This is a genomic window from Geminocystis herdmanii PCC 6308 (assembly GCF_000332235.1).
GTDB lineage: Bacteria > Cyanobacteriota > Cyanobacteriia > Cyanobacteriales > Cyanobacteriaceae > Geminocystis > Geminocystis herdmanii.
This window is the reverse complement of sequence record NZ_CM001775.1, coordinates 2,911,851-3,025,518: the sequence shown is the minus strand read 5'-3', so window position 1 is coordinate 3,025,518 and position 113,668 is coordinate 2,911,851. Positions and strand designations below refer to the sequence as shown.

Here is a 113,668-nt window from a genome sequence, read left to right as displayed (position 1 = left end):
GTGGGAGTTCGTCCTGTAGTAGTTCATGGAGGGGGTCCTGAAATTAATACTTGGTTAACAAAATTAGGTATCGAACCTCAATTTAAAGACGGTTTAAGGGTGACAGATGCCGCTACTATGGATGTGGTAGAAATGGTATTAGTGGGCAGGGTGAATAAAGAATTGGTGACGATGGTGAATAATGCTGGAGGTAAAGCCGTTGGTATTTGTGGAAAAGATGGTAATTTGGTACAAGCTCGATCGGTCGATCGAGAAAAAGTTGGTTTTGTGGGAGAGGTGATGAGTGTTGATATTAGCCTTGTGGACTCTTTAGTCAAAAGTGGTTATGTGCCTATTATTTCTAGTGTAGCGGCTGATGTGGATGGTCAAGCACATAATATCAATGCCGATACCATCGCCGGGGAAATAGCCGCCGCTTTGGGGGCAGAAAAACTCATTTTATTAACGGACACCCCCGGTATTTTACAGGATTTTAAAGATAATTCTACTTTGCTTTATAAATTATCTATCCAAGACGCAAGGGATTTAATTGATCAAGGAGTTGTGGGCGGTGGTATGATTCCTAAAGTTACTTGTTGTGTTCGATCGTTAGCTCAAGGAGTGAAAGCGGCCCATATCATCGATGGAAGAATACCCCATGCGTTATTACTAGAAATCTTTACCGATGATGGTATTGGCTCGATGATCGTACCATAGGTTATTAGACTTATTACAGAAGTCGAGTAATGAGTAATGAGTAATAAGGCGATTTACGAGAAAGAATTTACCAATCTTCTTTATAATTCCCCCTTTGTGTTTTGGGGGGTTAGGGGGGATCATGCAGGTATATTTATTATTAGAAATCACCTAAGTTAAAAAAATTTATGTTTTTCACCCTAAAAAAGATTTTACTTTTTATTTTGCAAGAGGTCTATTGATGGAGATGAGGAAAAGTTGATAAGTTTTTAATTCTCAATTTTCAATTCTCCATTCTCCATTCTTACCAAGGGCTACTAATGACGGTAAATCCTGCCCAATAAAAAGGGTGGGATAAGTCAACCTTCCCCGTCGCTTCAAAATTTTTGGGTAAGTCAATATTGCCGTGGGGAGTAATTAAAACATTGTCTTGAAAATAGACTTTTCCTTGTAATAATAAATTTTGGGCTTGACGTAACGCTCCTGCTTTCGTTGGGTTTTGATCAGATCGATTGATTAATTGCTCATAAAATTCTGTAATCAGAGCAAAAGTACCTAAGTCACTGACACTCCATAAAGTGCCGATGGCAGAGTTAACTCCTGTTTGCAAGGCTATACCTGTAAAACCTAGTTGCGCACTTCGATCGCCCAAAGCCGTATTACAGGCACTTAACACCAATAAATCGGGAGGAGTTTCCCAAGGCATATTAGACATTTGATCTAAGGTTAATTTATCATCCCAAAATTGAATATAGGAATCGGTTATATCTCCACCGTTAAAATTAGCGTGGGTTGCTAAATGTACTATTTGATAAGAATTTCCCTTTAGTTGCTCTTTCATGTTGGGTAAAGTGAAATCTTCATTGAGCAATATTTCTGTATCTGAGTTCGATCGTTGTAGCCGTTTGTTAATATTTTGCAGTTCTAAAACTACCGCCGGGAGAGGATCATTATTAGGAAAATCTGAAGCACCCATAGCTAAAATGCTCGGGTTTTTTACGGGTTTATATTCTGCATTAATTAAATTAAAGGCGGGAATACGACTAATATTATATTTTTCTACTAAGAAATTTTCGCCGTCATATAATGCACTTAACGGAACTAATCTAACTCCATTACCAATGCAAAATAAAATATTATTGATATTTTCTGCGTCTAAAAAGTCTTTTTGATAAGGCTCAACAATCCATTTATATAGTTGCTTTGATTGGGTTAAATCCATCGGGTTATTAACATTTTCAATTTCCCGATAAAAATCATTAACAACTTGTGTAAGTTTATTAAAAGGAGCATCATAAATATCTCTAACAATAATTTTACCTTGTTTGCTTAAATAGACTAAGTGCAAATATTCTGCTTCGGGCATTACCCAGAGAATGGCGGAATTAGTGCCTGTTTTTTGATCCATATCTGCTAAAATAGCAGACATTTCGATCGAACTTTCTTCCTTATCTAGCATTTCTTTATTTAAAAAACTGCTATATTCTTTATCTAATTTTTGCTCCATTTTTAGCATATTAGCGCTTAAAATTGCCTCTTGAGGATTATCGGGAATTTGTCGTGCATTGACACCATAGCTAGAGTAATTTATAACAATAAATAAGGATAATATCGTTATTCCTAAAAATACCAATATTTTTTTTATTGACTTGTTGAATCGGATTAAATTTAGAGATTTCATCATATTTTTATTCAAGTTCGATCGCTAAAAGTGGCACTTCGTCATCGAGTTTAAAATCAGTTATTGAAATAAGTAAAGTTTTTGTTGGGTTTCGTTCCCTCAACCAACCTACAAATTTGTAAGTAATTATGTGAATGTTGATATAATAACCCATTAATTCTAAGATCATTTTCCTTAATCGGAATGAAAAATGAGATAAAGTTTACATAAATTAATCATTCCTTAGATGTTGTCTCATCGTCTTTTGATGGGGAAAGGAGAGAAGAAAAGTATGAAAATTCAAGCACAGTACAAAATTTATTTAATTGGTTAATCATTAATTAAAGGTTCGATCGAAATTGTTACAATTATTTATATAATTGATTTTAAGGCGATAATTAAGTGTTAATTTCTAACCAATGAATCACATCATCCAAAGATTGAAAATCAAAAATAGCATCGGCTAAACTCTCAATTTGAGGTAGAGATAAGCTATTAATTTTAGTATCTAATTCTTGAGAAAGATAATTAAATCTTCGTTTAATTTGACGCTTAATTAAATTCTGTTCACCTCTTTTTTCGGCTCTTTTTTCTCCGATTTCAATGCCTTCCTCCATCCAACTGGTGACGATTTCCATAATTTTTTTCTCCTTTGTTATTTCTGTTTGTTTTAATTCGGTATCAAATTCTTGTTTTTCCGTTGGGTTTAATTTTAAATAGGTATCAATGAATCCTGAAATTAACTTTATTCTAGCAGGGTCTAAACTTAAAGTTGCTAACATTCTCAGGCATTCTAATTTTACCTTAACTCTTTCTTCTGGTTTAAAATCCATTTTTGCCATTAAAGCCGAAGCAATGGGGTTGGGTTGAGACAAAAATTGTCGCCACGGCAGTCGATTTAATTGGATAGTGGTAAAGTTAAATTCGAGGATTTTTTTGTCAGGGAAAACTACTTGATATTGATTTTTTTCTTCCCTTTTTGGCTTATCATAGGAAAAAAGAACGATCGGATAAATCGGTAAACGATATTTTTGATCTAAACGGGCAAAATAATGAAACATTCGCCGTTCAAATTCTTTTTGATTATAGGCTTGATTCTCAATATGAATGAGGAAAAAACCATCTTCTTCTTGCCATTTTACTTGGGCTAAAAGATCAATTTTTCGTTTTTCTCCTGCGGTAACATCGGTAAAAACTTCTTCGGGGAAAAAGGTTAAAGTTTCTTTTGATACATATTGCAAAACTTCGGGAATAAATAATTCGATAAATTCCCAGAAAAATGTTTGTATTAGTTCTTTAAAGAGTCGATCGTGATCTATCATAATTTATAACAAAATAAAGTCTTAAAAACAAATGAATTGTTTGCTTATTTTTCATAAAGTTTATTTTAAAGTAAACACTCTTACATTATCAAGAGTGGGACCATAAGCTGATGTATTACCCTGTGATACAGAGAAGATTAAAGTAGTCATAGAATCTTCTGCAATAAATTCCCATTTAAAAGTCTGCCATTGCATATTTTCTCTAGTTTTTCCTCCTCTCATATCAAAAACAAAATGACCTTGTTGTTCTCCAACTGATATAATAATTTTTCTTATTGGAATTGCTAAGTTATCTGGATTTCCACCCATATCAAATTTAACTAAATATCTTTCTCCTATTTTAGTGGGAAAAGTTTGACTAATTGCTCCTGCTTGACCGCCATTTAGGTCTAAACTTCTATTACCATCGCTATTTTGCCAAAAATTTTCTTTATAATCAATATCATCTCTGATTATTTCCCAATTACTAATACCTTGTGATTTAGTATTTAATCCGTTAAATTTATTATCTTTATTAATATCAACTCCTTCCTCAAAACTACCATTTTTAATTAAGTTTTTTGGGGTGTTATCAAGATTATTAATATTATAAAAATAAAGAGATAATCCTATCAAAATTAAAAAACTAAAAATAGAAATATTTAGGTTAATTAAAGGAATATAGTTATTAGATTTATCCTTATTGTTAATATTTGTTACCTTGTCTTGATCTTGGTTTTTTACTAATATGTCGATTATTTTCTTTGCACTAATGCGATTTTCAGAATCTTTAATTAAACATTCTCGAATGATTTTATTGAAGGGATATGTTAATGGAGGAATAGGAATTGTAGCATTAATAACTAATTTTCTAATATGCTCTGAATCATTTGTATCAAAGGGGAGTTTTCCTGTTAAAATTTCTATTATTAAAATACCTAATGACCAAATATCCCAAGCAGGGGAGATTTTACCCTCGTAGGCTTCTGGCGGTGCGTATCCCATTGATCCCATCATGGTAGTAGTTTGGGATGCTGTGCCTTGTAAACTTCTCACTAAACCAAAATCCGATATTTTCCACTTATCCCCAACTCTTAAAATATTTCCGGGTTTTAAATCTCGATGGACAATGATAGGTTTTTGACGGTGTAAATAATCTAATCCGTTGGTTATATCTAATACTAATTCTTTAACATTTTCTTCGGATAATTTACCCTTTTTTAACTCGTCTTCCAGACTATAATCTGCTTGTTCCATGAGCAAATATAAAAAATCTGCACCGTTTAAATTGCATTCTCCGCAGGTGAAACAACTGATTAAATTAGGATGATTTAAGGTAGTGGAAAAAATTAATTCATCTAACTGTTTATCGGGGTTATCAGTAATAATTAATTTTAGGGCAACGGTTCTAATTAATCGATCTCTAACCACTTCATCGGCTAAATAAACTCCTCCAAATCCTCCCGAACCTAATAGCTTATTCAGGTAATATTTGTTGTCGATATTTTGCCCTTCGAGCATTTTAAATAAGAATTGATTATTCATTTTTATCTCATTTATGGGAATAAATAGGGGATGATGAAAAATTCGATCGAGTTTAATTTTAAATTGGTAAAATCAGTTATGGAAATAGGTAAAGTTTTTGTTGGGTTTCGTTTCCTCAACCCAACCTACAAATTAATTGATAAATTAATCTAACCAATGACCAAATTCTGCGATAAAAGTATCATTAATAATTGCCCTACGAATCTTATTAGTAAACTCAATTAACTCGTGTAAATTATGTATAGATAATAAAATATAACCTAACATTTCCCCCGATCGAATTAAATGATTAAGGTAAGCACGACTAAAATTTTTACAGGTATAACAACTACATTGAGGATCAAGGGGGGTAAAATCTTCCTTATACTGCGCATTTCTTAAATTTATCCTCTCACCCTGCACCAATGCCGCCCCATGTCGCCCTAAACGAGTAGGTATGACACAATCAAACAAATCAATTCCAGATGCGATCGCAATTACCATTTCCTTATAAGTGCCTACCCCCATCAAATAACGTGGTTTATTCACTGGCAATAAAGGAGTAGTTTGTCTTACCGTTTCATGTATCAACTCAGGTTTTTCCCCCACACTTACCCCCCCAATGGCATAACCGGGCAAGTCTAAACTAACTAAATCTAAAGCGGATTTAGTGCGTAAATCGGGATAAATTCCCCCTTGCACAATACCAAATAGAGCCTGTTTATCAGGGTTTGCGTGGGCATTTATGCACCTTTGTAACCATTTATAGGTTCTTTCGATCGCAATCACCACTTCATCCCTTGTAGCGGTAGCAGGAGGGCATTCATCAAACGCCATAATCACATCTGCACCTAAAGCATTTTGAATGCGGATAGAGTTTTCTGGTGTCATATTAATCATTCTGCCATCTCTGGGCGATCGAAACATCACACCATCATCAGTAATTTGTCTTAATTTAGCCAAACTAAAAACCTGAAAACCCCCCGAATCCGTCAACATCGGTTTATCCCAACCCACAAAACGATGTAAACCACCGGCTTTAGCGATAATCTCCTCCCCCGGTTGGATGTGCAAATGATAAGTATTACCCAAAATCATTTGAGCATTGACATCATGAAGTTGAGAGGGAGTAACACCCTTAACCGTGCCGACAGTACCGACAGGCATAAATTTCGGAGTTTCCACTATACCATGAGGAGTAGAAAAAACCCCTGCCCTTGCTTTACTATGAGAGCAGTTTGCGATTAATGAATATGTAAAAGTCACCAAGAGAATTAAAAATTAGGAATTAAGAATTAGGAATTAAGAATTAAGAATTAAGAATTAAGAATTAAGAATTAAGAATTAAGAATTTAGCTGACTTGTGCCATAAGCCATGAAATTTATGAGTCTGTTGGCGAAACATTTTGTTACAGAAAATTTGAAAAATCAACGAATTATGTATCCGTTTGATGTGAAAAAAATGTGCAAATATTGATAATTTTGGCATCTTTCCACTTGTCCACCTGTCCACTTGTCCACTTGTCCACCTGTCTCATCTTCATAATTTGCTTTATTTCTAATTAATACAGGTTAAGATTTATTTCGCCAACAGCATCATTTATTTCTTGGCGGACTATGAGATATTACCTAAATCTTTGTTTTTGCACAAATAGTTTATTTTGTCAAATTTTATATAAGAAAATGTTTACCACAACTTCATTTTTTAATTCTACATTCTGCATTCTAAATTCTACATTCTAAAAGTCTTCGTCTAATTGTACATCCCATTTAGCCGATAAAACTTCTTCCAACATATCTTCTAAACAATCAAAACCAATATTTTTCGGAGTTTGCACATCCTGATTAGCCGTAGTAAGTGGAATTAACCTTAATTGACGATTATCTTGGATTAAATCAAAATAGGTTTCTTGAGGAGATACTTGAGTTAATTTGAGATAATCAAAACTTTGAATATTGATATAGAGACTGTTATTAACAACTACTGTAGCTTGATTTGGGTCATTAAATACCTCTAAAATCCAACCTGTACCATTATTTTGCACTACGCCATCGATAATATGTATGTATTTTACTTGTGTTAAATCATTAATTAAACGTTTGATGTCTTCTTTATTAACTAAAATTCCCGATTCGATAATGCAAGGTGCTGGTATTTGACAATAATTTTGGTGATTCATAGTATTAACCCTTTTTTTCGCTCTTACTTACTAATATGTGTTACTGAAAATGAAATGCTTAAAGCATATCTAGCTCTTTTTAATTAAAAATTTACAATACGAGATAATTAAATTCTCTTATGGGAGAAAATAATTATTCTTAATCTATTGTTTCATTGACAGATTAAATGTAGTTAAATCCAAAGAAAGTCAATAGCTACATGAAAATCTCATATTTCGATCGTTAAGTCAATCTTTACAACAAATTTTTGATGTCAAGATTAATATTATTTGAGATTATTTGACAAAAAAGTCTTAATCTACTTCTATATTAATAGCAAATTTGAAATTGAATAAATAATTTTTATTGTTCGCTACGACACAATTTTAACCTAAAATTTCCTTTTTGTTCAGGTTAATCTTAAATATGGGAGATAAAAAAATTTTTTTGGAAACCAGAGGTGTTAGGTTTTGGGTTTTAGGTGTTAGGTATCGAGTAAAATTTCTTAAAATTAGATTTTTGATGCCTAAAGTTATTGTATAGATGTAAAATTTTATGTCTCTATGGAAATTTTTGGAGAAGTCTTTTTCATCAACTCCTAAATATTTTATAGCAATGAAAAATTTGATCCAGTCTTTTTTTGGGGCAATACTTTTTTATACTATTATTCCTTTACCTTCTTTTTTGCCGATAAATTTCAGTAAAATTGCGGTGTGGTTGCCTTGGGTGGGTTGTTTGTTAGGAAGTATATTAGGCTTAATAGCTTATGTTTTAAATATCTTGGGTTTTTCTCCTTTGTTGCAAGGAGTTTTAATCGTGGCATTATGGATATATATAACGGGGGGATTGCATTTAGACGGGGTGATGGATACTGCTGACGGCTTGGCGGTAACAAATCCTGAGAAACGCTTAACGGTAATGACTGATAGTCACACGGGCGCTTATGGGGTAATGGCTGGAATTATTGTGATTTTGTTAAAAGTGGCAAGTGTGATGGCAATAACTGAAAATCTTGGGTTTTATCTGGTTTTTTGTGCTAGTTGGGCTAGATGGGGACAATTTATGTCGATCGTGCTTTATCCTTATCTTAAAGTAGAGGGAAAGGGTGCATTTTTAAAAAAGAGTTTAAATTTACCTTTTGATATAATCTTTACTTCCTTATTTATTATTCCTTTACTGTTAATTGAATATTTTTGGTTAAAAAGTTCCCTTCAACTGATCATAATAGAAACGTTAACGGGGATAATTTCATCATTATTAGTGGGATGGTGGTTTTATCGCCAACTAAAAGGACATACGGGAGACACCTACGGAGCTACAGTCGAATGGAGTGAAGCCTTAATTTTAACTTGTATTTCGATCGTTATCTAGGGTTTGCTGAATAAATCAGAAAACTATTAAAATCAATGGTTTAGACACACTACATTAACCAAAAAGTGCACAACTTTGAGTATTTTTAGTCAACAAATGAGCATTTTTTATATTATTTATAATAAAATACTTTTATAATAATATGTCTGTGCAAAACCTTAAAACCTTGATTTTTGTTAGTTATTCCCTTTTTCCTTTTCCCTCTTCCCTTTTCCCTACCCTCAGCAAAATACTATGAGGCAAACCCTACTTAAATATTAAGTTTTTCTTACAATAACTTTACTTTAATATAAAAAAATGTAAAAATAGATACAGAAGATAAAAAATTATGTCCTTTTAAATTCAAATACTAATTAATTCATTATATAATATAAAAATTTTAAAATATCGGGAGTAAATAATATGAAAATGAAATATCGTGGCAATCAATATAAATCAGAAACTTCTTTATTGGAAATGAAAGAGGGTGATATTATTGGGAAGTATAGAGGCTGTAATGTTTATGGAAAACTACCTCGACATATTCCCCAATTACGTCCAAAATTAGGCTTGAGTTATCGTGGTGTAAGTTATAGTACTTGTCCTAATGCTACTCCTCTATTTTATCCTCAAGAAACAAGTTCGATCGTGAAACAGCACTGTGCGATCGCACCTCACTCCACTATTCCTTCGGCGATAAGTCATCAAAAATTAGAAGAAGTACATTTAGAAAACCTTAGACGCAATTTAGAGAGAAGAATGCTAATTGCGGAGGCGACTCAGAATGATTATTTATTGGAGATGTTAAGAAAAGAATCTCAACAATTATTGGCAATGAGGTAAGCCATGAAGGTAGAAGACAGAAGATAATAGTAAATTAATTTGAAGGGGCGAGTTTTTCTCGCCCTTTTTTATGTCTCAAAATTTACAATACAGAGTTAACCACATTTTGAGCAGAAATGTTATTAATACCTGCTTCTAAAGATGCTTTCAATACCAAGCTACTACTAACAGATTTGTTGGCGATCGTAACCACAGGATTAGATAGAATACCTAGTAAAGAAGTCGCAATGATTAAAAACACCAAAGCCACCTGAATCGGGCGCATTCCCCGTAAATTCCAACGGCTGGGAGGATATTTTTTCACTACTTCTGACATTTCGTGAGGTTCTTTGACAACCATCATTTTGACTACTCGAATGTAATAGTAAATGGAGATAACGCTAGTTACTAAAGCCACTAAAACAAGGCTATAAAGCCCAGCTTGCCAACCTGCCCAGAAAATGTAAATTTTGCCAAAAAATCCAGCTAAAGGGGGAATACCGCCCAAAGAGAGCAAACAGAGACTTAATCCGAGGGTTAATAGGGGGTCTTTTTGATAAAGTCCAGCATAATCGCTAATTTTATCCGTGCCAGTTTTCAAGGAGAAAAGAATAATACAAGCAAATGCACCTAAGTTCATGAATAGGTAAATGAACAAGTAGAATATCATACTAGCGTAACCTGCTTGAGTACCTGCCACTAAACCAATCATCACAAAACCTGCTTGACCAATGGAAGAATAAGCTAACATTCTTTTCATGCTAGTTTGGGCTAAGGCTACCACGTTACCTAATACCATACTCAGAATAGCTAAGGCGGTAAAGATAAAGTGCCATTGTTCGGTGACAGGGGCAAAGGCGGTGACTAATAATCTAATGGCGATGGCAAAACCTGCGGCTTTTGAACCCACAGACAAGAAAGCGACAACGGGAGTGGGTGAGCCTTCATAAACGTCGGGAGTCCATTGGTGAAAGGGTACAGCAGAAATTTTAAAGGCGATACCTGCCACCATAAACACTAAGGCGATGGCTAAACCAAGGGATTCTAAACCAACTCCTGCTTGTAAAGTAGCGGTGATGGTATTAATATTAGTCATGCCTCCTGATAATCCGTATAGTAAGGATGAACCATAGAGGAAAATAGCGGAACTGGCTGCACCAATTAACAAATATTTCAAAGCCGCTTCGTTCGATCGAGGGTCCCGTTTCATGTATCCTGTCATCAGGTAGGATGAAATACTAAGCATCTCTAAAGAGACGAAAATCATCACTAATTCTGATGCACCACAGAGAAACATTCCTCCCAAAGTAGCGGTTAACATGATGCCGATAAATTCCGCTAGGGAAGTGCCTGTATTTTCAATATAGGCGATCGACAGTAGAATAGTGATAGTGGTGGATAGTGCCACGATGCCACGAAAAACGATACTTAAATTATCGGCGGTAAAAGAGCCGAGAAAAGAAGTAGGATCAGGATTATCCCAACCATAGACTAAAGCCACCACCGAAGCGAGGAGTCCGACAATAGCCAAATAAGGCACAAATACAACAGACTTACGCCCAAAAATTAAATCGACTATTAATACTAATAATAATGTAACGATCACGATTCCTTCAGGAAGGATAGCCGTAGCGTTCAATTGACTAGCAATTTGACTAGAAAAATCCATAATTTAATCAATTTGATAACTCTCAATAGTCATCTTACCTGAAAATTGATGAATCAATTAATAATTAGGGTTTGCTGAAAAAGTATTTATCGATTAGGGTGTTACCTGAGTTCGATATAAAAATAGGTGAGGGCTGACTTGGAAGACAGGCAGACAGGCAGACAGGAGGATTGTGTTTTTTTTGAGTCAATAAAATTATTTTTAAAACCCACAAATATTGGGAATTTTTCTACCTGTCCACTTGTCCACTTGTCCACCTGTCTAGTTTTCATCATTTTCTTTATGTCGAACTGAGGTGGGAAGAGGGGATGAAAATACTTTCTAACCTTTATTAAATTTAGTAAATGGATGGTAGGATCAAAGAGAGAAAATTTTCTTAATTAATCAATGTAAAATGTAGCACAAAAATGATAATTACCAAGTCAATTTTATGGTTAATAATTTTATAGAAATATGTGGTATAGCCAAGGAAAGTAAAATAGGAAAGCATCTTCCTAATAATCTTTATGTGCATATTTCCGCCCTAATTTTTTTAGATAATATTCTTCAAGAATATGAAAAAAGTGCTAGAGAATTAATAAATAACTCTGATTTTGATTTAGTAAAATTTAACCTAGAAGAGCCGAAAATATCTTATCTGTTTTATCCTGATTTTGACTCTAATCCTCATCCACCCCTCAAAAAAAGTATTATTGCAAATCTGATTGAAAAAAGCGCTAAAATTATCGACTATAGTAACTCAAATAATCCCCCTATTCTTCATCGCAAAGAAACTTTTATTAATACTAATTATCTTCTTTATGATAAGTTTAAACATTTAACTTTTATTGAGGAAAAGTTAGGTTTATTAGATAATGCTCGTTATATCGGTACTCAAAAAGAATGGCAACAGTTATTAAATGATCATTCTCTGACTTTTATTGATCATAATTTAGTTTGTGATTTACACAATAACCCTCAAGAATTTATTAAAATCGATCGACACAAAGCCGCAATTCATCGTAATAGACTTTCTCGCCCTGTTAATTTAGCCTTAGAAGCAGAGTTATTTTCTGAGCAAACTACATTTTTTGATTATGGATGTGGGCGTGGTTTAGATGTACAAATAATGGCAGAAAAAGGTTATCAAAGTGATGGTTGGGATTTATTTTATCAACCGAATAACCCTTTAAAAAAAGCAGATATTGTTAACTTAGGTTATATCATTAATGTTATTGAAAATGTGACGGAAAGACGAGAAGCATTATTAAAAGCATGGGCATTAACTCAAGAAGTTTTAATCGTGGCGGCACAGGTTTTAATTGACGATCGACAAAAAGGATTTATGGTATATGGTGATGGTATCGTTACCGAAAGAAATACTTTTCAAAAATATTATGATCAAGAGGAGTTAAAAATATATATTGAAAATGTCTTAAATGAGGAAGCTATCCCCGCTGGTTTAGGAATTTATTTTGTGTTTCGAGACAAGGAAAAAGCGAACAATTTTCGAGCATCCCGTTTTCATTCTAGGGTGAGGACTCCTAGAGTTTTACAACCCCTTAAAAAGTTTGCTGATTACCAAGAATTATTAACTCCTTTGATGAATTTTTATACAGAAAGAGGAAGACTACCTCAAAAAAATGAGTTAATTCAAGAAAGCCAAATTAAAGCAGAATTTAGAACATTTAGACAGGCTTTTAAAGTGATTTTACAGGTAACAAATGAGTCAGAATGGGATGCTATTGCCGATCGACGCAGACAAGATATATTATTATATTTAGCCCTAAGTCACTTTACGACACGACCAACAATTCGTCAATTATCTCCTGTGTTAAAAGCAGATATAAAAGAGTTATTTGGTAACTATCAAGCTGCTTGTTTTTTAGCGGATGAAATGTTAATTACCCTGAGAAACCTTAACATAATGAAGCAAATTTGTCAAGAGTTAAAAGTAGGAAAAGTGTTTGAAAAAAGTTATTTAGTACATCTTGATATGTTAGATTCTTTGCCCACTTTACTAAGATTATATGAAGGTTGTGCCAGTCGTACGATCGGACGTATGGAAGAAGGGAATTTAATCAGATTTTACTTTAATATTCCCCGTATTAGTTATTTATATGTTCCTGATTTTGAGACGAAAAAAGAACCAAAATTAAAAACAACAATGTCGATCGATCTCCAAGATTTAAGGGTACAATATCGTAATTATTCCCATGAACAAAATGCTCCAATTATTAAAGATAAACACCTTTTAAAAATAGTAGAAATTGATTAACAATAAAATTTGAATCATCAAATTCTAAAATTACTTATAATCAATTTGTAGGTTGGGTTAGCGAGAGCGTAACCCAACAAAAACTCTAGTATAGCAATCAGGAATCATTTGTGAGAAATAAATTATTAGAAAAAATATCGAAGATACGACTAATCTTGCCTTTTGCCTTTTGCCTCTTGCCTTTGATGATAAGATAATTTTCACAACTCATAACTGACTGCTATAATATAGCAATCAGTCATAAGAATATGATCCCCCCTAACCCCCCTTAAATAAAGGGGGGAATTTAATTTAAACTTCTTACAAATGATTTAAGACTGCTATATTAATATTTTCTTAAAATTTGAACCATTAAAAAAAGTATAGGTACAATGAGAGCAAAAGCTAAATTTATTAGCTAACTTGTCCTCAAAATTTAACAGTTTTTTATGTCTAAAATCAAAATTGGGATTAACGGTTTCGGTAGAATCGGCAGACTGGTTTTTCGTGCTGGTTTAGAGAATCCCGACATCGAATTTGTGGGAATCAATGATTTAGTGCCACCAGAAAATATTGCCTATCTCCTCAAATACGACTCTACCCACGGGAAATTCAAAGGTACAGTAGAAAGCACCGAAGAAGGTATCATTGTTAACGGTAAACTCATTCCCTGTGTTTCTGTGCGCAATCCTGAAGAATTGCCTTGGGGAGATTTAGGTGCTGACTATGTAGTAGAAGCAACGGGATTATTTACCGACTTAGAAGGTGCTGGAAAACATTTAAAAGCTGGGGCGAAAAAAGTTGTGATCTCAGCCCCTACAAAAGAACCTGCTAAAGTTCCCACTTTACTTATGGGAGTAAATCATACCACTTACAACCCAGAAACAGATCATGTGGTTTCTAATGCTAGTTGTACTACTAATTGTTTAGCTCCGATCGCAAAAGTAATCGATGATAATTTTGGTTTAGTGGAAGGGTTAATGACGACAATCCATGCTATGACTGCGACACAGCCTACGGTTGATGGACCTAGTAAAAAAGACCTTAGGGGAGGACGTAGTGCAACACAAAATATTATTCCTGCTTCCACAGGGGCGGCAAAAGCCGTAGCATTAGTGTTACCTCAACTCAAAGGAAAGTTAACGGGGATGGCGTTTAGAGTGCCAACTCCCGATGTTTCGGCAGTGGATTTAACCTTTAAAACGGAAAAGGCTACTACTTATAAAGCTATTTGTGAAGCGATGAAAGAAGCATCGGAAGGGGAGTTGAAGGGAATTTTAGGCTATACAGAAGAAGCGGTGGTGTCTTCGGATTTTATTACTGACCCTCGATCGAGTATATTTGATGCTGATGCTGGTATGGAGTTAAACTCTAACTTTTTTAAGGTAATTTCTTGGTACGATAACGAATGGGGTTATTCTAATCGTATGATTGATTTAATCTTATTTATGGCGAACAACAAATAGATTTTAGAAGTTAGGAATTAGGGGATTGGGATGTTAAGATGTAGAGATAAGTAAGAACTTAGATTGCTCATATTTCAGAAGAATACTATAAATTATTAACTTAATTCAATATTATGTCAGAAGAAAGACTTAAACGAATTGAAATATTACTAGAAACTTGTGCCAAAACAACCGTAGCTAATCAGACAGAAATTAAAGAAGTTAGACAGCAAGTTAGTCAACTTACAACACAGATAGCTTCTTTAAGTGATATGTTTGTGGAAAGCGTAGGAATTATGAGGGCAATGCAATAAAACATTAAAGCTATGCAATCGGAAATCAAAGGATTGCAAACAGAAAATAATAGAATATTAGATCATTTGTTTGGAGAAAATCAAAATTAAATAAGGAATTAAGAAAATTTCTGCCTAATTCCCTAATTCCCTAATCCCCTATTCTTTTCTTCTTTGCAGAATCACGGCGGTTTCTACATGGGGAGTTTGGGGGAAAAAGTCCGCAGGTTGTACAAAAGTTAGTAGATAATCACCGTTTTCACACAGCATTTTTAAATCCCTTGCGAGGGTGGCGGGATGACAACTGATATAAACTATTTTCTCTGGTTTTAAGGTTAGTAATGTTTCGATGACTTGGGGTTGACAACCTTTACGGGGAGGATCGAGAATAACTATATCGGGGTTGTCGTCCATTTCTGGTAAAATTACCTCCGTTTGTCCTAAAATAAATTTAGCATTCTTAATCTCGTTGACTTCTGCGTTACGGTTTGCTTGTTCGATCGAAATGTTATGAGATTCAATACCGATGACTTGTTTCACCTTTCGGGCGATCGGTAGTGTAAATGTACCAATTCCACAATAAAGATCGATTACTGTTTCATGCCCTTGTGGGTTTAATTGTTCTAAAACCTGATTAAATAAGGCTTCTGCCACGGTGGTATTAACTTGAAAGAAGGTTTCGGGGCGCAAATGAAAGGTTAAACCTGCAAAAATTTCGTTAAGATAAAGTCTTCCTGCTAACAAATCCGTATCTTTACCAAAAATAACGTTAGTGGATTTGGGGTTATGGTTTAAGCAGACTCCCACTAAATTAGGATAACGTTGTAACCATTTTTGAGCTTGTTTTTCGATAACTTCGTTACTAACTTGCGCACTTACGAGGGTTAATAAAATTTCCCCCGTGTTTTTACCGATGCGAAAACAAAGATGTCGCAATGCACCTTTTTTGGTTTTTTCATCATAAACGGGGATTTGTAACTTTTGTAAATCTTCTTTAATTTCTTTGAGCAGGGGATTAAGTCGATCGTCTTGTATGGGACACTGGTTAATATTAACAATCTGATGACTATTTTGCTGATAGTATCCTGCTTTAATTGTGCCTGTTTCTGATACTCCTAAAGGATAATTAACTTTGTTACGATAACCTAAATCATCATCAGAAAATATTTTTTCTAGGGTAAAGTCTGTAAAGCCTCCGATACGGGTTAAGGTTTCTTTGACTTGATTTTGTTTGACTTTGAGTTGATATTCATAATCGATGTGTTGCCATTGACAACCTCCGCACTTATCAGCAACAATACAGCGAGGACGAATACGATACTGAGAATTTTCTAGTATTGTCTCTATTTTTCCTTCTGCGTGTTTTTTCTTTACCCTAATAATACGACTCGAAATTCGATCGCCCGTGACGGTATTCGGCACAAATACCACTTGTTGATTAACTTTCCCGATACCATTGCCTTCACTGCTAACGTCTTCGATGTCGAGAGTAAATAATTCGCCCTGTTGTATCATTGATAAATCCATATTTTAAAACCAATTTCTATTCTATAATGGTTTACCACTCGATCGAACTTTATTTATCTTAATCTGCAAAGAAAGAAGACTCTCGTTATCACCTAAGACATCATCTAAAGAGTAAGTTTCCTGATTCGATATTTGTTCAAGACTCTATTATTAATACTATTTTAGTTTAGCAATTCGATCGAACTCTACCCCCAAAAGTCGATCGTCATATTACTTAGATTCTGATCAAATATCTCTTTGAATATACTTATTAAGTTTTTGATCAAAGGTAAAAACTTTTTCCTAATCAATCTTACAATAAGCCCATAGAAGACAATCCACAAAATCTAATCTTGTTTCGCTATAACAATCCAAAGCCTTGATTAATAATTCAGGTTTCTCCAGAAAAACTAATTCCTCCTCAACGAATTTCTGCAAGACTTCTTGAATTTTATCTCTCTACTTCATAAACTTTTTGCAAAACAAATACCACTTCACAGGCAACAGGAAGAAGTAATATTATTCGATTATTTTCTAGTATTTTTTCTGCTTTAGTTGACAATTCTTCATGATCATTGAGAAGATAACGAAGAATTATATTAGCATCAGCAATCGCCATATTTTTCCTCCGTAAAATTTTCCCAAGCCTTTGATTCTAATGTCATTAATTCAGGGTTAGCATAGTTTTTTTATGCTCCTTTTAAACTGTTTTTTTTAATAGAAGAATACTCTTTTGTTAAAATAATAATTTCTACTTGTTGTCCAGAAAATTCTGATGGTAAGTTGAGTAAAACTTGACCATTTTCTACTGTTTTAATTGTACGGATTATTTTCATATTTATTTAATTTACAAATTTTATTTAGTTTATAGAGTGCGATCGAACTCCCCTACAACATCGCACCACCTCATAAATATTATTCTTCAGGAATTTTGACTTAAATCTGCAAATCCTTTGATGACAATAGTTTTATTCTCTGGAAACTCCGCTACTAATTTAAGATTTCCTCCTAATCCTTGAATATAGTTAGCTAAAGTAGAAATCAGTAAATCAGTTCTTTTTTCTAGATGAAGAATTAACTCTCTTCCTCGTTGACGAATCAACTCAGCTACTAAAGTATTCGCATCGATTACTAAACGCATTCTAGTCCTCTTTTTTTGATAAATCAAAGGCTTTGCTTAATTCATCTTCTGATAATCCACTTTCCGCTAAAGCAGTGTTAACCGTTACAGATAATTTATTTAATGCTTCTTGAATTTCAACTTCTGTGGATTCTTGAATGGGAATATAAAACCCGACTACTTTTTGATGCTTTTTAATGGCTAGAATCTCATTACTACCAATATAATGGGATGCTTTATCTCGAAATTGTCTGACACCGATACTTTTCATAATTGATAATTGTGACCACTTTATGACCATTTTATCATAACTTTTTTTATCGCCTAGAGGTTCGATCGCCAAGGGCGGCGCTGCGCGATCGAACTCCCATAAATTATTAATTACTTAATGATTGTATTGTCTCCATAATATCTTTATTAGTCCCTCCTAAAGAAAAAATAGTTTTGAGAATTAAATCAATAGAAACGGAATTATCACAAGCCTCCATTTTAGCTATTCTTGATTGAGAAGATTTGATTTTTTTTGCTAAGGATTCCTGAGAAATATTTTGAGATAATCTTAATTCCTTTAATCGTTTACTTAAAGCTATTTTTAAATCAATAAATGCCATTTCTTCTCGACTTAAACTTAGAAAATCGGAGGTATTTCCTATTTCCCATCCTTGGGCTTTTAGTCTTTCAATTTTAGTTTTATTCATCTATATAGCTCCTGATTAAATATATTGATACTGTCTTAATCTTTTTTGACAAATTTCTATAACTTTTTTAGGGGTTTTATTGGTTGTTTTATCAAAAATATCTAAAATAACAATAGCTTCATCATCAATAAAATAAATAATTCGCCAAGTTTTTTTCTCGTCATTAATGCGTAATTCATGACAATTTGAACCAATGGTGGGCATTGGGCGAGAAATGGGCATTGAGAGGGGTTCACCTCCCTGTAATTTTCTTAATAAAAATCCTACCTCTAGTCTTGCTTTGCTCGAAAAAGGTGGGGTTTTGACTTCTCCTTTGAACCATATAAGGGGTTTACTTTCATTTTCATTCATTGAAACAGTATGTCATTTTTGACATATTATAGCATTTTTTATAAACGTACGTCACGAAGTGCTTCAGGGCGATCGAACTCCACCCCAAAAAGTCGATCGAACTCCACCCCAAAAAGTCGATCGAACTTTCACGAACCTCCCACTATAAAAATCGAACTCCCCTACAAAAAAGTCGATTGCACATCCCCACAAAATGCAATTAGTAAATATTAAATTACAAGTTTTCTGTCGCAAAATTAAGCATTTCTTCAGCTTGAGCGATAATGTTATTAACATCCTCATAACTAATATTAATCTCTAAATTATAGTCTCCTCCTTTTCTCATTTTTTCCGCTTCAATTAACCAACGATGATATATTTTTGGAACTTTATTTTGCAAAATACTTTCCAAATGCTCCGATAATTGCTGAATGTTTGCCATAGGTGAGATTGTCGCCTTCTAAAAAAGCTGAAGCTATATAAAACATAGTATAATAAGCCCTAGAAACGGCAAATTCAGGATAGCCATTCTCATTAATTTGTTTGGCTACTTCTAAACTTTTTCTTGCTTTCTCTAAAAATTTGTGTTGAGTATTATTCATAGTTTAATACCCTCTTTTTTTATATTTCGATAAAAAGCATTATTTTCATTTTTTAATTGTTCTTCAGTCGTAAAACAACAGCTAATTAAACGATCGTACTCTAAACAGAGATTACTAATAAATTCACCTATTTTCTGTACTTCTTGATAATAATTAAATGGTGTCTCTAAGACTATTAAAATATCAATATCCGATTCTAAGATGGCATCTCCTCTGGCTTCTGAACCAAATAGTATTACCTGTTTTAAATTATTGTGATAAGTTGATTTTAAATAATCATATAATTGAGATAAAATTGGTTTAATTATCATATATTTTTAACAATTTATTTGAATCGTTAATAATTGTTTTTATGTTTTTATCGAACTTCCCCCCCAAAAAACTCGATCGAACTTCCCCCCACAGAAATCGAACTTCTCACCACAAAATCGAACTTTTAAATTGTTATTGACTAGAATTAATCTCCATAATGAGTTTTTGCACGATGAATATATATTAGTTTTTGAGGCTCATCAATAGTATAAAGAATTCTGTCTTTATAACTTAAACGGATAGAGTAGAATCCACTCAAATCTCCGAGCAGTTTTTTACCACCATAAGGACTAATACTTATTATTTCTTGAATAATTTTTTTGAGTTTTTCTTTCTGTTTTTGGGTAAGTTGAGCTACATCTTTTTTGGCTTCTTTGGTAAATCTTATTTGATAAACCATCAATCAATATCTCCCAATACATCATCTAAAGAGTAAGTTTCATTATTTGATATTTGTTCAAGGGAACGTTGTAAACTTTCTCTTAGTCCTGAAATTGATAATAGCTCGATCGTTTCTTGTAAACTTTCATAATCTTTTTGAGAGATTAACACCGCAGAAGCATTAACCCCTTCTAATTCATAGATTTTATTTTCTTCGTTGACTGATTTGATTAATTCGATTAAATCTTCTTGATTATTATTGATGAGCAATTTTTCCATAAGTGACACACAACTATTAATACAATTTTAGTTTAGCAATTCGATCCCGAAGAGATCTGCTACGCAGTGCGAACTTCCCCCCCCAAAAAACTCGATCGAACTTCCCCCCCAAAAAACTCGATCGAATATTATTTTTTCTTAAATTTTTAAGGTTTTTTGAATGTGGAAAAGACGATCAAGTAATTCTTCTGTTGCCTGTTCGGGATAACGTTCTGTAATAAAATCAATGAAATTTTGAACTGTACACTCTACATCATAACCTCCCATCCAAGTTAAATGAAATTCTTGATGTATTTTTTCATCAATGGTAATCAAGTTATCAATAGAAGTTGCTAAATGGGGATGTTTATTTACACTATACAAATGATGAGCTGCGATCGCATTTATTTTTTTACTATTTTTATGAACTAAAGTAATTTGACAAGTATTTTTATCCCTTGTTTTAGCCTTATGTTTCGCACTTTCAATATCTTTATTAAATCTTAATTTTTTCCGCTCTTTTTCCTGTAAAACAGGTTCAATTTGTTGGCTAACTGCCATGCACATTTTTTGACGAGATTTATCCTTTAAATTTTCTCCTAATTCTCTTGCAATTCTTACCGAACCTTTTCCAGAAAACCATAATTCAAAAACAGGATTTTCATTGATATTATCTTGCTTATTTTTTCTTTTTTGGATGTTTTTTTTCGGTAATTCTCTTTCTGCAAAATCTACATTTGCTTCTAAAGGTTTCTCTGATTTTCTTAAATCTTCTATGGCTTGATTTAATCTTGCCCCACTGGTTGTTAATATTCTCCTTAAACTTTGTTTTGGAATCATTGAACGACCATTTACTTGTATAATTTTTTCATCCTCAGTTAATTCTTCTAAAATAACTTTTTTTGCTAAAGCATTGCGTATTTTTTTCCGATGTCCTGTAATAAATTCCTTTATTTGTGCAATAATTCCTCGTTTTTCATGGGTGTCTAAATAGGTAGCAATTTTTAACGCACCGTTAGTTGAATATTTCCTAATTTTTTTATTTTTGTTGAGGAAAATATAATCTTGATTTTCTTGTAAATCCCATTCATCATCTGGATCAGAATCAAAAAAATCGATTATTTTGTCTAAACGCTCTAATGATATTTCTAAAGCGGTAGTTAATTCTTCTTCAGAAATAGTAAATAAATTTTTTTCTTTTGCCATGATTAAATCTGAAATGTTTTAGGTAAAATTGACTGATACATAATATTGATGCGATCAAAAATTTCGCCATTTCCTGTTTCTAAGTTATCCGGATGATATTTTTTCGATAATTCTCTATAAGCGGATTTAATATCTTTTTCCGTTGCAGTTTTAGGATTAAGCCCAAATACTAGCCAAGGGCGAAAATACTTGAAAATATTAATACCATTAATACAGTTAACTCCTTCTTCTCCTTTTTCTTCAGGCAAAATATCGACAAATTCCCGATAGAGAGTTTCCCATGATTCCTTTTGACGAAAGTTTAAATTCATGCTTTCTGTGGATAATTTAAACTCAGAGGATTTGCGTAAATCTTTGGTATCTTTTACTCGAAAATAATCTAAAACAGCTTGTTTTATCACTGCCATAGATAAGGGTTTTTTCCTTTTTGTTTTAGTTATATTTTTACTTTTTGTTTTTTGATTGAGAATAACAAAGTTAGCAAACTCTTTTAAAAGAGAACTTTCGATTCCTTTTTCTTGAGAGATGCGATCAATTTCTTGATAAATAGTTTCGTTTAACATAATTTTTTCCCTATAATGCTCATTTTATTCATATTTTAATTTAATTTTTCTTATAACAACTTCAAAAAATATTCTCATGGAATAAATAGAAGAATAATTTTTCCTCTTATTTATCTATCAGTGTCAAAAGTTCAAATTATGCAGTAATATGGAATAAATTTTAAAAATTTACTTATTCCTTAAAAGTGAAGTTAAAAGCATGATCGCACATCAACCTTCAGAAAAGCGGTAATATGTCATAATCGTTGCACTTTTGTCATGTCCCATGTTTTAAAATAGCAAGGGGTTAATATTATTAAGCCCCTACGATGCGAAAGGCACACTGCTCGATCGAACTTTATGAACCTTTTATTGACGACTACGGCGTTTGCTATAATTCTGAAATTGAGCTTTTTTCCGCATAGATTTACCCTCTCCCTTTTCCAAATCCTCCAATAAATTGTCCATTTCCGCTATTTCTGGCTCAATCATATTAAAACACACCCCAGAAGCCATCATTTCTTCTTTTGCCTCCTGTAAACGCTCTCTTGTACCCTGTATATCTCCTCTATCAAGGTTTCTTACAGCCTCCTCTTTTGCCCGTGAAGCCATTAACTGAGCTACTTTTGCCTTTACCTCCTCATTAAAAGGATAACTATTCAACTGGGCGGAGTTAACCACAGGTAACTGTAATTGATGATGAGATACCTTTCTCGACTGGGTTTCATTGTCATCATAAGCTAATCGGAATTTAACCAGAGGTGCTGATTCCGTCATAGGAGGAATTTTTAATCGCAATACCATATCAAATTGATTTCCTGCAATAAGATTCGGTAATTTATAACGCCCGTATTCCGTTTTTTCCAAATCGTTAAACACATCCACCAATTCCACAGGAGAAAAAGGATTAATCCCTAAACTGACTTTTTGCCCAATGGTTGCCATAATCCCCTGTAACTCAGCATTGAAGATATTTGGTAACTGATCTGGATTTTGGATAAAGTAATAGTTACCATCGCCAGAAAGGGCGATTCCCTGCATCAAATCCTCATTAAAATCATCCCCGATGCCCATTGTCGTAGTGCTAACTCCCCGTTTACTCAAGCCATTAACATCATTCCCAATCACATCAGGATTCGTCTCTCCCTCATTCGCCAAGCCATCGGATAACAAGATAACACGGTTTAAATGTTCAAGTTGCAGATATTTACTCACCTGAGTCGCCCCTTCTAACCAACCATCATACAACGCCGTGCAACCTCCACAATAAATGTTTTGAATTCGATCGATCATATCCTGTTTCTGAGTTGCCCGTTGAGAGGGAATAATCACTTCTACCTCATCATCATAGATAGTTACACTAATCCTGTCAGATTCTTTTAATTGTTGTACTGCATAGATAGCTGCTTGACGAGCATACTTAATTTTATCACCTTGCATCGAACCCGATCGATCAATTACTAACCCTAAATTAAGAGGAGGGCGTTGTCGATTAGTCTGGATTTCAGGCACAGTAATTCTCACAATCACATCAAGATTAGTTATGCTATCAGAAGCAATAGCATCTCTTAAACAGATAAATTGCACTTGGGGCTTAATATTGGTCATAATTACCTCTTTTTGAAGAATTTAGTTAAAATATTGCTGAAAAGTTTTATTAAAGACTCTTTCTCTTTGATACTATTGGGATAAACGAAATCATCCCGAATATGTAACTCTAAACCGTCTAAAATCCTGATACGAGTCCAACTTTCTTGCCTGTCTAATAAGTTTTGATGATTATAAATCTCACCTAATGCAGACATGGTATCTTTGTTCTCGATCGACGGGATTTGATTCTCTTGTTTGACGTTACCTCCCATAGTTGATTGACTTCTTTTCCCCTTTAAATTGGCGAGAAAATCCAAAGCTGAATTACTAGAATTGTGGGTTTCTGTTAAAATCGGATGGGCTGTTGTAATATTAATCTGAATACCTCCCACTAATAAATTTTTTAACTCCTGATTAGTTTTCGAGGTTAATAAATCATTAATCGCCGTTGTGCCGATACCATCGCTTAACAAACGCTTGACTAACAATAACTGTAAAAGATGACGATAGGTATAAAAAGCATAACGATTTTGACGAATAGGCTCATCCATCAACCTTTGACTGGTGTACGATCGTACTAAACGAGGGTTAATTTCTTCTGTCACTTTGCTATTACCCTTTATCTGGGGAAGATATAAAGGTAATAACTGATTAGCTACCTCCACAAAATCATCGAGTAACCATTCTTGATGATTGTTTTCTAAAGTTTCTAAGTCCATAACTTTAAGATAACACTTACTTTATAAAATGTCAATATCATTTTTAAATGAAAATAAAACTTATCATAAAATTCTCTGTAGGGGTTGAATACTATTCAACCCAAAATCATTCATTACCTTATTCAACCCGAAAATATCTCTAATTTTTACCTCTTTAGAGGTAACTACAAACCTTTAAAAGTTTTTTAATCTATAATTTATTTAAGGTAAAAAAAAGGAGCGATGAATATGAATCAAGTGATAAATTGTCAAGTTAATGAACAAAAAATAACAGAAATTGTGGAAAAATTAATTGATAGTCAAGTACTTTATCAAGAAAACTTAAATCGACAGGAAATGATCAAAGTAATGAAAGAAAATTTTACCCCCATTAATGTACCCGATCTCAATGAAATTTCTGAAGATGAATTAGCAAAAAGAATCAAAAGCCTGTTGTCATTATATTTAGTCTCTGGAATGCTAAGTGATTTTACTCCAGAAGAAATGAGAATATTTGATGAGGCAGTTAAAAGAGGCAATTAAATGGGTTATTTATTAGATACAAATATTGTTTCATATTTTTTAAAACAAAACCAAAAATTATACTTAAAAATTGAAACTATGCGTCGTAGTGGTCAATTTATTGCTATTAGTGGGATAACTTATTATGAAATTCAAAGAGGTCTTTTAAAAACCAATGCTACTAAAAAATTGGCATTATTTCAAATATTTTGTCAAGATTATCCCATTTTATTTTTAGATAGCTTGGCGATTTTTGAAAAAGCCTCTGAAATTCACGCAGATTTGACAAAAAGAGGGCAGATAATTCAGGATGCAGATATTTTAATCGCCTCCACTGCTATTATTAATAATTTAACCCTAGTTTCCCATGATTCTGATTTAACTAGGGTTCAAGATTTATCTTTAGAAAATTGGTTAATGTCTTAAGTAATTAAATATAGTTACTATCTTCTTCTAAGTCCGAACTTTGGGCAGCATTGAAAGCCAGTCGATCGCACCTTTCATTTTCCCTGTTGCCAGAATGTCCCCTAACCCAGATAAAATTAACTTGATGTTGCTCACATAATTCTAGTAATATTTGCCATAAATCAGGGTTTTTCGCTTTTTCTTTAGCATTGCGTTGCCAATTATTTTTTTGCCATTTTTTCGCCCAACCTTTACTAATGGCGTTGACGACGTATTGAGAATCGGTATAAAGATTAACTCGACAAGGTTTTTTGAGGGCTTGTAATCCTTTAATCACCGCTAAAATTTCCATACGGTTATTGGTAGTTCTCACATAACCCCCTGATAATTCTTTACGATTATCCCCTGCTAACAATACTACTCCATAACCTCCCGGACCGGGATTATTTAAACAAGAACCATCGGTATAAATTTCTACTTGTGGTAATTTATCACTCATTTATTTTTTTCCTGATAGAAGGTTATTAGGTAGTTTTTGTAATAAATCTCTCATCCCCTGTTCATAATTCGATGCGATCGCCAATAAAGCACCACCGAAAATATAGAGGGGAAGAGGGATAAAGAAATGTTTTAGCCACAAGACAAATTGAGCTAACACAAAAATAAGTAAAAAACTGACAAACAGAACTTTCATGGTTATTCCTCACACACAATCTTTAGTTCCTAGGGTACTAGAAAATGAGAAAAAAATTTAATTTCTCATCATCTATTCTTAATTAAAAAGACGACATACCCCCTGTAAAACTCCTTGAATTTCCACTTCCTCCAAAGGTGCAGTAATGGGTTCATAATTAGGGTTAGACGCTTTTAACACCACTTCATCCCCTGAAAAATAAATTCTTTTGAGGGTTGTGCCTTCACCTTCTACTCTTACGGCTACGATGTCTCCTTCCTTGGCTTCTCCTTGTTCTTCGATCGATCGCAGGATCACATAATCCCCCTCAGTGATATGATCATTAATCATACTGTCTCCTGTGACTTGGAGGGCAAAACAGTTAGATTGATTAAACATCGAACCCATATCTAACTTTTCTTGTTCATCGGTGAAAGGTTCAACTAATCCTCCAGCAGTGATTTTCCCTTCTAAAGTCAATCCTTGAGCATAATTTTTTAAGATTTTGAGAGTGCGCGCTTGTCCACCAGACCAATCAATATAGCCTTTATTACGCATTTTTTCTAAACGACTTTGAATGGGCGCAGGCGATCGTAAATTCATGGCTTTCATCATCTCCCGAATGGAAGGAGAGTGTTTATTTGTCTGAATATATTGAATCAACCATTCATATAACTGTTTTTGTGCAGGAGTTAAATTTTCCATAATTCACCTATAAAAGAATTAATTATCATTACTTATAATTTAACCTAGAACACTCGTACTAAGCAACTATTAAAAGAAAATTATTTGGAAATTGAGAATTGAGAATGGTCAAATGATTAAAATTTGAGCTAGATTAGCAGATATAACGAGTTAACAGGAGAAGAAAATTATGTGTATTTGTGTTAACTGTAACTACGTCGATCGATGTAATACTTATCATGCAGTAGAAGCTCAACACGAACAACCACACCTTACAGATCAACCAGACTTCGAGCCAATAGAACCATCTATAAATGTAAACATCCGATCCCATCAAGAATATATCGAAATGGAATGGGATGTTGTGGGTTGTGAAAGTTTTATGATGGACATGGGAAAATGGGCTAAATTAAGACCAGGAGAAGCGATTCCCACTTAGGATTTATACCATCACTTAGGATTTATACCATATAGGGTTTATACCATAAACCCCTACGTTAATAAAAAGCATCTAAATCTAAGGCTTGTGAGCCACCTTCTAACAATTGGGCAATCAATTTTTTTAATTGAGTCCAAATTAAACCTGCGGTTAACAGGGTTAAAGTACCTGCAAATACATAGGAGATTGATCTACTATAAATAAAAATTTCTAAGCCCCCGGCTAGAAAAATGCAAATACCGACACAGATACCCCAAAAAGGGATGATTAAAACAGACATTTCTGATAGATCAGCTTTAATGCCCTGTTGTCCTTGTTTGCTCCATTTCATCACCTGTTGCTTTAAGGTAGCCTGAAAAGCTAATCCGCAGGTAACACCAATAAAAAAACCAAAAAATAACAAACCAATGGGCGGTTCAGGTATATAATACATAATTGTTAATACAAGAGAAAAATATCATAACTGTTTGTTACAAAATATTAACATCTTTTTGTTTATACTAAGCACCGCAATAATTTTGACTCAAAAACTAAGGATTTTTGATGTTATTTTTTTTACCTGATAATCTATTTTTATGTGGCACAGATTATCACAACCTTAATGTTTGATTCTTTAACCTAATACCTAATACCTAATACCTAATACCTCTTGATTAGCCGATATTCGATCGTTTGATCGGACGGCGAGTAAAATGATCTCCTGCTGGGCGAGGAGGGGGAGATTGACGCAGAGGAGGTCTCGATCGTCTTTCTCTTGTCTTTTCCTGATCTTCATAAATTTCCAAGAAAAGGTTATCCCCTGCTAGTTGAGCAGCAGTTTGTAAAACATTCCTCAAGGCTTGAATATTTCTTCCGCCTCTACCGTAAATCTTGCCTTTTTCGTTTTCTTCAAATGCCAGACGAATCCAGACTCTTTTAGTACTGGATATATGCTCACAATCAAAACTCAACAATTCAGGAGATTCTAGTAAAGGCTCAATCAAAAAACGGACTAAACCATCATAATCAGGGGAACATCCGTTATTATTTGTATTTAATTCACTATTAAGCATTTACTTGTTCAAATACTTTTGCTTTTACCAAAATACGGCGCACGGTTTCCGTGGGTTGAGCTCCTTGTTGTAAACGAGTAACAATAGCAGGTACATTTAATCTTGTTTCGTCACTTCTGGGGTTATAAAAACCTAATTCTTCTAAGGCTTTTCCATCTCGACGATCTCGACTATTCATTGCTACAATACGATAACTAACTTCTCTTTTTTTTCCTAAGCGTTTTAAACGTAATTTAACCATATTAATTTAATTTATTTGCAATTCGACTTCATAAGTTAATATTAAACTAACCTATACTATCATACAGAAATTTGGCTCTGTTTGCTAAGTCAATTCTACAATGGTAAGCTAGGACGCATTTAAGTTGACTGATGAAGGTAGGCAATAGACAATAGCCAATGGGCAAAAGTTAAAAGTTTCAAGGTTTTTTATTACTGAAAAAAATGTAAGTTAAATGTGCCTTAGCTTATAAGTAAGCGGTGCGGAAAAAGTATTTTGATGAGGATAGGATTAGACAAATGTGTAAATTTAAGCTAAAAAAGACAAATCGATCGATCATTATTGATAATTAAGTTAATCTTTGTTGTCGAGAATAACATTATGAATTCTTCCATGAGTTTACATTCTGCCATCACCCATAAAGATATTTTTAAAATACAAGAATTATTATCATCTCAACCGTGCAGTGATAAAGAAAGAAATCTAGGATTAATTTATGCTATACAAAGAGGGTATATGAACATTGCTCAATTATTAATTGATGCTGACGCTGATGTTAACTTTCAAAATTCTCCCCATCAAATGACACCTCTAATGTTTGCTTGTGCTGGAAATCATGAATCTTTGTGTCAATTATTAATTAATAATGGTGCTGATGTTAATTTGACGAATGATGATGAAACTTCCCCTCTGATGATTGCTAGTTATCGTGGATATACTCCCATTGTCAAAATGTTGTTAAATAATCATGCTAGGGTTAATCATCAAGATTTGGATGGTGATAATTCTCTCTATTTGGCGATTAAATCTAATCATTTTGAGGTAGTTAATTTATTAATTGATTATGGTGCGGATGTTTTTCTTGATGATGGTGCTTTGAGTATAGCGATCGATCAAGATAATATGGAGATGGTGGATTTTTTATTAGCACGATCGATCGATGTTAATCATAGTAATGATGAAGGTATGACACCATTAATGATGGCTTCCGCCCATGGTAATATAACTATCATTGAAAGATTATTAGAAGCCAAGGCAAATGTTAACCATCGGGATAAAAATGGCGATAGTGCTTTACATTTAGCGGTGTTAGAAGGACATTTACTTATAGTACGAAAAATACTACAAAGAGGAGCAAATCCGAATATCCGTAATCAAGATGGAGATTCTCCCTTACTGATTGCTTGTGTGCAGGGTTATACGGAAATTGTCGTAGAATTGTTAAAGTATAATGCTGATGTAAATTTTCATAATGAAACCGAGACTCCCCTTGGTTTAGCTATTGTCAATGGTTGGCAAAAAATAGCGATTCATCTACTTCACGCTGGGGCAAATCCCAATACTATTTTAGGTGATGGTAAAACTGTTTTAATGAAAATGTGCGATCGAAATAACTTACCATTAATTGCTGAGTTGTTAAAAGCAGGAGCAGATGTTAACCTTGAAGATAATGGAGGAGGCACAGCTTTAATGTGGGCTTCCCATAAAGGAAATATAGATGCGGTTAAATTGTTGGTTAAAGTAGAAGGAATTAACATTCACCATCAAAATCATGGGGGATATACGGCAATTAGTTTAGCAGAATATAATAAATATCCTGAAGTGGCAAAATTCTTAAAAGAATGTTGAAAAAAGTCCCACAAAATCTAAATAGGGTTTGCCTCATAGTCTTTTGGTGAAGGGGAGGTGTTAGGTGTCAGGTATTAGGTATTAGGTTAAAGAATTGACAAAAAATATATCCTAATTGATTTTTTTATCTTCAATTCTTTGATCGAATTATATAATCTTCTGAAAATTACACCTGAAACCTGCAACCTGCAACCTGAAACCTATTAACCTCAAGAATTCTTTTATCGAACTGAGGTAAAACTGCTCACTTTTTTCTTAATATATTATGCCTAAATCCTTGATTTTAATAGCTTTCTGAGTTATTCAGCAAACCCTAAATAGAGCTAAAAAATAAATTTATGATAATTTTTAGTCAAATATTAATATCATTTTCTCGATTTAGCCTAAATTTTTACCTCAGTTCGAGATAAAATTTAGGTTTCATCAAAAAAGTATGATTCACTCAGGTATTTGTTGAGTAGTTCACTTTCCATTCCTAATGCAAGAAATGACGTACTCCAGTAAATACCATCACTAAACCTAATTCATTGGCGGCTTTGATGGAATCTTCGTCACGAATTGAGCCTCCGGGTTGAATAATTGCTGTAATACCTGCTTCGGCGGATGTTCTAACGGAGTCATCAAAGGGGAAGAAAGCGTCACTAGCTAAAAATGCACCCCTAGCCTCCTCTCCTGCTTGTTCAAGGGCAATTTTAACCGAGCCTACACGGTTCATTTGTCCTGCTCCCACCCCCAATGTAGTACGATTTTTCGTAAGCACGATGGCATTAGATTTAACGTGTTTAACGATTTTCCACGCAAATAATAATTCTTGTAATTCGGTTTCGGTGGGTTGTTTTTCGGTGACAATTTGCCATGTATCAGGAAGCTCGATCGAGGTATCATTATCTTGAATTAAAAATCCCCCTGCAATGGCTTTAATGTTATCCTGACTACCAGAGTTTAAATCAGATAAAAGTAAGACTCTCAAGTTAGATTTTTTAGCTAAAATTGCCTTAGCTTCTTCGGTAATATCAGGAGCAACAATACACTCTAAAAATATTTTACTCATGGCTTGGGCTGTGGGCGCATCAAGGGGTTGATTTAATGCTACAATCCCTCCAAAAGCTGATACAGAATCAGCATTATAAGCCTTTTGATACGCCTCGAAAAGAGTTTCTCCCACTGCTACACCGCAGGGATTAGTATGTTTAATAATTACTACAGCAGGTTCATTACTAGGAAATTCACAGACAATTCTCCGCGCGGCTTCTAAATCAACTAAGTTGTTATAGCTTAATTCTTTGCCTTGTAATTGATTCGCTGATGTCCAACCTTTAGCCTCGCTTCCGTTTTGATACCAACTAGCTTTCTGATGAGGGTTTTCACCATAACGAAGGGTGGCAATTTTCTGCCCCCCGATACCGTAATAATCGGCAGATTCGGGGTTAATTTGAGCAAAGTAACGACAAATTGCTTGATCATAACTGGCTGTCATGGCGAAGGCTTCCGCCGATCGAGCTTGACGAAATGCTAATGTAGTTTTACCTTGATTCGCTCTTAATTCCTGCAAATAATCGTCATAACGGGCGGGATTCGTCAAAATAGTGACGTGAGCATAGTTTTTCGCACTCGCTCTCACCATAGCAGGACCACCGATGTCTATTTGCTCAATGGCTTCCTCTACTGTACAATTATCTTGGGCGATGGTTTTCTCAAAGGGGTATAAATTGACAGCTACTAAGTCAAAGGGGCGAATTTCGTTAGTTTGTAAGTCTTGTTGATGAGAGTCTAATTCTAATCTTGCTAAGATACCGCCGTGAATGCGAGGATGTAGGGTTTTGACTCTCCCCCCTAAAATTTCGGGTGATCCTGTATAATCACTTACTTTAGTAACGGGAATACCAGCAGATTGTAAGGTTTTTGCTGTACCACCACTACTGATGATTTGAAAGTTAAATTCTTCTACTAATGTTTTGGCTAATTCTACAATGCCTGTTTTATCGGATACACTTAATAAGGCTAAACCTGTCATTATGGCTTCTCTAGTTCGATCGTTTTTCTGTTTCATTATACTCCCAACGGGTAAGCATTAAACACATTTCGATCGTAAATTAGCCTCAGAGGGCGGGGCTGTTTCAAAGTACAACGAATACGCCCTTCGACACCTGAGTTCGATATAAAAAGTTGTCTCAAACTCTTAACTATCATTTTACCTCTAAAGAGGTAACTACGAACCTTTAAAAGTTTTTTAATCTATAATTTATTTAAGGTCAAAAAAAGGAGTTATCAATATGAATCAAGTGATAAATTGTCAAGTTAATGAACAAAAAATAACGGATTAAAATAGACATTTTTATTAGTGGGATAACTTATTACGAAATTAAAAGAGGTCTTTTGAAAACTAATGCTACTAAAAAATTGGCATTATTTCAAATATTTTGTCAAGACTATCCTATTTTATTTTTAGATAACTTAGCGATTTTTGAAAAAGCCTCTGAAATTCACGCAGATTTGACAAAAAAAGGGCAAATAATTCAAGATGCGGATATTTTAATCGCCTCCACTTATTAATTTTAATTTAATTAGAAAGATTAATAATTAATTTTTTGCTTGAAAATTGTGGTAAATTTTGCTTTGTGATAATACAATAAAGTACATCTGGAGCTAAATCCGCCCCGTTATCCCAATAAATTGTTCCCCATTCGGGATTTAATTTAACTGTTTTAAAATAATCTATTTGTTTTAAAGGGGTAAAAATACCAGTAAATTTGATAATTTCACTAATATCAATTACTCCCTCTTTATTATCTTCAAATTTCAGGTAAAGTTGATAATTTTCTAATGGTTTAACTTCAATAATATCTTTTAACATTTTTCTCCTTAATATTGTAAGTTCTTGTTACAGTTCGATCGCCAAAAGGCGGCACTGTGCGATCGAACTCTATAAATTAAGGAAAATAACGATAAAATTCTTTACGATGAAGAACTCTCACAATTTCAATGGTGTCTTGATTTTCTTCTATGCCTAAGCGATAACTACCAATACGAATACGATAACGATTTGGATAACCTTTCATCGCTTTAACTTGAGATAAATCTTGTAAAGAATTAGCCGAAGGAATTTGTTTAAATACCAAATCAATAATTTGCTCATAAATAGATTGATTTTTCAGTTTTTTTAAATCTTTTAAAAATAATTTTCGATATTCAACTCTCATTATTCCTCCAAGAATTTCAAAGCATTTTCTGCATCTAATAAAGGAGTTAATTTCGCTTCTTCCATTGCTTGATTTAAACAGTAATTTTCTAAATATTCAGATAAGTCATCATCATTATTTTTCTCATTCGGGATGATTTTTTCCCATATTTCGATGGGAATAACTACCGCTTTTTTATTTCCATTTATATCTGTTAAATATTCTACACTTTTCATAATTAATAATTGTTACTAATTTATAACTATTTTATTCTAACTTTTTTAATCCCTTAGAGGTTCGATCGAACTTCCCCCATAAAAATCGAACTCCACCCCAAAAAGTCGATCGAACTTTCACTCCACAAAATCGCACCTCTCTTCTTGATGTTCAAATTTCTATTGATTCCATTCATCGACTTTCTCTTCTTCTAAAAGATGAATTGGTATTTTTTCCGAAGTTTATGAGTTCAATTTATTGAACGAAAACTGTTAGCTTTATCATCTTGCTAGGCGAATTATGTTAACTTTATCATCTTGCTAGGCGATTGATGTTTAGTTTGTCAGACTGCTAGGCAGTTATGAGTCAAAACCATTATCCCAACGTGTAATAAATTACACGTCTAATAGATACCGTTAAATAAATTTAACTCAATTTTCCTGAAAAATATCATGGTTTCTAATAATAATTGATTTTCTAATCAGAAAAAATAGCTAGATTTTTTGCCTATTATAGTGTTCAATTAAATCAAATTTCGAGAATGAAAACGCCCTGCTGTAGAAAAACCATATTTTTTGATAAAGATAAAATTTAAAAGATCAAAATCTCCCTGTATTCCCCCTCTTATCTTCATCATTTTATGATTCACTCAGGTTATTTTGCCTGAGTACTTATTGAATCGTTATTAATTTCGAGGGTAGCTATTTCCATGAAACTGTTAGAATCTTTGGATTTCAAATATAGATTATCGATGACGACACCTGCCCCGGCTACCCAAGGAGGAGCAATTATTGCTCCAATAATGCCTAATACTTGCACTCCGCCCAACACTGCTAATAATTGGTATAAAGGTTGTACTTTAACACTTGAACCCACTAAAAGGGGATCTAAAACATAGGTTTCTACATTTTGAATGATGACAAATAGTAAGAGTACCCACCAAAATGTCCAGCTATTTTGTGCGATCGCCACAATTAAGGCTGGAATTGAGCCTAAAACAGGACCAAAAAAAGGTATTAAGTTCGTAAAACCTGCGATAACTCCTAAGCCTAAAGCAAATTCGGTAATACCAATAAATTTTAAGCCGATGGTAATGGCTACTCCTAAAATTAACGATACAAGGATTCTACCTTGAATATATTTTCCCATACGATCGCTCACGAGGGGAAATTGAGCCTCTAAACGACTATCCCAAGGGGAGGGGAATAAACTCACAAAATCTTTAATTAATTTACTCGAACCTGCCAACATATAACCAGAAAAGATGATGGCAAGAAGCACGTTTAACACACCTCCCACAATGCCTTTTGTAATACCTAACGAGCTAACAATTAATTTTTGACTCCATTTTACTGCCCATGCCGTTAAACCTTGTAAATCTAGCCATTGATCAATTAAGTTTAAGGCTTTTGGTTCGGTAATGCCAAATCGAATAATCAATGATTGGGTTAGAGTTGTGATGATGTCTAAATAGGTGGGAAGTTTTTGTAATAATCTTTGAATTTGAGTGATGACAGTAGGGCCAATAATTAAACCTGCGGTGGTAATCAGTAAAATAATGAGTAAATAGGCTAAAATTACCCCTAACCATCGAGGAATCCTAATTTTTTCGCCATAATCGACAATAGGGGCTAGGGTAGCCGCCAATACTGCGGAAATCATCAAGATAACTAATAAACTTTTCAGTTGCCACAACAGGATGATTAAAAGGATGGTAACGGTAACTAAAGCAATACTACCCACAGAAACAGAGATCGATCGTTTTGAGTCATTCATCAGAGGAGAGGAGTAAGGAGTCAGGAGTAAGGAGTAAGAAGTCAGGAGTAAGGAGTAAGAATTTAATAACTATTCAGAAAAAACGGTATCTACGCTCGACAACCGAGTCGAAGTGTTGCCTTTCTTAACATCAAGATACAATTAATTTTATGGGTTTTGTTCAAGTTCATTTTTTTTAGAAAATCCCCAGACAAACATTCCGATAATGACGCTAATCATGAGCCATTCGGGAGGAACAATGTTAGGATCAATTACTTTAACAATTAATCTTAAACCGACTAAACCAACGGTGATAAATCCTGCGTCTTGTAAGTGGGTAAATTCTTCAATCCAACGAATAAATAATTGGGCAAGAAAACGTAGGGCAATAACGCCGATCGTACCTCCAGCGATAATCAACCAGATTTCATCAGCGACAGCGATGGCGGTGGTAACGCTATCAAGGGAAAAGGCTAAATCCGTAAAGGCAATCATGGGAATTGCTTGCCAGAGATTTTTAAAGTTAAGTTTCGATGCACCTTCTTCTTTTTGTTCGTCACTTTCAGAAAAATACTGATAGGTTAACCATAATAAATACAAGCCCCCTAATAAAGAAAATTGCCAATATTTAATAACCCAAGTAGCGGTTACAATTAAGAGCATTCTTAAAACGTAAGCCATTAATAAGCCAATATTTAGGGCGTAGTTTTGTTCTTTTTCGTCTTTCAATCCTTGGGCGATGGAGGCTAAGGCGATGGCGTTGTCGGCGGATAAAACGGCTTCTAAAGCCACTAGAATAATTAAGATAAAGGCGGTGTCAATACCAAAATCAATAGAGGGATGTAAAATTTGGTCAAGCATTAATATTTTATACCTTGTTCAATTTATGTTACTATGAGTTTCATTACGGGGTTAGGCTCAGGATTTTTTGTTCTTAGGTCGTAATTCTCGATCGATACTTATTATTTCCCTTAGCTATTTTCCCTTTTTCTATTTTATTCTTTAAAGTACTTTTTTAGTATAGTTATGATTCTAGGATTTGATCCGGGTAGAGATAAGTGTGGATTGGCTTTAGTTAACAATTATAAGCAAATTTTATATAATAAAGTGATCTCAAGTGAAGATTCGATCGAGATCATCAATGATTTAATCAATAAATATCAACCTTTCAAGTTAGTAATGGGAAATCAAACTACTTCTAAGGAGTGGAAAAAACGCTTAATTAATAATCTAAACTTATCTATCGAGATAGTTTTAGTGGACGAAAAAAATAGTACTGTGGAAGCCAGACAAAAATATTGGGAAATGTATCCCCCCCAAGGTTTAACAAAATTAATTCCCAAGGGTTTAAGGATTCCACCTCGTCCCGTTGATGATATTGTAGCTCTTATCCTGATCGATCGATACTTAGGAGTTACGTGAACTACCCACACTGCACTTCGTGACAGTGTAGGCTTCTAGTATCTTTTAAGGACTGCTAGAACTTGCTTTGTGGTACTACCAGTCTTGGACTTGGTTATTTTCCCACTACGCCGATTTATAGTCAGGAACAGATCCAGCCCGACTCTTTTTATATTTATACTTGAATTAATGTCACGATCAACCCTTATATCTTCAATAAGATCGTAATATTCTCGTATAGAACAATCAGTAAATACTATTTCATCACGATAAGAAAGGACTTGTGATGTATAAGCAGGATTGACTTTTATTACCACTGCACCAGCTTTTTCGGCTATGTACGACAGTATTTCATAAAAATTCCCAAAAGCCGCATCTAGCCAAGATTTATTTAACCCTGACTTAGCAGATTGCCCATTGGGTAAGTATTTACCTTCAATATCTTTTTTGACTTTATTTCGTTTTGATAATCCTTTAAGATTCAAGTTTTCGACAAAGAAGACTTTTTTATCCGTACGAATTAAATTATGGGCTGTTTTGTAACCATGATCCTTTCTCGCTCTGGCTATTTGTTGATGTTTTTTACCTTCTTTTAAGGCAAGTTTTTTTCTCCCTTTACTACCTTTTTTCTGATGGTTTTTCAGGCGAGAAATCTTTGCTAATTCTTTTTGATGTTTACGAAAAGACTTGAGAGAAGGTAGTTTTTGTCCTTCAGAAGTAGCAAGATAATCATCGCCTGATAATACTGCATCTATTCCCATTGAATTATCCCAAGTTGGCACAATTTTATCAGGTGTAAAAATAGGTACAGTAGGAGCATCTAAACACAAAGTACAATACCAACCATCAGCCTTTTTAGAAATAAGGATATTTTTAAGAGAAAAACCTTGAGGTAAACCACGATGTAGCCTAATTTTTAGCCATCCGTTAAGTTTTGAGCAAGACAAATAAAGCCAATCTTTCTCAACCCTTTTAATCTGAATGGCTTGAGCTTCTACCTTTAAAGTTCGATAACGACTTTTAAAACGTGGTTTACCGCTTCTTTTCCCATTACAATCACCTTTAATATACCTTTCAAAAGTTTGATCCACCCTTTTTGATACGTCTTGTAAAGTCTGAGAAGGTACAGTAGATAAATCAAGTAATTCCCCTGAATGTTTTACTATAATTAAGTCTTTTTTCTTCTCAGGTAATAACTTTTTCTGTGAGTAAAAACTTGGTTTTTCTTTTAACTCCAATGGTGGGAGACTACATGAGATATAACAGCAGTCGCCACTTGGAATGACATAGTTACTACGATTTTCCTGCCACCAACGAAAACGATCTCCTAATTGCCAATTATACCAATACTGTGACACCCGTAACCAGTTATTTAACTGGCTTTTTTGAGGCACTTCAGGATAGCATCGGTACTGATAATTAAGGATCATTTATTTGATTACTGTATATTAGTGTTAATATAATTACTATCACTGATAATAACATAAAGAAAAAGAAAGTGTCAAATGAAAAATGATTTTTATAGTCGAGGTAGATCCGTGAGTGACTTAAAAGCTCACCTAGTCTTAACTACCAAATATAGAAGAAACGTATTTACAGCAGAAATGCTCACTCGTCTCCATGAAATCACTGAAGGCTTATTAGAACAGTGGGAATGTAGGTTGGTAGAGATAAACGGAGAAGAAGATCATGTCCATATTCTTTTCCAATACCATCCTGCTATGGAATTAAGTAAATTTGTCAATAATTTTAAAAGTGTATCGAGTAGAAAATTAAGACAAGAATTTCCTGAACAAATCAAAAAGTTTTATGGTCAAGAAGTCTTTTGGAATAGTTCATATTTTATCGCCTCTTGTGGGGGAGTAACTATAACAACACTTCGTAAATATATCGAAAACCAGAGTCGTCCTGACTCATTAAACCCTGACGGTGATTCATCCCACGCCGAAACATAGTTGCTTTTTGATAGTGTTTACTGCGTGGGGCTTCTCACCGAAGAAGCTAAAATAGATTTAGCTAATAATTATCCCCATATTTGTTAATTCTTGTTGCAGTTGTTTGGCGACGATCGGATTTTGAGTTAAATGTAAATTATAGGCTTGTTGAAAAGCTTTTATACTGTCTTCTATCTCTCCCTTTTTAAATAATAATACGGCTAAATTTTGGTATGACCAAGGATAATTGGGATTGATTTGAATGGCGCTTTGATATGCGTCTATGGCTTTGAAATTTCTTCCTAATGCTTTGTAGGTTAACCCTAAGTTATAGTAGGCAATGGCAAAATTCGGCTCGATGGCAACACAAGCCTGATATAGTTTTAGGGCGTTTTCATAGTCTTTTCCGTGATAACAAACACTGCCAAAGTTAAGATATGCACCTAACTTCAGTTTACCTAATATGGGGAGTTCGATCGCTTTTTGATAATGTTTAATGGCAGTTTCCCATTGTTTTTGTTCTACTAAGGTATTGGCGAGATGGTAGTGTAGCTCAAATATTGTCGCTGTGGTAGCTAAATTCGATTTTAAGCCCGTTTTAAGCAATTTTAGACCTTTTTTGACCTCTCCCAAATCAATATACAAAGCACCCAATTTACTACACACATAGGCATCATTGGGATTTTGAGAGTAATAGGATTCCATCGCTTTTAAAGCCCGTTGTGTTTTATCTTGAGAAGCGATAATCTCTGGTTGATAACCAAAATGTTGAATGGCTACTTCAGGTAAATCGATAATTTTCCAATGGTTTTCTTTTTTTTGTAATTCTAATACCGCATCATCAATTAAAGCATGGTAAGGACGAGAAAATTTAATGTCAGGATGACGGCGAAACAAACGAGATAGTTGAGAATAAGGCGAAGAAAGTGAGCCGATTTCTTCTCGAATTAAGTTAACGACTAAAGCATATTGTTTTGTGATAACGTCTTTTATTTCGGGAATAATAGAAGGGTTTAACATCTCATCAGCATCTAATACTAAAACCCAATCTGTATTCACATATTCTAAGGCATAATTTCGAGCTTCGGCAAAATCATCCTGCCAGATATAATCATAAACTTTTGCCCCAAAACTTTGAGCAATTTCTTTGGTATTGTCCGTTGAACCAGTATCAACTAAAATAATTTCATCGACAAAATTTTGCACACTTTGCAGACAATTAGATAAATTTTTTGCTTCGTTTTTGACAATTATAGAAAGAGAAAGATTACTGTTTTGAGTCATGGGAAAAAGAGTTAAGAATAAACTAAAATTTAATAATATATAATTTATAGCAATCTCAGATGAATTATAAGAGATTGGTGAGGGCAGAATTTAAGAGTTAAGAGTCTGGAGTTAGTATTAACAATAATTGGAGAATATTAAAAGATTATTTGATTTCTCACAAATCATTCCTGATTGCTATATAAATAATGTATTCTGAGGAGGGGAATGTGGGATTTAATTCCTCATTAATAATGATTAATACATTATGATTTTACTTGTTTTTTTGGTATAAGAAATCACTAATTATATTTGCTCTTTCTTTAAAGATTCTAAGACAATTATTTCACCACTTTTATTAAAAAAATCAACTAAAAATATCCCTGATTCAGCAATATCTACCACCATGCTTGTGTCTCCTTTAATTAACCCTAATTCTGGTAAATTTTGAGTTAAAGCAACAATATCAATTTCATTAATTGTAGTTTTCATCAGGTAATACTATAATATTTACAAATAATAGTTAATTATAGCAGAACTCCTTACTCCTTACTCGTTACTCGTTACTCATTACTCCCTTTTAACCAAAAATTTGAAAATGAAACATCCCTGCCTTTGTCAAAGTGGCTACAGAACATAATACAGAAATATTGATTATTAGGAAACACTTAAGTAATGTATTAGGAATCTCCAAAAATTTAATTTCTGGAGATGTCTATTTTATAAATAAAAAAAGTTTGTAGTAACAACTATAGTTATTTATAAATAAGACTTAAAACCTTTACTAAAAAGTTGATATTAGGTTTCTTGCTGATTAAGCTAAAACAGGTTGTAAAGTAGCATTACTTTTATTTTCTTTAGTTAAACTTGATTTGCGACAAAAAATTTCACAAGAATTATTAGGACTTTCAATCAACTTAACTTTATCAAGTTCTGCTCCCAACTTCTTAATAGGTTCTTGTAATAATTGAGCAATATAAACCGCAATATTTTCTGCTGTTGGCACAACTTCCGCAAAATAAGGAATATCTTTGTTTAAGAAAGTATGATCAAAAGGTTCAACCACATAATCATCAATGACTTTTTGTAAAGCTACTAAATCGATAATCATACCAGTACGAGCATCCATTTCACCGGTTACTGATACTTCTAAATGATAGTTGTGTCCGTGACCATTGGGGCGCGCACATTTACCATAAATTTCGCTATTTTCTTCAAAACTTAACTCAGGTAAAGCTAAACGATGCGCTGCGCTAAAATGTGTTTGAACTGTTAAAGTAGCTTCCATATTATTTCCTTGATAATTAACCCAAAGTTGAGAATGTTCGTATAATTGTATATCGACTAATGGCAAATAAGGTGACAGACGTTCCCATATTACCTTCGCAATATTTTCAGTAGTTGGTAAAGTTTCTTGAAATTCTACCCATGTATCATTAAGATAACTATAATCTAATTGGCTGGTGATTTCTTGTTTGATGACTTTTTTTACCTCAGACAAGTTTTGCACCATACCAAATTTGTCTAATTCCCCGATGATAGATACATATAATATATAATTATGTCCATGACCGGGAAAACGAGCATTTGCCCCAAAACGGGCTTGATTTTCCTCATCGGATAATTCTGGCAACCAATAGCGATGACTGGCACTAAATTTCGCCCGACGATTGACGATACATTCCATATAGTGAATAGTTATTTTTAAGATTCCTATATTAATTTAACATTTTTTCGTTATTTACAGACATTGTAATTGTTGTTTTAAGAAATTTTTACCTGATTTACTACCATAAAAAAGCAAATTTGTCAATACTTTTAAGGGAATAATAGTCTGATTTTTAGGATCAATTTCTATGGTTAAAAGAGGATCAGATTTAGCTAAATCAAAAAATTTATCTAAGTAATCTTTTACTGTGCCATAATAATAATCGGCATTGTCAGAATTATCAATTTGTTCTAATAAAGAACAAGCTCGTCTAATTACTTCGTCATTTTTTTGCAATAATTCTACTAAGTATTCTATTAATATATCTAATTCTGATTTAGTCTTAGGAATAACTTTCGATTCTAATTTAATATCTAATGCTAAAATTCCTAAATAAATTAACTTAATTTTATCGGGGGTATTGTTTACTTTGTCAACGTCTATTAAATTTTCTTGTTCTTCTTTCATCATGGCATAAAATCTTATATATTGATTATTAATATGGAGCAAATAATTTTTAATTTACCTGATAATTTTTCTTCTTTTATGGGAATGAAAAATACTATTTCTGTTTATGTTTATGACACTCTAGCTTCTACTAATACTCAAGCATGGCTTTTACTTTCTAAAAATATTCAACCTCCTTTTATCGTTATTAGTAAACAACAAACCGCAGGAAAAGGACAAAGAGGTAATACTTGGCGATCGAGCTTAGGGGGATTATACTTGAGTATGGCACTAAATTTAAACAGTTCGATCGAATGTGCTAATCATCTAATTTTATGGAGTATTTTGGGCGTTGTCAAGGGGTTAAATAAATTATATATTCCCGTCAAAATCAAATGGTTAAATGATTTAATTTTAGAAGAAAAAAAGTTAGGCGGTATTTTGTGCGAAACTAAAATAGAAAAAAATCGGATTAAAAATATCGTCATTGGCGTGGGAATTAATTATCAAAATTCCTATCCCGAAAATGGCATTAGTTTAGATAAATATTTTCAAGATTATCATTATTATCCCATCAATTCATTAATTAATTTAGCAGAGATAATTTCGATCGAAATCCTTAAAAGCTATGATAATTATTTACAATTAGGTATAAATAATCTCGTTAATAACTATAATCAATTTCTGTATAACTTAGGAGAAAAAGCCTTATTAGAAAATATCAGAGGAGAAATTTTAGGGATTAACAATCAAGGGAATTTACAAATAAAATTACTATCATCTAATGCCAGTAGTAAAATGAATTTATCACCAGAAAATTACAGTATTTCTTATCATAAATTTCCTGAAAATTTTTACTTAATAACTCAAAAATAATAAGGGCTGAAGCCCTTACTACGAACAAATAAAAAATATTTTCTGGAGAAGTAGATTAACTTTTTAATTCTCAATTCTCCATTTTCAATTCTCCATTAATTTTTTTTTGTTTTCTCCGCCCAAACTCTGGAAGATAATCCCCAGATATAGATAAATCCTTCGGCGGCTTTATGATCGAATTTGTCATCACTACCATAGGTTGACAATGCGGAAGTATAAAGAGAATTTTCTGATCTTCTTCCCACGATCGTAGCATTACCTTTTAAGAATTTAATGCGCACTACACCGCTAACTCTTTCTTGGGTTTTCTCAATAAAAGCATCTAAAGCAGTTTTGAGGGGGCTATACCATAAACCTTCATAGACTAAACGAGTGTAAGGTAAATCAACTTGAGAGCGTTTATAGTGGGTGACATCACTGGTAAGAGTGAGGCTTTCTAAATCTTCGTGAGCTTTAATTAATACAAGTAGTGCTGGTGCTTCATAAATTTCTCTGGATTTAATACCTACTACTCGATTTTCGATCATGTCTAAGCGCCCTACGCCATGATTACCTGCAATTTCATTTAAAGTAGTAATCAAGTCAACGGGAGATAAAAAGTTTCCATCTACCGCCACAGGAGTACCTTTTTCAAAGGTGATTTCTACATATTGAGGCTCATTAGGTGCATCCGCAATGGATTTGGTTAAAGCGTAAATTTCTTCGGGTGGCTCAGTCATGGCATCTTCCAAAGGACCTGCCTCTATACTACGACCTAAAAGATTTCGATCGATACTATAGGGAGAAGACTTTTTCACAGGGGATTCAATGCCACATTTTTCACCATAGGCGATGGTTTCTTCCCGACTCATATTCCATTCTCTAGCAGGGGCGAGAATTTTTAAATTAGGGTTTAATGCAGTGATACCCAAATCAAAACGAACTTGATCATTACCTTTAGCAGTACAACCATGGGCAACGGCATCAGCACCATATTTTTCTGCTGCGCGTACTAACAGTTTAGCAATTAAAGGACGAGCTAAGGCAGTGGATAAGGGATAACGATTTTCGTACAACGCATTGGCTTTGATGGCAGGAAAAGCATAATCAACTACAAACTCCTCAATGGCATTTTCTACCAAAGACTCCACAGCACCACATTTAAGGGCTTTTGCTTGAATAGGCGCTAATTCTTCACCCTGCCCTAAATCTGCCGCTAGGGTGATAATTTCTTTAACTCCCCATTCATTTTGTAAGTAAGGAATACAAACGGAGGTATCTACTCCCCCAGAATAAGCTAAAACTACTTTATTGGCACGACTCATAAATTTTTTTTTCCGATATTGGACTAAAGAGTTATTGTATCAATAAGAGTATTATAAAACCAATGATAAGTTAAGATTTGCGGACTTTTGTTTCAGGATAAGACATTTTTTCTCACCATCTTCTTGCTATATAACGCAAAATCAGTTATAATAATTATTCGTTGAGTTTCTGCGGATGTGGCGGAATTGGTATACGCGCACGCTTGAGGGGCGTGTGGTCTTGACCTTGCGAGTTCGAGTCTCGCCATCCGCATTTTAGATAGATGTGTTGTCACAAATTTTCTTTCCCCGATGTACAGTAACAAATTATTTGTCATCGGTAACAGATTAGTGTCGTCTTAACAAATCAAATGACGTGATCACAAATTAGTGTCGTCAAAGCAGATGGCGAGACTCGCTTTCAATTCTCAAAGAGAATTCTTCCTCGATCGAAAGTGATTTGCTAACCGCTATAGCAGTACACCTGCACCCTTATTGCTGGGAGTGCGCCTAGTTTCTCTATCTTTAGATAGACAGCATCAGGGCAAGTAGTTAGCAGGAGCAGAAAGCAAACTTCTTAGAAGAAGTAAACTACTCCTTATTTTTCATAGAACAGAGGTTATGAAAACTTGATCTACGGCACTGTTAATATTATAAACCCTAAAGAAGGTATTGTCTTATTTCAACCCCCGACTCACTCGAATCAAAGATGGTACGACAAGGACTTTCAATCCCTATAGAAGGTATTGTCTTATTTCAACATACTTATCTCGCAATCCTAGGCTATAAAGAGGAGCTTTCAATCCCTATAGAAGGTATTGTCTTATTTCAACTGCCCCTAGTCAGACCCCTTATCAAATAAGGCTTGTAGAAGCAGTTTGCGTAAGCCCCCCTTAAAAATACAAAAATTCCGATTTTGACGAGAATTTTGCATTTTCTTAAAACGCTATATCCCTTAATTTATAAGAGTTTCAGCGATTGCGTAAGGCTAAAACTTGAGTTTGTGTAACTCGTACATTTTAACTAACGCTTAAACTGGGATTCCTCCTTGATCGGAGGTGATTGGATAACCACTACATTGGTACACCCAAACTCCTGTTGCTGGGAGTGCCCCTTGTTTCCGCACTTTATTCAGTGCGCAGCATCAGAGTGAGCAGTTATCAGGGACAGAAAGCAAACCTATTACTAGGTAAACTACCCCTCATTTTTCGCAGAACAGAGGTTGACAACAACTTGATCGGCGGCACGATTTCCCTCATTGTAACTTAAGAATTTGTCTTTGTGGGATTATTTTGGCGATTATTTTTCTGGGTACTCAATGCTAACTGTAATGCCTTATCGGTAAACTTTCCCTGTTTGGGTTGTTTGCCTTCCTCTACGACAATACCCAATTTAGAAGAAATTGCTTTGATATTATCAATCAATCTACCATAACTCCATTGATGCACTTGTACACAATAATCCTGTGCATATTTTCGTTGCCCCTCCTTATATTCTGGTATTCTCTCCTCTGCCCTTGCTTGTATTTCAGCCTCAGTAATCGATCGTATCTGATTCAATCGAGGAACGATAATAGTTGATACTTGGTACTCTTCAGCGATTTGAAGAATGGATTTAGCAATTAGTCGATCGAGGTATTCACCCAGATTAGATTCCCCCTTTTGTTGAAAATTAGCTCTTTTCCTTGCTTTATGGTTTTGGTGATTCAATTTCTGTTTCTCATTTCGTCTTCTCCTGATTAGATGGTAGTCATCCCCCAATAATTGTTTGATATTACGATAGAGAATCACTTTATTGGTGCTGACATCCACAAGTGCGATCGTAACTGGTTCTTGTAAACCCATTGCCACACCGAGAAAAAGATTCGGATTACCTTGATAAATAGGCTTACTAGGGCGAGGGAAAATATTATTAAGTCGGGCAAGAGTCGTCTGTTTCCGTTGAATAAACGCCTTTTGAGTATCTGTTAAATCCGTCTTTTCCTTCATCCTATCAATGAGATTTAGCACTTCCTCCTGCTTTTTTTGAGCAATGACTTGTGTACCTTCCAAAGTCCAATAATCTGTATCAAAAGTACAATGTAAATAGAGTTTATGCTTATCCCACGACTCTCCTTTTCCATCATCTTCTTTCCAGATGATCATAGCCGAACGCAAGGTAAATAAAGCACTCGAAAACTGATCTTTACTGGCTTTTTTCAATTCCTGATCCTCATAAAAACGGCGAAAATAAGGCAGTTGACGAGAATCACAATAGATTAGAAAAAGATGGTCACTCAAACCACTAAATTTAATACAAATACGGTTTTGGTCATTCAAACACCATTTTAAATCTTCATTGGTTTCATAAACGATAGGATAGGGAATTGATGGAGAATTTCGTTTCAATGCCGAAAACCAACTATCACTCTCATTTTGATCTACAGGCATCGTGTTAGAAGCAAGGATGAGAGTTTGTAACCATTTTTCTCCCTCTAAATCTCTCCCAGAAGGAATAGACATTTCCACTTGTCTTTTCAATTTACGAATTTTGATTTCTAATTTTCTTTTGATTCTTTTATATTTCTTGGTTGTTTCAATATTGTTCTTAGGAATGCGACTACCATTTTTGATCAGATAAACGATCACCTACGGTGGCGCTGCGCGATCGCATCCCTCATTCGACAATCTTCTGTTTTCTCATATTTTTGAAATAAATAATCAACAATACCTTCTTGAGTAGAAGTCGTTTCAATATTATCGAGAATCTGTTGAGCCTGATTTTGCAGTGCTTCCATTGAACCATCAAAGGATTCTATTAATAAACTATCGGGTTTCAACATTTCTAACCAACGGCTATTACCTTCTAATTGGATTTTGTAACTCTTTTGCACTTTGAACCAAGATTTGTATATGTAGTCGATGATTTTACCGACAGAAGCATAAAACCGAGATGGTTGTCCTTGAAAACGAGAATCATTTTTTAGCTCTTGAATTTGTTGAGCAATAAAGTTTTTCGGCAGTCTTCCTTTCTCTCGCCATTGGGGAAAATCGGGATGATGTTTAATTCGGGTAAGGATTTCATTGATCAAAGGAGTATTTTTCTTGCTCATCAACAACCAGAGAAATTGACGAGTATCAGCAGAAGCGATTAAACGAGATTGAATAGTTACCTGAACCATCACTTTACATAATTGTTTAATTGGACATATTTGTATAATAGCAAATTATTTTATAATTGTGGGTATGAAACAGGAACTATTTTTTAGTAGCAAAGATATATCAAAGATTACGGGTTGTTCTCTCCGACAATTGCAGTATTGGAGGGATAAGGAGATTATTGTGCCTTTGATTATGGGGACAGGTACGGGAAAGACAATCTACTATTCTTTTGTGGAGTTGGTAGAGGTGTCGGTAATGGTATATATGCTGTCTGTTGGTTTGAATTTAGAGATGGTACAAAAAATCCTCAATGATTTGAGGGAAAAAGAGCCATCATTTACCGATGCGGACTTTAAGAAGCGTTTTATGGTGATTGCTAATGATGGTACTGTTGAGTTATTGCCTTATCAACGGGAGAAAGCGATCGAACTTCTGGAAGAGGAGAAGACGATCGTGCCTCTGTGGATTGATCAGATTCATCACAATCTAAGCAGTATAATAACATCAATCAATACTTACTAAAAAGATTTTTATTATAGAAAAATAATGATAGATCATAACAATCAATTACTTTTATTTAACCCTAATAACTTTGTCGATCAATCTCCTAATTTAAGTTTAGGAAAACATGGGACTTTTTCTCCTAATATAAAAACAGAAATACACAGATGGTATCCTTATGTAGAGGGATTTTCTTCTGAATTTGCCAAAACAATTATTGAAGAATTTTGTGATGGACAACATATTTATGATCCTTTTGCCGGAACAGGAACTACTATAACTGTTGCAACAAGAAGGAATATGTATGGTTATTATTCAGAGATAAACCCATTTATGAGGTTAGTTATTAGATGTAAAACAAATAACTTTTTATATGTTTGTCATGAACATGAAAAATTTAAACAATATCTGGAAAATCTAGTAAATTACTCAGAAAACAATCTCAAATCATTAATAGAAGCAGAAATAGAAATTAATAAATGTTTTCCCCACCGTAATTATTTTACTGGTACTAGATTAATTGAGGTTATTGCTATTAAAGAAGCTATTAAAAAAGTAGAGGCAAAATTATCAGTATTTGAAGATTTTGCTAAATTAATTTTAGGTTCAATTGCCGTTTCTTGTAGTGAAATGAAACGTGCTTCTGATTTGCGTCAAAGAAAGCCAAATGAAAAACTGCCTGATAATTTATCAGTTATTCAAAAATTCTCAGAAAAAGCTGAACAGGTATATCAAGATATATTAAATAATCAATTTAATTTTCCTGAAGTTTTTTGTTTAGGAGAATCAGCTTTAATAGAGTTTCCTACAGATAAACACATAGATTTTATTTTGACATCTCCTCCTTATCTTAACGGAACTAATTATTTTAGAAATACTAAATTAGAATTATGGTTGACAGGATTTTTAGATAATGAAAAATATTTGTCTTTTTATCGTTCTCAAGCCATGTCAGCAGGAATTAATAATATTTCACAAAAATGTCGTCAACCTAATACATTTACAGAAGTTGAAAAAATTGTTTCTAATTTAGAAGAAGTAAGTTACGATCCGAGAATACCAAAATTAGTTCAATATTATTTTTCTGATTCATATTTATGGTTAAGAAAATCTCACAATCTTTTAAGAGAGAAAGGAAAGTTAGTTATTGATATTGGAGATTCCCGTTTTGCTGGTGTTAATGTTCCTACAAATGAAATATTAAAAATCATCGCTTCAGATATAGGATTAAATTGTATCGAAGAAAGATTAGTAAGAGAAAGAAAATCAAAAGATGGAACAAAATTAAAACAATTATTACTGATTTTTGAGAAAGCTAGTCAAAAAAAGTTGATCACTAATTTTAACAATAATCAATCTGATGATGAATATAAACAAAAAGCTGAAAATTTTGCGAGAACTTTGCCTCATTTAGAGTCACCTTATAATAGTCGAAATTGGGGGCATAAATTTCACTCTTTATGTTCATATCAAGGAAAACTAAAACCTGCGATCGCTCACTTTTTAATTAGTGAATTTACCTATCCTCAAGACTATGTATTAGACCCTATGTCAGGTTGTGGAACTATTCCCCTAGAAGCCTTTTTACAAGGTCGTTATCCTTTAGGAAATGATTTACAAGAACTTGGTTATATATTAACTAAAGCTAAGATAGATAGAGGAGAAAATGAAGAAGTATATTTCATTCTTAATGATTTATTACAATATGTTGAAACGAATAAAAATAATCAAGATTTATCGCTTTATCAGGATTTTGGGTTTAACGGCAAACTTCCTGAATATTTTAATCAAGAAACATTTAAGGAAATATTAGCTGCTCGTGATTATCTAAAACAAAATCCTTGTACTTCTTGGGGACAAGCCCTAGTTTATTCTTGTTTATTACATATTTTACATGGAAATCGTCCTTATGCTCTTTCTCGGAGATCTCACCCCGTAACACCTTTTAAACCGATTGGAGACAATGAATATCGTCCTTTAGCACCTCGCCTTACAGACAAGATAAATAGAATGTTGCAAACAGAATATGATCATAATTTACTGTCTGGAATGACAACACAACTTCCATTTTCTAGGTTAAATAGTTTATATAAAAATCAAGTAGATGTAGTGATTACTTCCCCTCCTTTTGTAGCTTCTACAAGATTTTTTGTTACTAATTGGATGAGATTATGGTTAGCAGGTTGGGAAAAAGATGATTTTACCTCTCGTCAAGAACAATTCTTAGAATATCAACAAAAAAAATCATTGGATATTTATTTTAAATTCTTTGAAGATTGTGCTAAATGGTTAAAACCTCAAGGAAAATTAATTATGCACGTTGGTAAAACTAAGTCTTGTAATATGGCTGAAGAATTAATTAAACGATCTGAACAAAACTTTAAATTAATCTATTATTTTGATGAAGATGTTGTAGGCAGAGAAAAATTTGGAATAAAAGATCAAGGCGCAACTAAATCACACCAATATTTATTTTTGCAGAAAATTTAATTAATTTTCACAATATTTTTATTCATATTCTTTATCTGCTTTTTCAATCCAATCTTGAGAAATAGTTTGAGAATATTTAAAAAAATCAAATCCACAATCCTTCAAAATTCTATTTCTTAATTTTATGATGACATTCATATATTTAGCATATTGTTTTAATAGTTGATCTACATTTTCAGATTTTTTTAAGTACTCCAATGCGTCAGAATTATATAGTGGTTCTCCTGATAAAAGTTCATAGCTAATACCAGTACGAATGGACAACTCTCTAACTTTATCTTCCGAATAAAAAGCGGATGGCCATTTAGCTCTTTTTTTCCCATTACAATTTCTACATAATAACGTTGCTGTTTCTGTCGTTAAAGGATACAAATAATATATAGGTAAAGGATGATCAAGAGGTCTTTCTTGTTCAGAGTTTACATTATGTAAATCTTTTCCACATTTGAAACATTTATAATGGTATTTTTTTAAAACTTCTTCACTATTAAGTTTTTGACTACCAGAAATTATTGAGTACAATCTACGATTTTGAGATGCTTCTCGATGCTGATCACTTGTTCTTGTTGAATTTTTAATACGGTTATTATAAACTTGTTTACATAATCTACATTCACCTTATCTGCCAGAATTGCGAGGAGCGTGTCCACCAAATAAATCAACTGGCTTAATTGTATTACAAACTATACAATATTTATAGTCTTGAGACTCATTAATATAATCATCATGAAGAATTGTAAATTCCCCAGTTTCTATAGTTTTAATAGGTTTTTTATTTTGATCTAATAGTAGAAGTTCATAATCATAAAATTTCGATTCTTTTCCAGAAAGATGATCATATCCACATTTTGGACATTGTATTTCAAAATCAATTCCGATCTCAGTTTTTTTGACAAAAATAAACTCCCTACATTTGCTATTAAGGCATTGAAATCCTTTGAAAAGAACATCTCCCATGCCTTTAACATGATCTTCTCTAATTTGATTGCTTTTTTTGACTTTTGTATAAGGTTTCCTTCTCACCATTGCTTCAAATTACCAAATAATAAACTATGCTTAAGAAGGATAAATATCATCGTGTGACAAATCTTCGGCTTCTTTAAGCAAAACAGAGGGGGAACAATCTAAAGCAATAGCTAGCAAAATGATCGTTTTCAGAGAAGGAGATTTAACACCTCGTTCTATTTCACTGATAAAATTACGATGAAGATCGCAAAATTCAGCTAGTTTTTCTTGAGAAATACCTACTTTATTTCTTTTTTTCCTGATAACTTCTCCAAACTGTTTTTGTATGCTATCAATGATTTGATTTTTTTCTCCCATACTATGACAATAGGATAAAAAAACTAATCAATCTACATACTATAGTGTGAAAAGTTATCTCATTTTAGTAAAACGGGTAACACACCTATGACACCAACCACAACCCATAGACTGGGAAACTTGAATCTTGCCCCACAATTATGGCATTCCGATAAAAGTTTAAGATTATGACGATCGCACCGATAAATCTCCTTATACTGCCATTCCATCTTATGATAAGGTTTTTCCCCATAACAAGCCGAACAAAGACGAATAGGAGTCATTTTCATAGGGGCAGAAGGAAACATTGTTTGTAAGGTTGCTACTTCTACTTGTACGATCGCACTTAATTTTTCTAACTGTTCAGAGGAGGGAGGAGGATTAAAACGGAACTTTTCCCAACGGGCGATTGCTCCATATAGTTCTGCTATTTTGCCTAAACCAGAAAGAGTAAGCTCATTTTCCCGTCTAAACCTCCCCAAAAAATGACTAATACTTTCACCCTCATAAGGTTCGTACGCGCAGCGTCATGCGGAGCATGAGCGTAAACCACCAAGGCTGAATTTCCATTATTTATACTCCTGTACAACTTCTTTTAAAGTGTCATAATCAATCTTTTTTAATCCTTTTTTTAAGGCTCTAATTGCTGACTCACGCAAAACCACGTCCATGATACCGATATAACCTTGGGTAGCTTCTGCGATCAACTTCAACATTTTTTTGCCAGTTAAATTAGAAGGTTGAGGTAGTTTTAATACCTCCTCTTCCCAAGTTTCGATCGTATCAATAAAGTCTTCTCCAACCAATTTACCAAAACGATAACAAGGACGAAAACGATTATAAACCTGTTCATCCTTCTTGATTACCGCATCCAAACGATCGGTTCCCACCAGCACGATGGCAATATTGAGATGATCAAAAATATCCCGAATTTCAGCAAAAGTCTTTGGTTTACAGCGATCTGCTTCATCCAGAATAATCATCTCGACACCGCATCTTTGCAATACTGTCATGGTTCTTTTTCTGATTTCTGACACCGTACCATTCGTCATTTGATACTTCAAATACTCAATAATTCCCTGAAACAAATCCTTTGCTCCACATTCTTGGGGTACTTGTAAGTAAACGACAGGTACTTGAGGAGGTTTTCCCACTTCTTGCTTTAGCTTATGTCTTAAATGATAAGAGTTACAAGCCACAGTTTTACCTGTCCGAGATTCCCCCACCACTCGACAAGACTGCTTCGATTGACGCTTACTTTCAAGCCATTAGTGAAGAATCGCAACCTGTTTTAAATCCGCAAATGGTTTGCGTTGTAATCCATTAATTTCTTTTTGCAATTCTTGATTAGGAATATTAAGTTCACCTAATTGTTCTGCTACATTTTTCGCTTCCATTACTAACTCCTAAAAATCAAAATCGTTTTGTAACTGTTCATAGTCAATAACTTTTACCTTATTCTTCTTAGTAGAGGAAGATAAAGTAGATTGCTCTTCTATTTCCTTTTCCTCCTTTAAAATGGTTGAAGGAGTAAATGTTCTAACCATTTCTTGTTCTTGTTTTTGCCTTTGTTTTTTGGTTTTTTTCTGAGTAAAATTAGAACGTTCTTCCACTTCCATTAAGACCGAACGATTACTCAAATTTTTTCCTGCATCTCTCACTCTTTTGGCACTAGCTTTCGCATCTGTCAAAGATAAAGATTCACTTTCTAAGTCCACAGCATAGGCACGAGTCAGAAAGACTTCTTTATTATTTTCCAAGCGATAAACTAAAATACCTGTAATATCTCTAGGATCATAACGAATAATGACAGTTTCTCCCTCATAACCCCCTAAATATTCCCCCTTGTAAATCAGATTTTCAAATTGAAGATGACCCCCCTTTTGAACCCTTCTGCGTGATTGCTTCATTAGACAAATATCTAATTCTCGTTCCGAGATAGCATCTGGGACAGAAAGTAATCCAGATTCCCAACGTTGAAAGCGAGTTTGCTCACCCATACGGGCATCAAGACGTTGATTATAGTTGTCCACGATATAGCAGACAATCAATTTCTCTAGTTCCTTGAGAGTTATACAGGCTTCTTTTTCTGCATCCTCTGGACGTTCTTGCACATTTGCACCTGTATATCCAGGTAAGGTAGAAAAAACCTCCGTATTGAAAGTTTTAAAAACACGCTCTACTACACCACCGCCCCTAGGACGACTCCGTAAATGACAAGTAAAGCCTAGCTGTAAACTAATTTGTTGAAGATGATTAGAACGAAAATCCTTACCGCCGTCAGTGTAAAAATACTCTGGTTTACCATACGTTCCCCATTCCTCATGTAGTCCATAATCAGAACTATAACTCTTCGGCAATATGGCATGACGTAAAGCAAGAGCAACCACTTGGGAACTGGGAGCATCAAAACCAAGATTGATACCCATGATACAGCGAGAATAAGTATCTACAACTGTAGTTAGCCAAGGTCTGCCTAATAATTTACCAAACTGATCTACCAAAAGAATATCAGCAAGAGTATGGTCACATTGCCAGACATGATTACTATATTCCACATTAATTTCATTTCCTGATCTAGTGGATACAGCTAATTTTGTACCTCTCCAACCAGAACTTCTAATTCGTTTTTTATTTTCTTTCTCCTCAATAATAGGATTCAAAATTCGATAAATAGTCATGTGAGAAGGAGGTTTGATACCCCAATTATTGGCTTGGGCAACTGCTCGTAAATAAACCTGTTTAGGAGTCATTCTTTTACTGCCTTGGTTTCCTTCACGATAGGTTTTAAGAATGAAATCTTGTAAACGTCGATCGATACGATAAAAGCCTTTATCGGCTCGATTATTTTGAGCAATACCGACTAAACCATTTTCTTCCCATTGCTTAACGTATCTTTGGATAGTTCTAACTGACTTATTCAGTTGAGTTGATGCTTGTTTCAACTTTTCTCCGTAGCTTTTTCGATCGCAGGGTTGAAGTAAATCTTCAATGACATCGGCGATTTTTTGTTCTTCGGGAGAAAGTTGGGAGATCAACTCTGGAGAATCAGAAAATTGATCATCGATGGTCATAGCGTTTTCATTAGTGTTCAATAAAATCATAATAGTTCTATACTAATCTTATGACATTTAATTTGTTAATGACAACCCCTAAAGCAAAAAAAATCGCCTTTCGGGAAGACGACATTTAATTTGTTATTCTTAGGGAAAATGACACTTAATTTGTTAATCTAGTTTAAGGCACGATCGAGATCATTTTTGGTGGATTTCTGGGGTATAATTATTGCTATATAAAGATTTGAATAGCCTTAATTTTGGATGACACTAATTTGTTATCACGTCATTTAATTTGTTACTGTACACATTATCTCCATTACACGATCCTTTTTTTATACCATGTTGCACCTCCAATCAACAAGCCAATTAATCCAAAAGACAAAGTAATCGTTAACATATCTCCTTTACCTAGGGAAGAAAAACCAGCACCCATCATTACAAAAGGTAAAATACCCGGAATTGTACCGAATATTGTGCCGAAAAAATAGTCTCTTTCTTTAATAGAAGTTAAACCTGCACCAAAGTTAACAATTCCATAGGGAATAAGAGGTAATAAACGAATTGCAAATATATATCCCATGCCACCGTTTTTGATTTCTTTGTCTAATTTTTGCAGGTGAATCCCAAATCTTTTTTTTACCCAATTTCTACCTAAATATCTTGCATAGGCAAAACTTACCACTGCCGCCATTATAGCTGCGATCGAAGTCCAAATCAAGCCTCCCCAAAAGCCAAAGATTAAACCACCGCTAAGATTTAAAGGAGTAGAAGGAAGCAGTAAAATAGTAGCTAAAATATAGAGAAAAATATAAATAATTGGTGCAAAAATGCCTAATTGTATCAATAAATTTTCTAATATTTGAGGATTAATACCCCCCATAAAAAACATCGCAATTCCCGAAATAATTATACAAATTAAAGTTAAGATAATTAGTTTATTTTTCACTTAGTTAGATTGACTTAATTTTATTCATTACTTATTACTCATTACTCATTCCCTAGAGGGTTGCCCCCAAATTACAGTTTCTTTAGTATAAATTACCATACCCGGTTTCGCCCCTTTGGGTTTATAAACATAACTAGGTTTAGTGTAAATTACTGGCACTCGATCGCTTCCTCGTCCTTGACTATAATAAGCTGTTAAGTTAGCAGTATATTGTAAATCTCGATCGTCTGGTATGTCTCCTGCACTCAAACGTAATAGAACATGAGAGCCTGAAATTTCCTGTGCATGAAACCACAAATCATAATCCGTTGCCGTGCGAAAAGTTAATATATCATTTTGACGATTATTGCGCCCAATTAAAATCTCATAACCGGAAGGAGTTTGATACTTGCGGGGGAAAGATTCTTCTACAATATTATTCCCCCGATATTGACTATCTTCGATATATTTTTGACTAATTAATTCAGCTTTAATTTCCTGTAAAGTCGTTAAATCTTCGCTTTCTTGATAGTCTAATTGACTTAAAATAGTGGTTATTTGTTGTAAATAATTAACCTCCTTTTTCACTTCTTCTAATAAAGGTTGTACCGCTAATTTTGCCCGTTTTAATTTCTGATTTTGTTTATATAAACTTTGGGCATTTTGAATCATATTTTTATCAGGAGCAAGAGCAATTTTTATGGGTTCGTTAGTGGTAAAATCTTTTAAAATTATCTCTTTCATTCCTGCTTTCCATTGATGTAAATGAGCCATTAATAAATCTGCTTTATTACTATAAATTTCGCAGTTATCAGAATCATTTAATTTATCTTTATATCTGTCTCTTTTTACTATTAATTTGTTTAAAATATTTTTAACTTTCTGAAATATTTGCTGTTTTAATTGATTAAAATTTTCTTGATAAATTTGTTTATTATAATAATAATTTAAAACTTTATGTAAGTCTTGATTAGTTGCTTTTTTCTCTAAAACTGTATAGCCTTTGTCTAATTCCCTACAATTAAAGTCTTTTTTATCAAGAGTGATTAACCAATTTTGCCAATTATGATATAAATTTATCCATTCTTCTTGAGTTAATTCTTGATTATTTTTGGTAGGTAAAATATTAGATTTTTGCAATAAACTCTGAGCAATAATAGGGCTAACACCTCTATATATTTTAATTAATTGTTTATCAATTCGATCGGGAATTAAACTTATTTTTTCTTGCCATTTTTCCAAAGATTCGGTTAACTTTGGTGTTTCACCTAACAGGGGGGGAGGGAGTTGATAATATTGGCTAGTTTCTACCGTGCGCAAACTAGATTTATCCGCAGTAACTTGTTTAGCAACAGTAATAATTTGCTTGTCAGCAGAAGTTAAAATAACATTGCTATATTTACCCATTATTTCTACAAATAAATGATATATGGGTTTTTCATTGGGGCGCTGGGCAAATTGAAAATCTATCACCCTTTCCCAATCCGAAACAATATTTACCCCAATTAAAGCATAACCATTAATCAGATGGCGTAATTGTTCACTAAAAGTAAAAGTATCCTTACCACGAGGAGGAGGATTGCCAATACAAATTCTAGCTGCTTGGGGATGCCATGACACCGTTAACCATGCCTTGTGATTAAGACTGCGTAAACAAAGACTGATGGTATATCGATCGAGCTGATATACTTGTTCTAGTCGTGAGGGAATATAGCCATTTTGTAACGAGTGACAAATGGCAACGAGGGTTGTATAATCGACTGGTTGCATTTTAAGAAGTAAGAAGAAAGTAATATTTGTAGGTTCGGTTAGCTCTCATCGTAACCTAACACAAAATTTCCACACAATTTATTTATAACTGATTTAAAGAACCTAATATGAGGAGTAATAAGTAATGGGGTGTTAAAATTTTCCATTCTCCATTCTCCATTCTCCATTCTCCATTATTTAGTGTCTTACGGGAATATTTCGATCGAGCAAATAATCCTTAATTTCACTTACCGTTAATTGTCCATAATGTAAAAGGGAAGCTAATAACGCTGCCTCGGCTTTACCTTCGGTTAAGGCTTCGTAAATATGATGAGTATTTCCTGCACCACCCGAAGCAATCACTGGAATTTCCACTTTTTGGGCGATGGCACGAGTTAACTCCAAATCATACCCTGCCTGAGTACCATCAGCATCCATACTGGTAACTAACAATTCCCCAGCGCCTCTTTTCGCCACCTCCTGCGCCCATGTAAGGGCATCTAACCCCGTATTTTCTCGCCCACCTCTGACATATACATCCCAACCTTGATTATTTGGATCATTTCTTCTTCTAGCATCAATAGCTACCACTATACACTGAGAACCAAATCGATCGCTCGATTGATTAATAAAATCTGGATTTCTCACCGCCGTAGAATTAATACTAATTTTATCAGCACCTGCTCTCAATAAATTTTTCACATGATCCAAAGTTTGAATACCCCCTCCCACTGTCAAAGGAATAAAAACTTGTTCAGCAGTACGATAAACCACATCGATAATTGTATCTCTAGCTTCATGGGTAGCGGTAATATCCAAAAAAACCAACTCATCAGCCCCAGCATCATTATAAACCTTCGCTAGTTCCACAGGATCACCAGCGTCTTTTAAATCCACAAAATTAACACCTTTGACAACTCTACCGGCATTAACATCTAAACAGGGTAAAATTCTTTTAGCTAACATATCTACCAATTAATAATTAACAATTAATAATGAATCAAAAAAGTTCAATTTATTCAATACTTCCACTCTCGTTGATGTCTGGCAACCAATTTTCATCTAATAATTCTTCTAAAGTATAAGGACATTTTTCAGGTAAATTTTTAAGACCAGATTTTCTGGTAACATATCCCCAAGCATCATCATAAATATTAGCTAATTCTTGACTGAGATAATTATAGAAATTAGTGGTTAAATCTTTTTTTAGTTGTCGGCGAAAAGAGAATATTTCCCCCTGCCAGTGACGATAACATCTATCTCTTTCTTCGTGCCAATATTGAAACAATAATAAGTGCCTGATAATTTGTTCTAATAAACTTTCGACTTTTTTTCTTCTTTCTTTTCCCACATCATCTAACTCCTCAATTAAATTATCTAAATCTAATTCATTAAATTTTTTTTCTTTCAATAATTTTACCGTTTCTTGTATCCATAAATAATCATCAATTTCATATAATTCTTTAAGATTAATGGGAGTTGATACTATCATAATTTTATCTAGTATTCAAAATTTATTAGCTTTATTATAAATAGATTATTATTTTTACTCCTTACTCCTTACTCCTTACTCCTTACTCCTTACTTATTTTCCTATTAATTTAACCATACCAATACCACCAAAATATAAAACTAAAACCGCACCACCGAGGAGAGATTGAGTAAGTGGGTCAGTTGAAGGCGTGAGTACTGCACCTAAAATCATCGCACCCAAAACCACTATACGCCAAGTAGAGAGCATTTGTTGAGAAGAAACAAGATTTAAAGTACCTAAGAGTAATTGAATAACAGGAATTTGAAAAGCTAAACCCGTAGAGAACATTAATAATAACACAAACTTAAAATACTTGTCGATCGACCATAATTGTTCTACCACATCACCACCATAATTAATAAAAAAATTGAGGGCAGCAGGAATAAGTAGATAATAGGAAAAAGCTAAACCTGCAAAAAAAAGAATACTTGAGCCAAATACTACAGGTGCGATCGTTTTCCTTTCCTTACGAGTCAAGCCGGGAGTCACAAACTGGACAATTTGGTATAAAATCACAGGAGCAGAAAGCAAAATTCCCGTGTAACCTGCCACTTGAATAGAGACAAAGAAAAACTCACCCGGTGCTAACTGTAGAAACTTGACATCTCCTGCAGGAATTTGTAACCATGCCACAATTTGCCTCACAAAAAAGAAACAGGAAATAGCACCTACACCCATGGCAATAAGACTAACGAAAATCCTTCGGCGCAATTCTTCCAGATGATCAAAAAAAGGCATTTCTGACTCATTGGGTATCTCATCCCAATAATTTTGCTTATTTTCTGTTTCTTGAGATTTCGTTTTTAATTCCTGAGTTGCCATTTTTTACCCACTGATAATTAACACATCATCATTTTATAGTATCAAAGTTCGTCTTGAGATTTTCCTCCATAAAACTAAAACTTTTACTATAGCAGTCCTAAACGAAGTTCCCCCTTTATTTAAGGGGGGTTAGGGGGGATCATATTTCCTAATTTCTAACTCCTCATTCCTAATTATTTCTGAATATGGTATAATCAAAGATTGCAGTATTTAAACTTTTAAAGAAAAATGAGCTTAACGCAAGAAAAAAAACAAGAAATTATCAGTAAATATCAAGTTCACGAAACTGATACAGGATCATCTAATTTACAAGTAGCCCTATTAACAGAAAGAATTAGTCAACTTACCGAACACCTAAAAGTTAACAAAAAAGATCATTCTTCTCGTCGTGGTTTGTTAAAATTAATTGGACAACGCAAAAGTTTATTAGGCTATATTAAAAAAGGAAGTCCTCAAGCCTATCAGGACTTAATTAAACAATTAGGTATTCGTGGTTAAACACTGTCAGAAAAATTATCATGCCATCTTCTTCATCTAATCGTAACTCTTTACCTTTTGAACCCAAAAAGAATAAAAAAGTAGTAAAAAAAACTACTAATACTCCCGCAAATAAATCTGAAACAAAATCAACTAAAAACTATCAGAGAAACAAAAACAATACTTCTTTCAAAGAAATACCTGAAGTTATTAGTCAAAGAATGATTCGGAGAATGGCTATTTTTAGCGGACTTCCTACAGGTTTAGGTATTTTTTCCTTTTTTGCCTTTTATTTCTTGGTAAAACAAGAATGGTTTAAAATTCCTAATACCGCCGTATTATTGGTCACTATGGGTTTATTTGGGTTAGGTGTGTTAGGTTTAAGTTATGGCATTCTTTCGACATCATGGGATGAAGAAAGAGTTGGTACTAGGTGGGGTTGGTCAGATTTTACTCTCAATTTTGGTAGAATGACTTCCGCATGGAAAAACGCACGACAAGAATCTATTAATAAATAATAATTAGTTATTTTGTGTGATTTATCTCTAAGAAATTAGAAATTTATTACAAAACTTATATACCAAAACACAAAGCAAAAAAGTCATTCCTAGTTATTGGGAAAGAATCTCAAATCCTAAATTTTTGGTTATGTAAGTTCTGAGTTAGTAAAAATTTGATCACAACCATAGAAGTTACTCAGAATAATTATTTTTATGCAATTTTAACACTATAGGTGGTAGTTGGTGGGCATTGCCTACCCTACATTTAAAGTCAGTGCGTCAGTCATAAACCAAATACCGATCCTTAGCACATAATATTAGTCAAGGTAAATTAATTATGATCGTTGTAATGAAAGTGGGTACTCCCGAAGCCGAAGTTAATCGTGTCGGTGATGAGTTAACCACTTGGGGATTAAGTCCTGAAAAAATTGTCGGACAACATAAAGTCGTTATCGGTTTAGTGGGAGAAACAGCTTCCCTTAATCCTGAGCAAATTCAAGAGGTTAGCCCTTGGATTGAAACGGTTTTACGAGTGGAACAACCTTTTAAACGTGCTAGTTTAGATTATCGTCATGGGCAACCTAGCGAAGTAGTTGTACCGACTCCTAATGGTGCGGTTACTTTTGGTTTAAATCATCCGATCGTCATTGTAGCAGGTCCTTGTTCGGTGGAAAACGAAGAAATGATCGTGGAAACCGCCAAAAGAGTTAAAACCGCAGGGGCAAAATTTTTAAGAGGTGGGGCTTATAAACCTCGTACTTCTCCCTATGCTTTCCAAGGGCATGGTGAAAGTGCTTTAGAATTATTAGCCGCCGCTAGAGATGCTTCAGGATTAGGAATTATCACTGAAGTTATGGATACAGCAGATTTAGATGTAATTGTGGAATTTGCGGACGTTATCCAAGTAGGAGCACGAAATATGCAAAATTTCTCTCTTTTGAAAAAAGTGGGTGCTCAACCTAAACCAGTTCTCTTAAAAAGAGGTATGTCTGCTACTATTTCCGAATGGTTAATGGCGGCTGAATATATCCTCGCCGCTGGAAATTCCAACGTCATCTTATGTGAAAGAGGTATTCGTACTTTCGATCGAGAGTTTGCTCGTAATGTATTAGATTTATCTGTAATTCCTGTATTGCGTTCTTTAACTCATTTACCGATTATGATTGATCCTAGTCATGGTACAGGTAAAGCGGAATATGTGCCTAGTATGGCAATGGCTGCCATCGCAGGGGGTACAGATTCTTTGATGATCGAAGTACACCCTAACCCGGCTAAAGCCCTCTCTGATGGACCTCAATCCTTGACTCCTGATGCTTTCGATCGATTGGTTCAAGAGTTATCTGTCATCGGTAAAGCAGTCGATCGTTGGGAAACCCCTGTTCCTGTTTTAGCTTAAAAAATTAGATTTAAGTTGACAAATCAAAAAATACCCTTTATAATAGGTACAAGAATTCCTAATTCCTAATTCCTAATTGTCCTGCCTCTTTTACCCACGTTTTTACGAGGGGAAGGGGCGGACATAAATCTTTTCTGCCTAAAGTCGCTACTTGTAAACGCAGAATTTGTTGGTGTAACTTAGGTACGGATACTTGGCTTAATTGACGACAGGATAAGATTCCTGAGTGTAAGATTAAACCACAATATTGATTTCCCACACTTTCCAAACGGGATAAATCAGCTAGAGCAATCCATTTCAAAATATTTTTAAGATTAACTCCCATTTTTTGAGCTAATTCTTCTTGTTTTTGCCGATCGATCGACCATTGAAGCAAAGCTAAATTAGTATTTATACCTAGAGATTTAAGGTTTTTGAGATCGATCGGGCTTATACCGGGTAATAATGCTATATCAATACAGTTCATAGAATGAATAGTTAATAGTGAGGAGTTTTTAATTCTTAATTCTTAATTCTTAATTCTTAATTCTTAATTCCTCATTCACAGAAAAAATATCTTGCCATAAGTTCTAATAAAAGATAGAATTTTTAACATAAAATTAAGATCATAGGGTAAATCTATTCAAAATTCGTTTTGAAAGACAAAACCCTCAACGGTTATAGTAAACTGGATCTATCCCGAATTTAGTAAAAATCACAATAATAGGAGGAGCGTAGTCGATGGGACTACCTTGGTACAGAGTACATACAGTTGTAATTAACGATCCCGGTCGTTTAATTGCAGTGCATTTAATGCACACCGCATTAGTAGCAGGTTGGGCGGGATCTATGGCTTTATATGAACTAGCTGTATTTGATCCTAGCGATGCCGTGTTGAATCCCATGTGGAGACAAGGAATGTTCGTTTTACCCTTTATGGCACGTCTAGGGGTAACAGGTTCTTGGGGTGGTTGGAGTATCACCGGAGAAACAGGTATTGATCCGGGCTTCTGGTCTTTTGAAGGTGTTGCGATCGCGCATATCGTCCTCTCTGGACTCTTATTCTTAGCCGCCGTATGGCACTGGGTATTCTGGGACTTAGAATTATTCACCGACTCCCGTACAGGTGAACCGGCTCTCGATTTACCTAAAATGTTCGGGATTCACTTATTCTTATCTGGATTACTCTGTTTCGGTTTTGGTGCATTCCACCTAACAGGATTATGGGGACCGGGTATGTGGATATCTGATCCTTATGCTTTAACTGGTCACGTTCAACCCGTAGCACCAGAATGGGGACCTGCTGGTTTTAACCCCTTTAACCCAGGTGGTGTCGTAGCTCACCACATTGCAGCAGGTATCGTTGGTATTATTGCAGGTTTATTCCACCTCAGCGTTCGTCCTCCCGAAAGACTTTATAAAGCCCTTCGTATGGGGAACATTGAAACCGTACTTTCTAGCAGTATCGCAGCAGTATTCTTTGCCGCTTTCGTAGTAGCTGGAACAATGTGGTATGGTAACGCCACTACCCCCGTAGAATTATTTGGACCTACCCGTTATCAATGGGATCAAGGGTACTATCAACAAGAAATTCAACGTCGAGTAGAAACCAGTATCGCTGATGGTGCAACTGCTGAGGAAGCATGGGAAGCAATTCCTGAAAAACTAGCATTCTATGACTATGTAGGAAATAGCCCCGCTAAAGGTGGTTTATTCCGTACTGGTGCAATGGATAAAGGAGACGGTATTGCTCAAGGTTGGTTAGGACATCCCGTATTTAAGGATAAAGATGGTAACGAATTATTCTTACGCCGTCTTCCTAACTTCTTTGAAACCTTCCCCGTAGTTTTAACCGATGCCGATGGTGTAGTTCGTGCGGATATTCCTTTCCGTCGTGCTGAATCCGCTTTAAGTATTGAGCAAACTGGCGTTACTGTTAGTTTCTTAGGTGGTGAGTTAGATGGTAAAACCTTTAGTGATCCTCTTGATGTTAAACGCTATGCGCGTAAAGCACAATTAGGTGAACCTTTTGCCTTTGATACTGAAACCTTAAATTCTGACGGTGTATTCCGTACCAGCACTCGTGGTTGGTTTACTTTTGGTCATGCTTGTTTTGCATTACTATTCTTCTTTGGTCATATTTGGCACGGTGCGCGTACATTATTCCGTGATGTATTTGCCGGTATCGATCCAGACTTAGACCCAGAACAAGTAGAATGGGGTTTATTCCAAAAAGTTGGGGATAAATCTAGTCGTCGTCCAGAATCTGCATAATTTATGAATGAGGAATAGGGAGATTTTTCTTTCTATTCCCCTCTTTTATCAAATAAAAATTACCATATAGAGAAAATAAAATGGAAAGTGTTGCTTATATTCTCGTGTTGGCTATGATGATCTCAGTATTATTTTTCGCTGTAGCATTTCGTGAGCCTCCTAAAATTAACAAGTAATTTTCAAGTTACTAAGGAATAATTGATAGTTTTTTCCTTAGTTTTAATGTAATTAAAAAGTCTTTTTCATCGTTATATCTTCATTAAGTCTCTGATTTAGCTAAGATATATGGGAAAGAGGCTTTTTTTCATACTAGGGTTTTGTGGGCAATGCCTACCCTAGAGATACTTATTGTTTAGTGATTAAATAAATTTAAAAAAATATGTTATGCCCTTCTTGTAGCTCTGATAATAGTAAGGTGTTGGAATCTCGCACGACGGAAAAAGGACAGAGTATCAGGCGTAGAAGGGAGTGTTTAGATTGTGGACATCGTTTTACTACCTATGAAAGAATTGAATTTGTACCGATTACGGTAATTAAGAAAGATGGTAGTAAGGAATCTTTCGATCGATCTAAGATATTAAGAGGTATAGTCAGGGCGTGTGAAAAAACAGGTATTGAGGCAGAGTTTTTAGAGTCGTTGGTAGAAAATATTGAGTTAGAAATAGAAGAAAATTTTATGAGAGAAATCACAACTCAATCCATCGGTGAATTGGTATTAAGTCATTTGAGTAGTTTGTCAGAAGTCGCTTATGTTCGATTTGCTTCTGTGTATGGCAAGTTTACCAGTATTGAGGATTTTGTGAGCATTCTTCAACAAATGCAAAAAGAAGAAATATAGAGTATGATTTCATCTTGATTTACATTAGTTTCAATGAAAATCTAAAGATAGCGCACCTCATGAGGGTAGAAATTACTATAATATCAATTTTCCATTAATTTGTTGATCTAACCAATAGGTATTAAAAGATAAAGATTTGAGTTGGGAAGGAGTTACCATCCATGATTGTTGTGGTGAAAATAAGACTAATTCCGCAGGTTTTCCTACTTGTATCCCCATAGGTTCTTGTTTTAAACATTTTAAGGGATTAATACTCAAACTGCGCCATAATTCCAAAGCCGACAATTCCCCCGTGATAACCAGATTTTCCCACAATAACGGTAATATTAATTCTAGCCCGATCGAGCCTTGGGGTGCTTGGGCAAAAGCAACGGTTTTTTCCTCATAAGTATAAGGAGTATGATCCACAGCGATCGAGTCTATGATATTATTTTTAATACCCTGTACTAAAGCAATTCGATCGATTTCAGTACCTAAAGGAGGTTCAAATTTTAAATTAGGGTTATAACTAGCAATAATTTCCGTATTTAAAATTAAATGATGCCAATTCACACTGGCAGTAACAGGTAAATTATTTTCTTTGGCTTGTTTAATTAATTGTACTCCTCGCGCTGTAGAGATACGCATTAAATGAATAGGAGTTTTTGTGAGGGATACCAATTCTAAAAGAGAAGCAATAGCAATGGTTTCCGCAATGTCTGGATTTCCCACTAAACCCAAACGAATGGAAGTACGACTTTCTCTGATTACTCCATTACCTCTTAACTCTATATTTGTTGGCACTAAAGCCACCGGTAAATTAAAAGGTTGTGCATATTCTAACAACTTCCTCACTAACTGTAAATTACTATGGGGGCGATTGTCAGTAAAACCAATCACTCCCGCTTCGGCTAATTCTGCTAACGGCGCAATGATTGCACCTGCCAAATTTTGAGTTAATGCCCCCCAGATGTAGAATTGAGTTGGATTATGGGCGGTTTTTTGTTTTATCCATGACACCACACTAGGATTGTCGATGACGGGATTAGTATTTGGTAAAATCCCTACCCTCGAAAAACCTCCAGCTTGGGAGGCTTCCGTTAAACTTTTTAAGGTTTCTCTTTCTTCGTCGCCCGGCTCACCACTTTGACTATACAAATCAACCAATGCAGGTGCTATAATTAACCCCTTACCGTCAATAATTTCTGTTTTTTCATCATGGGAGATAATCTGATCACTAATTTCTGTGATGATACCTTGATTCAATAATATATCACTAACTCGATCGATTTGTGATATGGGGTCTAAAATTCTTATTTGTTGAAAAAGTTGTCTATTATTCACCATGATTCCCATTAAAACTAGATTTCCTGATGAAACCTATCTCACCTGAGTAATTATACCTTAAAGAATCAACTGTGCATGGAAAACTGAGAACTCATATTCCATGCCTGAGTCACAATTTTACTCAACCATTGTCTTTGTACTGAGTCTAATATAGGATCATCTTGTAAAACTTCTGCGATTAAATCCTCTAAAGATTTTCCTTGATAACGAGCTGATTTCACCACATTAGCGATGGCTTGGGCTACCATTTCTTCGGAAATAGAATTATTCGTTGTCATAGAAGAAGAATCAATATCAACATCAAAACAGGGAATCATCATAGTAAAAACTTAGAAAAATATTAAGATTTGTAAACACTTTTTCATTTTAGAGTTTTTAAGAGTGTAACGCAAAACAAAATTATTAGATCAAAATTACTTTTTATTTTAATATTTTGTAATTATCCATCATAAAAAGTAATGATTAATGGAAAGTTTTAGGAGTTAATCCATAACTCTTAGGAATGCAGGGCTGTTTCATTCTCAAATTTTTGGTTATCTCTAATATTCTTCATTCTCAATTTTCAATTTTTAATTATCCATTATTTTATTAAGTTTTATTAAAATTCCTGATTTTAGTAGCTAATTATACAGAATTTTGTTTAAAATATGGATATATGAAAAAAAATTTAGGAGACAAAGATATATGGATACTCAAAATCAAGCCCGTGCCTTAATGATGCGTCATCATAAAATGATTAAAAATCGTCAACAATCAATGTTAGGACGAACTGCTGTAGAAATCGGTATGGATATTAACCCTTCAGAATATTGGAATCCCACCCAAGGCAAACCTAACGCTAGTTTTCGTGTAAGTTACGATCGTAGTCATGCTTCTTTAAGTTAATAAATTGTAATAAAATAGTCGTTGGTAGGGTGGGCATTGTCCACCTTATTTTTTTATGAAATGCTAGTTATTAAAAAGCATTTTCTATATAGTCCACTAAATTAAATTGATAATTTTTATAGTAAATATTTTGATTAAATAAGATATTATCTGAAGATAGATTATTATTTTTAATATCTTTTTGATAAGTTAATAAAGCCACATCAAAACGGCAATTAAATAGGGCAAAAGCAGGATTTTTACTCAAAAAACTTTCCGCAGTTAACCTTAGTTTTTTTTGTTTAGTTTTACTGACTGCGTACATACCATCATTATCCCAATTTCTCATATTTCTCGTTTTTACCTCTACAAAAATTAGGTTTTTTTCTGATAGTTTTTGAGCTATTATATCAATTTCTCCCCAAAGAGAATGCCAAGCTCGATCGAGTATTTCATAATCATTATTAACTAAATATTGAGCAATAATATCTTCTCCTAAATCTCCTATTTTTTTCATATAAATTTAAGTTTAAAATTAGTTTATATTTTTGATTTGTTTTGTCTTATTTTCCATTCCTAATCGTTATAGGATAAGTTAGTAAATAATCCTATTTTACTAAACTACAGTAAAATCTATCGTTTCTATAGACATAAATAAATTAATGAATAGCCCGACAACATCAGAATTAAACTTACCCGAAGAAAATATTAAAGGCTTTGATTTCAAAAATCCCCCTGCCCAATCTTTAGTTGATCAATGTGTACATTGTGGCTTCTGTTTATCCACTTGCCCAAGTTATCGAGTCATCGGCAAAGAAATGGACTCTCCTAGGGGGAGAATTTATTTGATGGATGCCATTAACAAAGGAGAAGCCAGTTTAGATGATACCACCGCTCAACATTTTGACAGTTGTTTGGGTTGTTTAGCCTGTGTCAGTACTTGCCCTTCGGGTGTACAATATGATCAATTAATCTCCGCCGTGCGCCCTCAAGTCGAAAGAAATCAGCCTCGCAACCTTTGGGAAAAATTCCTCCGCACTATTATTTTTAACATCTTTCCCTATCCAGAAAGATTAACTATATTTTTGCCTTTGCTGTGGTTTTATCAAGTGTCTGGATTACAAACCCTCGTGAAAAAAACGGGAATCCTTAAATATTTCCCCCGCATTGCCTCCATGGAGTCAATTTTGCCTCGTATTAATCTTAAATCCCTTAACAAAAAATATCCTTATACTATTTCGGCGAAGGGAGAAAAAAGGTATCGAGTTGGGGTGGTGTTGGGATGTGTGCAAAGATTATTTTTCGATTCAGTAAATGAAGCTACAGTAAGGGTTTTAACTGCCAATGGTTGTGAAGTGGTGATTCCGAAAACTCAGGGATGTTGTGGGGCGTTACCTGCGCATCAAGGGCAAGAAAATCAGGCTCAAAGTATTGTACGTCAAATGATTGACAGTTTTGCTGATACCGATGTGGACTATATTATCATCAATGCAGCAGGTTGTGGACATACCCTTAAAGAATATCATCATATTTTAGCGGATGATCCACAATATTTAAGTAAAGCGGAAGATTTTGTGAGTAAAGTCAGGGATATTCAAGAATTTTTAGCAGAAATAGGCTTAAACACAGATTTATCCCCCATTTCTGACGATAAAATTAAGGTAGTTTATCAGGATGCTTGTCACCTTTTACATGGGCAAAAAATTAGTTTACAACCTCGCCAACTATTACAAAAGATACCTAATTTAGAGTTAAAAGAGCCTTTAGATAATGCTTTATGTTGTGGCAGTGCAGGAGTTTATAATTTGTTACAGCCTGATGTTGCTAATGAATTAGGGGAGCAAAAAGTGCGTAATTTATTAAATACGGGGGCGGAAATTATTGCTTCTCCTAACCCCGGATGCTCGTTGCAAATTGCTAAACATTTACAATTACAAGGGAAGGAAATTCAAGTTATTCATCCGATCGAACTTTTAGATTATGCTATTAGGGGGGTAAAATTGAGTCATGATAATTAAATATTTATAGTTCGTAGTAAGCCTTAAAAGGCTTATTAATAAATGGCTAAAGCCATCACTACAAACTTATTTTTTAAGGTTTATTATATCGAACTGAGGTAGGTAATAAGTTTTAAGTATTTAATTGAAATGGTAATAAATAAAAGTAAATTAAAATGCAGATTACAAAAGCACAATTTAAAGCTAATTTTATGGATAAATAAGGGGATAATTTTCAGGGGGTAAATATACCTCATCACAGTCTTTTTTATATCGATATTCGATCAATTTAAATCGATCGAGATTCCATTCGTATTGAGCATAACTGCCACAATCTCCCATGCCCCTTGATTTGCTGATAACCATTAAACTTTGCTCTGTCACATCAAAATCTGTCATGCCGTTTATGGTGTTAGTATTTGTTAACTTTAAATTATCGGTACTATTATCAAAAGTATCAAAATTAATTACTGTTATTTCTTCGGAAGTTCGATCGAACAAAAGGTATTGATAATTACTTTGATAAGCCCCTAAAAAACAAATTATTTCAATTAAATAGGTTCGATCGTTGAGAATAAATATATTAGCTGAATCTTGAGATAATTCTTTATCCCTTTGCTGATTGCAAAGATTTATTTCTTTTTCTTGACTGTAAACTTGTTTAATAATTGCTTGTTTTTCTTCTGAGGAAATAGTGGATAAATTGTCAGATTCTTTGATTTCTTTTTGACAAGCAGTAATAAAGAATAATATTAATCCACTAACTAAAATATTGAGATTTTTAAAAGAGAATTTCAACAAATTATTTCCGAATAAAATAGTTTAATAATGAATGCTTCTTATTTTTTAATAGTAGCAAGACTTAACATTCCTTTCCACAAATAAGGTAATCTTCCCACAAAATTAAATTTAATATCAGTAAACCCACCTTCTTTTAATAATTCTGTCAATGTTTTAACTGAGAAAAATTTTATATGCCCTCCATCCCATAAAACTGTAAAATGCTGATCAAATTTTCCTGAAATAGCTAAAGCTAGATTTTTCCAATATCCGTGATAAGGGGTGGTAATTAAAAGTTTTCCGTTAGGTTTTAAACAATGTCTTGCTGTTTCAATTAATTTTCTGGGAAAAAATAAATGCTCAATCACATCTGATGAAATTACAATATCAAAAGCATTTTCTAATCCTTGTTCTTGATATTTTAAATCATAAATACTACCTACAAAAAAACTACAATTAGTGTAATTTTCGGAGGCTATTTTTACTCCCGACTCAGATTCTTCAATCCCTGTAATACTAAAGCCTTTTTCAGCAATCTTTGAAGTAAGAGAGCCATTACCACACCCTAAATCGAGTATTTTGATTTTTTCGCCAGTGGGTGATACGGGAGGAGGTAACATTGACAAAATTGCGGGTAAATAATAGTTATGGGAATGATTGGGTTTTTCACTTTTCCAACCATAATCAAATTCTTGATTCATATAGAGATTATTTTAATAGTTTGATAGCAATATTAACTTATATGGTATAAGATGATATAAAAAATTATCGAGGATAAAAGAATTGAGTCGTAACTATCTATTTACGTCCGAGTCCGTTACAGAGGGGCATCCGGACAAAATTTGTGACCAAATCTCCGATACAATTTTAGATGCTTTGTTAACGGAAGATTCTTCTAGTCGTGTGGCGGCGGAAGTGGTTGTTAACACAGGTTTAGTTTTGATTACTGGAGAAATTTCATCGAAGGCTCATGTCAATTATATTGATTTAGCTCGGAAAAAAATCGCCGATATTGGCTATACTGACGCTGGTAATGGTTTTTCTGCCGATAGTTGCTCGGTTTTAATCGCTTTAGATGAGCAATCTGCGGATATTGCCCAAGGGGTTGACAAAGCTCAAGAACAGCGCGAAAATCTTAGTGATGATGAACTCGATCGAATTGGTGCAGGAGATCAAGGTATCATGTTTGGATATGCTTGTAATGAAACTCCTGAATTAATGCCTTTACCCATTAGTTTGGCTCACCGCATGGCAAGACGTTTGGCGGTAGTGCGCAAATCTGGGGAATTACCCTATTTAGGACCCGATGGCAAAACTCAAGTTACGATCGCCTATGAAGATGGTATTCCTGTAGGTATTGATACTATTCTAATTTCCACTCAACACAGCGCAACCATTGGCAATATTACCGATAATAACGCCATTCAAGCCACCTTACGGGAAGCAATTCAAGAGGTAGTAGTTAACCCTGTTTTCCACGATTTACAACTAAAACCAACGGATAAAACTCGTTTCTTACTCAATCCTACTGGTAAATTTGTCATTGGCGGTCCTCAAGGAGATTCAGGTTTAACAGGGCGTAAAATTATTATCGATACCTATGGCGGTTATTCCCGTCATGGTGGCGGTGCTTTCTCTGGTAAAGACCCCACTAAGGTCGATCGAAGTGCCTCCTATGCTTGTCGCTATGTGGCAAAAAATATTGTAGCGGCTGGTTTAGCCACTAAATGCGAAGTACAAGTTAGTTACGCCATCGGTGTTGCTCAACCTGTAAGTATTTTTATCGAAACTTTTGGCACTGCTACCGTCCCCGAAGAAAAATTATTACCCTTAGTCAAGGCTAATTTTGATTTACGTCCTGCTGGTATTATTCAAATGTTCAATTTGCGTTCTTTACCTGCCCAAAGAAACGGACGTTTTTATCAAGACGTAGCCGCCTACGGACATTTTGGACGGACAGATTTAGATTTGCCTTGGGAAAAAACTGATAAAGCGCCATTACTAAGAGACGCTATTAGTCAAACATTGGCGATCGCCTAACTCTTAAATTTTTGTAGGGTGGGCATTGCCCACCTTTATTAGTTCGTAGTAAGGGTTTTAACCCTTATTTTATTAATTCTTGGAGATGTCTAATGGCTAAAGCCATCACTACGAACTTTGAGATAAACCTTGATTAAATCACCATAGAAAAGATATTTTTAAGCACTTCTAAACAGTGATGATTGACATTATAATTGAGGATTATTTCCCCTATTTTTATGGTATGAAAAGGGATTATTTCTACTACACTATTACTATAAACGATCGAGTCTAATTGTTGCACAAATTCCCATGACCAAGTATTAATTTCTATGGGAAAATCAGCATTTTCGATAATAGTTTTTCGGGCAATACCGGGTAAAATTCCTGCATCTAAAGAAGGAGTAAACCAAATACCATCCTTATATCCCCATAAATTTCCTGTACTGGTTTCTAACCAATTATGATCGGAATCCGTTAAAATTGCTTCGTCATAACCTTGTGTTTTAGCTTGTTGTAAAGCTAACCAAGAAGTTAAATAATTACCTGTTTTATGTAGAGGTAAAGAGCGTTTTATTTGAGGATCGATCGAAACTAAACCCTTAATACCTTTTGCTTGTTTTTCGGCTAAATTTAAAGGTAATTGTCGCCCCATAATTAATTCTTTACCGTCAGGAAAAACAGTAATTCTTAACACAGGAAAATGCTCTAATAAAACCGTAGCTTCTGTTTCTATTCTCTCCCAATTAGGCATTACCCAAGCAAATTCTTTGATACTCAATTTCAGTCGCACACAGTGATTCAGCCAATTAGTTAAAGGATGAAAAAGAGACTGATTATAAACCCTTAAAGTTGTAAAAACCGTTGCACCATATAACCAAGCTGAATCATTAATATCTAACTGAATATGATTCCCTTTTTCCAAATTTCCGTCATAATAAAACATGACAATTATCTCTGTTAAATTGAATACTTATTTATATAAATTTTCATTAGCCTGATGAGCAACGGTAAGAGAAATAAGTCGAGAAAATTGACCTGCATTCACAGATTGAGAGCTTAACTGAAAATTTTTATGGGAGTCAGCTATTACAGAAGCAAAAAAACCCACCAGCACATAAATAACTAGGCAATTACGAATAAAAATAAATCTTCCATTTACTTGTTTTAACATAACTTTAAAAACTAAAAGTTTTTCACGATCGACTCTGATATTATTTTAGACTGATAATTTAATCATAAAGTTTCTTTTTTTTTGATTATCACATAAACGACTTAATCAATTCTACGGCATCCCTATGATCGATCGAAATCTAAATAACTTGTTTGACGATCGAGGAAAGGAATACTTTTGTTCTAACTCTTAACTGTATTTTGATGATTAATAAGTGTTTGAGATTAAATACAATATAAAATATTAAAAAATCTTAATTTTTCCATTAATTTTGCATAAATTCCAAAAAGCCTCTCTGTTTTTGTCTAATCACTTTTAACGCCAACATTAATCTTTTCATGATCTTAGTTTCAATTAGGATACTTGTTCTAGCGTTGTAAAATCATCATTTCTGGAGAAGTCTAATAAAAAATCATCGGTTTTGTTGGGTTTGGTATCCTCAACCCAACCTACAATTAGATATATTGTAGGTAATTATCTGAACTTGATATAATTTATTCTTCTTTGGGAGTAGGGAAAAAATTAGACTAAGATTAAATAATAAGTTTAGGAATAAAATTTTAAAAATATGAATACAAAAAGCTATCCATTTGCTCAAGAATTAATTACTGATATAGATGGTAATATTCGTAAAGTAATTTTAGATTTTAACGACTATCAATATTTATTGGAAATGCTAGAAGATGAAAGTTTATATCAAGCTATGTTAGCAACAAAAAATGAAAAACCATTAAGTTTAGAGTCAGCTTTAGAAGAATTAGAAAAAGAATGAAAACAGAATATTTACCTAGTTTTATTAAAGACTTAAAAAAGCTAAAAAGTAATCCTATTTACAACAAAATTAAAACTTTAGCGATGATAGAAATACCTAATTCTGAAAATTTGACAACTATTGATAATGTTAAAAAAATTAAAGGTGATGATAATGCTTATCGTATCAGAGTCGGAGATTATAGAATAGGATTTTTTTTAGAAGAAGATAAAATTATATTTTCTAGGGTTTTACATCGTAAAGAAATATATCGTTTTTTTCCTTAAATAAATTATTTACTCAATATGAGACATTTTCAAAAATAGGTAAAATTAAGCCTTCAAACCTTATCGGGTTGAATAGTATTCAAGCCTTACGAATCAAAAACGATCGAACCATTATGAATGATAAATATTTATGGACAAACCACGCTCGAAAGAGATTGACTGAAAGAGGAGACATTAAAGAGTCATGGGTTGTTGATACGATCGAAAACTTTGAACGTTCAGAGTTTATTATTGATGATAGTGGAGAGAAATATCATTACTATAAGAGAATAGCTGAATTTGATAACCGAGTTCTGCTAATTCGACACCCATAAGAATAATATACTCATCAAGGTTATAATCTGATGTTGCAAAATGTACAGTTGCCTTTTGCCTACTTGCCTTTTGCCTACCTTCACCAAACTCAAGTTATACCCTCGCCAAGTATAACTCTTTACTTTAACCGCAACATGAGGAATAAAATATGATTGTCACCTATGACCAAGAAGTTGACGCAATCTACTTTAAATTAACTGAAAATAAAATTCATAGTACCGAACCCGAAACTGACAGAATTATTATTGACTACGATAACAATAATAATATCGTTGGTATTGAGGTATTAGATTTTTATTACCTTGTCAGAAAAGGTTTAAATGTTGCTGATTTACCTTTTCCTGAGAATGAAAGGTTAACGGCTTGTCAATACTTTAACATCCCTGTTACTGCATAAACTTATAACGGAAATAAACCTCAGTTCGATGTAAAATTGTCGAGATTTTCAGCTGTTATATCGAACTCAGGTGATGGAGTTGAATACTATTCAACCCCTACGAATCAAAGACGATCGAACTATTATTTAATCAATTCTACGGCATCCCTACCGTCGATCGAATCCAAATATACCTTAACTTGTTCTTCCTTGGCAGTCGGTAAAGATTTCCCCGTAAAATCGGGATGTATCGGTAATTGTCGATGACCTCGATCGACCAATACTACTAACTTAATAATTTCGGGGCGCCCATACTCACTAACAGCATTTAAAGCCGCTCGAATAGTCCTACCTTTATAAATCACATCATCCACTAACACCACAATTTTACCCGTCAAATCGAAGGGAATTTGAGTTCTTTCAGGGGTACGAGTCTTAATTTGATCTAAGTCGTCTCGATAAAAGGTAATATCGATCGCACCAACGGGTACTTTAACCTGTTCGATCACCTCAATTTGATTGGCTAACAAATTAGCCAGAGGTACACCCCTTGTATAAATCCCTAATAGCACAACTTGAGATAAATCCGAGGCTTCCTCGACAATTTGAGACGCTAAACGGGTTAAAGTACGGCGCATTTCGTCCGCCGATAATATTTCGATGATTTGGCTAGACATAGGATTAATTGAGAATTGAGAATTGAGAATTGAGAATGAATAGTCAATAGTAGATAATTTTAATCAAAAATTTCTAAGTTCAATTTATTGAACGTGATCTCATTGGTTCCGTGTAATTCATTACACGGCGGATTATGGATTAACACCCTCATTTCGGGCTTAATATATTAAGCCCCTACATTACTCATTACTTTTTATTCATTCTTTCACAGCAACTAACACAACGGTAATATTATCCGAACCACCGCCATCTTTAGCATTTTGCACTAATAAACTGGCGGCTTCTTCTAGGTTTTCCGTTTCCCCCAAAGATTTACCAATTAATTCTGGTGCAACTTCTTCCGTTAAACCATCGCTACAGAGTAAAAATCGATCGCCCGGCAGAGTGTCTTCTATTTGTTGAATGTCAATACCTTCGTATAAATCTCGTCTGCCTAAACACTGAGATAAAACGTGACGCCAAGGGTGATGTTTAGCATCTTCGAGGGTGATTTCTCCAGCTCGAATTGCCTGAGAAATCCATGTGTGATCGAGGGTGATTTGTTCTAAATTTCCCTCCCTTAGACGATAAAGGCGAGAATCTCCCACATGGGCACGCCAAGTTTCTTCATTTCTAAAAAGGATCATCACAAGAGTAGTACCCATATCCGCCCTAGCAGGGTTGGTACTTTGATCTTCTAAAATACCTTCATTAGCCTGATAAACAGCTTTTTCGATGAGATCGTAGGATTCGATGGGAGCGTCCCAATTAGCTTCTAAATAGTCTTTAACTACTTGAGTGGCGATGCGACTGGCTTCTTCTCCTCCAGCGTGTCCTCCCATACCATCAGCTAAAATAAAAAATCTTCCCTCTGGGTCGATATAATGACTATCTTGATTATAAGGTCTAACTAATCCGGGGTCTGTTAAACCAGTAGATGCAAATTTCATAGGTTAATCTAATTTTTTATTGCAATATTTTATTATAGTTTGCGATCGACTTTATCTAATTGTTTCAGTAAACGGAATAAAGAAAAACCCGGGAAAATACTGATAATAGCTACAGCGATCGCTAATTGCCAAAGTCCGTTAACAACCAGTATAGTACTAGATAGAATTAAAGCACTCATAAATAAACTATAATTCGTTGTCATTTGCATACTTGCTACACGACGTAATAAGCGTTCTGACTCTAATGATCGAACCCGTAAACGGAGATCACCTCGCTCTAATTTCTCTATTGTATCCTCTAATCGTCTCGGCAGACTCAACGCCGAGTTACTAACTTGGAATGCTTGACGGCTAATTTCATCAAAAATTGACTTGCCGACACCGTTGTTATTAAAATCATTCATTACTTGTAAGGCAAAAGGTTGTGCCACCTCCATAAAGTTAAAATCAGGGTCTAATCCCTTTCCTACCCCTTCTAAAGTAGAAAAAGCGCGCATCACAAAAGTAAATGTGGCAGGAAAACGGAAAGGTTGATCATAGGCGATTTCGTACAAATCTTCGCTAATTTTACCGATGGATTGTTCCTCGAAAGGCTTATCCATAAAGTTATCTAACATAAATTGTACCGATCGACGTACTGGTCCGGGATCATCCATTACCGCTAAGGCTTCTAAGTCTATTAAAGCAGAAACTACTCGATCGGCGTTTTTTTCGGTGACACCGAATAGCATCTCGATCAATTTTTCTTTAACATTACTCTTTAATTGTCCCATCATACCAAAATCATAGAAGATTAAAGCACCATCTCCTGCTACAGCTAAGTTACCCGGATGAGGATCAGCATGGAAAAAACCATCATTGAGCAACTGTTGTAAATAAGCTCTAGCCCCCAATTTCGCTAACACCTTTCGATCGAGCCCTGCCGCTTCTAAAGCCTCATAGTGACTGATTTTGATACCCGGCATATATTCTAAAGTGAGGACACGGGGAGAAGTATAACGCCAAAAAACCTTCGGTACTTTCACCCAATCCGCCGATCGAAAATTACGGCGAAAAGTATCAGCGTTGCGTCCTTCCCTCAAATAATCCGTTTCTTCCCAGAGAATACGACAACATTCTTCATAAATCCCTAACCAGTCTCTACCCTTACCCCAACGAGGATGATTTTGAAAATAACGGGTAATTTGTTTGAGAATACCCAAATCAATAGTAAATAATTGAGGCAACCCCGGACGTTGAATTTTGACAACAACTTCTTCCCCTGAGTATAATTGCGCTTTGTGAACTTGCCCTAAACTAGCCGCAGCGAGGGGAGTGGGATCAAAACTACGAAATAATTTATTGAGCGGTTTACTTAAATCCTTCTCAATAATGGCGGTAACTTGCTCAAAACTAAAAGCAGGGACTCTATCTTGTAACTTTGACAATTCTTCGACATATTCCGCAGGAAAAATATCAGCACGGGTGGAAAAAAGTTGTCCTACTTTAATAAAAGTAGGTCCTAATTCTAGTAAATTTTCCCGAATCCATCCTGCTTGAATACGACGACGGTTCGATCGTTTTTCTTCGGTGTAACCATTAGCATAAGTCCATTTTTTGCTATTGCGCCAAAGTTTGAATAGGAGAATAAGAACAAAAGTCCAAATATCAATCCGTCTGCGCAGACTAGAGTAATTGTCACGATTCCAACGATATACTTTTTTTCCCGCTTCTGGTTTATTATTCAAGGGCGTGGGCATAAAGTCTGGATTCGGTGATAAATATTTTTGAGGATTAGAATATGCTGATGACACTGATATATATATATAATAAGGTTTTATGATGACAGAATTAATAGAAAATGTAAAATCAAAATTAAATTTATGAGCAATGATGATGCCCCACATCTTTAATTTTTTTTCTCAATATTTCTTAATGCTTTTGTTACAAATTATATCTTTATTTTCTCAGTTTAGATTGACTTCTCCCGAAAAGATTTTTATTTATTCCTAGGGGTTGAATAATATTCAACCCATTCTGAGTTTAAACTCTTCTTTTACCAATTTTTCCCAGATGTCTAATTTTCAATTCTTCGTGTTTATTTTCTCTAAAAATTCCTCTGTGAGTTTCAAAAAAGCCTTTCCGCCACTGGAATTAGGGGAAGTTAACACCGCCGGCATAAATAAATCCACAGCTTTGGCTACATTAACATCCATGGGAATATCATTAGCAAATATTTGATCGATCGAAAAATCCTGTTGAACTCGTCTTTTTACCTGATCATAATATTTATCATAACGTCCAAACAACCCTCCTTCAGAGAGAATAAACACAATACCTAATAATTGCAATTTCAGAGGATCAGTATTTTGATGACTGTCCTTTAATTTTTTGATCCTTCTTTCTAACAATTGTATCCCTACCAATGATAAAGGTTCAGGGCGCGCAGGTAACAAATAAAAATCACTAGCGGCGATCGCACTTCTAGTTAAAAGATTATAACCCGGGGCGCAATCCATAATAATAAAGTCATAATCATTGATGATCGGTTGTAAAATATCATGAATTAACATTCTTTCAAAGCTATTCCATACCGATTCAAAATTTTCAATTTTATTGTCATTAACCGCTTTTTGATGCAACATTTCCGACACCAAATATTCATCATACAATTCAATATCTCCGGGTAACAACTCCAACAGAGGTAAACCACAAACAAAAGGGGTGATAATATCGTGAATAGTTAACTTGGCGTAAGGATTTGGTTGAATTACTCCATCAATTAAATAACTAAGGGTTTTGCGTTTTTTTCTCAATTTACCAAACTCATGGGGCGGTAATAGACTTAAAGTGGCACTAATTTGAGCATCTAAATCTAAAACTAAAACTCTCTTTTTAAAATTTTTGGCTAAAGATGTGGCTAAATTCACCGTTAACGTTGTTTTGCCTACGCCACCTTTCATGTTGACGGTACTAATAACATATCCCATAATAATTTTAAATATTTTTAGAGGTGATCAGATTTTCTTTTATCCAATGTAAATAGGGTTGAGAACCTTTTATAATTGGTAAAGCGATATTAAAGTAGGAGTAGGCATCACTGCCTAAACCTCTCTTCAGAACTGTGCATGAGACTTTCACCTCACACAGCTCCTCTCAAAAATGCCCTTTGTCATAGGTACAAGTCCTAATAACCCATATTCTTCAAAGTTGCTTGATAATTTCTATTGGCTTCTGCCTGTTTGGCTATGCCCTTTGGAACTTTGAATACTTTTGGTATTTTTCTTATTCCCAAAGTTGGGAATTTCTTTGTAGTCGTTATTAGTTTTGGTGTCATGGCAATGTCGATGTAATGCTTGTAGATTATTATACTCATTTTTGCCCCCTGACGAACTGGGGATAACATGGTCGATTTCTACTAAGTCACCATCTTTGAAATATAGTCCACAGTGATTACATTTACCCTTTTGTCTCTTCAATAATGTTGCCATTTTTGTTGATACTTCAGGGTGAGAACCTTTACGAGTTGCCCAATAAATCCAATCTCCATCAAAAAGGCTTTTATCTCCTTTGACTTTGACGTGTCGCACAATGGGTGTATCTGAGTGATTTAAAAGTATCATTCCGTCCTTAGTTTTGAAGACCCAATTTCTCGTTCTTTCGTCTGAGTAATCTTCATGCCAGTATTTTCTTGTAACCCATGATTTGGATTTTTTTGAATGTCTTCTTTCTCCCCATCTTTTTAATTGTCGATATATAATATGGTCACATTCTGAGTAGGTTTCTTTACTGCAAACTGTGCTGTAATAATTACTCCATCCTCTGATTATAGGATTTAATTCGTTGATTAATGCTATTTGAGGTGATGATTTGTGCCTTCTTATTACATCTCCAATTTTTTTGATGTGGGTTTTCACTTTTTTCTTTGAGGGTTTTATGATAGTCTTGAATCCGAGTAACTTTCCATTCGTGGATTTTCCACTATGACATTTTCCTATTGAATATTGTCTAATGTTAAATCCGAGAAAGTCAAAACCTACATTTCCTTCATGCTCATTTAAAGTGTGGGATATGTGGGTCTTTTCTGGTTTAAGTTCTAGTCCTACTTCCTTAAGCCATTTTTCAATAATTTCTTTACATTTAATGATTATGTTTAAGTCTTTGTGCAGGATTACAAAATCGTCTGCGTATCTTATTAGACTTATACTTTTTTCATTTCTATAACTGTTTCCTTTGAGAGTTCTGGCGTATTTCTTGACTTCTAGTTCCATACCGTGTAAGGCAATGTTAGCCAATAAGGGTGAGATGACTCCTCCTTGCGGTGTGCCTTTGTCAGTAGGTATTAGGTCTTTATTTTCCATTACTCCACTTTTTAGCCAAGCCTTGACTTGTCTATTTAGTTGAGGATAAGAGTTTAGTTTGTTTAGTAATTTATTGTGGTCGATGTTGTCAAAGCATCCAGTTATATCAGCGTCCAGTACATATTTTGGTACATATCTGATTGAATTGAATATTGCTTCTATAGCATCGTGACAGCTTCTTGCTGGTCTGAATCCGTATGAATTACCCTCAAAGTTTGATTCCCATTGTGGTTCTAATCCTAGTTTGACTAAAGCCTGTAAAGCCCTGTCTTCTATGGTTGGTATTCCAAGTCCTCTTTTTTCACCGTTTGTTTTTGGTATCCAAACTCTCCTTAAAGGTTTTGTTTTTCTACCGATTCTTAGGCTACTTGCTAACTCAAGTCTTTGGTTGGGTCTGAGTGATTTTTTACCGTCAACTCCTGCCGTCACCTTGCCTTGATTGTCTTGTGTTACCATTCTGGTTGCCCAGAGTTTCCCATAGTAGGATTTGGTTAGTAGTCTCTGTAATTTGTGTACCAATTTGACATCGCCACGTTGACTTGCTTTGTATATTCTCTTTTGTAACTTAAACACTGCAACCTCTACGATTTTCCAATCGATTTGATTCCAAGCGTTCCATTTATACTTTACGTTCATAACTTCTTAATTACTACTAAAAACTATACATTACATTTCTCAGTGTGTACGTCAGCATATCTTTTACATTACATAAAGGCATTGGCTTCTTACACAATCTCTCCTCTTTGGGGCTTACGCTGGTTACTACTCAGAGTTTCGACCTCTCTGAGAGCCGTTCGGAGGTTACTTCGTTCCTGTCTTCCGTATTCGTTGACCTTAGATTCTCTCTATCCACCGTCCTGTATAGATGTTTCCAGATTAGTAAAATCAGACTACTGGTATGTTAGGAGTTACCTTTTTGGTCTAGCTTGTCAGCCTTTTTAGCTAGTTTGTCCTATCGATGGTTCAAACGAGAGTTCCTTGCGTAATCTTAGTCAACAATGCGTGATGTGTACCACTTGGTAGGCTAGTAGTATGAACACCTTACTTTCCCTGCTTCAGCCTATGAGATTACCAATTTCAAGTGACTGAGGGATATGCTGTCAACCCAACATCTGGGCGGATGGTTTTGCACCATCACGGAAGTACAAGTTGTCAAGGTACATCAGTACTTAAATACTTGTTCGGTTATCACTACTTCGCAGGTTCGGTAATCCGCACTGAGTTTTGTAAAGTTTTGTTACATTTCTCTTGATTTCCGTCTTATTTATAGTGTTGCCTGAATGTTACCATTCTTTTGTTTTTAACAGTTATTAAGTTATCTAGGTTCTGAGTTTGCCCTTCGAGGATGCCCTGTGATGGGTCTTAATTTCTCTTGAGGTTTTTTGATTACCTTGCTAGGTTTACGTTGGGCTAGAATTGGCTTCTAGGTGTCTCTATGAGACTCAACTTTGACCTAAACGAATCGCACAATTTCTGGTACATCGTAAGAATGTAATTCTCTAATTTTACTTTCGAGGCGCTCAAAAAGTATCAAATCTGTCTTAATAATTAATTGCCATTCCGAATCTTGACAAACTTTTCCTTGCCAATGATAAACGGAAGTAATGGGCATAAAATTGACACACACCGCCAAGGATTCTTCTATCAAGGTATGGGCGATCGAACTTGCTTCAGTTTCACTACTAGCTGTAACTAAAACTATACCATAATTATTCTTTTCCATAGAGCAATAATTTATATAAGTTTATTGGTAAATTTAATCAGAGACAAATTTTTCTGATTAATATAAAAACTTTAAATCCATCCCGGGTAAAACAGACATCTTGCCTGTGACAATAATAACAGAGAAAAAAATCGCCTTTTTTTTACTTTTCCCTTGACAAACCTTGACATTTTTGTTAAAATTTAGATAATGGGAATATTGACAATTTTGGAATTTGACAGTTAGATTTCCATTATGATCTTTATTTTTCTATTATTACGCAAAAGAGAGAAAAAGTCAAGGAAAATCGAATTTTTTTACTCCGATTTATTGATCATTTTTCCCAACGCACCACATACCATTGTAAATAATGATCATCGTCAAGGTTAAATTCACAGTAATTATTGAGTAAATATTCGGCTTGTTGAGAGGGGTTAGTAATTTTAGCTATATCGGGGGGTAAATCTGACTGACTAGCCAACAATGTCTCTAATTTGCTTAATAACTCTGATTCTGTCATTAATTCTTCTTCTTTGTTGGTTTCTAAAACCACATAACCGTCTTGTTGATACATGATGGAGTCAGCCATAAATTTAGCGCTTTTTGATTGTTATTTTTTTTCTTTTTCTAAACTAGCTTCTTTCCCGTCGGAAATATCGATCGCTTTTTGTAAATTTTGATTATAGTTATCTATATTATCCACACTTTCTTCTAATTGATCAGCTATTGTTGCTTTACCACCTTCTTTTTTAACAGTACCATCTTCCTTTAGGCTATTTTCCTGATTATTCTCTTTATTAGCTTGTTTTTGCTGTAATTTTTTTATTTTGTCTAAAAAACCGCCCTTTATCGGTTGATTACCACTATTTGCTTCTGTGTCTTCAGGGAATAATTCTGCAAAACTATTTTTTCCCATTTGCCACCAAGCTGGAATATTCGGTACTGCGATCGCAATTAAGGTAAAAGAAACTAAACTAGAGACAATAATTTTGATATTCTGATGCTCATTTTCCTGTTTTTGAATACGTTTAAATTGTTGATGCTGTTTATTTTGCCATTGTTGTTTAACTTCTTCAATGGTTTTTTGTTCTTCTTCTACGGAATTATCCCATACTGAAGGAGCATTTAAGGCTTGTTTTTGTATTCTTTCAGTACGCTTTGACCAATCTTGAAAACGATTATTAGTCATGATGTTAATCTTATATTAGTGTAGGAGACTAAATTGTCTCATAGTCATTATAGATCATATATCAGTAAATTTACAGGTAAAATTGTTGAAGAATTAAATTTTTGAGAAAACTATTACAGATAAGTCAAAATTTTACGCACTCTACCAAGCACCCTATAGAACCCATTTGGTATCTCAAGAATGTAGGTTATAATATTATGTAAAATAATTATAATCTCCAAAATAACATATTCTAGTAGTCTCACCCATCTTGATTGGGAAATCATCGAACCTTTATTTTCTGATAAAATTCTAGGTTAGGTTGAGGTAACAAAACCTAACATTTCACAAAAGTAATAATTTTTATCATTGGCTATTGTTGGGTTGCACTTCGTTTAACCCAACTTACATTTTACAACATAATACACATTGTTGAGTTTCATATACATAATTTTTAATCTTAATAATATGGAGATTGTTATTGTTTTATTAATATTCATAGGATTTATCTTATTAATTATTTATCATAACCTGAGTATAAAACAAATAAAAGAGATAGATAATTCACTAAAAGAGATAGAAATAAATAGTTTTTCAGAAAAATTATTTAGGGATTTTATAAGAGTATGGAAAAATTCTAAATCTTTAAGTACTTTTAATTTTTTATTGGATGGATATTATGAAAGAGTACTAACTTTATGTGAACAATATTCACAATTTTTAATTGTATGGGAAACATTAGAAATAATTGTACAAAAAGTCAAAATTAATTTACAGTTAAAAGGTAAAAATGGATTTTTTAATAATTTGACTTATCAAACATTAGTTAATTGTTTTTTAAAAGAAATTGATAATGAGGCAGTAAGAGAAAAAATCTTATATATTATCACTTTGATTAATAAAATTCCTGAAAATTATAGTGAGTTTTTATATTTTTCATGCTTAGATTTATTAGAAAATAAACCTGATGATACTAAAATAAAAAAAATTACACTTTTAACGGGAAGACTTTATTATAGTAGTTTAAGACCGAATAGAATCATTACTATTTATGATGAACAAGCCATTCAAAATGACATGATAAGTCGTTTAAGTTAAATTTGAAATTATAGAGGAAAAAACTCAAATAATTATTTTTATTATTCTTTGTTGCCTTTTGCCTACCTTCATCAATAATTTATCATATTCAAAGTCAAAGAACCAAAATTGTTTATAGCCTAAAAACCTTTATTTTCAGTATTTCTCCTGTCTTCTAACTCCTATATCCTATTTACCATCAGAAAAGGTGAAGGCGGAAGCTAGAAGGGTTTTTGTGTAAGGATGTTGGGGATTTTTAAAAATACTTGCAGTGTCTCCCAATTCTACTATTTTACCGCCATTCATGACGGCAATTCGATCGCACAAAAACTTGGCTACAGATAAATCATGGGTAATAAAAAGATAGGTTAAATTAAACTCCGCTTTCAATTCTAAAATTAAGTCTAATACTTGGGCTTGTACTGTGGCATCTAACATACTTACAGGTTCATCACATATAACCAATTTCGGATTAGTAATTAATGCCCGTGCGATCGCAACTCTTTGTTGTTGTCCTCCTGAAAGTTCCTTCGGATAACGGTTATAGTATTCTTGGGGGTTTAATCCGACTCGATTTAACATCTTTTCTACCCTTTCTTGATTTTCTTGTTTGTTACCCAGTTGATGAATTAAGAGCGGTTCGGTGATAGACTCTCCTATAGTCATCATCGGATTTAAACAAGCGTGAGGGTCTTGAAAAATCATCTGTATTTCTTTTCTTAAGCCTCGAATTTCAGTCTCTGGAAGGGTAGTTAAATCTTGATCAAGAAATTGAACTTGTCCCGAAGTTGCCCTAATTAATTGTAAAATAGTGCGAGACAGGGTACTTTTTCCACAGCCAGACTCCCCTACTAAACCTAAGATTTCCCCTTGTTTAATATCTAGGTTAAGATTATCTACCGCTTTGATAGTTTGGGATTTTTTGCCTAAAATTTGCTCAATAAAATTAGCTTCGAGGGTATAGTATTGTTTTAAATTTTTTAACTGTAATAGTGGCGTTGTTTTTTCTTCTGGAGGTTGAGAAGCGGTGGTGTGATGCAAATGGAAAGCCGCCTCCAATAAAGATTTAGAATATTCATGGTGGGGTGAATACATGACATCTTCTACTTTTCCCGTTTCTACCATCTCCCCTTGATACATTACCCCAATTCGATCGCAATATTTACCTACCATCGCCAAATCATGGGAAATCAACAATAATGCCATATCCCTATCTCGACATAAAGAAGTTAACTCTGCCAAAATTTCGGAAGCGATAGTCACATCAAGGGAAGTAGTGGGTTCGTCTGCAACTATCAACTTAGGTTCTAATAATAATGCAAGTGCGATCGCCACACGTTGACGCATTCCCCCACTAAACTCATGGGGATACTGATTAAACCTTTCAGGAGATATTTTCACTGTTTCCAGAGTGGATAAGGCTTTTTCTTTTGCCTCTTTTGTGGATAATTGGGGTTGATGAGCTTTCAATGTTTCGATACAATGATCCCCAATAGTCATTAAAGGGTCTAATCTGGTCATAGGGTCTTGAAATACTAAAGCTATAGCTTCTCCTCGAAATCTGCGCATAGCTTGGCTATCAAAACTAAATATATCCTCTCCCTGAAAATTTGCTGAACCCTCGATCGAGCTTTTATCTGGTAATAATCGCATTACAGCCCTTCCCAAAGTGGATTTACCGCAACCCGACTCCCCCACTAAAGCCATGATTTCCCCTTTATCCAAATCAAAAGATACATCATTTACTGCCCAAGTTAGTTGATTCTCACCGTAGTTAGTGACAGGATAGGCAACTTTCAGATTTTTAATTTCTAATAAAGGAGAGTTCATAATAATAGTCAATGACATTAGGAAGGTAAAATGTAGGGTGGGCATTGCCCACATTCACCTTAAAATGATAAGACGAAATAGCTAAAGCTATCACTACGAACTTTCATTTTATCGGTTATCGATCGATTCATCAGTTATTGCGAAAAATGTTGTAAAAAATAGCCTAGTAAATATAACGAACCGCATAGTACTATAATTTCCTTTTCATTATCCACGATCGAGCTAACTTTTTCGAGGGCGATGAATAAATCCTCATAAGTGTTAACTTTTGTTAACAGAGGATTGACATTTTGCGCAAGTTGTGAGAGAAACTCTGTATCGGTACTGCTATGATCAGGAACTGGTACTAAGTGTAATTGATCTTGAGGACGCAGTAAAGCCTCAAAAATGCCTTGATGATCTTTTGTGCTTAACATCCCCATTACCCAGATAATAGGTTTATTCAAAGTATCGACATATTGTCTCAAAATTTGTGCCGAAGCCACATTATGCGCCCCATCGATTAACATTTTTTGCCCTTGCCACGTTACCCATTCAATCCTCCCCCTCCATTTTGCCTTCCTCATGCCTTCTTGTATATGCTCAAGTTTGATATGCCATCCTTGAGCTTGTAATATTTTTATAGTTTCGATCGAGATCGCAGAATTATGTAATTGTATATCTCCTGCAAGGGGGAGAGGATATTCTATATCTTGATATTTAGCCCAATTTTCGCCATTTTTCGAGAATTTTTCCGCAGATTCTGCCCATATAGTTGGACAATCTAAGATTTTTGCTCTATTTCTAACTACTATATTTGCTTCTTCTGGTAAATTACCCACGATAACAGGGCATTGAGCCTTGATAACCCCTGCTTTTTCTGTGGCAATTTCTGTCAATGTGTTACCTAATCTTTGCCAATGTTCTCGACTGATAGAGGTAATAATACTAACAAGGTTTCGATCGCACACGTTAGTCGCATCAAGTCTTCCACCTAAACCAACCTCCATCACAGCCACATCAACTTGACACTCGGCAAAATAAACCCAAGCCGAAGCCGTTATGACTTCAAATAAAGTTGGACATTCTTCCAGTGAATCAATAACGGTAGAAATATGTTTAATAATAGCGATTAATTTTTCTGTAGAAATTGGTTTTTCATTTAGGCAAATTCTTTCATTCCAATGTACTAAATGAGGGGAAGTATAACGTCCTGTGTTATAACCTGCTTGAGTTAAAATTGAGGATAAATAAGCACAAACTGAACCTTTACCATTTGTACCTGCAACATGAATTATAGAAACTTTTTCTTGAGGATTTCCTAATACATTTAATAGGTTTTTGATTCTTTCTAAACCTAAACTAATACCAAATTTTTGGTAAGGTTCTAATAATATATCTAGCTCTGTTTTTCTTTGATTATTTGTCATTAAATTATGGTAAGTTCGATCGAATTAAATTAGGTTGGGTTCAATAATTATAGTAAAATTTCACGCAAAGGCGCAAAGACGCAAAGTAGAATTATTACGAAATTATTGATAAGTAATGGTTAGATAAAAGTTGTTAATAATTTTAGCATCTCCATTAAGATTTCATAAATTAAGATAGCTTTTCCCACTGTGAAAAAGTCGCCGCTTGTCCGCAAAATTTACCATTTTTATCGGTTAAATTCCACACAGTTATATCTTTAATTAGATATTTTTTACCACTACTAGATACTCTAATTCCTTGATAATTTTTTATATAACCTTTTGTCATGGTTTCCCTTAATAATTGTTGTCTTTCTTCTCTTAATAAGGGTTGAGTGGTAGTGCGAGATGGCGTTTTTGTCAAGGTTTCCCAATCCATTTCCCATAATTCTAACCCTTTTTTATTACTATAATTATAAATAGGATCACTTTGGGTATCATGGGAATAAACTACTTTATCTGCATAAAATAAATTTTGAGATTGAGTTAACTCATCCCTCTCTCTATTAATTAATTCTTCTCCTAATAATTGAGTATAACTATTTAAAATAATTTGTGTCCAAGCAATAATTTCTGGTTTTTGCCAAATTTCGATCATCTTTTTTATCCTAATTTAATAATGGGTATCATCTAACTTTTAATTATTCTACTAATAATCATTAAAAAAAGTCTATGGTGTTGGGTTATTTGATTTTAACTCATAAACTCGATCGAACTTAACCTTTTTTATAAAAAATATGATCCCCCCTAACCTCCCTTAATAAGAGAGAAATTTAGGGTAAAATTTGCGCGATCGTGCTATATAAAAGCCTTGTTTGGGTGTCCGTTTGAGCGGTGATTTTTTCCTCTAATTCGTCACATAATTTCATCATTTTATCTACTTTCTCGACTATTCTTTTTTGTTCTTCAAGTGGTGGTAAAGGAATCGGTATATTTTTTATTTTGCCAATGTTTAAATTAGGCTGAGCGCCACCTTCTGCTAGACTTCTAATTTCATCATAAATTTTTAAGAAATAATATTTAAGATATTTTTTTATCCCTTTTGATGATTCAAAAAATATCATTGCGGCAATAGCTTGATTAGTTGCTCCGGATATGATTATTTCACTAATTTGTCCTCTTGTTTTTCCTTGTCCATATAAAGCTACGATCAAACTCCCCGTTGGAAATACTTTACAATTAGTTTCCTGTATCGCTTTATCTGTTATAAATATGTTTGGTTTCTCCGCAAATAAATTATTTGTTGCTGAACTTGTGTACCAAGGAATCGTTCCGTTATAGTATTCTGAATTAGATTTAGTTGGAGTCGATCCAGTTCCCACATCAACTACATTAATTACTCTAACCCATTCCCAAGTGTCTGGAATATCATAGGGAATTTCATCAGGAGTGATTGCAGGTAAGGGTTTTTGCGGTTTAATTTTACCTTCTTTGATTAACCGTTGCTTTTCTGCCTCAATATCCCTTAATAACTCCCTCGCCGATCGATCTCTTGTATCCTGTGGTACTAATTTACCCATTACCGCTAATTGGAGGATGACTTTCCTTAATTCCTTAACGTTTTCCTTGACGCTGTAGAGAGTCTCAAAGTTGTTCGCCATGAATTGCCAAGCCTCGTTAAATGTCTGTTTATCGGGCGCATTTAAGAGTTTATCCCCTACGGCTAGTTGCATTTTTAATCTTATTGCTTCCCTTTGCTGATGGAAGTCTTGAAGTCGATCGCACTTGTCCATTAATGACTCGATTCTCTCTACTATTCTCTTTTGTTCTTCTAGGGGCGGTAGAGGAATTAAAAGTTTTATAAACTTATTTATGGATATACCGCCAATTATTCCAGTCATTGAATTTGTAAATAAAACTTTAAAAAAAGGAGTTAAATAAATACAAAGAATAAATTTTGAAGAAATCTTTGCAAAAGGTTCATTAGCAAATAATTTATTCCCAAAACAAATATCTCTATCAATGAGACCGCATTTTTTTCCTGCGCTTCCTCCTTCTGAACAGATTAAAATTGAACCATTATGAGCAATTTTGAATTTATCCTCATTTTTTGGAATAAAAATGCCGTTTTCATAATCAACTTTTTCAAAACCATAACCAACATCTTTTGTTGCAATATATGGCAATCCAATAATATCTCTATATTTCGTTTCTTTAATTTTTGAGTTAATACTATTACCGTTAAAAATATTTCCCATATCACCTAATCTCACCCATTCCCAAGTGTCTGGAATATCATAGGGAATTTCATCGGGGGTAATTTCTGGTAAAGGATCAGATTTTTTGAGCTTTCCTTCCTTGATTAACCGTTGTTTTTCGGCTTGAATATCTTTTAATAATTCCCGTGCGGGTTTATCGTCAGGGTTTTGGGGTACAAGTTGCCCTTGCATTGCCAAAGAAAGAATCAACTCTCGTAACTTCGGTATTCCTTCGGGTGCAGAAAAGGCAGTAGTAAAATATTGATCTAAAAGTTCGATGGTGGCGGTTTTACTTTTAGAAATGGTCATAAAAATTTTTGTACCCCATAACGATAATTTTGTCATTATACCAGACCCTCATCTTTTTCCCCCTTTAGTAAGGGGGATTAGGGGGAATCAACTCTTTTTATAAAACGGTTTTTTCACCACTACCGCAGGATATAATTTTTCTCTAATTTCTACCGTTAATTTTTGCCCAATTTTACTATAATTATACGGTACATAACCCAGAGCGATCGCCTTATTTAATGTCGGGGATAATGTACCACTGGTAATTTTCCCTACCATTTGATTATCTACAATAATAGGATAATCATGACGTGCGATATATTTTCCTTGCATTTCGATCGCCACTAAACGTTTTTTCACCTTTTCTTGTTTTTGTTTCACCAAAACTTCCTTACCGATGAAGTCATGATTAAAATTCACTACCCATCCTAACCCTGCTTCTAGGGGGGTTGTTTCCTCATCCATGTCTTGCCCATATAAACCCATACAGGCTTCTAAACGCAGGGTATCACGACATCCTAAACCGCAAGGAGTAACGTTATTTTTGACAAAATGCTTCCATAATTTTTGCGACATGGAGGGAGTTGTCATGATTTCAAATCCATCCTCTCCAGTATAACCTGTGCTCGCGATAAAAACTTTTTCCCCGTCTATATTTGTGGTGAGATGTCCAAAACTAGGGAGGTTAGTTAAGTCTTCGGTGACGAAGGGATTAAGATATTTAAGGGCTTGTTTTCCTTGTAGGGCAATTAAGGCTAAATCTTCAGAGTTGTTTTTTAATTCAATATCTTGATTTTTGAGATTTTCGGTTAACCAAGCCCAATCTTTGGCGGTAGTGGAGGCATTAACGATTAAAATTCCTGACTCTATATTATCTTCGTTTTTCCCTTGATAGTAAAAAATAATATCGTCAATAATACCCCCTTTATGGTTTAATAATACTGTATATTGGGCTTGTCCTTTGTCTAAAGTGGTTAAATCCGATGGTACAAGATAGTTTAAGCTCGATCGAACATTTTTACCTGATAAGCTAAATTTGCCCATGTGAGAAATATCGAACATCCCTACAGATTCTCTCACGGCTTGATGTTCTTTTTTCAAACCGCTATATTGTAAAGCCATTTCCCACCCTGCAAAGTCGGTAAATTTAGCGTTACTTTTACAGGATAAGGAATAAAGAGGAGTCTGGTGCAGTGAATTTGATGATTCTGTCACAATGATTAATATAGATAATGTTTATTAATTATAATTCCTGATTATGGTTTATTTATCAACACCCATCGAATTAGAAATGAACTATTGATTAATGATCTTTTCTATTTTTTCTTTGTTTGTAGTGAAGGTTTTAACCCTTCTTTTAGCAATTTGGAGTTTCAGATGTCTATTATAAGTAATTACGGATTTCCTCAAGTCAAATTGTCTAACTATAATGATATGCTAATTGAAGATAAAACTTACATTTAGAAAATATCCATAGTATATACAATGATCTGGCCTTTTAAACCATCATCGAAAAAACAAATTGCTCGAATTGAAATTACTGGTGCGATCGCACCTAAAACCAGAGAACGAGTATTAGAGGCTTTAGAAATTGTAGAAGAAAAGAAATTTCCTGCATTGTTGCTCAGAATCGACTCCCCCGGAGGCACTGTAGCGGATTCTCAAGAGATTTACTCGGCTTTGACAAAATTAGGGGGAAAAATCAAAATCGTAGCTAGTTTCGGCAATATTTCTGCCTCTGGTGGCATTTATATTGGGGTGGGAGCAAATCATATTGTTTCTAATGCGGGGACAATTACAGGAAGTATCGGCGTAATTATTAGGGGAAATAACCTAGAGAAGTTATTGGATAAAGTGGGAGTTTCTTTTCAGGTGATCAAATCAGGTCCTTATAAAGATATACTATCTTTCGATCGAAATTTGAGTGAAGAAGAAGAAAAGATTTTACAAGAATTGATTGATAGTACCTATGAGCAATTTGTGCAAACAGTGGCGGAAGGAAGAAAATTAAGTGTAGAAACCGTGAAAAGTTTTGCCGATGGGCGCATTTTTAGTGGCGAACAGGCTTTAAAATTAGGATTAGTCGATCGATTAGGTAGTGAAAAAGACGCTTTTCGCTGGGCTTGTGAATTAGTTAAACTTGATCCTGACAAGACAGAATGTCATACAATAGAACAACCAAAATCTTTTGTCGATCGTGTTCTTAATGGACGAACTCAGGTAAAATCAAAAGTGGGATCTAGCATTAATTGGTTAGAATTTGAATTGGCTACCAGTGGTCAACCTTTATGGCTATATCGTCCTTAATCTATGGAAAATATGCACTTAACTTGGGAAGGGAGTAAAAAGTTGATGTTGAATGTACGGGCAATTCGAGGAGCTACTACAGCTTCTGAAAATACGATCGAAGCCATGAGAGATGCCGTCAGAGAGTTATTGAAAGACATCGAAACCCGTAACCAACTAAAACACGATGACGTTATTAGCGTCATTTTTACCGTGACTCCTGACTTAGATGCGGTTTTTCCTGCCGCCATTGCCCGTGAATATCCTCAATGGACAAACGTACCTTTATTAGATTTACAACAAATGCAAGTAAAGGGTAGTTTAGAAAAATGTATTCGAGTCTTAATCTATATAAATACAATTAAACCACAAACAGAAATGTATCATTCTTATCTGCGCCAAGCGGAAAAATTGCGTCCTGATTTATACCTATCAAAGAATTAATGGAGAATGGAGAATGGAGAATGAAAAATTAAGAATGGATTAACTTCTAAATCCCATTAATTCCTCATTTCTAATTCCTCATTGTTAATTATCTTAGTTTAAGTCGATCGCTGATTTTCCGTAGGACTCCGTTAATAAATCTATAACCATCATCATCGGAATAGGTTTTGGCAATCTCGATCGATTCATTGATAGCAATTTTATGATCTATATTTAAAAAAACCATTTCAGCCACCGCCAATCGTAGAATATTGGCATCGATTTGGGTAAGGCGGTTTAATGTCCAATCTACCATTACTTCATTGAGCATCGTTTCGATTTCTTCCTTACGTCGATCGACTGTACCCATTAATTCTAAAGCATATTCTCTCACTTCATGGGTTTTAGACAACTGTACAAACTCAGGGATTTCAATAATATTTCCAATCCGATTAATTGCTTTTTGAGTTAGGGCGATGGAGTCTTTCAACATCATTCTAGCACTACCTAAATTTGTCGCCCTTGTTTCACTTTTAAATAGTAAATCATTACTACGATTTAATTCATCGGAAGCAGATTCGATCGTACTTTCAATTTCAAGGGTAAGAGTACGAATTGCCCCTAAAACTAGATCATTAATTTCGATGTCTTCTAAATTCTCTGGTTTTAACTTAATTTGACTTAAACCAAGTAAAGCTAAGATTCTGGCAGTTCTTCGGGGTTGTTGACGGATAGACATTTTATTCAATTCACAATGGGCAACATAATATTATAACTTATACTCAGCACGAGAATAAGATACATAATAAACTGCTCTAAAAAAAAATTACTACAAGTGTGAATAATTTTAAAAATCCCAATCTTCATCATCCTCAAAAAATTCATCATTTTCCAGAGGGGATGTATCATCATAACCGGGTGAAATTACTCGATAGGGTGCATCATACACTCCTCCACTATATCTATTCTCCGATGGTTTTGACGGTTCGATCACAAAGTGGCGCTGCGCGATCGAGCTTTTGGGATCATTTTTTTGAGAAGTTTTAATATTAGTCGGTTTTGAGCTAATTTCTGTTTTTTCACCCGGTTTATAGGAATAAAGGGAGGCTTCTCGTGGTTTTAAAAATGTTTCTGAGGGTATATTATCGTTAGGATTAATAACTTTTTTTATCTCTATTTGTGGTGATTCTTCAGGAATAATCGGATTAATTTCTGGGGCTACTTCCTGATTTATTTCGTTAATAATTGATTTAACTTCAGGCACATTTTCTAAAGGTAAATTTTCTTCAAAAGGTGGATTTTCTGAGGAAAAATCTTCTTCAAAATCAAAATCTGAATCAAAAGAATCTTGGGATTGTTGAAAATTATTATTATTTTCTTGATTATCCGTTAGGGGTTTTTTGGGAGTTAAATCTTCTTCAAAATCAAAGTCAAAATCAGCATCTAATTCTTCATTAGGATTATTATATTTAAGATTATTCTCTACGGGTAAGGGTGGAGAATAAACTTGATTATCAGGTTGTTGTTTAAAACTAGATTTAGGCTTTCTTGGTGGAGGATTATTGTCAGATTCTGAAGGAGAATAGTTAGAATAATTAGAGTTTTTATTAGATGAAGATGAGCTTAAAAGTTGAATCATAAAACTAGATACAATTCCTGCTAAAACAGCTAAAATCATCCACAATGATAAGGGTAAATTGAGAGAATTAAATCCTAAAAAAACTAAGGTGATATTTTGTGCATTTTGTACTGTAAATAATGCGATTATTAGTACGATCGAGATTAATAGTATAATTTTAAATCCCATAAAAAGAATTAAGAATTAAGAATTAAGAATTAAGAATTGAAAATTAAGAATTAAGAATTAAGAATTAAGAATTAAGAATTAAGAATTGAAAATTAAGAATTAAGAATCATTTACTTAATTTTGTATTTTGATTAGCTTTTGTGTTTTTAACAATACTGTAAATAATAGCAATTAATTCATTAGATTCATTGAGCAACGGTTGTAATCTTGGTTCTAATATTTTTTCTGTGACAATTAATATTTTTAACCAATAATTTGTTTCCCTTGCTTCCTTTAAAGAAATACTCATTTTATGAATAAAATCGGCTGTACTTTCTGCATTTTGTGCCTCTTCAATATTTGCTCCAATACTTGTACCTGATCGAATTAACTGTTTACTTAAATCATAACCTGTTCCTCCATTTTCCCTAAGAAATTTACATAAATTTACTATCCTGATACTAAAGCTCAAAGTTCGTTTTGATATATCATGTTCCATAATTTATTCTTCATTCTTCATTCTTCATTCTTCATTCTTCATTCTTCATTCTTCATTCTTCATTCTTCATTCTTCATTCATTCTGATAGCCATTCAATAATACCATCGGCGATCGAACGTGCTAATTGTTGTTGAGCTTGAGGGTTAGTAATCCATTCAAATTCCTCTGGATTAATCATAAAACCTAACTCTAATAAAACACTAGGCGCAGTATGAGGGCGAGTGAGGGCTAGATTATTCCAATATACCCCATAACTAGGTCGATCGAGCTTTTCTGTCAAATAATTGTGCAAAAATACCGATATATCATGGGCTTGGGGATGATACCAAAAAGTACTAATTCCCTGAGTTTTTTCAGCATTACCGCCATCGGGAAGGGCGTTATAGTGAATGGAAAAGGCAAGGTGAGGCTTTAGTTGATTTATCATCCTTTGTCGATCGACTAGAGATACAAATGTATCAGTTTCTCTAGTTAAATAAACCGTAGCGCCACGACTGCGCAATTCTTCAGCTAATAAGAGAGATACCACTAGGTTAACATCTTTTTCGGGATAACCCGTGCCTCCTAAAGCCCCTTTCTCATCCCCTCCGTGACCCGGATCAAGTAAAATAGTTGTACCTTGAATATTTGCAGGGGCATGATTAAAAGTGAGAACTAAATTACTACCCTCATAACGCACATCATAACCCCATTGACGACTAGATTTAAAGTTGAAAATATAGTCAACTTGACTAGGGGAAGTTTGATACCAGTCTAGGCGCTTAATCAAAGAGTCGTCATCAAAACGAATGGTATCGGTTTGGGCTGTGGTGTTGTGTAAAGTGAGGGTGAAAGTATCATCTCCCTGACGAATAGAAATAGGCACAGGATTTTGTAAGGGAAAAATAACTTCTGTCCGATTATCGAAGCGACGAGAAGACACACTGCGAATAATGGAGGTAGGCGGTGCATTGGTGGGTAAAACCTTCGTTTCTTCCGCTTTTATCCATCCGCCATAGTCTAACCGTAACCAATCTCCATCTCTCCCCGTCACTAATGCCCTTGTGCCTCTGGGAAGGGGAGTTAACCTCGAATGATTGGTACTTGAACCCGATCGAGCTACACCTTGTTCTGAGATAATTTCAATCACCGTCAACTCTTGAGGGTTAAGAATTGTTACATTTCCTTGACTTATTTCTTTAATTGTTGTGTCTCCATAATTCATAATGAAGGTGGGGGTAACAGTGGTATTAATATTAGTAAAACTGGCACATCCTTTTTTATTTACCCATAATTGAGGGGTTATTTTTTCTCCTTCATTATTTCCTGTTAAAATAGCGGAATTAGGGGGTAAATTCGCCATCGTTAAGTCAGGGGTTAAGTTAATCTTTTCTCCATTTATGTCCACATATACTTGACTTTCAGAAGGTGCGATCGATTGAAAACAAACTAATTCATCGGGTAATTTGCTAATATTTTGAGAAGGAAAAATAGGGGTAAATTTTGAGGGTTGAGGAGGCTCTTTTTTTGTAACAATGCGTTTAATTTCTTCATTGCCATAACGAATAATTAATTTATTTTCTCCCGTTTGTAAAGGTATAGAGGGAGCAAAATGTCCTTGAGAAGATCGATCGATGGGCTTATCATTAATATATACTGGATTATTAGTACCCGCAGAGCCGATAATAAAAATAGAATTAGCCGTAGTTTCATGGTTAGCAGGGGGATAAACCACCGTCAAAGATTGTGCCGAAGCATAATCCATGACTAAACTGAAAGAAGCCGTTAAAAATAATCCTTGCCAAAATTGTTGTGATTGTATCATATTTTTTATCTTACATTCATTGTGGGAAACGAAATAAATAAGTATTCTAATTTATGTCTAAAAAATATAGTTTTTCCGATTTTACAATAACATATTGTAATGATTTCGTCTTTTAACTTTTCTATCTTCTCTACTCCTCATTCTCTATCTCTTATTATCTGTTTTTTATTTTTAGTGCTTTTAAAATTGATGATTTTAATGAGTTGAATAACTATAGCTATTAAAAAATTTTGGACTGAATTTACCCTAGATAAGGGCATTAAAAAAGTTTTAAAAAAAATTAGAAAGATATATAGCAATCAGGAATCATTTGTGAGAAATAAATTATTAGAAAAAATATCGAAGATACGACTAATCTTGCCTTTTGCCTTTTGCCTCTTGCCTTTGATGATAAGATAATTTTCACAACTCATAACTGACTGCTATACATTGAATCTTAACAGGAAAAAGCATAATATTATTGTCAGTAAACTATCAAAATATATCAAAATAAGATCAAATGATGCAAACTAATCTGGAGTTAAATCTTTTGGAGAATCCCGTAACTCCTACTTTTGCCCGTCATGAGACTTTTCATCCCCGTTGGGGTTGGTTAAAGAAGGCTTTTGATGTGGCTTCTTCTGACAACAAGATTTTTAATGCTGAAGATGCACCCGTTAGGTTGGGGGTAGGTAAAAATATGGTTCGATCGATGCGTTATTGGTGTTATACTTTTAAAGTTATCGATGAAGATGATACTCCGTCAGACTTTGGGCATAATCTGTTAGGGGTGAATGGTTGGGATACCTATTTAGAAAATCCAGCTTCTTTGTGGTTGTTACATTGGCATTTACTTAAACCCACTTGTAACGCTGGTGCTTGGTATTATACCTTTAATCTTTTCAATCAAAACGAGTTTAAAAAGGAAGATTTACTCAAGAGTTTAACGGATTATCTGCAAGAATTGAATAAAACCGTGGCGGAATCCTCCTTAATCAAAGATATTAACTGTATTTTGCGAATGTATGTCGAATCAGATAACGATAATGTCAATTTTGTGGAGGATTCGATCGACTGCCCTTTTACTGAGTTAGGATTAATTTATCAGCCCAAAAATAGCAATTATTACCATTTTCGCTTCGGGAGTAAACCTAATTTACCTCCTGAAATAATCGTGGCAACTTGTTTAGAATACGCCAGTTGGGTAAGCACAAATCAATCCACTATTACCATTTCCCGTTTACTTTATGACAAGGGAAGCCCCGGCACTGTATTCAAACTATCAGAAGAAGCTATTTATTCGGCGATTGAAGCAGTATGCCGTCAAGAATCATCTTTATTTTTAGCGGATACTGCAGGTTTAGTGCAACTATCCTTTGAGAAAAATCCCCTTGATTTAGCCTATCAAATGCTCGATCGTTTTTATCAATAACGGTAATTTGATGTAGAATAAAAAGGCATCTCCAGAAATTAAAAATTAAATAAATTTAAGTATTTAAATTATCAAAATGCTATATTTAATCATCAATTATTAAACATATTTCAATAATTATTTGGAGATGTCTAAATATTAAATTATAGTTGTTTCACATAACTTCTAATAAAATATTGACTATGTTTGTGCTAACTAAATGATAACAATATCATTCCTATTTAAGACTCCGATTGGGTCAATTAATTTAGCTATTAGTTGCTGAGATGAAGATCCTGTTCCATCTATATCAAAGAATAATTCACCAGTCGATCGATTATAAATAAAGCGATCGTTCCCATCAGATGCAGACGAACCATAAGTAAATTGATTGGCATTCAATGTTCCTAAAGATAAGCCTCCATTGAAACCATTACGACGAAAAAGAAAAGTGTCATTCGTTACGGAATAATCATCAATAAGATCTCTTCCTTCATTGGGAGAATTATATAGATAAAAGTCTGCACCTGCACCACCATCTAACCTGTCACGCCCTAAACCACCAATGAGGGTATCATTGCCACCTTCACCATCTAAGAGATCATTGCCACTACCGCCATTCAAAAGATCATTGCCACTTTCACCATCTAAGGTATCGTTGCCATTGCCACCAATAAGGGTATCATTGCCACTTCCACCATCTAAGAGATCATTGCCACTTCCACCATTTAAGAGATCATTGCCACCTTCACCATCTAAGGTATCATTGCCATTACCACCAATAAGGGTATCATTGCCACTTCCACCATCTAAGAGATCATTGCCATCACCACCGTTCAAAAGATCATTGCCACCTTCACCATCTAAGGTATCATTGCCTCCTAAACCCAAAATCGTATCATTTCCTAACGTTCCTTCTAATAAGTTGTTTCTGGAATTACCTACAATGCTGGCCATTTTCTTAATGTTTTGAGTTAGTAAAAGGTTATAAGGATAGACTTAAGTAAATAAATAATATATAAACTATTGATTTAAATCTATTTATTTAAATATACACTTAAGCAAAATAAAACGTCAATTAATATTCATTAATATCAATTATTAGGAAAAATTATGATTAAAGGAGGAGTTTTTATGTGAGTAAGCTAGGAAGCATCTAAATTGAAATACGCTAATGTAAATAGGGGTTGCTGAAAAAGTTTTTTGATGAGGATAGGTATCGGAAAGGGTGTTAGGTATTAGGTTAAAGAATGAAAAATCAAGGTTTTGAGGCTTTGCATAATATAAAAAAATATAGAGATATTATTAAAAATAAGGTCAAAAGTGTCGAATTTTTGAATAAAAATCCTTAAAACTGCGCACTTTTTTTTCAATGTAGTTTGTCTAAACCTTTGATTTTAATAGCCTTCTGATTTTTTCAGCAGACCCTAATTAATAATCATAACGGAAGTGCAACCTAAAATTTACTATAATTGAAAACATCACCTACTGGTGTTTATTTTTGTCTATGATGTTAGGTTTCGTGCCTCAACCTAACCTACTTTTGTTAAAATCACAATTTTTATGATTAATTCTACATTAGCTAATTATTTTACCCTAGAAAGACGTTACAATCGATCGATCAACTTAGAGAGAGATTTTGATGATATTACCGCCTTAGATGGTTATATTTTAACGGATAAAGCCATTGATGTTTTAGGGAGGGTTTTGCGAGGTTTGACGAGAGAAAATAATAGCAATTGTTGGACTTTAACAGGGGTTTATGGTACTGGAAAATCTGCTTTTTGTCATTATTTAAGTTGTTTATTAGCGCCTCAAAATAGTAAAATTTATTCATCAGCTTTTGAGATTATTAAGCCTATTTTAAGAGAAGAAAATGAGTTAAATAAAGAGTATCAAAAATTAATAAATAATTTACCAAAACAAGGTTTATTTAGGTCGATCGCTGTTAGTCAAAGAGAGCCTATTATTAGTACGATTATAAGGGCTTTATTGCTAGGATTAGATAGTTTTCAGCTAAAAAATAAAGCTCTATTTAAAGGACAATTAGAGAGTTTTAATGAATTAATAAAAGTAGGAAAAACTGTTAATAATAGTGCCATTATTACCTTAATAAAAGAGATAATTATTCAAGGTAAAACAGACTTAATTTTTATTATTGATGAGTTGGGAAAAAATTTAGAATATGCTGTTTATAATCAAGGTGCGGAGGATTTATACTTATTACAACAATTAGCAGAATTAGAGTCAATTAACGGCAATCGAGTCTATATTTTAGGCATTCTGCATCAAGCCTTTACTGAGTATGGGCAAAGATTGGCAAAAGTGCAACGCAACGAATGGGCAAAAATTCAAGGTAGATTTGAGGATATTCCTTTTACTGAATCGGTATCGCAAATGATGCGGTTAATGGGAGAAGCAATTAATCATCATAGTCTGGAAATAAAAGATACTGAGGGAGATAGGCAAGAGGCAAAAGGCAAAAGGCAAGAGGGATTTTTTCAAGACTCAAGTTATAACCTTTTTAATTATGAGTGGATTGTAGATTATAGTCAACAATGGTTTGATAGTCTTCATCAGACTTTATCGGTAGAAAAAATTGACGAGTCAATCTTAGAAAAAATTTACCCTCTGCATCCTCTGACGGCTTTGGTTTTACCAACTCTGTGTATGCGTTATGCTCAAAACGATCGAACCTTATTTACTTTTATCACATCTGACGAGCCTTTTTCCTTAAAAAATTTTCTCACAGAAACGGTTATATTCAGTGAAGAAATAAAAGATACTGATGAAGGTAGGCAACAGGCAATAGGCAATAGGCAACAGGTTAATATACTCAGTGAAGAAATAAAAGATACTGGTGAAGGTAGGCAACAAGCAAAAGGCAATAGGCAACAGGAGTTTTTGAAACAATCAAATTCTGATTTTGTTAAGTATAACTTACCTACATTAAAACTCGATCGAGTCTATGATTATTTTATTGAATCGGCGGGAATGGGGTTAACTTCGCGCCCGAATTTGCAAAGATGGATAGAAATTCACGACTTAATCACTGATAGTAAAAGTTTGGATGAGGATAGTTTACGGGTATTAAAAGTAATTGGTATCCTCAACTTGGTGACGATTACGGGGATAACAAAAGCAACTCGTCAACTGGTGGCTTATGGCTTATGTGATTTACCCCAAGAGGAAGAAGTTAACCACTGGCACAAAAAAATAGATGGTTTATTGAAAGGGGGGATAATTACCCATCGCCGTCAATTAGATGAATTAAGAATTTGGCAAGGTTCGGATTTTAATGTCGATCGAGAGTTAGAATCTTATCAGGATGTAGAGACTTTAGTGAAAAAACTGTCAACACTACGCCCATTAAAATCCATCATAGCTCAAAGACATAGTTATCAAACAGGTACTTTACGTTACTTTGAAAGACATTATCTCGACTCCTCATCAGATTTAGACAAGTTAAAATGCCATAGTGATACCGCCGATGGTTACTTAGGTTATTGGTTAGAAGAAGAAATCCCCTCCTCTTTTCCTTCATCTACCGTTGATGGATTACCGCTTATTATCATCACCGCTAATAACTTACAAATTTTACGATTACGAGGGAGAGAATTTTCGGCTTTGAATTGGTTAGATAAAACGGCAAAAGAATTACAGGCTGATGGAGTTGCTAGAAAAGAAGTGCGTTATCGTCTCGCCGAAGCAGAAAGATTTTTAGATGAAACTTTAGCTACGGTGTTTGATGTTAGTGAAGAAAATAATCAATGTTGGATTCAAGGGGAGTTAGTTAGTATCTCTAGTATTAGTCAGTTAAACTCTAAATTATCGAGTATTTGTGAGCAAGTATATCCTAAAAGCCCGATTTTGTGGAATGAGTTAATAAATCGCCGTAATTTAACCGCCCAAGGGATGATGGCAAGACGACAGTTAATCTCTGCCATGATAAATAATTCTACCCTACCTAAGTTGGGTTTAACGGGTTATGGACCAGAAGTTACTATGTATTTTTCCCTTTTGCAAGAAACGGGGATTCATCGTATTATTGGCGAGGGAATAAAAGATATTGGTGAGGGGAGGCAACAGGCAATAGGCAATAGGCAACAGGTTAATATACTCAGTGAAGGAATAAAAGATAATGGTGATGAAAGGCAACAGGCAACAGGCAATAGGCAACAGGTTAATATTCTGAGTCAGGGAATAAAAGATACTGGTGACAATAGCCAAGAGGTATCTTCTCTTAATTCTCCCTTAGTCGGAGAATCTTCCCTTAATCCCGAAAATAAGACTTTTGAACGTATCTTGATTACCCCCCCCGACAGAAACACTACTAAAATTAAGGAAGAAAGTCTGGAAGAATGGGGTTTTTATCCGCCTATTAGTAGGGATAATCCTAATATAACTGATGTTTGGAGTTCGATCGAACATTTTTGTTTATCAGCTACCGACAAACCCCAAAGTATTAATAAGTTATATCAACTATTGTCAATGCCTCCCTATGGAGTGAAAGAGGGAATTATTCCCGTTATTCTTGCCTCCGTGTTGTTATATTACCGAGAAGAAGTAGGAGTTTATCAAGATGGTACTTTTATACCAGTTTTAGGGGAAGAACATTTTGAGTTATTAGTAAAAAATCCCGATCGATATGGAGTAAAATATTTTGCTATCGAAGGTTTAAGGGGAGAAATCTTCAAAGAATTAGAGGCGATTTTAAGTAAAGCAAAGGGTAAAGATAATTTGCAAGTGAGAAACGCAACCCTTTTAAGTGTCGTTACTCCTCTCTATCAGTTTGTCAAGAAGTTACCTCGTTATACTCAACAAACGAAAAATTTAAGTAAGACTGCCCTTCAGATTTTACACTCTTTACAGCAAACTGTTGAGCCAGACGAGTTACTTTTCAAGGCTTTACCCCTTGCCTGTGGTTTATCTGCCATTACCCTCGACTCTCCCCCCAGTGTGGAAGTAACAAAAATTTTTAAAACGGAGTTAATTAAGGGGTTACGGGAAATTAATCAAGCCTACGATAATTTATTAACTCGCTGTCAATCCTTGTTAAATAGTGCCTTTGGGGTAGATAATCAAGGGGATAAGTTAAGGGCAAATTTGCGTATTCGGGGTTATAATCTCAAGGATAAATGTGTTGAGCGCAGTTTGAAACGTTTTACTCAAGCGGTGATTGATGATTCTCAAAGTGATAGTCAATGGTTATCGGCGGTTGTGATGGTGATTGCGGATAAACCTGCGGAGTCTTGGAATGATGAGGATTCGATCGCATTTGAGGTAAAATTAGCGGATATAGTGCGCAAATTCGAGAATTTAGAGGCTATCCAAACAGAAGTTAACACTCAAGGTATTCAAGAAGGGGTAACTGCGAGAAGAATTAGTGTCACCCGTGATGACGGGGAGGAAACTTTAAGGATGGTATGGATAGATGAAACGAAAGAAAAAGAGGCAGATAAATTAGTTGATGAAATCTTAGCACGATTACCGCTCGATCGAAAACTCAGAGAAGCAGTATTAGCGAAACTCACCGAAAGAATCCTAAACTAATCCTAGGTTGGGTTAGCGTAACTCGTAATCCAACTAATTCTCGTTTTTTGCTAAATTGAAAGAAATTTTCTTAAGATATAATCAAAATAAATGAGTATATCAAGGAGTTAATGATGGAAACCATAACAATTAAAGTTGACTCAGAAATAGCTAAAGCCTATCAACAAGCAGATGCGACTAAACAAGAAAATGCAATCCAAATTTGTAATTTAGTTTTAAAACAATTATTAAAACCTGATAGCTTTGAAGAAATAGTAACTCAAATTAGAGAGGAAGCAAAAGCTAATGGTTTAACTCCCGAAATATTAGCACAACTATTAGAAGATGAATAAACCGAAAATTTTTTTAATAAAATTGATTTATTCCTGACAAAAATGATTTAATTCTTGTTGAGAAAACTCAAGAAATTCTCTTGCACGATTAATTTGAATTTGTGCTTCTTCTTTTGAAATCATATCTATCTCATCATAATCTCCTACTAATCGTAAATCTTGTGCTTCTTTTAAATATTTGTGATATTTAGGAGGAATAATTTGTGTTTTTGCAAATTCTTTTCCAAAAGCAGAAATTACCGCCGAATGTTTAGAAAAAGCCATATTTTTAGTTGTTAAAAATGCCTCTGCTAGATAAAACATAGCATAATAAGCCCTAGCTACGGCAAAATCAATATATTCTCCTCTCAGTAAATATTCAGAAGCATTGAGACTTTGTTCAGCTTTTATAAGTAACTTTTTTATTTTTATATTCATAATAATATTCCATCTTGTTTAACATTTTTAATAAATAAATTATCCTCATTATTTAACCTATTTTCTGAAACATAAAAGCAGTTAACTACTGCATCATATTCAAGACATAAACTGCTGATAAAATCACTATTATTTTTTATTTCTTCAACACAATTTACATCTCCTTTTAAAACCACTAATATATCAATATCAGAATATTCTCTGGCATCTCCTCTCGCTTGTGAACCAAATAATATTAACTGTGCTAATCTTTGTTTATAGATGTTAGTAAACTCATCTTTTAGGGTTGTTATAATAAGCTCTAAATGCTTATTTTTTATTGATATTATAGTCATATTTTTTTAATAATTTTAATTAATTAAATTTTAGATTAATTATATCTTGATCGAACTATATTGAATAAATTATAGCCAATTGTAATGCTTTATGTTCTCTGTTTTCTTTGCGCCTTTGCGAGAGATAATCATACAAATCTTAACATTTGTTGAGCTAGATAAATTGCTAAAATTTTATTAATAATTTACAAAGTTGAAATTATGTCTTTTAACTATATCAACGAGATAACATCCCCTGAAAATTTAGCGAAGTTTGCTGATTTAGTGAAAATTGCTGGAGGTGCAGTGCAAGATGTAAGTAGTGCGTTTAAAGTAAGTCATCGATTTTTAGGCACAAAACCGATGGAATTGTGTGTTAGGGCGGTAATGAGTGATTCCAATTCAGCAGAAATAGTTAAGGAGAAATATATTGGTTTAGCATACGATTTAGATGCAATGTTAGCGATGCCGAAACATTCTCTTGGTTGGACTTATGGTAAAGTAATGAGTACAATGGGTTATGATCCTCAATTTTATCCTCCAGCAAAACCTGAAATGAACGATGAAGAATATGTAAATTTTCGAGTCTTTAAAACCCACGATATTCATCATATTTTAACAGGATTTAGTCTTAATAATTTTGGGGAATTAGGAGTAATTTCAGTAACGGTTGCTCAAAGTCGTTTTCCCGGTTTTTTGTTTATTGATTTATTATCTTTATTAATTAGCTTTTTTGCTTCTGATAAATTAGTATCTGAAACATCTTTACCAGAAGATCAAATTAAAACTTTAGGTTATAAATTTAAGTTAATATCTCAAGGTTTAGAAATGGGGGAGTCTGCAAAACCTTTATTTCCTATTAAATGGGAGGAATATTTTGAACATCCTTTAGATGAAGTACGAAAAGAAGTTAATATTATTCCTGTTACTACTGGTGCTTATAGTTGGTATAGTGATCCTAAATTACAAGATGCGATGGCTTAATAAAGTATTTAATTAATAAGTATTTTGCAATAATTATTGTTGGGTTACGCTGAAGCTAACCCAATCGACAAAAGAATGTTCAATAAACTTAATAAATTGAACAAATATGAATATTAATTCTCAAATTTTACCAGAATCTAACCATCTAAATATATGGGCATTATCTCGATTATTTCAAGCAACCACTAATTCTTATAAATATCTCTTTTTTTACTCCATTTTAGATATTTTATCCCAGAGATTATTTGATAATTCAGAGTCAATTAGTTTTCAAGAATTAATGATAGAAATGTTAGCTAATGCTTGGTATCCTCATACCTTTTTTCGCCTATCCTTTGGGAAACAAGATAGAATTGCTAATAAGTTAGACTCCCTTGATTTGACGGTAAACACTACCGTTTTAAAATTTAATAGTAGCGATAAAATAGCGTTGAAAGAAATTATTAGTCAAAATAATTTAACTGCTATTATTGCTGATTTTAAAAAGAATGTACCTTTTCGATTATTACGCCCTTTTTTACAAGAAAAATTACGGGATTTTGATGTTAATTATGAAGTAGTCAAAAAAACCCCAGAAATAGCTAATCTATATTTTTATATTCTTAAACCTTTATATCGTTTTAATGCTAATACCTATAGAGAATCTGATGCCATTATTTTACATCCAGAATGGGTAGAATATTTTAAACAAAATTTTATCATTATTAAAGGTTGGGTGGCTTGGGAATGGTTACAATATATGCAAAAAAATAATCAAAATGTACCCAATTTGGTTAATAAATTATTTGCCCCTGAGAAAAGAAACTCTTTAACTAACCAAGCTAATTATTGGAAATTTATACTAGAAAAACAACCGATTAAATGTATTTATTCTCAGCAAACTTTAGATAAAAATAGCATTTCGATCGATCATTATTTACCTTGGTCATTTGTAGCTCACGATCGACTTTGGAATTTAATCCCAACGATGAATAATGTTAATAGTTCTAAATCAAATAATATACCATCTTCTCAATATTTAGTCAAATTTATTCAATTACAACATCAAGGCTTAACTATTTCTCATCAATATTTACCTCGAAAAGAATGGTTAAAATATACAGAAAATTATCTGCTAGATTTAAAGGTAAGTCACATAGAAGATTTATTAAATTTAGAATTATTAACTAATATTTATAACCGTCAGTTTGAGCCTTTAATATCCTTAGCAAAAATACAAGGTTTTAACGATAATTGGATTTATTTAACAGCTTCTTAGAATAGTAAAATTGTCAAAAAGATAGGGAATTAGCTGAGTCGGGAATGAGTGATTATCTAAATTTAAACATTTAAAATCTGATAATTTTAGATTAATTTTCTCACATAAATACACAAAGTTCGCAAAGATACAAGGGTGTCTTAACATTTTGTTATCAAGATATAATTTGAAAAAAATATTTTTATCCCCAACTGGATTACTTATTCCTCTGTTATGATTATAAATATGTGAAATTAATAATCAGTTCAATTATCTTTCATGACTGAAAAAAGAGTCAGGCACGTTTTAGGATTAAGTGGTGGTAAAGATTCTACCGCTTTAGCAATTTTGCTACACAAAGAAATTCCCGACATGGAGTATTTTTTTTGTGATACACACAAGGAGCTACAGGAAACTTACGATTACCTCGATCGAATTCAAGCTCGTTTAGGCATTAAGATACATTATCTTAGCGAAAATCGGGGTTTTGATCATTGGTTGGCGATTCATGATGGTTTATTACCGTCTCCGCAGATGCGCTGGTGTACGGTTAAAATGAAGATTAAGCCTTTTGAGGAATTTGTCGGCGATGATGAAGCTATCAGCTATATTGGCATTCGTGCCGATGAAAATAGGGAGGGTTACATCTCTACGAAACCGAATATTAAACCCGTTTTTCCCTTCAAAGAGAGGGGTTTAGTTAAAACTGACATTCTGCAACTTTTAGAAGAAAGCGGTATTGGTTTACCTGAATATTATAAATGGCGCAGTCGCTCTGGTTGTTTTTTCTGTTTCTTTCAACGTAAGTATGAATGGGTGATGTTGGCGGAGAATCATCCTGATTTGTTTGCAAAAGCCGTTGAATACGAGTCTAATCATCGAGATGGGCGCACCTATACTTGGAATCAGGGTGAAACCCTCTTGGAATTATTAGAGCGTAAAGACGAAATCATAGCACATCATGAACGTTCGATCGCACGAGAGCAGAAAAAAGCCCCGAATCGCCCTTTAGCAGAGGCTTTAGAGTCGGTGTTAGATGACGATGATTCGACTTTACCTTGTTTAGTTTGTAATTTGTAAACCCTTCCTAACATGATTGAATCGATAAAAGAAGGAGGAAAAACACCATTATCAGAATGTATAGAAGAATCTAGTATCAGGGATATTTAAATGAGTAAATTATAATTTTAAAGGGGAATTATGTTATTACTATCTAAGACTGAAATTGAGAAACGTTTACAAATTTCTCTTAATCAAATTTTTGATATTTGTCAACAATGGAATATCAAAGAAATGGCTTTATTTGGCTCAGTTTTAAGGGATGATTTTAACAACGAAAGTGATGTTGATTTTCTCATCTCTTTTCAACCTAATACTCCTCAAGGTTTATTAACAATTTCTAAACTTAAATCTCAATTAGAATCCTTACTTAATTATCCCGTAGATATTGCTATTAAAGATTCTCTTAATGATAATGATAACTGGATTCGTAGCAAAGAAATTCTAACTACCGCTCAAACTATTTATTTATTAAGAAATTGAATCAAATTTTACCTATTTTATCAAAACTCGATCGAACCTTTCATTATTATAAAATATAGAGAAATAAAAACTATGAATTTAAACTTTGGTGTGCAAAAACAACCCATTTACGGCACTTATGGAGAATTTACCATAGAGTCAGAAGATAAAAAAATTACTGCCCAATATTTACTAACAAAAATGAAGCCGGGTGCAGAAAATACTTGGGAAAATACTTTAGCAGATCAGATGATTCCTTGGCGAGAAATTTTTAAAATAGATGAATTAACCTTTGATGAATTATTGCAAAGAGACTTAGACGATTCTAGGGTAGCCAATGATTTAATTCCCTATTTACTTGGTGAAAGTGGCTCAAATGCTCGTTTTTTCCCCCCAATTTTAGCAGTTTTAGCACCAAAAAGAATTGAAAAATCAGGTATCTTACCCTACTATCCTCCCCTTACAAATCACACCGATACATCCATCAGTTTTGGCAACTTATTTGAATTTGAAAAACACACCTTAGACGGAGAATTAACCCCTTTAGGAGTCTTAAAATATAATCAAAAACAAAGTGCTTTAATTATAGTTGATGGGCAACATCGGGCAATGGCAATTTTGGCACTACATCGCACCATTAATCAAAAATGGGGGGATAATAAATATGCCTCTTACTATAATCATTTACAAGTAAACCAAAATCAGATAAAAAACCTCGAATTACCCGTTTGTATCGTCTTTTTTCCCGATTTACACGAAAATAATCACACTTTCAAAGAAAAAGGCATTGACTTAAAAAGCGTCTGTCGAGAAATCTTTGTCGTAGTCAATAAAAATGCAAAACGCATTAGCCCATCAAGAGAATTATTATTAGATGATGAGGATTTAGCCGCGCGTATGATGCGTAATACCCTATCCCAGTTGAAAGACAGAGGAGAAGAGAATGCCTCCCTAGCGCGTATTTATTCCTTTGCCTTTGGTGATAGTCTTTCCGATGCGGATACCCGTAAAAGTGAAGTAGTTACAGGGCAATTAGAGTATTGTACAGCAGTGGCGTTGTTTAAAATTCATTGTGCCATCAGTTTCGGCATGAAAGATGCTTTTAATCTGATAGAATCTGGTAAAGATATTACCCATAATCGTCGCACCAAAAATAAAGAGCGTTGTCAAGATTTATTAAAAGGTACAGAATTAGCAGAAAAATGGAATTATTTCGATCGATTTTCAGGAAAATATCACCCTTTACAACAAGTACAATTAGCCGTTAATTTATTAGGCAATTTAACCGATGTTGTTATTTTACCTTTATTTGATAAATTTATTCCTTTTGCCGTTTATAATCAGGCGATGCGAGAAGTTTATAATCAGTTGCAAAGCCCATTATTAAAAACAGAAGAAATTCACATAAAATCATTTAATTTATTATTTGAAGGTAGCGCAGTTCAAGCTATATTTGAAGATCATGTTCATCGTTTAACAGATAAAATAAATAAGTCTCAAGAAGAAGGAAAAACTATTAGTGACTATTTAACCTATCAATTAAAAGATGCTAAAAATACCTTAGATGCCGTCAAAACTTGGGAAGAAAAAATAAAATATATCACTGCTTGTAAACTATTTAATATAGATGACACAAGATTTTTAAGTAATAATAGTGAAAAAGAGAAAAAAGAATTAATAGCAAAAGCAAAATCAATTTTAGATGCCATTTCTACTCAGGCATTTCAATTAGGTTATCCCATGACAATTCACTCCATTGTTGAGTTAATCATTAAAGATAATCCCTACACACCTTATGAAGAAAGATTGAGAATAACTAAATTTATTGCTAACTTATATTTAAACGCCTTAAACAAATATTTTTCTTCATCATCAGATACTTTACATCAAAAATTAACAGGCTTTATCACTGAATCAAGAGTCAATATTTTTACTCCTAGCGAATTAGGATTAAGAGGATTATTAAATTTACATATTAAAGAATTAAATGAAAGTCAATGGGTATTTTTCCGTTATGCTATTTTAGAAATTGTCCATTGTAAATATAGTTATCAAGGCTTATTAGATGTTTTAAATCAATCAGAAAATCAAGATTTAGCTCAAAAATATATCGACAATTTACCGACTATAATTAACTCAATTTTACAATTAAGACAAGAATATATTGATAAAGGAATTAATAGTGTTATTAACTCAAAAGAATTTAAAAATCAAATAGAATTAAATAAAGTTAAACTTGAAACCCAAAATTTATCAAAAGAAGAAATAGACAATCGTATTAATAATTTTATTAAAGAAAAACAAACGGAAATTCAATTATTAGCTAGAGAAAATATTAAAGCAAGTTTAGGAGAATTTAGTAATAAAAATAAGCTATTAGAAAGGTTAAACATTATCAATAATAACTTAAAATTTACTAGCGGAATAGCGGGAGATATTCAAGAATTTTTAACCTAAATTTATCTTGATAATAATAAGCCTTAAAAGGCTTACTAATTTGTAGGTTGGGTTAGCACTCATAGTAACCCAACAAAACTTAAATAAAGTTTATTTAATGATTGATTTAACCAAACTGATATTTTTACTAATAAAACATTATGAATGAATTAAACTTCTACAATAACGACTTAGTAACTCAAGTATTTTCTAACTTATCTATTGACAAAAAAAGACTTCCATCTAGTGGCTTAACTGAATCAGGAGTGCCTAGTTTTGTTGCTGAATGGCTATTAGATAAAATTGTACCCGGTATTGGTAATTTAAGTACATTGGAACATGAAAAAGTTAATAATATGGTGATGAAAGCCTTTCCCAGAAAAGATGATAAAGAAAGGATAAAATATCAAGTGCAACAGGGAGAAGAGAAAAAGTTAATTGCTTTATTACAAGTAAGAGTGCCACTAGAAAAACCATCGGAAGAAAAACAAATACCTCTAGCCAGTATTCCTGTTTTAAATCTCCCTGAATGTGATATTGAGCCTCATATTATTGAACAAAATCCGTTGTTATTAGGTAGAGGAATATGGGGAAAAATTACCCTTAATTATGCTATCAATGAAAGGGGAAAATATAATGTTAATGTGTGTGAATTTGATCCTTTTCAAACTTCAGAAGTAAATATTAAAGACTATGGAAAATGTCGAGAAAAATTCACTTTTGAACAATGGCGAGATTTGTTATTATGTTCTATGGGATTAAACCCTGAAGATTCTGCCTATAATGATGAGTCAAAAATTTGGATTTTAAGCCGATTATTACCATTAGTAGAATCAAATTATCATGTGATGGAATTAGCACCGAAAGGCACGGGAAAAAGTTTTTTCTATGAAAATGTTAATAGTAAAGTAAAGGTTATTAGCGGAGGAAAAATCACTGCCCCAAGATTATTTTTCAATGGTAAAACAGGAGAAATTGGCTTATTAGGCACTTATGATGTTGCTGTTTTAGATGAGGTGCAAAGTTTAACTTTTGATAATCCAGATGAAATTATTGGACCTTTAAAAACCTATTTGGCTAATGGGCGCTATAATCGATCGGGGTTTGCTGATATTAATAGTGATTGCTCTTTGGTGTTATTAGCTAATATTGAATTAGACGCATATCAACGTCCAAAAAATGAAGATAATTTAATCAAAAATCTTCCTAAATTTTTCTCAGAAACTGCTTTACTCGATCGATTTATGGGTATTATACCCGGTTGGAAAATTCCTAAATTTCAACTAAATATGAGGGCGACTCAAATAGGTTTAAAAACAGACTTTTTTGGAGAGGTTTTATTTAATTTAAGAAAGGATAATCGTTTTTATCACTATGCTCAATCTCATACTAGATTTATCTCTAATGTTTCAGGTAGAGATCAAATTTATCTCTTGAAAAGTGCATCAGGTTTTCTAAAACTATTTTATCCTAGTTTGAATTTAACAGAGGAAGAATATTTATTTAATTGTTTAAAACCAGCTCGTTTTTTACGTCAGCAAATTCATAGTTTACTTTATAACCTTGATGATGAATATAAACAGTATGAAAAAGAAATTATTGTTGATGTAATGTAATTACAAATATTTATTTTTTTAACATATTTTATAGCTATCAATTATGAATAATTTATTGACTGAAAAACAACAAACATTAACAAAAGAAATTATTTTACAAACTTTAAAAAATCAAGAAAACTTTTTCGTTAAATACGATATTAAAACCTTAGCACTATTTGGCTCAACTGCTAGAAATGAAGCTACAGAAAATAGTGATTTAGATTTTTTGGTAGAGTTTAATCATTCTACTACATTAGATGGTTATATGAACTTAAAATTTTATCTTGAAGAATTATTTAATAAATCGGTAGATTTAGTCACTTTTAAATCCATCAAAACCATAATCAAAAATTCTGTATTAGCCGAAGCGATTTATGTCGAGAAACCTTAAACTTTATCTAAGTGATATTCTTAATAGTATCAATAAAATTGAATTATATACTAAAAATTTAACAGAATCACAATTATTAGAAGATGAAAAAACATTAGA

General features: G+C 34.0%; 126 protein-coding genes, 1 tRNA gene and 1 pseudogene (2 of these 128 only partly in view). 45 read left to right on the top strand and 83 right to left on the bottom strand.

Annotated elements, in window-relative coordinates; translation table 11 throughout:
* Positions 1–696, top strand: the 3' portion of a protein-coding gene (gene argB, locus SYN6308_RS15170) for an acetylglutamate kinase (RefSeq protein WP_017295301.1). It extends 192 nt beyond the left edge of the window; 696 of the gene's 888 nt are visible here — the last part of the coding sequence; the start codon falls outside the window, past its left edge; the stop codon is at positions 694–696.
* A 283-nt stretch (positions 697–979) separates the two neighbouring features.
* On the opposite strand, the gene SYN6308_RS15165 is transcribed toward argB, so the two are convergent.
* The 5 genes from SYN6308_RS15165 to SYN6308_RS15135 form a co-directional block, all read right to left on the bottom strand.
* The gene (locus SYN6308_RS15165) at positions 980–2,359 is read right to left on the bottom strand and encodes a CHAT domain-containing protein (protein ID WP_237741226.1); all 1,380 of its coding nucleotides are present in this window, start codon (positions 2,357–2,359) and stop codon (positions 980–982) included.
* 374 nt (positions 2,360–2,733) lie between these two features.
* The gene (locus tag SYN6308_RS15155; protein WP_017295298.1) at positions 2,734–3,657 is read right to left on the bottom strand and encodes a DUF4351 domain-containing protein; all 924 of its coding nucleotides are present in this window, start codon (positions 3,655–3,657) and stop codon (positions 2,734–2,736) included.
* A gap of 60 nt (positions 3,658–3,717) precedes the next feature.
* Complete coding sequence (locus SYN6308_RS24960; RefSeq protein WP_017295297.1) at positions 3,718–5,181, bottom strand: choice-of-anchor C family protein; 1,464 nt, start codon at positions 5,179–5,181, stop codon at positions 3,718–3,720.
* Between the two features lie 144 nt (positions 5,182–5,325).
* The gene (gene tgt, locus SYN6308_RS15140) at positions 5,326–6,426 is read right to left on the bottom strand and encodes a tRNA guanosine(34) transglycosylase Tgt (RefSeq protein WP_017295295.1); all 1,101 of its coding nucleotides are present in this window, start codon (positions 6,424–6,426) and stop codon (positions 5,326–5,328) included.
* Positions 6,427–6,899: 473 nt separating this feature from the next.
* Complete coding sequence (locus SYN6308_RS15135; protein ID WP_017295294.1) at positions 6,900–7,340, bottom strand: hypothetical protein; 441 nt, start codon at positions 7,338–7,340, stop codon at positions 6,900–6,902.
* Positions 7,341–7,935: 595 nt separating this feature from the next.
* Here SYN6308_RS15135 and cobS point away from each other — a divergent pair.
* Both cobS and SYN6308_RS15120 read left to right on the top strand, forming a co-directional pair.
* Positions 7,936–8,691 (top strand): adenosylcobinamide-GDP ribazoletransferase, encoded by a 756-nt coding sequence (gene cobS / locus SYN6308_RS15125; RefSeq protein ID WP_017295292.1) that lies wholly within the window; start codon positions 7,936–7,938, stop codon positions 8,689–8,691.
* A 402-nt stretch (positions 8,692–9,093) separates the two neighbouring features.
* Complete coding sequence (locus tag SYN6308_RS15120; RefSeq protein ID WP_017295291.1) at positions 9,094–9,513, top strand: DUF4278 domain-containing protein; 420 nt, start codon at positions 9,094–9,096, stop codon at positions 9,511–9,513.
* An 82-nt stretch (positions 9,514–9,595) separates the two neighbouring features.
* On the opposite strand, the gene SYN6308_RS15115 is transcribed toward SYN6308_RS15120, so the two are convergent.
* Positions 9,596–11,161 (bottom strand): NAD(P)H-quinone oxidoreductase subunit N, encoded by a 1,566-nt coding sequence (locus SYN6308_RS15115; RefSeq protein WP_017295290.1) that lies wholly within the window; start codon positions 11,159–11,161, stop codon positions 9,596–9,598.
* Positions 11,162–11,591: 430 nt separating this feature from the next.
* Between SYN6308_RS15115 and SYN6308_RS15110 the strand changes: the two genes are divergently transcribed.
* The 3 genes from SYN6308_RS15110 (at position 11,592) to SYN6308_RS15100 (ending at position 15,156) form a co-directional block, all read left to right on the top strand.
* Positions 11,592–13,418, top strand: a complete 1,827-nt coding sequence (locus tag SYN6308_RS15110; protein WP_017295289.1) for a DNA phosphorothioation-associated putative methyltransferase — start codon at positions 11,592–11,594, stop codon at positions 13,416–13,418.
* Between the two features lie 428 nt (positions 13,419–13,846).
* Positions 13,847–14,863 carry a type I glyceraldehyde-3-phosphate dehydrogenase gene (gap, locus tag SYN6308_RS15105; protein ID WP_017295288.1) on the top strand — a complete coding sequence of 339 codons (1,017 nt, stop codon included), beginning with the start codon at positions 13,847–13,849 and terminating at the stop codon, positions 14,861–14,863.
* A 113-nt stretch (positions 14,864–14,976) separates the two neighbouring features.
* Positions 14,977–15,156 carry a hypothetical protein gene (locus SYN6308_RS15100; RefSeq protein WP_017295287.1) on the top strand — a complete coding sequence of 60 codons (180 nt, stop codon included), beginning with the start codon at positions 14,977–14,979 and terminating at the stop codon, positions 15,154–15,156.
* A 138-nt stretch (positions 15,157–15,294) separates the two neighbouring features.
* On the opposite strand, the gene rlmD is transcribed toward SYN6308_RS15100, so the two are convergent.
* From rlmD to SYN6308_RS15065, 7 genes are all read right to left on the bottom strand, one after another.
* On the bottom strand, positions 15,295–16,647 hold the full coding sequence (gene rlmD, locus SYN6308_RS15095) for a 23S rRNA (uracil(1939)-C(5))-methyltransferase RlmD (RefSeq protein ID WP_026102103.1): 1,353 nt from the start codon (positions 16,645–16,647) through the stop codon (positions 15,295–15,297).
* 445 nt (positions 16,648–17,092) lie between these two features.
* Positions 17,093–17,260, bottom strand: a complete 168-nt coding sequence (locus SYN6308_RS24305; RefSeq protein ID WP_017295285.1) for a hypothetical protein — start codon at positions 17,258–17,260, stop codon at positions 17,093–17,095.
* Positions 17,261–17,330: 70 nt separating this feature from the next.
* On the bottom strand, positions 17,331–17,477 hold the full coding sequence (locus SYN6308_RS25330; RefSeq protein WP_017295284.1) for a hypothetical protein: 147 nt from the start codon (positions 17,475–17,477) through the stop codon (positions 17,331–17,333).
* Between the two features lie 86 nt (positions 17,478–17,563).
* The gene (locus tag SYN6308_RS22640; RefSeq protein ID WP_017295283.1) at positions 17,564–17,782 is read right to left on the bottom strand and encodes a hypothetical protein; all 219 of its coding nucleotides are present in this window, start codon (positions 17,780–17,782) and stop codon (positions 17,564–17,566) included.
* A gap of 1 nt (position 17,783) precedes the next feature.
* Positions 17,784–18,032 (bottom strand): hypothetical protein, encoded by a 249-nt coding sequence (locus tag SYN6308_RS15075; RefSeq protein WP_017295282.1) that lies wholly within the window; start codon positions 18,030–18,032, stop codon positions 17,784–17,786.
* A 106-nt stretch (positions 18,033–18,138) separates the two neighbouring features.
* Positions 18,139–18,459, bottom strand: coding sequence for a helix-turn-helix domain-containing protein (locus tag SYN6308_RS15070; RefSeq protein WP_017295281.1), 321 nt, complete (start codon positions 18,457–18,459; stop codon positions 18,139–18,141).
* 15 nt (positions 18,460–18,474) lie between these two features.
* Complete coding sequence (locus SYN6308_RS15065) at positions 18,475–18,810, bottom strand: type II toxin-antitoxin system RelE/ParE family toxin (RefSeq protein WP_017295280.1); 336 nt, start codon at positions 18,808–18,810, stop codon at positions 18,475–18,477.
* Between the two features lie 9 nt (positions 18,811–18,819).
* Here SYN6308_RS15065 and SYN6308_RS24655 point away from each other — a divergent pair, with 9 nt between their 5' ends.
* The gene (locus SYN6308_RS24655; RefSeq protein WP_144051450.1) at positions 18,820–19,023 is read left to right on the top strand and encodes a hypothetical protein; all 204 of its coding nucleotides are present in this window, start codon (positions 18,820–18,822) and stop codon (positions 19,021–19,023) included.
* A gap of 1 nt (position 19,024) precedes the next feature.
* On the opposite strand, the gene SYN6308_RS25590 is transcribed toward SYN6308_RS24655, so the two are convergent.
* The 9 genes from SYN6308_RS25590 to SYN6308_RS15020 all read right to left on the bottom strand — a co-directional run bounded on the left by SYN6308_RS25590 (position 19,025) and on the right by SYN6308_RS15020 (position 24,399).
* Positions 19,025–19,189: a hypothetical protein gene (locus SYN6308_RS25590; RefSeq protein WP_237741225.1), complete on the bottom strand. Its 165-nt coding sequence runs from the start codon at positions 19,187–19,189 to the stop codon at positions 19,025–19,027.
* Positions 19,179–19,391 carry a HEPN domain-containing protein gene (locus tag SYN6308_RS25585; protein WP_017295278.1) on the bottom strand — a complete coding sequence of 71 codons (213 nt, stop codon included), beginning with the start codon at positions 19,389–19,391 and terminating at the stop codon, positions 19,179–19,181. The genes SYN6308_RS25590 and SYN6308_RS25585 overlap by 11 nt, the downstream gene beginning before the upstream one ends.
* Entirely contained in the window at positions 19,388–19,702 is a 315-nt protein-coding gene (locus tag SYN6308_RS15055) for a nucleotidyltransferase domain-containing protein (RefSeq protein WP_017295277.1), read from the bottom strand. Before SYN6308_RS15055 ends, SYN6308_RS25585 begins: the two co-directional genes overlap by 4 nt.
* Before the next feature lie 146 nt (positions 19,703–19,848).
* Positions 19,849–20,103 carry a type II toxin-antitoxin system mRNA interferase toxin, RelE/StbE family gene (locus SYN6308_RS15050; protein WP_017295276.1) on the bottom strand — a complete coding sequence of 85 codons (255 nt, stop codon included), beginning with the start codon at positions 20,101–20,103 and terminating at the stop codon, positions 19,849–19,851.
* Positions 20,103–20,363 carry a type II toxin-antitoxin system Phd/YefM family antitoxin gene (locus SYN6308_RS15045; RefSeq protein ID WP_017295275.1) on the bottom strand — a complete coding sequence of 87 codons (261 nt, stop codon included), beginning with the start codon at positions 20,361–20,363 and terminating at the stop codon, positions 20,103–20,105. The genes SYN6308_RS15050 and SYN6308_RS15045 overlap by 1 nt, the downstream gene beginning before the upstream one ends.
* Before the next feature lie 138 nt (positions 20,364–20,501).
* The gene (locus SYN6308_RS15035) at positions 20,502–21,548 is read right to left on the bottom strand and encodes a hypothetical protein (protein WP_017295274.1); all 1,047 of its coding nucleotides are present in this window, start codon (positions 21,546–21,548) and stop codon (positions 20,502–20,504) included.
* Between the two features lie 2 nt (positions 21,549–21,550).
* The gene (locus tag SYN6308_RS15030; RefSeq protein WP_017295273.1) at positions 21,551–22,111 is read right to left on the bottom strand and encodes a J domain-containing protein; all 561 of its coding nucleotides are present in this window, start codon (positions 22,109–22,111) and stop codon (positions 21,551–21,553) included.
* A gap of 348 nt (positions 22,112–22,459) precedes the next feature.
* A complete protein-coding gene (locus tag SYN6308_RS15025) occupies positions 22,460–23,698 on the bottom strand; it encodes a vWA domain-containing protein (RefSeq protein ID WP_017295272.1) in 1,239 nt (412 codons plus the stop codon).
* Between the two features lie 2 nt (positions 23,699–23,700).
* A complete protein-coding gene (locus SYN6308_RS15020) occupies positions 23,701–24,399 on the bottom strand; it encodes a MerR family transcriptional regulator (RefSeq protein WP_017295271.1) in 699 nt (232 codons plus the stop codon).
* A 228-nt stretch (positions 24,400–24,627) separates the two neighbouring features.
* On the opposite strand from SYN6308_RS15020, the gene SYN6308_RS15015 reads away from it, so the two are divergent.
* Both SYN6308_RS15015 and SYN6308_RS15010 read left to right on the top strand, forming a co-directional pair.
* Positions 24,628–24,921 (top strand): hypothetical protein, encoded by a 294-nt coding sequence (locus SYN6308_RS15015; protein ID WP_017295270.1) that lies wholly within the window; start codon positions 24,628–24,630, stop codon positions 24,919–24,921.
* Positions 24,922–25,326: a type II toxin-antitoxin system VapC family toxin gene (locus SYN6308_RS15010; protein WP_017295269.1), complete on the top strand. Its 405-nt coding sequence runs from the start codon at positions 24,922–24,924 to the stop codon at positions 25,324–25,326.
* Positions 25,327–25,330: 4 nt separating this feature from the next.
* On the opposite strand, the gene rnhA is transcribed toward SYN6308_RS15010, so the two are convergent.
* The 3 genes from rnhA to lexA form a co-directional block, all read right to left on the bottom strand.
* Positions 25,331–25,804, bottom strand: a complete 474-nt coding sequence (rnhA, locus tag SYN6308_RS15005; protein ID WP_017295268.1) for a ribonuclease HI — start codon at positions 25,802–25,804, stop codon at positions 25,331–25,333.
* Positions 25,805–25,999 (bottom strand): hypothetical protein, encoded by a 195-nt coding sequence (locus tag SYN6308_RS15000; protein ID WP_017295267.1) that lies wholly within the window; start codon positions 25,997–25,999, stop codon positions 25,805–25,807.
* 78 nt (positions 26,000–26,077) lie between these two features.
* Positions 26,078–26,683, bottom strand: a complete 606-nt coding sequence (gene lexA, locus SYN6308_RS14995; RefSeq protein WP_017295266.1) for a transcriptional repressor LexA — start codon at positions 26,681–26,683, stop codon at positions 26,078–26,080.
* A 169-nt stretch (positions 26,684–26,852) separates the two neighbouring features.
* Between lexA and SYN6308_RS14990 the strand changes: the two genes are divergently transcribed.
* Complete coding sequence (locus tag SYN6308_RS14990) at positions 26,853–27,101, top strand: Ycf34 family protein (protein ID WP_017295265.1); 249 nt, start codon at positions 26,853–26,855, stop codon at positions 27,099–27,101.
* Between the two features lie 58 nt (positions 27,102–27,159).
* On the opposite strand, the gene SYN6308_RS14985 is transcribed toward SYN6308_RS14990, so the two are convergent.
* The 3 genes from SYN6308_RS14985 to rpsP form a co-directional block, all read right to left on the bottom strand.
* Positions 27,160–27,534 (bottom strand): hypothetical protein, encoded by a 375-nt coding sequence (locus tag SYN6308_RS14985; protein WP_017295264.1) that lies wholly within the window; start codon positions 27,532–27,534, stop codon positions 27,160–27,162.
* 220 nt (positions 27,535–27,754) lie between these two features.
* The gene (locus tag SYN6308_RS14980) at positions 27,755–28,153 is read right to left on the bottom strand and encodes a KH domain-containing protein (protein WP_017295263.1); all 399 of its coding nucleotides are present in this window, start codon (positions 28,151–28,153) and stop codon (positions 27,755–27,757) included.
* Positions 28,146–28,394 (bottom strand): 30S ribosomal protein S16, encoded by a 249-nt coding sequence (gene rpsP, locus SYN6308_RS14975; protein WP_017295262.1) that lies wholly within the window; start codon positions 28,392–28,394, stop codon positions 28,146–28,148. Before rpsP ends, SYN6308_RS14980 begins: the two co-directional genes overlap by 8 nt.
* Before the next feature lie 372 nt (positions 28,395–28,766).
* On the opposite strand from rpsP, the gene SYN6308_RS14970 reads away from it, so the two are divergent.
* The gene (locus tag SYN6308_RS14970; protein ID WP_017295261.1) at positions 28,767–30,002 is read left to right on the top strand and encodes an ankyrin repeat domain-containing protein; all 1,236 of its coding nucleotides are present in this window, start codon (positions 28,767–28,769) and stop codon (positions 30,000–30,002) included.
* Between the two features lie 475 nt (positions 30,003–30,477).
* Here SYN6308_RS14970 and purH read toward each other — a convergent pair whose 3' ends face one another.
* Positions 30,478–32,016, bottom strand: coding sequence for a bifunctional phosphoribosylaminoimidazolecarboxamide formyltransferase/IMP cyclohydrolase (purH, locus tag SYN6308_RS14965; RefSeq protein ID WP_026102101.1), 1,539 nt, complete (start codon positions 32,014–32,016; stop codon positions 30,478–30,480).
* A gap of 362 nt (positions 32,017–32,378) precedes the next feature.
* On the opposite strand from purH, the gene SYN6308_RS22630 reads away from it, so the two are divergent.
* Positions 32,379–32,555 carry a hypothetical protein gene (locus tag SYN6308_RS22630; RefSeq protein ID WP_017295259.1) on the top strand — a complete coding sequence of 59 codons (177 nt, stop codon included), beginning with the start codon at positions 32,379–32,381 and terminating at the stop codon, positions 32,553–32,555.
* 7 nt (positions 32,556–32,562) lie between these two features.
* Here the strand turns inward: SYN6308_RS22630 and SYN6308_RS14955 are convergent, their stop codons facing one another.
* From SYN6308_RS14955 to SYN6308_RS14935, 6 genes are all read right to left on the bottom strand, one after another.
* Positions 32,563–32,856, bottom strand: a complete 294-nt coding sequence (locus tag SYN6308_RS14955; protein WP_017295258.1) for a DUF2442 domain-containing protein — start codon at positions 32,854–32,856, stop codon at positions 32,563–32,565.
* Positions 32,857–32,932: 76 nt separating this feature from the next.
* A complete protein-coding gene (locus SYN6308_RS14950) occupies positions 32,933–33,202 on the bottom strand; it encodes a type II toxin-antitoxin system RelE family toxin (protein WP_017295257.1) in 270 nt (89 codons plus the stop codon).
* A complete protein-coding gene (locus SYN6308_RS14945; protein WP_017295256.1) occupies positions 33,202–33,417 on the bottom strand; it encodes a hypothetical protein in 216 nt (71 codons plus the stop codon). The genes SYN6308_RS14950 and SYN6308_RS14945 overlap by 1 nt, the downstream gene beginning before the upstream one ends.
* A 53-nt stretch (positions 33,418–33,470) precedes the next feature.
* Positions 33,471–33,593 (bottom strand): hypothetical protein, encoded by a 123-nt coding sequence (locus SYN6308_RS25825; protein ID WP_272943033.1) that lies wholly within the window; start codon positions 33,591–33,593, stop codon positions 33,471–33,473.
* Positions 33,594–34,051: 458 nt separating this feature from the next.
* Positions 34,052–35,173: an AI-2E family transporter gene (locus SYN6308_RS22625; RefSeq protein WP_040466880.1), complete on the bottom strand. Its 1,122-nt coding sequence runs from the start codon at positions 35,171–35,173 to the stop codon at positions 34,052–34,054.
* Positions 35,174–35,320: 147 nt separating this feature from the next.
* A complete protein-coding gene (locus SYN6308_RS14935) occupies positions 35,321–36,013 on the bottom strand; it encodes a TerC family protein (RefSeq protein ID WP_017295254.1) in 693 nt (230 codons plus the stop codon).
* A 165-nt stretch (positions 36,014–36,178) separates the two neighbouring features.
* On the opposite strand from SYN6308_RS14935, the gene SYN6308_RS14930 reads away from it, so the two are divergent.
* Complete coding sequence (locus SYN6308_RS14930) at positions 36,179–36,574, top strand: pre-16S rRNA-processing nuclease YqgF (RefSeq protein ID WP_017295253.1); 396 nt, start codon at positions 36,179–36,181, stop codon at positions 36,572–36,574.
* 35 nt (positions 36,575–36,609) lie between these two features.
* On the opposite strand, the gene SYN6308_RS14925 is transcribed toward SYN6308_RS14930, so the two are convergent.
* On the bottom strand, positions 36,610–37,983 hold the full coding sequence (locus SYN6308_RS14925) for an RNA-guided endonuclease InsQ/TnpB family protein (RefSeq protein ID WP_017294827.1): 1,374 nt from the start codon (positions 37,981–37,983) through the stop codon (positions 36,610–36,612).
* Between the two features lie 75 nt (positions 37,984–38,058).
* Here SYN6308_RS14925 and tnpA point away from each other — a divergent pair, with 75 nt between their 5' ends.
* On the top strand, positions 38,059–38,508 hold the full coding sequence (gene tnpA, locus SYN6308_RS14920) for an IS200/IS605 family transposase (protein WP_017294828.1): 450 nt from the start codon (positions 38,059–38,061) through the stop codon (positions 38,506–38,508).
* Between the two features lie 57 nt (positions 38,509–38,565).
* On the opposite strand, the gene SYN6308_RS14915 is transcribed toward tnpA, so the two are convergent.
* The 4 genes from SYN6308_RS14915 to SYN6308_RS14900 all read right to left on the bottom strand — a co-directional run bounded on the left by SYN6308_RS14915 (position 38,566) and on the right by SYN6308_RS14900 (position 41,929).
* Positions 38,566–39,771, bottom strand: coding sequence for a tetratricopeptide repeat protein (locus SYN6308_RS14915; RefSeq protein WP_017295252.1), 1,206 nt, complete (start codon positions 39,769–39,771; stop codon positions 38,566–38,568).
* Between the two features lie 285 nt (positions 39,772–40,056).
* On the bottom strand, positions 40,057–40,242 hold the full coding sequence (locus tag SYN6308_RS14910) for a DUF4926 domain-containing protein (protein WP_017295251.1): 186 nt from the start codon (positions 40,240–40,242) through the stop codon (positions 40,057–40,059).
* Positions 40,243–40,564: 322 nt separating this feature from the next.
* A complete protein-coding gene (locus SYN6308_RS14905) occupies positions 40,565–41,437 on the bottom strand; it encodes a 6-pyruvoyl trahydropterin synthase family protein (RefSeq protein WP_017295250.1) in 873 nt (290 codons plus the stop codon).
* Positions 41,438–41,491: 54 nt separating this feature from the next.
* Positions 41,492–41,929 (bottom strand): DUF3038 domain-containing protein, encoded by a 438-nt coding sequence (locus SYN6308_RS14900; protein WP_144051449.1) that lies wholly within the window; start codon positions 41,927–41,929, stop codon positions 41,492–41,494.
* Between the two features lie 30 nt (positions 41,930–41,959).
* Here SYN6308_RS14900 and SYN6308_RS14895 point away from each other — a divergent pair, with 30 nt between their 5' ends.
* On the top strand, positions 41,960–42,781 hold the full coding sequence (locus SYN6308_RS14895; protein ID WP_017295248.1) for a biotin--[acetyl-CoA-carboxylase] ligase: 822 nt from the start codon (positions 41,960–41,962) through the stop codon (positions 42,779–42,781).
* Between the two features lie 95 nt (positions 42,782–42,876).
* On the opposite strand, the gene SYN6308_RS14890 is transcribed toward SYN6308_RS14895, so the two are convergent.
* The gene (locus tag SYN6308_RS14890) at positions 42,877–44,085 is read right to left on the bottom strand and encodes an argininosuccinate synthase (protein ID WP_017295247.1); all 1,209 of its coding nucleotides are present in this window, start codon (positions 44,083–44,085) and stop codon (positions 42,877–42,879) included.
* A gap of 171 nt (positions 44,086–44,256) precedes the next feature.
* Between SYN6308_RS14890 and SYN6308_RS14885 the strand changes: the two genes are divergently transcribed.
* A tRNA-Leu gene (locus tag SYN6308_RS14885) sits at positions 44,257–44,338 on the top strand.
* 991 nt (positions 44,339–45,329) lie between these two features.
* Here the strand turns inward: SYN6308_RS14885 and cas12k (SYN6308_RS22620) are convergent.
* Together cas12k (SYN6308_RS22620) and cas12k (SYN6308_RS25820) are read right to left on the bottom strand one after the other, a co-directional pair.
* Complete coding sequence (gene cas12k, locus SYN6308_RS22620) at positions 45,330–46,691, bottom strand: type V CRISPR-associated protein Cas12k (RefSeq protein WP_052312608.1); 1,362 nt, start codon at positions 46,689–46,691, stop codon at positions 45,330–45,332.
* Complete coding sequence (gene cas12k / locus SYN6308_RS25820) at positions 46,688–47,224, bottom strand: type V CRISPR-associated protein Cas12k (protein ID WP_052312607.1); 537 nt, start codon at positions 47,222–47,224, stop codon at positions 46,688–46,690. The genes cas12k (SYN6308_RS22620) and cas12k (SYN6308_RS25820) overlap by 4 nt, the downstream gene beginning before the upstream one ends.
* Before the next feature lie 64 nt (positions 47,225–47,288).
* On the opposite strand from cas12k (SYN6308_RS25820), the gene SYN6308_RS14875 reads away from it, so the two are divergent.
* On the top strand, positions 47,289–47,726 hold the full coding sequence (locus SYN6308_RS14875) for a MerR family transcriptional regulator (RefSeq protein WP_017295246.1): 438 nt from the start codon (positions 47,289–47,291) through the stop codon (positions 47,724–47,726).
* Between the two features lie 24 nt (positions 47,727–47,750).
* Positions 47,751–50,195, top strand: a complete 2,445-nt coding sequence (locus SYN6308_RS23470) for a DNA methyltransferase (protein ID WP_017295245.1) — start codon at positions 47,751–47,753, stop codon at positions 50,193–50,195.
* Between the two features lie 18 nt (positions 50,196–50,213).
* Here SYN6308_RS23470 and SYN6308_RS14865 read toward each other — a convergent pair whose 3' ends face one another.
* The 12 genes and pseudogenes from SYN6308_RS14865 to tatC form a co-directional block, all read right to left on the bottom strand.
* The gene (locus SYN6308_RS14865) at positions 50,214–50,717 is read right to left on the bottom strand and encodes a hypothetical protein (RefSeq protein WP_017295244.1); all 504 of its coding nucleotides are present in this window, start codon (positions 50,715–50,717) and stop codon (positions 50,214–50,216) included.
* Positions 50,718–50,813: 96 nt separating this feature from the next.
* Positions 50,814–51,221, bottom strand: coding sequence for a hypothetical protein (locus tag SYN6308_RS14860; RefSeq protein ID WP_017295243.1), 408 nt, complete (start codon positions 51,219–51,221; stop codon positions 50,814–50,816).
* Positions 51,222–51,251: 30 nt separating this feature from the next.
* Positions 51,252–51,518: a helix-turn-helix domain-containing protein gene (locus SYN6308_RS14855; protein ID WP_017295242.1), complete on the bottom strand. Its 267-nt coding sequence runs from the start codon at positions 51,516–51,518 to the stop codon at positions 51,252–51,254.
* 59 nt (positions 51,519–51,577) lie between these two features.
* Positions 51,578–51,979: a hypothetical protein gene (locus SYN6308_RS22610; RefSeq protein ID WP_237741224.1), complete on the bottom strand. Its 402-nt coding sequence runs from the start codon at positions 51,977–51,979 to the stop codon at positions 51,578–51,580.
* A gap of 87 nt (positions 51,980–52,066) precedes the next feature.
* A pseudogene (locus SYN6308_RS22605) lies at positions 52,067–52,741 on the bottom strand (TniB family NTP-binding protein); the annotation flags it as partial.
* A 24-nt stretch (positions 52,742–52,765) separates the two neighbouring features.
* The gene (locus tag SYN6308_RS25815) at positions 52,766–52,894 is read right to left on the bottom strand and encodes a hypothetical protein (protein WP_017295240.1); all 129 of its coding nucleotides are present in this window, start codon (positions 52,892–52,894) and stop codon (positions 52,766–52,768) included.
* Positions 52,895–52,903: 9 nt separating this feature from the next.
* On the bottom strand, positions 52,904–54,601 hold the full coding sequence (locus SYN6308_RS14840; RefSeq protein WP_017295239.1) for a Mu transposase C-terminal domain-containing protein: 1,698 nt from the start codon (positions 54,599–54,601) through the stop codon (positions 52,904–52,906).
* A gap of 271 nt (positions 54,602–54,872) precedes the next feature.
* Complete coding sequence (locus SYN6308_RS14835; protein WP_083879565.1) at positions 54,873–55,445, bottom strand: TVP38/TMEM64 family protein; 573 nt, start codon at positions 55,443–55,445, stop codon at positions 54,873–54,875.
* A 102-nt stretch (positions 55,446–55,547) separates the two neighbouring features.
* Positions 55,548–57,251 (bottom strand): Rqc2 family fibronectin-binding protein, encoded by a 1,704-nt coding sequence (locus SYN6308_RS14830; protein ID WP_017295237.1) that lies wholly within the window; start codon positions 57,249–57,251, stop codon positions 55,548–55,550.
* 177 nt (positions 57,252–57,428) lie between these two features.
* Complete coding sequence (gene hisF / locus SYN6308_RS14825) at positions 57,429–58,196, bottom strand: imidazole glycerol phosphate synthase subunit HisF (RefSeq protein ID WP_017295236.1); 768 nt, start codon at positions 58,194–58,196, stop codon at positions 57,429–57,431.
* A gap of 49 nt (positions 58,197–58,245) precedes the next feature.
* Positions 58,246–58,722 (bottom strand): DUF29 domain-containing protein, encoded by a 477-nt coding sequence (locus tag SYN6308_RS14820; RefSeq protein WP_017295235.1) that lies wholly within the window; start codon positions 58,720–58,722, stop codon positions 58,246–58,248.
* Between the two features lie 93 nt (positions 58,723–58,815).
* Positions 58,816–59,586, bottom strand: a complete 771-nt coding sequence (gene tatC / locus SYN6308_RS14815) for a twin-arginine translocase subunit TatC (protein WP_017295234.1) — start codon at positions 59,584–59,586, stop codon at positions 58,816–58,818.
* Positions 59,587–59,814: 228 nt separating this feature from the next.
* Between tatC and rpsO the strand changes: the two genes are divergently transcribed.
* The 3 genes from rpsO (at position 59,815) to aroF (ending at position 61,959) form a co-directional block, all read left to right on the top strand.
* Positions 59,815–60,084 (top strand): 30S ribosomal protein S15, encoded by a 270-nt coding sequence (gene rpsO, locus SYN6308_RS14810; protein WP_017295233.1) that lies wholly within the window; start codon positions 59,815–59,817, stop codon positions 60,082–60,084.
* Positions 60,085–60,104: 20 nt separating this feature from the next.
* Positions 60,105–60,581: a PAM68 family protein gene (locus SYN6308_RS14805; protein ID WP_017295232.1), complete on the top strand. Its 477-nt coding sequence runs from the start codon at positions 60,105–60,107 to the stop codon at positions 60,579–60,581.
* Between the two features lie 319 nt (positions 60,582–60,900).
* Complete coding sequence (gene aroF, locus SYN6308_RS14800) at positions 60,901–61,959, top strand: 3-deoxy-7-phosphoheptulonate synthase (protein ID WP_017295231.1); 1,059 nt, start codon at positions 60,901–60,903, stop codon at positions 61,957–61,959.
* Between the two features lie 58 nt (positions 61,960–62,017).
* Here aroF and SYN6308_RS14795 read toward each other — a convergent pair whose 3' ends face one another.
* The gene (locus tag SYN6308_RS14795; RefSeq protein WP_017295230.1) at positions 62,018–62,425 is read right to left on the bottom strand and encodes a DUF4332 domain-containing protein; all 408 of its coding nucleotides are present in this window, start codon (positions 62,423–62,425) and stop codon (positions 62,018–62,020) included.
* 254 nt (positions 62,426–62,679) lie between these two features.
* Here SYN6308_RS14795 and psbB point away from each other — a divergent pair, with 254 nt between their 5' ends.
* The 3 genes from psbB to nrdR all read left to right on the top strand — a co-directional run bounded on the left by psbB (position 62,680) and on the right by nrdR (position 65,050).
* Positions 62,680–64,212: a photosystem II chlorophyll-binding protein CP47 gene (psbB, locus tag SYN6308_RS14790; protein WP_017295229.1), complete on the top strand. Its 1,533-nt coding sequence runs from the start codon at positions 62,680–62,682 to the stop codon at positions 64,210–64,212.
* Between the two features lie 80 nt (positions 64,213–64,292).
* Entirely contained in the window at positions 64,293–64,388 is a 96-nt protein-coding gene (locus SYN6308_RS23980; protein ID WP_071590987.1) for a photosystem II reaction center protein T, read from the top strand.
* A 203-nt stretch (positions 64,389–64,591) separates the two neighbouring features.
* Positions 64,592–65,050, top strand: a complete 459-nt coding sequence (nrdR, locus tag SYN6308_RS14785; protein ID WP_017295228.1) for a transcriptional regulator NrdR — start codon at positions 64,592–64,594, stop codon at positions 65,048–65,050.
* A gap of 75 nt (positions 65,051–65,125) precedes the next feature.
* Here the strand turns inward: nrdR and SYN6308_RS14780 are convergent, their stop codons facing one another.
* On the bottom strand, positions 65,126–66,385 hold the full coding sequence (locus SYN6308_RS14780) for a dihydroorotase (protein ID WP_017295227.1): 1,260 nt from the start codon (positions 66,383–66,385) through the stop codon (positions 65,126–65,128).
* Positions 66,386–66,441: 56 nt separating this feature from the next.
* A complete protein-coding gene (locus SYN6308_RS14775; protein ID WP_017295226.1) occupies positions 66,442–66,696 on the bottom strand; it encodes a hypothetical protein in 255 nt (84 codons plus the stop codon).
* Positions 66,697–67,060: 364 nt separating this feature from the next.
* Here SYN6308_RS14775 and SYN6308_RS14770 point away from each other — a divergent pair, with 364 nt between their 5' ends.
* Positions 67,061–67,261: a hypothetical protein gene (locus SYN6308_RS14770; protein ID WP_017295225.1), complete on the top strand. Its 201-nt coding sequence runs from the start codon at positions 67,061–67,063 to the stop codon at positions 67,259–67,261.
* Between the two features lie 70 nt (positions 67,262–67,331).
* On the opposite strand, the gene SYN6308_RS14765 is transcribed toward SYN6308_RS14770, so the two are convergent.
* A complete protein-coding gene (locus SYN6308_RS14765) occupies positions 67,332–67,757 on the bottom strand; it encodes a YraN family protein (protein WP_017295224.1) in 426 nt (141 codons plus the stop codon).
* A 145-nt stretch (positions 67,758–67,902) separates the two neighbouring features.
* Here SYN6308_RS14765 and SYN6308_RS14760 point away from each other — a divergent pair, with 145 nt between their 5' ends.
* A complete protein-coding gene (locus SYN6308_RS14760; RefSeq protein WP_017295223.1) occupies positions 67,903–69,258 on the top strand; it encodes a (Fe-S)-binding protein in 1,356 nt (451 codons plus the stop codon).
* Between the two features lie 189 nt (positions 69,259–69,447).
* Here SYN6308_RS14760 and SYN6308_RS14755 read toward each other — a convergent pair whose 3' ends face one another.
* Together SYN6308_RS14755 and SYN6308_RS14750 are read right to left on the bottom strand one after the other, a co-directional pair.
* Positions 69,448–70,038 carry a DUF1176 domain-containing protein gene (locus SYN6308_RS14755; protein WP_237741222.1) on the bottom strand — a complete coding sequence of 197 codons (591 nt, stop codon included), beginning with the start codon at positions 70,036–70,038 and terminating at the stop codon, positions 69,448–69,450.
* Positions 70,039–70,076: 38 nt separating this feature from the next.
* Entirely contained in the window at positions 70,077–70,718 is a 642-nt protein-coding gene (locus SYN6308_RS14750) for a class I SAM-dependent methyltransferase (RefSeq protein ID WP_017295221.1), read from the bottom strand.
* 82 nt (positions 70,719–70,800) lie between these two features.
* Here SYN6308_RS14750 and metK point away from each other — a divergent pair, with 82 nt between their 5' ends.
* The gene (metK, locus tag SYN6308_RS14745) at positions 70,801–72,057 is read left to right on the top strand and encodes a methionine adenosyltransferase (protein ID WP_017295220.1); all 1,257 of its coding nucleotides are present in this window, start codon (positions 70,801–70,803) and stop codon (positions 72,055–72,057) included.
* Between the two features lie 133 nt (positions 72,058–72,190).
* Here metK and SYN6308_RS14740 read toward each other — a convergent pair whose 3' ends face one another.
* Both SYN6308_RS14740 and SYN6308_RS14735 read right to left on the bottom strand, forming a co-directional pair.
* Entirely contained in the window at positions 72,191–72,982 is a 792-nt protein-coding gene (locus tag SYN6308_RS14740) for an aminotransferase class IV (RefSeq protein ID WP_017295219.1), read from the bottom strand.
* Positions 72,983–73,009: 27 nt separating this feature from the next.
* The gene (locus tag SYN6308_RS14735; protein WP_017295218.1) at positions 73,010–73,210 is read right to left on the bottom strand and encodes a hypothetical protein; all 201 of its coding nucleotides are present in this window, start codon (positions 73,208–73,210) and stop codon (positions 73,010–73,012) included.
* 568 nt (positions 73,211–73,778) lie between these two features.
* Here SYN6308_RS14735 and SYN6308_RS14730 point away from each other — a divergent pair.
* The 4 genes from SYN6308_RS14730 (at position 73,779) to SYN6308_RS22600 (ending at position 74,960) form a co-directional block, all read left to right on the top strand.
* Positions 73,779–73,982, top strand: coding sequence for a hypothetical protein (locus SYN6308_RS14730; RefSeq protein WP_017295217.1), 204 nt, complete (start codon positions 73,779–73,781; stop codon positions 73,980–73,982).
* Positions 73,979–74,248, top strand: coding sequence for a type II toxin-antitoxin system RelE family toxin (locus SYN6308_RS14725; RefSeq protein WP_017295216.1), 270 nt, complete (start codon positions 73,979–73,981; stop codon positions 74,246–74,248). The genes SYN6308_RS14730 and SYN6308_RS14725 overlap by 4 nt, the downstream gene beginning before the upstream one ends.
* A gap of 68 nt (positions 74,249–74,316) precedes the next feature.
* Positions 74,317–74,562, top strand: a complete 246-nt coding sequence (locus tag SYN6308_RS14720; protein WP_144051448.1) for a DUF4258 domain-containing protein — start codon at positions 74,317–74,319, stop codon at positions 74,560–74,562.
* A 149-nt stretch (positions 74,563–74,711) separates the two neighbouring features.
* Positions 74,712–74,960, top strand: coding sequence for a DUF2283 domain-containing protein (locus SYN6308_RS22600; RefSeq protein WP_017295214.1), 249 nt, complete (start codon positions 74,712–74,714; stop codon positions 74,958–74,960).
* 122 nt (positions 74,961–75,082) lie between these two features.
* Here the strand turns inward: SYN6308_RS22600 and pyrR are convergent, their stop codons facing one another.
* The 8 genes from pyrR to SYN6308_RS14675 form a co-directional block, all read right to left on the bottom strand.
* A complete protein-coding gene (gene pyrR / locus SYN6308_RS14710) occupies positions 75,083–75,616 on the bottom strand; it encodes a bifunctional pyr operon transcriptional regulator/uracil phosphoribosyltransferase PyrR (protein WP_017295213.1) in 534 nt (177 codons plus the stop codon).
* A gap of 198 nt (positions 75,617–75,814) precedes the next feature.
* Positions 75,815–76,546: a PP2C family protein-serine/threonine phosphatase gene (locus SYN6308_RS14705; protein ID WP_017295212.1), complete on the bottom strand. Its 732-nt coding sequence runs from the start codon at positions 76,544–76,546 to the stop codon at positions 75,815–75,817.
* A gap of 32 nt (positions 76,547–76,578) precedes the next feature.
* Positions 76,579–78,285 (bottom strand): ABC1 kinase family protein, encoded by a 1,707-nt coding sequence (locus tag SYN6308_RS14700; protein ID WP_083879563.1) that lies wholly within the window; start codon positions 78,283–78,285, stop codon positions 76,579–76,581.
* A 324-nt stretch (positions 78,286–78,609) separates the two neighbouring features.
* Positions 78,610–79,515 (bottom strand): ParA family protein, encoded by a 906-nt coding sequence (locus tag SYN6308_RS14695; protein WP_026102095.1) that lies wholly within the window; start codon positions 79,513–79,515, stop codon positions 78,610–78,612.
* A gap of 234 nt (positions 79,516–79,749) precedes the next feature.
* Complete coding sequence (ltrA, locus tag SYN6308_RS22595) at positions 79,750–81,522, bottom strand: group II intron reverse transcriptase/maturase (RefSeq protein ID WP_017295209.1); 1,773 nt, start codon at positions 81,520–81,522, stop codon at positions 79,750–79,752.
* A gap of 817 nt (positions 81,523–82,339) precedes the next feature.
* Positions 82,340–82,609 (bottom strand): divalent-cation tolerance protein CutA, encoded by a 270-nt coding sequence (cutA, locus tag SYN6308_RS14685; protein WP_017295208.1) that lies wholly within the window; start codon positions 82,607–82,609, stop codon positions 82,340–82,342.
* Positions 82,610–82,922: 313 nt separating this feature from the next.
* The gene (locus SYN6308_RS14680) at positions 82,923–83,177 is read right to left on the bottom strand and encodes a chlororespiratory reduction protein 7 (RefSeq protein WP_017295207.1); all 255 of its coding nucleotides are present in this window, start codon (positions 83,175–83,177) and stop codon (positions 82,923–82,925) included.
* A 21-nt stretch (positions 83,178–83,198) separates the two neighbouring features.
* A complete protein-coding gene (locus tag SYN6308_RS14675; RefSeq protein WP_017295206.1) occupies positions 83,199–83,777 on the bottom strand; it encodes a hypothetical protein in 579 nt (192 codons plus the stop codon).
* A gap of 447 nt (positions 83,778–84,224) precedes the next feature.
* Between SYN6308_RS14675 and SYN6308_RS14670 the strand changes: the two genes are divergently transcribed.
* Entirely contained in the window at positions 84,225–84,854 is a 630-nt protein-coding gene (locus tag SYN6308_RS14670) for a hypothetical protein (protein WP_017295205.1), read from the top strand.
* Between the two features lie 168 nt (positions 84,855–85,022).
* On the opposite strand, the gene SYN6308_RS14665 is transcribed toward SYN6308_RS14670, so the two are convergent.
* The 5 genes from SYN6308_RS14665 to gcvT form a co-directional block, all read right to left on the bottom strand.
* A complete protein-coding gene (locus tag SYN6308_RS14665) occupies positions 85,023–86,663 on the bottom strand; it encodes a dipeptide ABC transporter ATP-binding protein (RefSeq protein WP_017295204.1) in 1,641 nt (546 codons plus the stop codon).
* Between the two features lie 134 nt (positions 86,664–86,797).
* Positions 86,798–88,072: a bifunctional folylpolyglutamate synthase/dihydrofolate synthase gene (locus tag SYN6308_RS14660; protein WP_017295203.1), complete on the bottom strand. Its 1,275-nt coding sequence runs from the start codon at positions 88,070–88,072 to the stop codon at positions 86,798–86,800.
* 169 nt (positions 88,073–88,241) lie between these two features.
* Positions 88,242–88,709 (bottom strand): MEKHLA domain-containing protein, encoded by a 468-nt coding sequence (locus SYN6308_RS14655; RefSeq protein WP_017295202.1) that lies wholly within the window; start codon positions 88,707–88,709, stop codon positions 88,242–88,244.
* A gap of 175 nt (positions 88,710–88,884) precedes the next feature.
* Positions 88,885–90,654: a restriction endonuclease subunit S gene (locus tag SYN6308_RS22590; protein ID WP_017295201.1), complete on the bottom strand. Its 1,770-nt coding sequence runs from the start codon at positions 90,652–90,654 to the stop codon at positions 88,885–88,887.
* Positions 90,655–90,705: 51 nt separating this feature from the next.
* A complete protein-coding gene (gene gcvT / locus SYN6308_RS14645) occupies positions 90,706–91,812 on the bottom strand; it encodes a glycine cleavage system aminomethyltransferase GcvT (RefSeq protein ID WP_017295200.1) in 1,107 nt (368 codons plus the stop codon).
* Between the two features lie 270 nt (positions 91,813–92,082).
* Here gcvT and sppA point away from each other — a divergent pair, with 270 nt between their 5' ends.
* Complete coding sequence (sppA, locus tag SYN6308_RS14640; protein WP_017295199.1) at positions 92,083–92,904, top strand: signal peptide peptidase SppA; 822 nt, start codon at positions 92,083–92,085, stop codon at positions 92,902–92,904.
* A gap of 3 nt (positions 92,905–92,907) precedes the next feature.
* Positions 92,908–93,327, top strand: coding sequence for a chorismate mutase (gene aroH / locus SYN6308_RS14635; protein WP_017295198.1), 420 nt, complete (start codon positions 92,908–92,910; stop codon positions 93,325–93,327).
* 88 nt (positions 93,328–93,415) lie between these two features.
* Here aroH and nusB read toward each other — a convergent pair whose 3' ends face one another.
* From nusB to SYN6308_RS14615, 4 genes are all read right to left on the bottom strand, one after another.
* Positions 93,416–94,045, bottom strand: coding sequence for a transcription antitermination factor NusB (nusB, locus tag SYN6308_RS14630; RefSeq protein WP_017295197.1), 630 nt, complete (start codon positions 94,043–94,045; stop codon positions 93,416–93,418).
* Positions 94,046–94,153: 108 nt separating this feature from the next.
* On the bottom strand, positions 94,154–95,113 hold the full coding sequence (locus SYN6308_RS14625; RefSeq protein ID WP_017295196.1) for a LapA family protein: 960 nt from the start codon (positions 95,111–95,113) through the stop codon (positions 94,154–94,156).
* 106 nt (positions 95,114–95,219) lie between these two features.
* Positions 95,220–95,591: a four helix bundle protein gene (locus SYN6308_RS14620; RefSeq protein WP_017295195.1), complete on the bottom strand. Its 372-nt coding sequence runs from the start codon at positions 95,589–95,591 to the stop codon at positions 95,220–95,222.
* Between the two features lie 77 nt (positions 95,592–95,668).
* Entirely contained in the window at positions 95,669–97,396 is a 1,728-nt protein-coding gene (locus SYN6308_RS14615; protein ID WP_017295194.1) for an N-acetylmuramoyl-L-alanine amidase family protein, read from the bottom strand.
* 499 nt (positions 97,397–97,895) lie between these two features.
* Between SYN6308_RS14615 and SYN6308_RS14610 the strand changes: the two genes are divergently transcribed.
* Positions 97,896–98,807: a DUF4007 family protein gene (locus SYN6308_RS14610; RefSeq protein WP_237741221.1), complete on the top strand. Its 912-nt coding sequence runs from the start codon at positions 97,896–97,898 to the stop codon at positions 98,805–98,807.
* 195 nt (positions 98,808–99,002) lie between these two features.
* Here the strand turns inward: SYN6308_RS14610 and SYN6308_RS25810 are convergent, their stop codons facing one another.
* Positions 99,003–99,743: a calcium-binding protein gene (locus SYN6308_RS25810; protein WP_017295192.1), complete on the bottom strand. Its 741-nt coding sequence runs from the start codon at positions 99,741–99,743 to the stop codon at positions 99,003–99,005.
* Positions 99,744–100,349: 606 nt separating this feature from the next.
* On the opposite strand from SYN6308_RS25810, the gene SYN6308_RS14595 reads away from it, so the two are divergent.
* Both SYN6308_RS14595 and SYN6308_RS14590 read left to right on the top strand, forming a co-directional pair.
* Positions 100,350–104,339 carry a hypothetical protein gene (locus SYN6308_RS14595; protein ID WP_017295191.1) on the top strand — a complete coding sequence of 1,330 codons (3,990 nt, stop codon included), beginning with the start codon at positions 100,350–100,352 and terminating at the stop codon, positions 104,337–104,339.
* A gap of 110 nt (positions 104,340–104,449) precedes the next feature.
* Positions 104,450–104,671, top strand: a complete 222-nt coding sequence (locus SYN6308_RS14590) for a hypothetical protein (protein ID WP_017295190.1) — start codon at positions 104,450–104,452, stop codon at positions 104,669–104,671.
* A gap of 27 nt (positions 104,672–104,698) precedes the next feature.
* Here SYN6308_RS14590 and SYN6308_RS14585 read toward each other — a convergent pair whose 3' ends face one another.
* Both SYN6308_RS14585 and SYN6308_RS14580 read right to left on the bottom strand, forming a co-directional pair.
* Complete coding sequence (locus SYN6308_RS14585; RefSeq protein WP_017295189.1) at positions 104,699–105,088, bottom strand: HEPN domain-containing protein; 390 nt, start codon at positions 105,086–105,088, stop codon at positions 104,699–104,701.
* Complete coding sequence (locus SYN6308_RS14580) at positions 105,085–105,423, bottom strand: nucleotidyltransferase domain-containing protein (protein WP_017295188.1); 339 nt, start codon at positions 105,421–105,423, stop codon at positions 105,085–105,087. Before SYN6308_RS14580 ends, SYN6308_RS14585 begins: the two co-directional genes overlap by 4 nt.
* 201 nt (positions 105,424–105,624) lie before the next feature.
* Here SYN6308_RS14580 and SYN6308_RS14575 point away from each other — a divergent pair, with 201 nt between their 5' ends.
* The 8 genes from SYN6308_RS14575 to SYN6308_RS14540 form a co-directional block, all read left to right on the top strand.
* Complete coding sequence (locus SYN6308_RS14575) at positions 105,625–106,386, top strand: Coq4 family protein (RefSeq protein ID WP_017295187.1); 762 nt, start codon at positions 105,625–105,627, stop codon at positions 106,384–106,386.
* A 106-nt stretch (positions 106,387–106,492) separates the two neighbouring features.
* Positions 106,493–107,644, top strand: coding sequence for an HNH endonuclease domain-containing protein (locus tag SYN6308_RS14570; RefSeq protein WP_017295186.1), 1,152 nt, complete (start codon positions 106,493–106,495; stop codon positions 107,642–107,644).
* Between the two features lie 258 nt (positions 107,645–107,902).
* The gene (locus tag SYN6308_RS14565; RefSeq protein ID WP_017295185.1) at positions 107,903–108,703 is read left to right on the top strand and encodes a phosphoadenosine phosphosulfate reductase family protein; all 801 of its coding nucleotides are present in this window, start codon (positions 107,903–107,905) and stop codon (positions 108,701–108,703) included.
* A gap of 120 nt (positions 108,704–108,823) precedes the next feature.
* Positions 108,824–109,165: a nucleotidyltransferase family protein gene (locus SYN6308_RS14560; protein WP_017295184.1), complete on the top strand. Its 342-nt coding sequence runs from the start codon at positions 108,824–108,826 to the stop codon at positions 109,163–109,165.
* Between the two features lie 72 nt (positions 109,166–109,237).
* Complete coding sequence (locus SYN6308_RS14555) at positions 109,238–111,601, top strand: DNA sulfur modification protein DndB (protein ID WP_017295183.1); 2,364 nt, start codon at positions 109,238–109,240, stop codon at positions 111,599–111,601.
* Positions 111,602–111,741: 140 nt separating this feature from the next.
* A complete protein-coding gene (gene brxL, locus SYN6308_RS14550; protein ID WP_017295182.1) occupies positions 111,742–113,196 on the top strand; it encodes a BREX system Lon protease-like protein BrxL in 1,455 nt (484 codons plus the stop codon).
* 43 nt (positions 113,197–113,239) lie between these two features.
* On the top strand, positions 113,240–113,569 hold the full coding sequence (locus SYN6308_RS14545) for a nucleotidyltransferase family protein (protein ID WP_017295181.1): 330 nt from the start codon (positions 113,240–113,242) through the stop codon (positions 113,567–113,569).
* Positions 113,553–113,668: the beginning of a HepT-like ribonuclease domain-containing protein gene (locus SYN6308_RS14540; protein WP_017295180.1), read on the top strand. It continues 226 nt past the right edge of the window; the window shows 116 of its 342 coding nt (coding positions 1–116); its start codon is at positions 113,553–113,555; the stop codon falls past the right edge of the window. Before SYN6308_RS14545 ends, SYN6308_RS14540 begins: the two co-directional genes overlap by 17 nt.

What these genes read in the sequence shown, in the direction of transcription:
- SYN6308_RS25825 (WP_272943033.1), bottom strand. Translation starts at nt 33,593, where the DNA reads ATGAATGGAATCAATAGAAATTTGAACATCAAGAAGAGAGGTGCGATT.
- SYN6308_RS15135 (WP_017295294.1), bottom strand. Translation starts at nt 7,340, where the DNA reads ATGAATCACCAAAATTATTGTCAAATACCAGCACCTTGCATTATCGAA.
- SYN6308_RS14925 (WP_017294827.1), bottom strand. Translation starts at nt 37,983, where the DNA reads ATGATCCTTAATTATCAGTACCGATGCTATCCTGAAGTGCCTCAAAAA.
- tnpA (WP_017294828.1), top strand. Translation starts at nt 38,059, where the DNA reads ATGAAAAATGATTTTTATAGTCGAGGTAGATCCGTGAGTGACTTAAAA.
- SYN6308_RS14805 (WP_017295232.1), top strand. Translation starts at nt 60,105, where the DNA reads ATGCCATCTTCTTCATCTAATCGTAACTCTTTACCTTTTGAACCCAAA.
- SYN6308_RS14740 (WP_017295219.1), bottom strand. Translation starts at nt 72,982, where the DNA reads ATGTTTTATTATGACGGAAATTTGGAAAAAGGGAATCATATTCAGTTA.
- ltrA (WP_017295209.1), bottom strand. Translation starts at nt 81,522, where the DNA reads ATGAACGTAAAGTATAAATGGAACGCTTGGAATCAAATCGATTGGAAA.
- SYN6308_RS14705 (WP_017295212.1), bottom strand. Translation starts at nt 76,546, where the DNA reads ATGAAATTTGCATCTACTGGTTTAACAGACCCCGGATTAGTTAGACCT.
- brxL (WP_017295182.1), top strand. Translation starts at nt 111,742, where the DNA reads ATGAATGAATTAAACTTCTACAATAACGACTTAGTAACTCAAGTATTT.
- SYN6308_RS14775 (WP_017295226.1), bottom strand. Translation starts at nt 66,696, where the DNA reads ATGATGATTCCCTGTTTTGATGTTGATATTGATTCTTCTTCTATGACA.
- rnhA (WP_017295268.1), bottom strand. Translation starts at nt 25,804, where the DNA reads ATGAGTGATAAATTACCACAAGTAGAAATTTATACCGATGGTTCTTGT.
- SYN6308_RS14730 (WP_017295217.1), top strand. Translation starts at nt 73,779, where the DNA reads ATGAATACAAAAAGCTATCCATTTGCTCAAGAATTAATTACTGATATA.
- SYN6308_RS14795 (WP_017295230.1), bottom strand. Translation starts at nt 62,425, where the DNA reads ATGAACTGTATTGATATAGCATTATTACCCGGTATAAGCCCGATCGAT.
- SYN6308_RS14835 (WP_083879565.1), bottom strand. Translation starts at nt 55,445, where the DNA reads ATGTTTTTTATGGGGGGTATTAATCCTCAAATATTAGAAAATTTATTG.
- SYN6308_RS15020 (WP_017295271.1), bottom strand. Translation starts at nt 24,399, where the DNA reads ATGGACTTAGAAACTTTAGAAAACAATCATCAAGAATGGTTACTCGAT.
- SYN6308_RS14545 (WP_017295181.1), top strand. Translation starts at nt 113,240, where the DNA reads ATGAATAATTTATTGACTGAAAAACAACAAACATTAACAAAAGAAATT.
- SYN6308_RS14935 (WP_017295254.1), bottom strand. Translation starts at nt 36,013, where the DNA reads ATGCTTGACCAAATTTTACATCCCTCTATTGATTTTGGTATTGACACC.
- SYN6308_RS25585 (WP_017295278.1), bottom strand. Translation starts at nt 19,391, where the DNA reads ATGAATAATACTCAACACAAATTTTTAGAGAAAGCAAGAAAAAGTTTA.
- SYN6308_RS14890 (WP_017295247.1), bottom strand. Translation starts at nt 44,085, where the DNA reads ATGAGTCGTGCCAATAAAGTAGTTTTAGCTTATTCTGGGGGAGTAGAT.
- SYN6308_RS14580 (WP_017295188.1), bottom strand. Translation starts at nt 105,423, where the DNA reads ATGACTATAATATCAATAAAAAATAAGCATTTAGAGCTTATTATAACA.
- SYN6308_RS14625 (WP_017295196.1), bottom strand. Translation starts at nt 95,113, where the DNA reads ATGGGATTTAAAATTATACTATTAATCTCGATCGTACTAATAATCGCA.
- rpsP (WP_017295262.1), bottom strand. Translation starts at nt 28,394, where the DNA reads ATGGTTAAATTACGTTTAAAACGCTTAGGAAAAAAAAGAGAAGTTAGT.
- SYN6308_RS14670 (WP_017295205.1), top strand. Translation starts at nt 84,225, where the DNA reads ATGGAGATTGTTATTGTTTTATTAATATTCATAGGATTTATCTTATTA.
- psbB (WP_017295229.1), top strand. Translation starts at nt 62,680, where the DNA reads ATGGGACTACCTTGGTACAGAGTACATACAGTTGTAATTAACGATCCC.
- SYN6308_RS14595 (WP_017295191.1), top strand. Translation starts at nt 100,350, where the DNA reads ATGATTAATTCTACATTAGCTAATTATTTTACCCTAGAAAGACGTTAC.
- SYN6308_RS22600 (WP_017295214.1), top strand. Translation starts at nt 74,712, where the DNA reads ATGATTGTCACCTATGACCAAGAAGTTGACGCAATCTACTTTAAATTA.
- SYN6308_RS15025 (WP_017295272.1), bottom strand. Translation starts at nt 23,698, where the DNA reads ATGACCAATATTAAGCCCCAAGTGCAATTTATCTGTTTAAGAGATGCT.
- SYN6308_RS14570 (WP_017295186.1), top strand. Translation starts at nt 106,493, where the DNA reads ATGAATATTAATTCTCAAATTTTACCAGAATCTAACCATCTAAATATA.
- SYN6308_RS14855 (WP_017295242.1), bottom strand. Translation starts at nt 51,518, where the DNA reads ATGGGAGAAAAAAATCAAATCATTGATAGCATACAAAAACAGTTTGGA.
- SYN6308_RS14875 (WP_017295246.1), top strand. Translation starts at nt 47,289, where the DNA reads ATGAAACAGGAACTATTTTTTAGTAGCAAAGATATATCAAAGATTACG.
- SYN6308_RS15015 (WP_017295270.1), top strand. Translation starts at nt 24,628, where the DNA reads ATGAATCAAGTGATAAATTGTCAAGTTAATGAACAAAAAATAACAGAA.
- SYN6308_RS14860 (WP_017295243.1), bottom strand. Translation starts at nt 51,221, where the DNA reads ATGGTGAGAAGGAAACCTTATACAAAAGTCAAAAAAAGCAATCAAATT.
- SYN6308_RS14665 (WP_017295204.1), bottom strand. Translation starts at nt 86,663, where the DNA reads ATGAACTCTCCTTTATTAGAAATTAAAAATCTGAAAGTTGCCTATCCT.
- SYN6308_RS15165 (WP_237741226.1), bottom strand. Translation starts at nt 2,359, where the DNA reads ATGATGAAATCTCTAAATTTAATCCGATTCAACAAGTCAATAAAAAAA.
- SYN6308_RS14840 (WP_017295239.1), bottom strand. Translation starts at nt 54,601, where the DNA reads ATGATTTTATTGAACACTAATGAAAACGCTATGACCATCGATGATCAA.
- SYN6308_RS14980 (WP_017295263.1), bottom strand. Translation starts at nt 28,153, where the DNA reads ATGCTTAATAGTGAATTAAATACAAATAATAACGGATGTTCCCCTGAT.
- SYN6308_RS14575 (WP_017295187.1), top strand. Translation starts at nt 105,625, where the DNA reads ATGTCTTTTAACTATATCAACGAGATAACATCCCCTGAAAATTTAGCG.
- sppA (WP_017295199.1), top strand. Translation starts at nt 92,083, where the DNA reads ATGATCTGGCCTTTTAAACCATCATCGAAAAAACAAATTGCTCGAATT.
- SYN6308_RS15010 (WP_017295269.1), top strand. Translation starts at nt 24,922, where the DNA reads ATGGGTTATTTATTAGATACAAATATTGTTTCATATTTTTTAAAACAA.
- SYN6308_RS15115 (WP_017295290.1), bottom strand. Translation starts at nt 11,161, where the DNA reads ATGGATTTTTCTAGTCAAATTGCTAGTCAATTGAACGCTACGGCTATC.
- SYN6308_RS15050 (WP_017295276.1), bottom strand. Translation starts at nt 20,103, where the DNA reads ATGGTTTATCAAATAAGATTTACCAAAGAAGCCAAAAAAGATGTAGCT.
- cas12k (WP_052312607.1), bottom strand. Translation starts at nt 47,224, where the DNA reads ATGGTTCAGGTAACTATTCAATCTCGTTTAATCGCTTCTGCTGATACT.
- SYN6308_RS14945 (WP_017295256.1), bottom strand. Translation starts at nt 33,417, where the DNA reads ATGAAAAGTGTAGAATATTTAACAGATATAAATGGAAATAAAAAAGCG.
- SYN6308_RS14760 (WP_017295223.1), top strand. Translation starts at nt 67,903, where the DNA reads ATGAATAGCCCGACAACATCAGAATTAAACTTACCCGAAGAAAATATT.
- SYN6308_RS25810 (WP_017295192.1), bottom strand. Translation starts at nt 99,743, where the DNA reads ATGGCCAGCATTGTAGGTAATTCCAGAAACAACTTATTAGAAGGAACG.
- SYN6308_RS15070 (WP_017295281.1), bottom strand. Translation starts at nt 18,459, where the DNA reads ATGAATAAAACTAAAATTGAAAGACTAAAAGCCCAAGGATGGGAAATA.
- hisF (WP_017295236.1), bottom strand. Translation starts at nt 58,196, where the DNA reads ATGTTAGCTAAAAGAATTTTACCCTGTTTAGATGTTAATGCCGGTAGA.
- tatC (WP_017295234.1), bottom strand. Translation starts at nt 59,586, where the DNA reads ATGGCAACTCAGGAATTAAAAACGAAATCTCAAGAAACAGAAAATAAG.
- SYN6308_RS14915 (WP_017295252.1), bottom strand. Translation starts at nt 39,771, where the DNA reads ATGACTCAAAACAGTAATCTTTCTCTTTCTATAATTGTCAAAAACGAA.
- SYN6308_RS15065 (WP_017295280.1), bottom strand. Translation starts at nt 18,810, where the DNA reads ATGAATGAAAATGAAAGTAAACCCCTTATATGGTTCAAAGGAGAAGTC.
- SYN6308_RS14675 (WP_017295206.1), bottom strand. Translation starts at nt 83,777, where the DNA reads ATGACTAATAATCGTTTTCAAGATTGGTCAAAGCGTACTGAAAGAATA.
- SYN6308_RS15155 (WP_017295298.1), bottom strand. Translation starts at nt 3,657, where the DNA reads ATGATAGATCACGATCGACTCTTTAAAGAACTAATACAAACATTTTTC.
- SYN6308_RS14985 (WP_017295264.1), bottom strand. Translation starts at nt 27,534, where the DNA reads ATGTATTATATACCTGAACCGCCCATTGGTTTGTTATTTTTTGGTTTT.
- SYN6308_RS15100 (WP_017295287.1), top strand. Translation starts at nt 14,977, where the DNA reads ATGTCAGAAGAAAGACTTAAACGAATTGAAATATTACTAGAAACTTGT.
- SYN6308_RS15120 (WP_017295291.1), top strand. Translation starts at nt 9,094, where the DNA reads ATGAAAATGAAATATCGTGGCAATCAATATAAATCAGAAACTTCTTTA.
- cobS (WP_017295292.1), top strand. Translation starts at nt 7,936, where the DNA reads ATGAAAAATTTGATCCAGTCTTTTTTTGGGGCAATACTTTTTTATACT.
- pyrR (WP_017295213.1), bottom strand. Translation starts at nt 75,616, where the DNA reads ATGTCTAGCCAAATCATCGAAATATTATCGGCGGACGAAATGCGCCGT.
- SYN6308_RS22640 (WP_017295283.1), bottom strand. Translation starts at nt 17,782, where the DNA reads ATGCGTTTAGTAATCGATGCGAATACTTTAGTAGCTGAGTTGATTCGT.
- SYN6308_RS14955 (WP_017295258.1), bottom strand. Translation starts at nt 32,856, where the DNA reads ATGTTAAAAGATATTATTGAAGTTAAACCATTAGAAAATTATCAACTT.
- cutA (WP_017295208.1), bottom strand. Translation starts at nt 82,609, where the DNA reads ATGGAAAAGAATAATTATGGTATAGTTTTAGTTACAGCTAGTAGTGAA.
- SYN6308_RS24655 (WP_144051450.1), top strand. Translation starts at nt 18,820, where the DNA reads ATGTCATTTTTGACATATTATAGCATTTTTTATAAACGTACGTCACGA.
- SYN6308_RS14725 (WP_017295216.1), top strand. Translation starts at nt 73,979, where the DNA reads ATGAAAACAGAATATTTACCTAGTTTTATTAAAGACTTAAAAAAGCTA.
- SYN6308_RS14560 (WP_017295184.1), top strand. Translation starts at nt 108,824, where the DNA reads ATGTTATTACTATCTAAGACTGAAATTGAGAAACGTTTACAAATTTCT.
- SYN6308_RS14900 (WP_144051449.1), bottom strand. Translation starts at nt 41,929, where the DNA reads ATGATGAAAGAAGAACAAGAAAATTTAATAGACGTTGACAAAGTAAAC.
- SYN6308_RS14735 (WP_017295218.1), bottom strand. Translation starts at nt 73,210, where the DNA reads ATGTTAAAACAAGTAAATGGAAGATTTATTTTTATTCGTAATTGCCTA.
- SYN6308_RS14950 (WP_017295257.1), bottom strand. Translation starts at nt 33,202, where the DNA reads ATGAGAGTTGAATATCGAAAATTATTTTTAAAAGATTTAAAAAAACTG.
- SYN6308_RS14610 (WP_237741221.1), top strand. Translation starts at nt 97,896, where the DNA reads ATGATGCAAACTAATCTGGAGTTAAATCTTTTGGAGAATCCCGTAACT.
- SYN6308_RS24305 (WP_017295285.1), bottom strand. Translation starts at nt 17,260, where the DNA reads ATGGCGATTGCTGATGCTAATATAATTCTTCGTTATCTTCTCAATGAT.
- SYN6308_RS14770 (WP_017295225.1), top strand. Translation starts at nt 67,061, where the DNA reads ATGGATACTCAAAATCAAGCCCGTGCCTTAATGATGCGTCATCATAAA.
- SYN6308_RS15075 (WP_017295282.1), bottom strand. Translation starts at nt 18,032, where the DNA reads ATGAAAAGTATCGGTGTCAGACAATTTCGAGATAAAGCATCCCATTAT.
- SYN6308_RS14820 (WP_017295235.1), bottom strand. Translation starts at nt 58,722, where the DNA reads ATGATAGTATCAACTCCCATTAATCTTAAAGAATTATATGAAATTGAT.
- nrdR (WP_017295228.1), top strand. Translation starts at nt 64,592, where the DNA reads ATGTTATGCCCTTCTTGTAGCTCTGATAATAGTAAGGTGTTGGAATCT.
- SYN6308_RS14590 (WP_017295190.1), top strand. Translation starts at nt 104,450, where the DNA reads ATGATGGAAACCATAACAATTAAAGTTGACTCAGAAATAGCTAAAGCC.
- SYN6308_RS14765 (WP_017295224.1), bottom strand. Translation starts at nt 67,757, where the DNA reads ATGAAAAAAATAGGAGATTTAGGAGAAGATATTATTGCTCAATATTTA.
- SYN6308_RS14895 (WP_017295248.1), top strand. Translation starts at nt 41,960, where the DNA reads ATGGAGCAAATAATTTTTAATTTACCTGATAATTTTTCTTCTTTTATG.
- SYN6308_RS14910 (WP_017295251.1), bottom strand. Translation starts at nt 40,242, where the DNA reads ATGAAAACTACAATTAATGAAATTGATATTGTTGCTTTAACTCAAAAT.
- rpsO (WP_017295233.1), top strand. Translation starts at nt 59,815, where the DNA reads ATGAGCTTAACGCAAGAAAAAAAACAAGAAATTATCAGTAAATATCAA.
- SYN6308_RS14660 (WP_017295203.1), bottom strand. Translation starts at nt 88,072, where the DNA reads ATGACAAATAATCAAAGAAAAACAGAGCTAGATATATTATTAGAACCT.
- SYN6308_RS14700 (WP_083879563.1), bottom strand. Translation starts at nt 78,285, where the DNA reads ATGCCCACGCCCTTGAATAATAAACCAGAAGCGGGAAAAAAAGTATAT.
- SYN6308_RS15035 (WP_017295274.1), bottom strand. Translation starts at nt 21,548, where the DNA reads ATGGCAAAAGAAAAAAATTTATTTACTATTTCTGAAGAAGAATTAACT.
- SYN6308_RS14555 (WP_017295183.1), top strand. Translation starts at nt 109,238, where the DNA reads ATGAATTTAAACTTTGGTGTGCAAAAACAACCCATTTACGGCACTTAT.
- SYN6308_RS15055 (WP_017295277.1), bottom strand. Translation starts at nt 19,702, where the DNA reads ATGATAATTAAACCAATTTTATCTCAATTATATGATTATTTAAAATCA.
- SYN6308_RS14620 (WP_017295195.1), bottom strand. Translation starts at nt 95,591, where the DNA reads ATGGAACATGATATATCAAAACGAACTTTGAGCTTTAGTATCAGGATA.
- SYN6308_RS14655 (WP_017295202.1), bottom strand. Translation starts at nt 88,709, where the DNA reads ATGATCGAAATTTGGCAAAAACCAGAAATTATTGCTTGGACACAAATT.
- SYN6308_RS22590 (WP_017295201.1), bottom strand. Translation starts at nt 90,654, where the DNA reads ATGACAAAATTATCGTTATGGGGTACAAAAATTTTTATGACCATTTCT.
- SYN6308_RS14930 (WP_017295253.1), top strand. Translation starts at nt 36,179, where the DNA reads ATGATTCTAGGATTTGATCCGGGTAGAGATAAGTGTGGATTGGCTTTA.
- SYN6308_RS14990 (WP_017295265.1), top strand. Translation starts at nt 26,853, where the DNA reads ATGTGTATTTGTGTTAACTGTAACTACGTCGATCGATGTAATACTTAT.
- aroH (WP_017295198.1), top strand. Translation starts at nt 92,908, where the DNA reads ATGGAAAATATGCACTTAACTTGGGAAGGGAGTAAAAAGTTGATGTTG.
- SYN6308_RS15000 (WP_017295267.1), bottom strand. Translation starts at nt 25,999, where the DNA reads ATGAAAGTTCTGTTTGTCAGTTTTTTACTTATTTTTGTGTTAGCTCAA.
- SYN6308_RS24960 (WP_017295297.1), bottom strand. Translation starts at nt 5,181, where the DNA reads ATGAATAATCAATTCTTATTTAAAATGCTCGAAGGGCAAAATATCGAC.
- SYN6308_RS15045 (WP_017295275.1), bottom strand. Translation starts at nt 20,363, where the DNA reads ATGGAAAAATTGCTCATCAATAATAATCAAGAAGATTTAATCGAATTA.
- SYN6308_RS14905 (WP_017295250.1), bottom strand. Translation starts at nt 41,437, where the DNA reads ATGGAATGTATCGTCAATCGTCGGGCGAAATTTAGTGCCAGTCATCGC.
- SYN6308_RS14780 (WP_017295227.1), bottom strand. Translation starts at nt 66,385, where the DNA reads ATGGGAATCATGGTGAATAATAGACAACTTTTTCAACAAATAAGAATT.
- SYN6308_RS23980 (WP_071590987.1), top strand. Translation starts at nt 64,293, where the DNA reads ATGGAAAGTGTTGCTTATATTCTCGTGTTGGCTATGATGATCTCAGTA.
- gap (WP_017295288.1), top strand. Translation starts at nt 13,847, where the DNA reads ATGTCTAAAATCAAAATTGGGATTAACGGTTTCGGTAGAATCGGCAGA.
- SYN6308_RS14750 (WP_017295221.1), bottom strand. Translation starts at nt 70,718, where the DNA reads ATGAATCAAGAATTTGATTATGGTTGGAAAAGTGAAAAACCCAATCAT.
- SYN6308_RS14585 (WP_017295189.1), bottom strand. Translation starts at nt 105,088, where the DNA reads ATGAATATAAAAATAAAAAAGTTACTTATAAAAGCTGAACAAAGTCTC.
- SYN6308_RS14830 (WP_017295237.1), bottom strand. Translation starts at nt 57,251, where the DNA reads ATGCAACCAGTCGATTATACAACCCTCGTTGCCATTTGTCACTCGTTA.
- nusB (WP_017295197.1), bottom strand. Translation starts at nt 94,045, where the DNA reads ATGTCTATCCGTCAACAACCCCGAAGAACTGCCAGAATCTTAGCTTTA.
- SYN6308_RS14680 (WP_017295207.1), bottom strand. Translation starts at nt 83,177, where the DNA reads ATGGCTGACTCCATCATGTATCAACAAGACGGTTATGTGGTTTTAGAA.
- SYN6308_RS25330 (WP_017295284.1), bottom strand. Translation starts at nt 17,477, where the DNA reads ATGAAAATAATCCGTACAATTAAAACAGTAGAAAATGGTCAAGTTTTA.
- SYN6308_RS14565 (WP_017295185.1), top strand. Translation starts at nt 107,903, where the DNA reads ATGACTGAAAAAAGAGTCAGGCACGTTTTAGGATTAAGTGGTGGTAAA.
- SYN6308_RS15110 (WP_017295289.1), top strand. Translation starts at nt 11,592, where the DNA reads ATGGTTAATAATTTTATAGAAATATGTGGTATAGCCAAGGAAAGTAAA.
- SYN6308_RS23470 (WP_017295245.1), top strand. Translation starts at nt 47,751, where the DNA reads ATGATAGATCATAACAATCAATTACTTTTATTTAACCCTAATAACTTT.
- SYN6308_RS25815 (WP_017295240.1), bottom strand. Translation starts at nt 52,894, where the DNA reads ATGGAAGCGAAAAATGTAGCAGAACAATTAGGTGAACTTAATATTCCT.
- SYN6308_RS14970 (WP_017295261.1), top strand. Translation starts at nt 28,767, where the DNA reads ATGAGTTTACATTCTGCCATCACCCATAAAGATATTTTTAAAATACAA.
- lexA (WP_017295266.1), bottom strand. Translation starts at nt 26,683, where the DNA reads ATGGAAAATTTAACTCCTGCACAAAAACAGTTATATGAATGGTTGATT.
- aroF (WP_017295231.1), top strand. Translation starts at nt 60,901, where the DNA reads ATGATCGTTGTAATGAAAGTGGGTACTCCCGAAGCCGAAGTTAATCGT.
- purH (WP_026102101.1), bottom strand. Translation starts at nt 32,016, where the DNA reads ATGACAGGTTTAGCCTTATTAAGTGTATCCGATAAAACAGGCATTGTA.
- SYN6308_RS14615 (WP_017295194.1), bottom strand. Translation starts at nt 97,396, where the DNA reads ATGATACAATCACAACAATTTTGGCAAGGATTATTTTTAACGGCTTCT.
- SYN6308_RS14695 (WP_026102095.1), bottom strand. Translation starts at nt 79,515, where the DNA reads ATGGGATATGTTATTAGTACCGTCAACATGAAAGGTGGCGTAGGCAAA.
- SYN6308_RS15030 (WP_017295273.1), bottom strand. Translation starts at nt 22,111, where the DNA reads ATGTTAAACGAAACTATTTATCAAGAAATTGATCGCATCTCTCAAGAA.
- SYN6308_RS22625 (WP_040466880.1), bottom strand. Translation starts at nt 35,173, where the DNA reads ATGAATGACTCAAAACGATCGATCTCTGTTTCTGTGGGTAGTATTGCT.